This window comes from Halomonas cerina, from assembly GCF_014192215.1.
GTDB classification, from domain to species: Bacteria; Pseudomonadota; Gammaproteobacteria; order Pseudomonadales; family Halomonadaceae; genus Halomonas; species Halomonas cerina.
The window spans coordinates 57,672-173,014 of the sequence record NZ_JACHXP010000002.1; the positions used below are offsets into that span (position 1 = coordinate 57,672).

Consider the following 115,343-nt stretch of genomic DNA (forward strand, 5'->3'; position numbering starts at 1 on the left):
AGCTCTCGGGTCTCGACGCCTTCCGCGACCACCACCAGGTTAAGATGGTGGGCCATGGTGATGATGCCCTGGACGATGGCGGCGTTGTCGCGGTTGGTGGTGAGGTCATGGATGAAGCTACGGTCGAGCTTGATCTTGTTGATGGGGAGCTGGCGCAGGTAGGCGAGGCTGGAGAACCCCGTGCCGAAGTCATCGATGGCCACCTGGACGCCGAGGGCGCGAAGCGCCGTGAGCCGCTCGATGGCCTGTCGGGTACCGGTCATCAGCATGCCCTCGGTGACTTCCAACTCGAGCCTGGCGGGGGGCAGACCGGTGTCCTCGAGCACCGCCTTGACATTATCGAGGAAGCCGGCACGCCGGAACTGTAGCGGCGAGATGTTCACCGCCACGGGCAGGGCACTACCGCCGGCCGCCTGCAAGGCGGCCATGTCCCGGCAGGCCCGACGCAGCACCCATTGCCCGATGGCGACGATCTGGCCGGTCTTCTCGGCCAGCGGAATGAACCGGCCGGGCGATACCAGGCCGTGGGTCGGATGATGCCAGCGGATCAGCGCCTCGATACTGCGCAGGCGTCCGGTCACGCTGTCGACGATGGGCTGGTAGTAGACCTCGAACTGGTCGCTGTGGATGGCTTCCTGCAGCTCGCGACGCAGCGCCACATGCTCTCCTACCTCGGGGATGTCGTCGCCGCCATGCCATTGCCAGGTGTTGCCTCCCTGCGCCTTGGCCTCCTGCATGGCCAGGTCGGCCTGCTGGATCAACTCCAAGGCACCGCCGGCATGCTCCCGGCTCGAGGCCAGGCCGATGCTGGCGCTAATGTGCAATACCTGCTCCCCGATCTCGAAAGAGACCGCCAGGCGCCTGAGCACCCGCTCGGCCACCCCGGTGGCATCACACGGCTCGTCGAGGTGATACAGGGCGATAGCAAACTCATCGCCGCCGAGCCGGACCAAGGCGTCATCGGCTCTCAGCAGGGCCTTGAGTCGCTTCGCGACGGCCACCAGCAGTTGGTCGCCCACCTGGTGGCCCAGACCGTCGTTGATCGGCTTGAAGCCGTCCAGGTCGATGTACAGTACCACCAGTTCTCGCGGCTGCCGCTGGCGCATCAGGTATGCATGCTCGAGGCGAGTCTCGAAATACTGGCGGTTGGGCAGGCCGGTGAGCAGGTCATGGGTCTCCTGGTACGACAGCCGGGCCTCGTACTCGCGGTGCTGGGTGATGTCCTGCTGGATACCGATCAGGTGGGTGCACCGGCCCGAGGCATCCAGCACCGGCCCGATGAACAGCTGGTTCCAGAAGGGCGTGCCGTCCTGGCGGTAGTTGCGCAGGATGACCTGCACGTCGGTCCGGTCGGCGAAGGCGGCGCGGATCGTCGCCAGTGCCTCCGGGTCGGTATCGGGCCCTTGCAGGAACCGGCAGTTGCGGCCCAGCGCCTCTTCCTTAGCATAGCCGGTCAGGGTACAGAAGGTCTCGTTGACATAGACGAGCGGCAGGTCGGCCTGCAGGGCATCGGCGATGATGATGCCGTTGGGGCTCGCCTCGATCGCCCGCTTGAGCAGGCGCAGCTGCTCTTCATGGGCCTTGCGTCGGGTGACATCCCGGCAGATGCCATAGACCCCGACCACCCGTTCATCGACGATGATGGGCAGGTTGGTGACCTCGAGCATGTAAGGCCGGCCCGAGGCATGGATCCCGCGTGTTTCATAATGCTGACCCTGGCCGGCGGCCGCGGCATCGAAGCTTGCCTGCGTGGTGGCGCGAGACTCTTCCTCGATGAACGCGTTGAAATGCCGACCGATGAGGGACGGCAGGGGATGGCCGGTGATGCGGGTCAGGGCCTCGTTGCCATTCACGAAGAGGCCCGCCAGGTCGAACTCGTAGACCGCGTCGGGATGATGGGTGAACAGCGAGCGAAAGCGCTCTTGGGTGGCGGCGAGCTGCCTCTCGCGGGCCTGGCCCAGCGCGATGAGAGCGAGGCTCAACGCCAGCAGGAAAGAGAGCGCCAGCACCGCCATGCCGACGCTGAGCGGAGGCAGCACCGATAGCGTCAGATGCGTCGGGGTGACATGAAGGATGAGCTCGAGGGTATGGCCGCCCGGCAGCGGGACCTGGCGTTGGCCAAGGGGGATCATCGCGCCGCGGCCCTCCCCATGCCGGTGGTCATCGTGGGCCAGTTCGTGGAGCCGTCGCGCCTCGTGCTCGATGTGGATGGCGTAGGCCGGGGGCAGAAGGGTGAGGGACCCCGCCAGCATCATCGAGAGGTCATGCACGGAGAGTAGCCACTGGCCGGAGGTGCCGGCCAGTGGCATCGAGAAGAGGGCCATGGCCGGTTGGGCGGCATCGGGAAAACGCCAGACGGCACGCCGGGTTGCCGGCGTGGCGTTGGTGGCCAGCTGGGCCTCGAGCCAGCGGCGCATCTGGGGGCGACGCAGGGCGGCCCAGGCGAGTCGCGGCTCATCGCCTTCCAGCAGGGCGATGCCCTGGAGGTCGGGGATATCACGCAGGTAGCTTTCCGCTTCCCGCTCGCGCATGACCGGAGCCGGCCACCCATCCTGAACGCTCCAGCGTTCGGCCATGCGCCACATCAGCTGCTGGTGGTCTTCCTGGGCCTGAACCATGCTGGCCTTCAGGGTGTCGAGCAGCTGCTCGCCATGTTGAAGGGTGGTGGTGTATCGCTGCCATCCCAGGGCATAGCCGATCAGGCAGGCGGCTACCACGCCCAGGATGGCCACCGATCTGGCATGCCTTCCCAAGGAGGGCATCACGGGAGGCCACCGACTCAGGCCGGCCATGACCAGGCCGAGCAGCAGGGCATAGACGCCGGTGATGATCGAGGAGAACGGCGCCCACCCCGGCCAGGCGGGAAGCTTCGCCTCCAGGGTGTAGGTCACCAGCGACTGCGCTCCGCACAGGAACAGCAGCAGCCCGGTGACCGGCCAGAGCAGACGGCCAGGGCCCCGCTGGCCGACCAGCAGGCACAGGCCTGTCAGGCCGACCAGCCAGGACGACGAGAAGGGCAGGGCCAGCCACTGGACCAGAATCGACGGCAGGGAAGCGGCCATAGGCGACACCAGGCCCGATGTCAGGCCGGCCAATGCGGCGCCGATCACCCCGGCACCCAGCCCGCGCCGCCAGGCAGGGGCCTCATACAGCGTGGCGAGCAGGCCCAGGCCGATCAGGATTCCCGACACGCTGGCGGGACGCAGGGACAGGGCGGCCGGCAAGGTATCCAGGGCGAATACCGTCAGCAGGCCGGCCCCGGCCATGGTCAGCATGCCACAGAGCAGCATCAGCACGGCCACCTTCAGGGCCAGGTGTCGATGAATGCGTTCCACGTCTGCGGCTCCTTTCCCTGGATCATGGCCTTCTGTGTCGGCCCCTTCGCCCTACCGGCACCCAGGCAGGTAGCCGCCAGTTCCTCATTATCCTGCGGTTTTTCGAGGCAAAGGAAAAGGACAGACGTGAGCAGTAGAACGAAAGGGGGATGAAGCCACGGGAGACGCAGCAAGGGCCTGGTCGCCGCTGCACGCAGGCCGCGATGGTGGCCGCCGCCGGCATGGTCGTCGGCGCGGCTCGCCAAACGACCGCCGTTGCTGGGCATGAAGATTATCTATGCTGCGCTAGGGATACACGCATCTTGCCGGAGGATACATGGCAACTATCGGATTCATCGCGGGGCTGGTTTTGCTGATCGGCGGGGCGGAGCTCCTCGTGCGGGGCGCCTCGCGCCTGGCGTCGCGGCTGGGCATCACGCCGTTGATCATCGGTTTGACGGTGGTCGCCTTCGGCACCAGTTCCCCGGAGCTGGCCGTGAGCCTCAAGGCGGCCCTGGACGATCAGGCGGGTATCGCCATCGGCAACGTGGTGGGCAGCAACATCTTCAACGTGCTGTTCATCCTCGGCCTCTCGGCGCTGATCACCCCGCTGGTGGTCGACCAGCAGCTGGTGCGCTTCGATATTCCCCTGATGGTGCTGTTGTCGGGGGGCGTGCTGATGTTGTCTCTGGATGGACAGCTGACTCGGTTGAATGGGCTGCTGCTGGTGGCGGGCCTGGCGGCCTATCTCGGTTTCCTGTTCTACCAGAATACGCGGCGCCAACCGCTGGAGGCCCGGTCGATGGAGGGCCGACCCCTGGTGGAAGAGAAAAAACCGGACGCGGCCCACGGCGGGGCCGCCTGGGCACTCGATCCGGTGCTGGTGATTGTAGGTCTTGGCTTGTTGGTGCTTGGCTCTCGCTGGTTCGTCGAGGGGGCCGTGGCCTTCGCCGGCTACCTGGGCGTCAGCGAGCAGGTCATCGGCCTGACCATCATCGCCGCCGGTACCTCCTTGCCCGAGGTGGTCACCTCGCTCCTTGCCGCGCTGCGTGGTGAGCGTGATATCGCTATCGGTAACGTGGTCGGCAGCAACGTGTTCAACATCCTGGGGGTGCTGGGGGTGACCAGCCTGGTGGCCCCCTCGGGGATCGCGGTCGGCTCCGCCATGCTCAGCTTCGATATCCCGGTGATGCTTGCGGTGGCGCTGGCCTGCCTGCCGATCTGTTTCACCGGCGGCGAGATCAGTCGCTGGGAAGGGGCCGTGCTGCTGGGCTACTACGGCGCCTACACCCTCTACCTGATCCTGGCCGTCACACAACACGACGCGCTGGCGGGTCTGAGCGGGACCATGCTCTATTTCGTGTTACCCATCACCTTACTGACGCTGATCGTGCTAAGCCTCCAGGAGCGCCGCCGCCGGTCGCGTTGAGCGGTAGAAGGGGACGATAGCACCGCAGGTGCCAGGGGACTGCTCGCGACCTCAGGGCGTCTGTCGCGTCTCGGATGCTGCCGGTGACGGACCATGGGGAAGCTCGGCGACCCAGGCGATCGCTTCCACCTTGTGGCGGGGGGAGAACACGCGGACCTCCATGGGCTTGAAGAGGTGGTTCTCGAGCTTGGCGATGGGGGTCATCCAGTGCTGCTCGGTCAGTATCGCAATCCGATGATAGTGGGAACGCTCGCCGATCTGGGTCAGGCCATAGCCGAGATCGCGCAGCAGGGCGGTGAAAGTCATCCAGCGCATGTCGTCGATCTCGACATACAGGCTGACGCGGGGATGAATCTTCTTGGCGTGCTCGATGGCATCGATGGCCCGCTGCAGGTCATCGGCGGTGACCCGGCCGCTGGCGCGCATCGCCACGACATGATCGGCATCCATGGGCAGCAGTTCCAGCATCGTCGTCTCCTCGGGGCATGAATCTTGCTCTTACTATCTTGCTCTTACTATATAGGCGCCACCCTCAGCATAGTCGTCAGGGGAGCATAGCCGCCCTAGTGGCGATCCCGCATGGCCGTTCGTGCCCGGACGCGGGAGCCTCTATCCTGCCAGGTAGGATGCCCAGTGCCGCCACCCTGTCTGCCGGAGATACGCCATGAAGCCCAGAATCAGCATGATCACCCTCGGGGTCACGGACCTGCCCCGCGCCATCAACTTCTACGAACAGGGGCTGGGCCTGCCCAGGATGGACTCCTCGCCGGAAGTGGCCTTCTTCACCCTGCACGGCAGCTGGCTGGGCCTCTTCGGCCGCGAGGCGCTGGCCCGGGATGCCGGCGTGCCGGCCGAGGGGAGCGGTTTCTCCGGCGTGACCCTGGCCCACAACGTGGCCAGCGAGGCCGAGGTCGAGGCGGTGCTGGCCCAGGCCATCGCCGCCGGGGCACGCCTGGTGAGGCCCGGCCAGCCAACGGCCTGGGGCGGCTATGCGGGATACTTCGCCGACCCGGACGGCCACCTCTGGGAGGTGGCCTGGAACCCCCATGTGTGGGTCGGCCCCGGGGAGGAATGACGCCGGTGCCAAGGCGTGGCTTACCCAGGGCTATCGTAGTTAGCGTTATCGCTCGGGGCTGATCCGTCGACAGGTCTACGAGGGGGCGCTGTGAACCCCTCCCTGGGCGCTACCGACGCCATCCATGGCGTAGGACCCCCTCTTCGACCTGTCCCCGGCGCCCCATACCAGCCCCAACTGCGATTGCCCTGGTGGCTGCCCCTCAGTGGTTGACGGGGCCATCGCCCATCTCGGCTTCCAGGCGACGGGCGACCGCGCCGGGGGAGCCGGTGCGCCGGGCCAGCAGGTCGTAGGCCACCGGCACCACGAACAGGGTGAACAGGGTGGCGGCGGCCACGCCACACAGGATCACCGTGCCGATCACCAGCCGGGTCTCGGCCCCGGCGCCGCTGGAGAGCACCAGCGGCACGGCGCCGGCCATGGTGGTCACCGCGGTCATCAGGATCGGGCGCAGGCGGGTCACCGCGGCGTCCACCAGGGCATCGTGGAAGGCCACCCCCTGGTCGCGCAGCTGATTGGCGAACTCCACGATCAGGATGCCGTTCTTGGCGGCCAGGCCCACCAGCATCACCAGCCCCACCTGGCTGTAGAGGTTGAGCGACTGGCCGGTCAGGTAGAGCCCCAGCAGGGCACCGCAGAGGGCCAGCGGTACGCTGAGCATGATCACGAAGGGGTGCACGAAGCTCTCGAACTGACCGGCCAGCACCAGAAACACTACCAGCACCCCCAGGGCCAGCAGGAAGGTGCTGGCGCCGCTGGCCTCCAGGTAGTCCCGCGAGGCGCCCTTGACGTCGGTCTGGGCCTCCGGCGGCAGCACCTCGTCCACCGCCTGCTCGAGGTAGTCGAGGGCCTCGCCCAGCGAGTAGCCGTCGGCGAGGTCGGCCTGGAGGGTGATCGCCCGCACCCGATTGAAGCGGTTCAGGGTGCTGGGGCCGGCGAAGTCGGTGAGGCTCACCAGGCTGGCCAGCGGGATCAGCTCGCCGCTGCGCGCCGAGCGCACATAGAGGCTCTCCAGCGAGCGGGGACTGGGCCGTGCCTCGGGCTCGCCCTCGAGGATGACGTCGTACTCCTGGCCGTCGTCCACGTAGCGGGTCACGGTACGCCCGCCGAGCAACGTCTCCAGGGTGCGGCCGATCTCGGTCACGGTCACCCCCAGGGCCGCGGCCCGCTCGTAGTCGATATCCACCCGTAGCTGGGGCTGGTTCTCCTCGTAGTCGCTATCCAGGCCAGTCAGGCGTGGGTTGTCTTCGCGGATATGCGCGAGCAGGGTGTCGCGCCACTCGGCCAGCCGCTCATAAGTGCCGCCGCCCAGCACGAACTGCACCGGCTTCTCGACGCGCTGGCCAAAGCCCTGGGGCATCACCGGGAAGGCGCGGATGCCGGGCAGGTCGGCCAGGCTTTCGCGGATCTCGTCCATGATCGCCCAGGCGTCGCGCCGCTCGCCCCAGTCGACCAGGTTGACGATCACGAAGCCGTTGTTGAAGTTCTCGATGTTGCCCCAGCCGCGCGGCGCCCGCACCAGGATGCGCTCGATCTCGCCACGCTCGACCATGGGCAGCAGGCGCGCCTCGATCTCGTCCATGTAGTCGAGCATGTACTCGTAGGTGGCGCCCGGGGGGCCGTTGACCAGCACGAAGAAGTTGCCGCGATCCTCCTGGGGGGTGTACTCCTGGGGCAGCTGGGCGTTGAGCCACACCATGCCGCCGAGCACACCCAGGAACAGCGCCAGCACCAGCAGGCGCAGCCTGAGCACCCGCTCGAGCAGGGCCCGATAGACCCGGCGCGAGTGGCCCAGCAGCCAGTGCACGGCGGCGGCGATACGCCCCTCGTGCATCTCGGTCTTGAGGATCTTGGAGGCCATCATCGGCGTCAGGGTCAGCGCCAGTAGGCTGGAGAGGATCACCGCCGCGGCCAGGGTCAGGGCGAACTCGGTGAACAGCCGGCCGATATCCCCCTGCAAGAAGCTCAACGGCACGAACACCGCCACCAGCACCAGGGTGGTGGCGATCACCGCGAAGGCGATCTGGCGGGTGCCGCGAAAGGCCGCCACCAAGGGCGTCTCGCCGTGCTCCTGCATGCGCCGGTGGATGTTCTCCAGCACCACGATGGCGTCGTCGACGATCAGCCCGATGGCCAGCACCAGGGCCAGCAGGGTCAGCAGGTTGATGGTGAAGCCCAGCGCGGCCAGGGCGGCGAAGGTGCCGATCAGCGAGATGGGCACGGTCACCGCCGGGATCAGCGTGGTACGCACATTGCCTAGGAACAAAAAGATCGCCACCACCACCAGGCCCATGGCGATGAACAGCGTCTGCACCACCTGGGAGATGGCCCCCGAGACGAACACGGCGGTGTCGAAGTTCAGCGTCAGCGCCATGCCCTCGGGCAGGGTGCCCTCCAGGCGCGCCATCTCGGCCCGCACACCCTCCGAGATCGCCAGCACGTTGGCGGTGGACTGCTTCATCATTCCCAGGCCCACCATGGGCACGCCGTTGCCGCGGAAGATGGTGCGCTCCTCCACGGCGCCGATCTCCACCCGGGCCACGTCGGCGAGGCGCACCAGATAGCCGTCCCGGCCCTCGTCGAGCACCAGGGAGCGGAAGTCCGCCGGCGTGGCGAAGTTGCGCGGCAGTCGGACCACGAACTGGCGGGCCTCGGAGACGAGGGCACCCCCCGGCAGCTCGACGTTCTCCTCGCGCAGGGTGTCTTCCACGTCGCCCACGGTGAGGCCGCGGGCCGCCAGGGCGTCGGCATCCAGCCACACCCGCATGGCGTATTCGCGCCCGCCGCCGACCCGCACCTGGGCCACGCCGGGCAGCACCGAGAAGCGGTCGGCCAGGTAGCGGTCGGCGTAGTCGGTGAGCTCGGAGACGTCATAGCCCTGGCCGGTGAGCGACAGCCACAGCACCACCTCGGAGCCGGAGTCGGCCTTCTGTACCTCCGGTGGGTCGGCCTCGTCGGGCAGGTTGTCCAGCGAGCCGGAGATGCGGTCGCGGATGTCATTGGCGGCGGCATCGATGTCCTTGTCCAGGCCGAACTCGACGTTGATGCTGGAGCGGCCGTCCTCGCTGGAGGAGGAGATCACCTCGATGCCGGCGACCCCGGAAATGCGGTCCTCCAGCACCTGGGTGATGCGACTCTCCACCACGCTGGCCGAGGCGCCCGGGTAGCGGGTATCGATGGACACCACCGGCGGGTCGATGGCGGGGTACTCCTGCAGCGGCAGGCGTTCGAGCGCCAGCAGGCCGAAGGCGACGATCAAGGCGGCCAGCACCGTGGCCAGCACCGGGCGCTGGACGGAGATATCGGAAAGACGCATCAGCCGCTGGCCTCCGCGTCGTCACGCCCGCGGCGCAGCAGCTCGGCGATGCTGGTGTCATCATCCAGGATGCCCAGCAGCCGGGCCGACTGGCCGTCGCGGACCCGCTCGGTGCCGTGGGCCACCACCAGCTCGCCCGCGCTCAGCCCATCGAGCACCTCCACCTCGCCCTCGCGGCGCTCGCCGATGCGCACCTCGCGCCGCGTGACGCGGTAGTCGTCGGCCTCGTCGAGCACCAGCACGTACTGGCGCTGGCCCACGGCGACCAGCGCCGCCTCCGGGATCACCAGCGCCTCGCGGGGCGTGGCCTCAAGGGTCACGCGCATCAGCATGCCGGGGCGCAGGCGCTCCCCGGGGTTGTCGAGCTCGGCACGAACCGTCAGGCTGCGGGTGACCGGGTCGATCCGCGAGCCGAGGCTTGTGACCTCGCCCTCGAACACCTCGCCGGGGAAGGCCGCGCTGGTGGCGGTCAGCGAAAGGCCCCGGGCCAGCTTCCCCAGCGCCACCTCGGGCACGCCGAAGTCGAGCTTCATGGTATCCAGCTTGTCCAGGGTGACAAGCTCGGTGCCCGGGGTGACCAGCGCCCCCTCGCTGATCTGGCGCAGGCCCACCCGGCCCGCGAAGGGCGCCTTTATCCGGTAGCTGGCCAGCCGCGCCTCCAGGGCCTGGATCTCGGCCTCGACCTGACGCAACTGGGCGCGGCTGTCCTCTACCTCGGCCCGTGGCGCCAGGTTGCGTGATTGTAGCTGGGCCAGACGGTTGACCGCATTGCGGCGCTCGTCGCGCAACGCCTGGGCGGCCCGCAGATCCGCCCGGGCCTCGTCATCGGCCAGGCCCACCAGCAGCTGGCCTTTCTCCACGCTGTCGCCATCCTCGAAGTTCAGCTCGCGCACCACCTCGGTGACGGTGGCCGAGAGCGTCACGCTCTCGTCGGCGCGCAGCGTGCCCAGCGCCTCGAGGGGATCGGACCAGGGCTCCAGGCTTGCCCGAGCGCCGATCACCGCGGTGGCCGGCTGGGCGAAGGCCGACGGGGCCGCGCCCGAAAACACCAAAACCAGCAGGACAAGGCCCGGCAGCGTGATCCGCCAGCGCGCCGACATCGTAAGGCATGCTGGGGAAGGACTGGCAAGGTCGAGGACAGAGGCGGGTATCGAGTTCATGGCACGGCTCTTGGTCGTGGGCTCCCGGCAGGGGAGGGCATGACGGGGTTGGTCGTTTTCCAGCCTACCGCCTCACCCTGGGTAACAATGCGACAACAATCGACAATTTTCTGGACAGCTTTCTATAAGTATACAGATCTTATGCAGAAAAATAGGTTTACGTGGAAAATCCCCGCTATATTGCGCGAAAAATTGTACAAAACCTAGTTGTGTTCCGCCTGCCCTCGAGGTTGACTCCCTTCCCAGCCCTCCTTGCCACACCCCCTGCAAGATTCTCCTAGTGCATTGCAACAGAATCCAAGCGTAACTGCTTTGTAACTGCGAAGCTCAGTCACGTGAGCAGTCGGAAAGGCCGACGCTCCAGAAGGAAGCCACCCAGGTGGCAGGTCGCAATCCGAGGAGAACTGTCATGAACAAGCTGATGCAAGGAATCGAGCGTTTCTGGAAGGAAGAGGAAGGCACCGAGACGGTGGAGTGGGCCTTGGTTGCCGGTCTGATTGTGGCAGGTGCTGCCGCAGTCTTTACACTTATAGGTACTAACGTTGAAAGGGTTATGACTCTCATTAATGGTGAGCTGGATACTGTTCAATAACAAAAAGTGAAGAAGAGCGCCGATAGGAATATCGGCGCTTCCTTCTCCCTGAAAGTTAATCGAGCATGAAGGCAAATCAAATCTATGCGTCCTGAATATTTACTGCTTTCTGGATTTGTACAACTGCTGATCTGGAGTGCGGCGTCCTGGGATCTTCATCAGCGCCGCATCCCCAATCTTCTTGTTATGGCCGGGGCCGCGACGGGAATCCTGCTGCAAGGAGTGCTGGCAGGCCCGAGCGGTGTCCTGGCCGCCCTTTACGGCCTGGCAGCGGGGCTGGCGGTGCTGCTGCCGGGCTACTTGATGGGCTTTACCGGGGCCGGTGATGCCAAGCTGATGGCGGCGATCGGTACCTTTTTAGGCCCACAGAACGTATTGATAGCCGCGTTGGCCAGCATCCTGGTGGGTGGTGTCATTGCCCTGGGCTTTGTCGCCAGTGCGCTGTTTCAACCCAGTGCTGTTTCGCCCTGGAGTCGCTACTCCTTGATGTTTCGGACCCTGGTCACCACCGGAAAGCCGCTCTATCTGGCCCCAAAAGAGGGCGAGGTGATGGGCCGCAAGTTTCCCTTCGCCGTATCGATTGCCATCGGGACCACGGGGTTATTAGTCTGGCAGTGGGTGGGGTGAGGGAAGAGATAAGAGGGAAGAAGGAAGGACCGAGGAGCAAGGGCCAGGGAGCAAGGGGAAAGGGCCAAGGAGCAAGGGCCGAGGAGTAAGGAAGCAAAGGAGTAGGGCCCAAGGAGAAGGGGCCAACGAGCAAGGAAGCAGGGAGCAGGAAAGCAGGGAGGCCAAGGGAGTGATAACGCATCAAGGATGATGCATCAGGCGAAAGGCAAAGGCACTCAGGGGTAAGGCACCCGCCAGGCGGGCCGGAGGGGGAGGAGTCATCTTATGACATTCGAGGGAAGACAGCAGGGCGCGGCCCTGGCACGGGGGGACGAGGCAGACGCGGCCGGCGACGAGTACGCCGCCCGGGCGCCGCGTCCCGGCCAGCTGGCCGACACCGGGCTGAGCGCCCCTTACCTGGCCGACCTGGTGGCCAAGCACCTCCACCAGAACGGGGTGCTGGCGCTGACCGAGCTCTCTCGGCGCTGTGCCCTGGCCGGCGGAATCATGGAGGAGGTGCTCGCCCTGCTGCGTGACGAGGCGCGTATCGAGGTACGTGGCGGCGGCGAGCGCGGCAACCTGTGCTTCGGGCTCACCGATCGCGGTCGCGCCTCGGCCCTGGAGGCCCTGGCTCGGGACGGCTATATCGGGCCCGCACCGGTGACGCTGGACAACTACACCCGCCAGGCCGAACTCCAGGGGCTGAGCCGCACAGGCGTCGACCGCGACAGCGTGCATGCGATCTTCGCCGATACGGTGATCGCCCCGGAGGTGCTCGATCGCCTGGGCCCAGCGCTGCACTCGGGCCGGGCCACCTTCATCTACGGGGCCGCCGGCACCGGCAAGAGCTTTATCGCCCGGCGTCTGGCGCGGCTGCTGCGGGGCCAGGTGCTGGTGCCTCACGCCATCCTGGTGGCGGGCAAGGCGGTCAAGGTCTTCGATGCCGGGGTGCATCGGCCCGTGGCAGACCCGGCTTCCGGTCCGGAGCGTGGGGTGCTGCTGGCCCAGGGTCATGATCCGCGCTATGTGCGCTGCGAACGGCCGCTGGTCAGCGTGGGTGGCGAGCTGACCGCCGAGATGCTCGAGGTGCAGTACGACGACGCCACCCGGGTCCACCAGGCGCCGCTGCAGCTGCGCGCCAACAACGGCCTGCTGGTAATCGATGACCTGGGGCGCCAGCGCATCGAGCCCATGGCGCTGTTCAATCGCTGGATCGTGCCGCTGGAGGAGCGTCACGACTACCTGGGCCTGCGCGACGGCCAGCCGTTCCGCGTGCCCTTCGATGTCTCGCTGGTGTTCTCCACCAATCTTCATCCGCTGGACCTGGCCGATCCCGCCTTCATGCGTCGCATCGGCTACAAGATCCGCTTCGATGCGCTGAGCCGCGAGGACTACCTGGCCATCTGGGCACAGGAGTGTCGCAGCCGGGGCCTCGAGGCATCGCCGGCACAGGCGGCCTACGTGATCGACGAGCTGCACGCTCGCTTCGCGGTGCCGCTGCTGCCCTGCCACCCGCGCGACCTGCTCGGCCTGGCCCTGGACTACCTGGCCTACCGGGGCGAGGTGCAACTGACCGTCGAGGCCCTGCGCTGGGCCTGGCAGAACTACTTCATGGAACTCGGCGATACCGAGGGGGAGGCAACATGAACAAGAAGGGCATCGTATCCATGCTGGGGGTCTCGCTGACCATGGCGGTGGGCGCCGCCATGCTGGCGAGCAACTGGGTCGAGACAAAGAGCGGCGAGAGCGACGGCGACGCCGCTTCGGTGGTGGTGGCGGCGCTGAAGATCCCCTTCGGCGAGACCGTCCAGGCCTCCGACCTGCGCCTGGTGGACATGCCGCGGGAGGTCATTCCCGAGGGCAGCTTCACCGACATCGAGGGGTTGGTGGGCAAGGTCATCAACCAGGACATCTACCCCGGCGAGGTAGTACTCACGCATCGCCTCGCCGACCACATGGGAGGCAGCGCCCTGGCGGCGGTGCTCGAGAAGGGCAAGCGGGCGATGAGCGTACGCGTCGACGATGTGGTGGGGGTGGCGGGCTTCCTGCTGCCCGGCAACCGGGTCGACGTGGTCTCCGCCCAGCGCGGTGAGGGCAATCGCCGCCAGGTGACGTCGGAGACCATCCTGCACAACATCAAGGTGCTGGCGGTGGACCAGATCGCCTCCCAGGAGCGTGACGGGCCGGTGATCGTGCGGGCCGTGACCCTGGAAGTCGACCCACGCCAGGCCGAGACGCTGGTCGAGGCCACCCAGGAAGGCAAGGTGCAGCTGACCCTGCGTAACCCCCTGGACAAGGACGACGAGGCCGACGACTTCCTGGCCGCGCAGATTCCCCAGATCACCCGGCCCGAGCCGCGTGAGGAGAAGGCCGAGCCCCGGCCGGTGAAGTTCCGGCCGGCACCGGTGCAACGCAGCGTCCAGGTGATCCGCGGGACCCAGTCCAGCTCGGTCCTGGTGCGTGACTGAGATAGGCAATCAAAAATCCAACGGCGATTCGGGAGCAAGGCAATGGACAAGGTCAGGCAAGGGGCAGTGACCAGGCGGTTGGCGGCGGCGGCCCTGCTGCTGGCGGCGGCACTCTGGACGAACATGGCCGAGGCCCAGCAGGCCGGGCGCACGGTGGCAATGCCCTGGTCGGGAGGCAGCATGGCGGTGAACGTGGCACGCAACAAGTCGCAGGTGCTGGAGTTCCCGCGTCCGGTGAAGGTCGTCTCGGTGGGCAACCCCGAGGTGGCCGATATCGTGGTGATGGGCTCGCGGCAGATCTACGTGCTGGGCAAGGCCCTGGGGTCGACCAACGTGGTGCTCTGGGACCGAGGCGAACGGGTCCAGGGCATGCTCGACGTGACCGTCACCCACGACCTGCAGGGGCTGAAGACCAGCCTGCATGACCTGCTGCCCGGCGAGAGCATCCAGGTGCGTTCCGCCGAGGAGGGCCTGGTGCTCAGCGGCGAGGTCTCCAGCGCCGAGCGCCTGGATACCGCCCTGCGCCTGGCCAACCGCTACGCCGCCGCCCAGGGCGGCGAGGACGGGGTGCTCAACCTGATGCAGGTGGGCGGCGCCCAGCAGGTGATGCTCGACGTCAAGGTGGCCGAGGTCTCCCGCTCGCTGATCAAGCGCCTGGAAGCCAACTTCAATGTCTTCAATGTGGGCTCCAACGCCCTGAGCCTGGGGGCGACCAAGGGTGGCGCCCGCTTCCCCGATGCCGTATTCGACGGGATCGCCGACGGTAGCCGGATACCGGTCCTGGGCGGTGGGTCGGTGATCGGCCCGGCGGTCGACGAGTTCGCCCCGGCCACGGCGACCATCGAGGATGCCGGCATCTTCGCCAGCTACCTGCGTAGCGACTACCTGCTTAACCTGGTGCTGGATGCGGCCAGCAGCGAAGGCGTGGCCAAGATCCTCGCCGAGCCCAACCTGACCACCCTCACCGGTGAGCAGGCCCAGTTCCTGGCCGGTGGCGAGTTCCCCATCCCGGTGCCCCAGGGCGACGGCCAGGTGGCCATCGAGCACAAGGAGTTCGGGGTCGGCCTGCGCTTTTTGCCCTATGTGCTCGACTCCGGCAGCGTCAACCTCAAGGTCGATGTCTCGGTCTCCGAGCTGGTATCGGCCAATAGCCTCAGCGTGGGGGTCGGCAGCGGGGTGGCGGCGCAGTTCTTCGTGCCGGCGCTGACCAAGCGCAGCGCCAGCTCCACGGTGGAGCTGAACAACGGCCAGACCATCGCCATCGCCGGGATGCTCAACGAGAGCCTGCGCGAGAACGTCAGCAAGTTCCCGGGGCTAGGCGACCTGCCGGTGCTGGGTACGCTGTTCCGCAGCCAGGAGTTCATCAAGGAGCAGACCGAGCTGGTGATCTTCGTCACCCCGCGCCTGGCGCGGCCGGTCGACCCCGCGCAGGTGCGCCTGCCCACCGGCTCCTTCGTGGCCCCCACCGACGTGGAGTTCTACCTGCTGGGCCGTTACCAGGGCCGCGACGGCGAAGGCCGCTCCCTGCCCCGTCGTGCCGCCTCCCTCGAACCGGACCTGGTATCGGGCCGCGGCGCGGGTGGCACCGAGGGACAGTTCGGCCATGACCTCTAAGACCATGACATCTGCAAACTTCAGCCTGGGAGATTCCACCATGCCTCGTACAACCTTTCTGCCCGGTCATGGCACCCCGCCTGCGGCGACATCCACGCGTCGGCTGGTGCGTGGCCTGACCCTGGCCCTAGGCGCCGCCTTCCTGGTCGGCTGCGCCGCCAATCCGGGGCAGGGGCTGCCCCCCTATGGCGACAGCGTGCGGCACATGAAGCAGGCCCAGACCTACCAGCCGGGCGACGAGGTGCCGGCCCTCAGTGGCGACAAGGCGGCGCGGGCCCTGGAGGCCTATCGCCGGCCCACCCAGCCGGGCCAAGGCATGGACCCGGGCACGACCATGATCCTGCCCTGAACCGGAAACGCCGGAAAGGGGCGAGGCAGGTGTCGGGCGGGACGATCGTGAATCGAGGACCGGGACAAGAGCTGGGCCCGGTCGCAACAGGTGGATGAAACGCTATGCGCTATCGAATGGAACTACTGCTGGCGGGGCGAGCGCGGGACGAGCTGGGCTGTCTCGAGGGCCTGTTGAGCACCCAGGGAGATATCCACGTCACGACCCGGCTGCTCGTCAACGGGGACAGCGATCCGCTTCAGGGTATCTCCGTGCTGCCCGATGCCCTGGTGCTGCTGGTCAGCGACAACTGGGCGGCGGAGCTGGCGGCCTTCGCTGAGCGTCCCGCCGCCGAGCGCCCGCCGCTGCTGGTGGTGGGGCCCAAGGGGAACGTCGAGTTGATCCGCGAGGCGATGCGGGCCGGGGCCCGTGATTTCTTCTCGCCACCCATCGACGACGGCGAGATCAGCCAGTTCATCCGCCAGCTGGCTCGCGACCGCCTGGTCAGCGATACCCGCCACACCGCGCGCCTGATGGCGGTGATCAACGCCAAGGGAGGCTCTGGGGCCAGCATGATCGCCGCCAATCTGGCTCATCGGCTGGTGGTCGAGGGGCGCCGTACCGCCCTGGTCGACATGGACGTGCAGTTCGGCTCCCTGCCGCTGTACTTCAACATGGCGCCCGGCAATGGGCTGGTAGGCGCCCTGGAAGCGGCGGACAGCCTGGATGTCCTGGCCCTGGAAGGCTATGTGCAGGGCCATGCCAGCGGGCTGGATGTGCTGGCATCGAGCCCCGAGTACGCCCTGCCGCTCAGCGAGGTCTCCGAGACCCGGGTGGAGCAGCTGCTGCAGGTGCTGGGCCAGGCCTATGACGACGTGGTCGTCGACCTGCCGCGCTGGATCGGCGGCTCCACCGCCGCGGTGCTGGAGCGCTCCGACCGCATCCTGATGGTGATGCAGCAGAGCGTGGCCCACCTGCGCGACGCCCAGCGCCTGCTGGGCATCCTGCGTCACGAGCTGACACTCGCCACCGCCATCACCGTGGTGGTCAATCGCCATGACAGGCGCGGCGCCGTGAGCCTGGCGGATATCCGTGAGGCCCTGCCGGGCGTGGACGTGGTGCCCCTGGCCAATGACTTCAAGCGTGTCAACCAGAGCATCAACGTGGGCAGCCCGTTGCGCGATGTGGCCCGCAAGGCGCCGGTGACCCGGGCGCTCAAGGCGCTGGCGCTGTCGTTCGACGAGGCCGACGCATCGCCCTCGCGGCCCCCGTCGCGGCACCGGAAAGGCCTGCTGGGCTGGACCCGACTGGGACGGGCATGAGGCAAGACAAGACGGAACAAGACTGGGTAAGACGGGACAAGACTGGAGAGTCGAGGAGACACCACCATGAACCTGCGTGAACGCGTGAACCCCCCGGAGAATCCCGAGGCGCTGCGGACGCCCTTGGGCAGTCGCGCACGGCCGGCCAGCCTGACCGGCGCCGAGCAGGAGTGCAAGCAGCGGCTCTTCCGCAAGCTGGTCAAGGTGCTCGACCTGTCACTGCTCGCCACCCTGGACGAGAAACAGGCCCGCCTGCAGATCCAGCAGGTCTGCGAGTCGCTGATGAGTCAGGAAGCCTTGCCCTTCAACGCCGGGGTGCGCCAGCGCATCGTCAGCGAATTGCAGGACGAGGTGCTCGGCCTGGGGCCGCTGGAGGGGCTGCTGGCCGATCGCACGGTGTCCGACATCCTGGTCAACGGCACCGGCAACATCTATGTCGAGCGTCACGGCCGCCTGGAACCCACCGAGCTGCGCTTCGACAGCGACCGCCACCTGATGACCATCATCGACCGCATCGTCTCCAGCGTGGGGCGGCGTATCGATGAGTCCTCGCCGATGGTCGACGCCCGCCTCAAGGACGGCTCGCGGGTCAACGCGGTGATCCCGCCGCTGGCCATCGACGGCCCCATGCTGTCGATCCGGCGCTTCTCGGTGGACCGCCTGACCGCCGACAACCTGGTGGAGATCGGCACCCTGACGCCGGTGGTCGCCCGGCTGCTGGAGGCCGTGGTGCGCTCGCGGCTCAACGTGCTGGTCTCCGGTGGCACCGGCGCCGGCAAGACCACCCTGCTCAACGTGCTGTCGGGGTTCATCCCCCATAACGAGCGCATCGTGACCATCGAGGATTCGGCGGAGCTGCAGCTCCAGCAGCCCCATGTGGTGCGCCTGGAGACGCGCCCCCCCAACATCGAGGGGCGTGGCGAGGTGACCCAGCGTGACCTGGTGCGCAACAGCCTGCGCATGCGCCCCGACCGCATCATCGTCGGCGAGGTGCGCGGCGGCGAGGCCCTGGACATGCTGCAGGCCATGAACACCGGCCACGATGGCTCGCTGACCACCGTCCACGCCAACACTCCTCGCGATGCCCTGACCCGCATCGAGAGCATGGTGGCGATGAGCGGCTTCAACCTGCCCCAGAAGCCGTTGCGCGCCCAGATCGCCTCGGCCATCGATGTGGTGCTGCAGGTGGCGCGCCACGAGGACGGCAAGCGTCGGCTGGTCAGCGTGCAGGAGATCAACGGCCAGGAAGGCGACATCATCACCATGTCGGAGATCTTTCGCTTCGAGCGTGAAGGGGTCGACCAGGAGGGCCGGGTCCTCGGCCAGTGCCGGGCCACCGGGGTGGTGCCGGGCTTCTACGACCACCTGCAGCGGCGCGGCATGGCGCCGGGGCTCGAGGTGTTCCAGTGCGAGGGAGGCGGGCCGTCATGGAGCTGAACCTGTCCGACGAGGCGATCTTCATCGGCATGGTGGCCATCGCCGCCTTCCTGCTGATGCAGAGCTTCATGGTGCCGACCTTCGGCGAGAACCGTCAGGCCAAGAAGCGCCTCAAGAAGCGCCTGAGCTCGATCCACGCCAACACGGCCTCGCCGGTGTCGCTGGTGCGACGTAAGTACCTGCGCGAGCTGTCGCCTCTCGAGCGACTGCTGGAGTCGCTGCCCGGCATGGCACGCATCGAGCACCTGGTGGAGCAGGCCGGCCGCGAGACCCCGGCCTACCGGATCGTACTGTTCGCTACCTGCCTGGGGGGGATCACCGGCTTGGTCGCGATGCAGCTGCTGCCGCATCCGCTGATAGGCGTGGCGATCGGCTTGCTGGTGGGGGCCTTCCCCTTCCTGCGGCTGTTGCGGGCCCGCGCTCTGCGTCTGGCGCGGTTCGAGGAGCAGCTGCCCGATGCCCTGATCATCATGGCTCGGGCGCTGCGGGCCGGTCATCCCTTCGCCGATGCCATGCACCTGGTGGCCGAGGAGATGCCCGAGCCGATCGCCGGGGAATTTCGCATCGTGTTCATGGAGATCAACTACGGCGGCGACGTGCGTACCGCCATGAGCGGTCTTCTCCATCGGGTACAGAGCGTGACGGTGATGGTGTTCGTCACCTCGGTGCTGATCCAAAAGGAGACCGGCGGCAACCTGGCCGAGCTGCTCGACGGCCTGGCCGCGGTGGTGCGCGATCGTTTCCGCTTCCAGCGCAAGGTCCGCACCCTGTCCGCCCAGGGGCGCATGGCGGCCTGGATACTCTCGCTGCTGCCCTTCGTGCTGGCCGCGGTGCTCACGGTGGTCAGCCCCAACTTCATTCCCATGCTTACCGGCGACCCCACCGGCCGCCAGCTGGTGATGGTGGCCTTCGTGATGATCGTCTGCGGCATTCTCTGGATGCGCCGGATCGTGCGCATCGACGCCTGAAGGAGGGCGCGTCATGGATATCCTGAACCAATTGATGAATAACCTGGTGAGTCTCGCCGCCGACCCTGAGGCCATCCAGCTCGGCTTCGCGGCACTGCTGGGCCTGACCGTCTTCGCCCTGATGATCGCCCTGCTGCTGCTGATCATGGGCTTTACCGACCCCCTGCGGCATCGCCTGCGTGGCCTGGAGCCATCGACCACCGAGGTAGCCGTCGGGGGAGCCTCTGCCCATTCTCCTTCAACCAGCACGCCTTCCGCCTGGCAGCAGGTGCTGGGGCCGGTAGGGGAGCGCCTGCTTCCCGACGAACAGGCAAAACGCCAGCGCGCCGCCGAGCGCCTGCGTCATGCGGGCATCCGGCGCAGCGGGGCGCTGAACACCTTCTATGGGGCACGCCTGGCCCTGACCGTGCTGCCGCCTCTGCTGATCCTGTCCCTGGTGGTGCCCTTCGTGCGTATTGCGCCCCAGCTGAGCCTGCTGATGGTGGTGGCCTCGGCCATGATCGGTTACTTGCTGCCGGGCCTGTGGCTGGATCGAAAGATTCGCCAGCGCACGCAGCAGCTGCGCCGCGCCCTGCCGGATGCCCTGGACCTTCTGGTGGTGTGCAGCGAGGCGGGCCTGGGCCTGACCATGGCCATCCAGCGCGTCGCCCGCGACCTGGAGGTCAGCCATCCCGAACTCGCCGACGAACTCAAGCTGTTCGGCATGCAGATCCGCGCCGGCATGGACCAGCGCGGCGCGCTGCGCGACCTGGAAGAGCGCACCGGCGTCGACGATATCCGCGGTCTTGTGACCACCCTGCTGCAGAGCATGCGCTTCGGCACCAGCATCGCCGCCACATTGCGCCTGTTCGCCGTGGAACTGCGCGACAAGCGCACCCAGGAGGCCGAGGAGAAGGCCGCCAAGGTGAGCACCAAGATGCTCTTCCCGCTGATCTTCTGCGTGTTCCCCAGCTTCTTCGTGGTGGCCCTGGGGCCGCCGCTGCTGGGGGCCATGGCCGCCCTGGCCGGAACCGGACGCTGAACGAGCGCATCACGAGATGACTCGCGACTTCGAGCTCGCGACGTCGAACAAGGAGTACAAGACATGATCAACAAGGTTCGCCTTTCCGCTATCGCTGCCGCCCTGGGGCTTGGCCTGTTCATGACCGGGTGTGCCTCGACTCCCCAAGGCGGGAACGAGGCCTACAGCGCCCTCTACGATGGTGGATCCACCACCGCCTACGGCACGGCCTTTCCCGTCGCCACGCCCGAGGAGGCCTATCGCAACGGCGATGCCGCGGCGTCGGCCGGCGACCTGGATCGGGCCCTGTTCGAGTACATCCGGGGGCTCAAGCTGGACGACAGGCCGCGGCCGGATGCCCTGTTCCGGATCGGTGCCATCCATCATGACCGCGGCAACTACCGCCTCGCCGACCTGGCCTATCGTTGGGCCCTGCGTGTCGACCCGAAGCATATCGCCGCCGGTACCCGGCTCGGCGAGGTGCTGCTGCATCGCCGCCAGTACGCCCAGGCCGAGGAGCAGCTGCGTCCGATCCTGGCGAGTGGCAAGGCGCCGTGGCGGACCTACAACGCCATGGGCATCCTCGCCGACCTGGAGGGAGACTATCCGCAGGCCCAGCAGTACTACCAGCAGGCGCTGGCAAAGAATCCCGGCTCGCCGCTGGTGCTCAACAACCTGGGCTATTCACGCTATCTGAACGGCGACCTGGCCAGTGCCCGCCAGGCCCTGCGCGAGGCGCTGAGCAGTAATCCCAACTACGAGCTGGCCTGGCGCAACCTGGGGCTGGTGCATGCCCGCCAGGGCGATTACGAGTACGCGGTCGAGGCGGTGGGACGTGACGGCGAGCGGGCCGAGGCCTACAACGACGTGGGCTATATCGCCATGCTCGACGGTCGCTACGACGAGGCGTTGAGCTTCTTCGAGCAGGCCATGCATCTCTCGCCGACCTATTACGCCACCGCCAGCGAGAACGCCCGCAACCTGCACAGCATGCGGCGCCGTTTCCCCAGCGCCGTGAATGACGAGTGACAAGGGAGGTCGACCATGAAGATCGGATCGCGTCGCCATCAGGAAGGCTCCGAGACGGTGGAGTTCGCCATCTCGGCGACCCTGCTGTTTTTGCTGCTGTTCGGCATCATCGAGTTCAGCGTCGCCCTGTTCGACAAGGCGACCCTGACCAACGCCAGCCGCGAGGGGGCAAGAACCGGGATCCTGTTCCGGCCAGCCCCTCGTGACACTACCGTAGGTGGGGCTGAGGACGCCGCCATCGAGCAGGCGGTCCGCGACTATGCGGAGCAGTATCTGATTTCCCTGGGAGGGGAGCCGCCGGACGGTATGGAGGTCAGCATATCGCGTTCCGATGCCAGCATGTCACCCGGCAGCAGTGTCACCGTGACGGTCGATTATGCTTATCAGTTCCTGTTGCTACCGGGCTTCGTCGCCGGTCTGGGCGATTTCATCGACCTCTCGGCCACTACCGTGATGAGGGCGGAATGATCATGAAGACACGGACTCGTTACTGGGCTTGTCATCCTCCTGTAGTGCCGCGACGCCAGCGCGGGGTGACCATGGTGCTGATGGCGGTGGCACTGTTCATGCTGCTGGCCTTTACCGCCCTGGCGGTGGATGGTGGCAACCTCTATGTGGCGCGCAACGAACTTCACAACGCCGCCGATGCCGGCGCCTTGGCCGGGGCTCGCTTCCTGTATGTGGAAGATGGGTCACAGGTCAATGACGGCACTCAGCCCTATGACGGTGTCAATTACAAGAGTGCCGATGCCTGGGCAACGGAAGCGGCCCAGTCCAACGACAGCCAGAATGAAACCGTCGAAGTGGTGCGCGTCCGGCGTGGCCACTGGAGCTTCACCGATCGCACCTTTACCTACAACCCCTCGGTGGACCCTGTGGATCTGGCCGGCAAGACCACCCAGGAACTGGACCTCGACCCCAACTTCATCAATGCGGTGGAGGTGGTGACCGCTCGGGATCAGACACCGGTGGAGGCCTTCTTCGGTCGGGTCCTGGGGTTCGACGGCTATGAGGCCTCGGCGCGTGCCGTCGCCTATATCGGCTTTGCGGGTAAATTACGCCCGGAGGATGTCGACCAGCCCATCGCCATGTGCCGGCAGGCCCTCTTGGATGGCGATGAGTATGCCTGCGATGTGGGGCGTTTTATCCCCGAAGGCGATCAGACCGGTGGCTGGACCAACTTCGAACATGACCAGAACGGTGCCAGTAATGCAGATGAATTGCGCGATCTTGTCAATGGTGATGGAAATCCCAATGAAATGCGCTTCGGCGAGGATATCTCCACCAACAACGGTCAGGTACAGTCGGCCTTCAAGGCATTCTATGATCGGTGGGAAGCGGAAACCGGCAAGCAAACCCTTTGGAACATGACACTACCGGTGGTGGACTGTACCGGTGGTATCGCGCCCAGTAACCCGCTGGTGGGAGCAGTGAATCTCAATGTTGTCTGGGTCGTCGACAAGGACAACAAGATCAACGATGACGCACCGCGGCAGATGGAGCTGCCACCCGATGACAGCGATGGTGTCTCCCCGGGAACATGGACCAATAATGATCCCGACGGTGTGACGCGCTGGGACGACTTCGTCAACACGATGAACATCAGTGGTCCGAACCTGGGTCTGGCTACCTACGCCAATGATGGTTGGCGGCAGAAGAGCATCTACTTCCTGCCCAGTTGTTCCTACCATGAGCCCAAGGGCAACACCGGCGGCGAGAACTTCGGCATCCTGGCACAGATTCCGGTGCTGGTGGATTGAAGGACCCTGCCCGGCAGATGTCCAGAACAGGCCGCCGCCCTCGATAGGGCGGCGGCTTGCCTCGTGCGGATGGCATGACGGATGGCGAAGTCGTCTCGGATTGACGTTGTGTCGGACAGTGAAAGGAACAAGTGAAAGGAGCGGTCAGCCGCTCAGCGTTCGGGACCCGCGGCCCACAGCGGCCGCATCAACGCTGCCGTATCAACCTTCGGCGTCGAAGGGGGCACGAAGTCGAAGGGCTCGTCATGCCGGAAGAGGGGCGTCTCCCGCGGCTTGTCGAGGCTCAGGCGGTAGCGGGAGGGGGGGAGCCCCACGTAGCGCTGGAAGATTCGGGTGAAATACGAGAGGTCGCGGAAGCCCACGGTGAAGCACACGTCGGTCACAGAGGCCTTGGGGTTGGCCAGCAGGCGCATGGCCTCGGCGATGCGGCGATGCTGGAGATACTCCTGGAAGGTCACGCCGGTCAGCTTCTTGAACAGCCGGCTGAACTGGAAGGTATTGAGTTCGCACAGTTCGGCGACCTCGGCCTGGGCGATCTTGCGGTGCAGGTTCTGGTCGATATACGCCAGGGCCCGGTCGAGAAGAGGTTGCTGGCCCCCGCTGCGCTGACAGCGCAGGCGCGCCTCGGGTGGCATGGCATTGTCGATCGCCGGCATCCGGCGGGGGGCCGGTGCGCCGGCCCCGGGAATCCGCACGCTGCGCAGGCTGGCGATGACCTCCAGCAGCCTCGAGGTGTCCACCGGCTGCACGAAGTAGTCCCACACGCGGGCGCGGAAGGCCCAGACGGCCAGGCGCTCCGAATGGGCCTGGGTGATCATCAGCAGCGGCACCGAGGTCACCTCCTGCTTGATGCGGCGCAGATCGGTCAGGCCCTGCCAGTCCGGGTAGTCGAAATGCAGGCAGCAGACCACCGGGGGCCGATGCTGCATCCTGGGAATCGGGTCCTCTCCCGGCTGCACGAATTCGACAGGATAGCCCTGTCGCTTCAGCACCTCGACATAGTCGCTATCGAGGCTCTCCTGAAGGTTCCTCAGCACGATCAGTACATAATCCTGTACCTGCATCACCATGTCCCCCTGGTGTCCCGGCCGGTATTACGATTCTAATATCAGTAAATTTTTATTTAGATATCTTTTGTTTATATCGCTCGATGGATGTCGCATTGTCTGTATGTGCAGGACGTCTGAGAGTGTGCCATCCAATATAGTATGAATTTCATGATAAATTTTTGGTTTTTTCTAATGCAGATATCATACCTTTGTACTGTTCTTGGCACTTTTCCTGTTACAATAACAGTGGTTTAGGCGCACAAAGATACATAAAGCACTGTTCTTTTATATATAGTTACATTACTTACATAAAATTACATATATGCTTCGACAAGCTTAGCCGCAATGCAGGCGTTTGCAAAGCACTGAGCATGAAAAGATGGCTGATACCTTCCCCTGAGCCGCCACGCTTTTCAAAGCAGACGCGAGCATGAGATGAAAGGCGACCCGAGGTCGTCGAATCGCCCATTGGTAGGTGCCCCGACAGGAACCACTGGCCAGGCCATCCCCCCGCTACTAGGGGTCTGCTAGAATGCGCGCCTTCGACGCCAAGACAACGACCGACGGCGAGGTGACATGCAGTCCAACCCTGACCTGGTAGTGATCGGCGCCGGTGCCGCGGGCCTGATGTGCGCGTTGACCGCCGGCTACGCCGGCAAGCGGGTGCTGGTGCTCGACCATGCCAGCAAGGCCGGCAAGAAGATCCTGATGTCGGGTGGAGGCCGTTGCAATTTCACCCACCTGGCGTCCACTCCGGCGCATTTCTTCTCCCGCAACCCCGCCTTCTGCATCTCGGCGCTCAAGCGCTATCGCCCCGAGCACTTCGTCGAGCTGGTCGAGCGTCACGGCGTCGAGTACGTGGAGAAGGCCCCGGGGCAGTTGTTCTGCGCCGACTCGTCGAAGGAGATCCTGCGGGTACTGCTGACCGAGTGTGACTGGGCCGGCGTGGAGCTGCACCTCAAGACCCGGGTCGAGGCCATCGAAAGGGTGGGGGAGGGCATGCGCTTGACCACTTCCCTGGGCATCCTCGATACCGGCGCCGTGGTGGTGGCCACCGGCGGGTTGTCCATTCCTACCCTGGGCGCGAGCGGCTTCGGTTACGATATCGCCCGCCAGTTCGGCCTCGAGGTCACCGCGACGCGGGCGGCGCTGGTGCCCTTCACGCTGACTTCGCAGTGGAAAGCCCGTGCCGAGGCGCTGGCGGGGGTCAGCACCGAAGTCGCCGTGCGCTGTCGCAACGGCCACTATCGCGAACCGATGCTGTTCACCCATCGCGGGCTCTCCGGGCCTGCCATGCTGCAGATCTCCAGCCACTGGCAGCCCGGCGACAGCCTGGCCATCGATCTGCTGCCGGCGACCGATAGTGTCGCGGCCTTGGCCGCCGCCCGTGGTGAGACCCCGAAGCGGCGTCTTTCCTCCTGGCTCGGCGAGCGGCTGCCTCGGCGCCTGGCGCAGGCGCTGGTCGAGTGGCACGGCGGTGACGGGGTGCTGGCCGAGCGCTCCAATGCCGATCTCGAGACCTGGGCCGCACGACTCCACGACTGGCGGATCAAGCCGGCCGGTACCGAGGGCTGGCGGACCGCCGAGGTGACCCTGGGCGGGATCGATACCCGGGCCCTGTCATCGAAGACCTTCGAGGTCCAGGGCCTGCCGCAGCTGCGCTTCATCGGCGAGGTGCTGGACGTGACCGGCGAGCTCGGTGGCCACAATTTCCAGTGGGCCTGGGCCTCCGGCGTGGCCTGCGGCCTGGCGCTCTAGCGTATTCTTTCGCCTCAACGCAGGCGCTGAGCCAGCTCCTGCCACAGGGCCGCATAGGCACGGGCGGCGGCGGTGCGAGGGGCGAAGCAGGGCAGGGGGGCTCGCTCGAGCCCCATCCGTTCGACGACGCTCGCCGAGGGGATCACGGTGGAAAGCATCAGTGGCCACTGCTCATGCATGTTCGCCATCACCTCTCGATGCAGTACCCGCCGCCGATCGGCGAGGGTGATGAATGGCCAGAGGAGGCAGGCGATGTCGTGGTCGTCGAGGAAGACCTGCAACTGCTGGAGGGTGCGCAGTGACAGCACCGTGGGGACCACCGGCACCAGCAGGGCATCGACGCTGGAGAAGATGCTCTCGGACAGGTGCGAAAGGCTCGGCGGGCAGTCGAGGATCACCAGATCGTAGTCATCGCGCACCGGCTTGAGGATCTTGCGCAGGTGGCTGTTGCCGCGCTTGGCCAGCAGCTGATCCATCTCCCTCGATGCCAGGGCGGCGGGCAGCAGGTCGAGGTGGTCGACGTCGGTGGCACGGATCACCTTGTCGAACGAGGACTTGCCCTTGACCAGCTTCTCCACGCCACCGCGGATGCGCGGCTTGGCCTTAAGATAGAAGCTGGTAGCCGCCTGCGGGTCCAGGTCCCAGAGCAGCACACGCTGACCGGCCCCTGCCGCCTCCGCCGCCAGGTTGACGGCCGAGGCGGTCTTGCCGACGCCCCCCTTGATGCTGTAGAGCGCCAGCATGCGCATCGAGCCCCCTTTCGTGACGATGTCATCGAGTCGTTGATGCCGGTTGCCGTTCAGCCTTCCCGGGAGGGGGTAGGAATGGCGGGAAAACGCGGCGGGTGCGCTTCCATGAAGGCATGGCAGGCGCGCAGGATGCGCACGTCATCATGCTTGCCTCCGGCGAGTTGGAAGCCGACCGGCAGTCCCGTGTCGGTGAAACCACAGGGTACCGAGGCCGCGGGTTGCTGGCTCAGGTTGAAGGGGTAGGAGAAGGGCGCCCATTCCTCCCAGTCCCGCATGCCGCTGCCCGGTGGCACCTGATGGTTGATCTCGAAGGGAGAGATCGCCACCGAGGGGGTCATCAACAGGTGATAGCGCTGGTTGAAGTGCTCCAGCTGTTCGGTGAGGCGAGCGCGGCTGGCCAAGGCACGGAAATACTCCACGGCGGAGAATGCCTCGGCACGCTTGGCGTTGTCGACGAGTCCCGGGTCGAGCTGCTGGCGCTGGGTCTCGTTGCACTGTAACCAGAGCTCCAGCGAGACGGTGAACCATAGCGTGAGGAAGGTATCGATGGGCGATTCGAAGCCGGGATGGATCTCGGTCACCTCGGCCCCCAGGGCCTCGAGCTTCTCGGCGGCCTCACGCACCCGCAGGGCGACCTGCGGGTCGACCTCGGCATAGCCGAGATCCGGCGAGTAGGCGATCTTCAGTCCTTTCAGGCCACCGTCCAACTCGACGCCCCAGTCGTCGGGCTGGCCGCGAATGGCGTAGGGGTCGCGATAGTCGTAGCGGCCGATGGCGTTGAGCATGCGCACGGCATCTTTCACATGGCGCGTGAGCGGGCCGATGTGTGACAGGGTCGGCTCCTTGGCCGGTGGCCATTGGGGTGTCCAGCCGAAGGTGGGCTTGAAGCCGAAGGTGCCGGTGAAGGCGGCCGGAATACGGATGGAGCCGCCCGAGTCCCCGCCTTGATGCAGCACGCCCATGTTGAGCGCCGCGGCCACCGCCGCCCCTCCGGAGGAGCCCCCGGGGGTGAGGCGGGTGTTCCAGGGATTGCAGGTGGCACCATGGAGTCGGTTGTCGGTGACGGCTTTCCAGCCGAATTCGGAGGTGTTGGTCTTGCCCAGCAGGACCGCGCCGGCCTCGCGCAGACGCGCCGCCGGCGGCGCATCCTGCTCGCAGGGGGCGTCGGAGGTGGTCAGCGATCCTTGCCGGGCCGGCATGCCGGCCACCTCGGTCAGGTCCTTGAGGGTCACGGGCACGCCATCGAGCTCGCTCAGTGGCTGGCCCTGTCCCCAGCGTCGCGCCGAGGCCTTGGCGGCCTGCTCGGCGCCTTCGGCATCCACATAGGTGAAGGCATTGACCGCGCCATCGAAGCGCTCGATGCGTGCCAGGGCGGCCCGGGTGGCTTCCAGGGGGGAGGCCTTGCCAGAACGGTAGAGTTCGGCCAGCTGGCCGGCATCCATGAGACCGAGATCCGTATCGCTCATCATGCCTCCATGGGCACTCCTTCGAGGCGGCTGGTGGGGGCTCGTCAGTCAAGCAGGCGCTTGACCGCCTTGTAGGCCACGGCCACCGTGCTCAGGTGCTGTACCAGCTGGCGAATATTGCGCGGGCGCCTCACGCCGCGGTAGAGCAGCACCCCACCGGCGGTCAGCAAGGGGACCTTGTAACGCATCAGCTTGTGCCAGCCCGCGTCGATGGCCCCCCCGGCCATCTGCCACTGGTCGGCCGCCACTAGCAGGTCCACGCGCTGTTGCTCGATGAGGTGCTCGAGTTCGGCCTTGTGGCGCTGACGGTCACGGCGAGTCACGGCGGGTCTCCACCAGTTCGCGGTCGGTGGCCAAGTGCTTCAGGGTGCTGACCAGCAGGGTGCGTCGCCGAGCCAGGTGCATCACCCGCAGGGCGAGCAGCAGGCCGCTGCCCAACAGCACCAGGGCGCTTGCGCCGATGGCGGTGAGGCGGTGGGTCTCCCAGAAGGCGACGATCACCAGCGTGGTGAGCGTGCCGATCCCCAGCAACAGCAGCACCAGGCTCAGGCCTGCCAGCAGTAGCAGCCCCACCAACCGCGCACGCTCCTCCTCGAGCTCCAGCACGGCGAGACGCAATCGCGTCTCGCCGGTGGCCAGCAGGCTGTGGAGAAGCCGCTTGCCGGCACTGAACAGCCGCTGAGCCGGTCCCTGGCTCGCCGACATCAGCGACGCCCGATCAGCATGCCGATCACTACCCCGACGCCGGCGCCGATGCCGATGCTGGTCCAGGGGTGATCATGGACATAGCGATCGCAGGCATCGGCCTGTTGGGTCACGGTCTCGCGGGCATCACCGTAGAAGCGTTCACCGCGGGCCTCGAGCCGGGCGCGGGTGTCGCGCAGGCGCTGTTCGGCGCGTTGGCGCAGCTCCTTGATGTTGCTGCGCGAGTCATCGGCGGTGGCACTGACCAGCTCCTCGATGGTCTGGGTCAGATTATGCAGGTCCTCCCTGAGCTGCTGCGTGGACTCACTGGTGCGGGAACGCGGGCCGGATTCATTGCCCGGGATGGGGTGCATGGCCATCGGGTCTTCCTCTGACGGTGAATGACAGGATCAGCATAGCAGCCGCCCGAGTGACTTCAATCCATCCCCCTACCGATACGTCATGGTCCTGGGTACCGTCGTCAATGTTCGAGGGTGCCCGGGGAAAACAGGGGGTTGAGGCTGAAGCCCAGGCTCAGGCGTTGGCTGTTCTGGTCGTAGTCGATCAGGCTCTCGCCATAGCCGTGATAATACTGCACATGGCCGCGGACGGTGCCGAAGATGGGCCAGGAGTAGTCGAGCTGAGCGCCGAGGTGGCCTTCTTCGGGGTTGCCGCGCATCAGCAGGCTCAGCTCGTTGTCGCCGTTGATCTGTCGGGCCACGGTGATATCGCCGTAGCCCAGGTAGTTGTGGATATCGGGATTGTCGTCCTCGTCCTCGGACTCCGGGATACGCCAGTGGGGAGCCAGGACAACGGCCCAGTCGTCCTTGACGAAGATGGACTCCAGGATCAGGCGATTCCAGCTGCGTGACAGGGGATCGGAGCGGCCATTGGACTGGTGGTTGAAGCCCAGACGATTGTTGATGTTGGTCCAGCCGAACAGCGACCAATCGGTGTCGAAGTCGAGGAAGGCCTCCGGTTCGTAGTTGGTCTCGCGGAAGGGGGAAGAGGCATCGGCATTGTAGGCCTGCCACCAGCTGCGCTGGGTGTAGGCGAAATAGAGGTCGCCGCCGAAGTCGCCCAGCAGGTCCTCGACCAGGTTGAACTTGGCACTGAACTGGAACTTCATCTCGGCCCGGTCCAGCGAGCCGTCGCTGATGTCGCGGAACGCCTGGTTGTTGGGGCTGGCGTTGTAGCTGATCGGAAGCCAGTAGTTGCGGCGATGGGTGGTGATGGCGAAAGGATTGCGCTGGGATTCGCGTTCCAGCTGGCGACGTTCCGCCACGCCATCCTCCAGCTCCTGGCCGTCGTCATCCATGGAGAGCCCCGTGGCCTGGCGCTCGCTATCTTCGTCGGCGGCCAGTTGGCGCTTGAGCTCGCCCAGTTCCGCCTGCAGGACCTGGATGCGTGACTCGATGGCCTCGCGCTCTGTCTCGCTCAGTGCGTCTGCCGCCAGTGGAGCCGCCATCAGCAGGCAGCCGGCCAACAGAGGAAGTGGGAAGGGCTTCATGATCGCGCACCGTGTGGAGGGAAAGGGGTAGGGGTGAAAAGGCCGTTTCTAGCATGCCGCGGTGACAAGTCAACCGTGGCACCGTGGAGATAAGGGGCATTGCCTTGGCCCCGAGGCGGACCGACAATCGCCGCTGACCATCATAACCGAGACCATCATGTGAGTGTTCTCCATCGCCCAGGCCGCCCTCGAGTTCCTCGTTATTTGCTGAGTTACCTCCCGGTGCTGGGCCTGATCGGTTGGCTTCTCATCGTCGGGGTGGCCTCGGCTCAGGTGCCCGCATTGCGCGAGGAGGCGATCTCGGCGCTGTCCACCCGGGAATCCATCGAAACCCGGCTGGAGGAGCGCCGCGCGGCAGCGGGCGAGACACCCGGTACCGCCGCGCAGCAGGACATCGAGGCTCTCCAGGCCACCCTGGATGGACTCGATAGGCTGCAGGCGGTGGAGGAGCAGCTGGACGCGCTGGAGGCCCGTGTCGCGCAGGTACCCGAGGAGGTCGAGCGGCTGGAGCGTAACCTGGATAAGGAACAGCAGCAGGGTACCGGAATCGATGTCGAGACGCTGGAAGGGCTCTCCCTGGAGGAACTCGAACATCGACAGCGAGAGGCCAGTGACGAGCTGTCGCGGCTGCAGGACAGGCTGGCCCGGGTCGAGACCCGGCTGCTCGGGGCCCAGACCCTGCCCGAGCGCGCCCAGCAGGCCATCGGCGAGGCGATGCAGGCCGCCGAGGCGCATCGTCGTCGCCTGGAGGAGCTGGAGAGTCAAGGACTGGCGGAAGACGCGCCGCAACGCCTTCGGCTCGAGGTCGAGAAGCGGCTGGCCGAGGCGAAGATCCGCCTGCACCGACGCGAGCTCGCCACCAATACGCGATTGCGTGAGCTGGATCAGCAGCATCACGACCTGCTCGAGCGCCGGATCGCCCGTCAGGAGGCACGGCTCAGCCTGCTCCAGAGGGTGATCGATCATAAGCGTCGGACCCAGTCGGAACAGGCCGTCGCCGAGGTCACAAGAGAAACGCCTCAGCAGGACAGCGGGCATCCGGTGGTCAGTCAGGCCCGCCAGATCAACCGCGAGATGAGCCTCGAGCTGCTGCGGGCCACCAATCGTGCCACCGATCTGGAGCGGGAAGGACGCGACGTGCGTCGCCAGCTCGACCGGGTCCACCAGTTGCAGCGCAGCCTCAACGAGCAGATCGAGGCGGTACGCGGCAGCACCCTGCTCTCTCGGATCCTGCGTGAGCAGCGCCAGTCGTTGCCCCAGGTGGAGGCCAGGCGCGACCTCCAGGACGAGATTGCCGACCTGCGCCTCAAGCAGTTCGAGCTGTGGCGCCGCCGCGAGGCGCTGCGCGACGGCGAGGCCCTGGCGCGGCAGCGCCTAGAGGAAGCCGATGCCGTGACGACACCCGCGGTGATCGAGACGCTGCAGGAGATCTACCAGGCTCGTCGCGGGCTGGTCGAGCGACTGGAGGAGACCTACGGCGAGCTGCTCAGCGCCGGCATCGAGCTGCAGCTCAACCAGCAGCAGTTGCTGGACCTGGCCCGTGAGCTGCGTTCCACCATCGACGAGCAGCTATTCTGGGTCGCCAACGCGCGGCCGCTGGACCTGGCGTGGCTTCGGCATCTGCCGGAAAACCTGGTCGTGGAGTGGCAGGAAGGGGAGTGGCGTCAGGCACTGCCCGTGCATTGGCGCCTGCCGGATGCCGGAGCACTGCTGGGGGGACCGGTACTGTTGATGGCCCTGGGGCTGCTGGGGTGTCGACGGCGCCTCAAGCGCTACCTGACGCGACTGCATGACGAGATCGGCCGCCTGCGACAGGATACCCAGGGCCACACCCCCCTGGCCGTGGCGATCAACGCCCTGCTGGGGCTTCCTGGACCGCTCGCCTTGCTGGCCGTCGGGATCGCGCTGCGGGCAGGCGGCACTGGCCTGGCCATCGATGTGGGCCAGGCGCTGCTCCATCTGGCCCTGACCTGGGGCGTCATCGCCTGGGCGCGACGCCTGCTGGTGCCCGATGGCGTCGCTACCCGTCACTTCTACTGGCCCTCGGCCTATGTCGCACGGCTGCGCTGGTGGCTGCTGTGGCTCGGTGTGGCGCTGATTCCGGTGCTGTTGATCGCGCCGCTGGCCCGCGGGACGGCCATCACGCTCAGCCAGCGGCCACTGGCCCTGGCCATCCTGCTGGCCGGGTTGTTGTCGCTGAGCCTGGTCCTCGTCCGGCTCATCCTGGCGCACACTCCCTTCTTCGGGATCAGACTGTTCCGGCTGATGCTGGGGCTGGTCCTGGCGATGGTGCCGCTGGTGCTGGCAGGCTTGATCGTCTATGGCTTCGAGTACACGGCGCTGAGCCTGGTGGGCCGCTTCGTGATCACCCTCTACCTGCTGGGGCTGTGGATCCTGGTGGAGGCGACGGTGGTGCGTGGCCTGGCCGTGGCGGCACGTCGCCTGGCCTATCGTCGCGCCCTGGCGCGCCGACGTGCCCAGCAGCAGGAGGAAGCGGAGGCGGGGCCCGAGGTGATCGAGGAGCCGCCGCTGGACATGGAGCAGGTCAATCAGCAGTCGCTGCGGCTCTCCAAGCTGGTGCTGATGGGGGGCCTTTTCCTGCTGCTCTACCTGGTGTGGTCGGACCTGCTCGCGGTGCTGGGCTATCTCGAGCGGGTGGCCCTGGTCGATTCGCCTTCCGGCCAGGAGAACGCGCTGGTCGGCAGCATGGTCTCGGTGGCTGATCTGTTCACCGCCCTGCTGATCGTCGTCCTGACCCTATTCATGGCCCGCAACCTGCCGGGCCTGCTGGAGGTGATGGTGCTTTCGCGCCTGGAGCTGAAACAGGGCAGTGCCTACGCCATCACCTCGCTGCTCTCCTATGTCATCGTCGGGTCCGGCGTGGTGGCGGCCCTGGCCACCCTGGGGGTGTCATGGAACAAGCTGCAGTGGCTGGTCGCCGCCCTGGGGGTGGGGCTCGGCTTCGGGCTGCAGGAGATCTTCGCCAACTTCGTCTCGGGTCTGATCATCCTCTTCGAGCGGCCGGTGCGCATCGGTGACACCATCACCCTGGGCAACCTGACCGGCACGGTGAACCGTATCCGCATTCGGGCCACCACCGTGACCGACTTCGATCGCAAGGAGATCATCATCCCCAACAAGACCTTCGTCACCGACCAGCTGATCAACTGGTCGTTGTCGGATACCGTGACCCGGGTGGTGCTCACCTACGGTGTGGCCTACGGCTCGGACCACCACCTGGTGCATCGTCTGCTGCACCAGGCGGCCGAGGAGAATCCGCGAGTGCTGGCCGACCCCGAGCCCCAGGTGTTCTTCATGGCCTACGGCAGCAGTACGCTGGACTTCGAGCTGCGTATCTTCGTCAATGGCCTCGTAGACCGGCTCTTCGCCACCGACGAGATCAACGGGCGGGTCGGGGAGCTGTTCGCCGCCCACGGCGTCGAAATCGCCTTCAATCAGCTCGATGTGCGACTGCATCGCGCCGATGGTGCCCGCGCCCATGTCTCGACTCCGGCACGTGCGGGGGCGGAGCCACCCCTCCACTCGCCACCGGGAGACCCCGGCGATCTCGATACGGGCGATGGGGGAGAGCCTGGACGCTGAGGCGCGTTCGACCGGGTTCGGCACGACTGGGTTCAGCGGCGCCGGGCGTGGAGCAGGAACTCCCGGTTGCCGTCGCCGCCGAGCAGGGGGCTGGTCTGCCAGTGCAGTACCTCGAACCCACAGCACTCACAGCAGGCGCGGATATGCGCTTCTACCTCGGCGTAGCGGGCGGGGTCGCTGACCAGGCCGCGGGCATTGACGCCTTGCGGGCCGACCTCGAACTGGGGCTTGACCAGGCTGAGCAATTCGCCTTCCGGCGGCAGTAGCGCCGCCAGCTCGGGCAGGATCAGGGTCTGGGAAATGAACGAGACGTCCATCACCGCCACGTCAGGCCCGGGGGCACCTTGGGCAGCCAGGGCCTCCCGCAGGCGCGGGGCCTTGGCCATGGCGCGGGCATTGAGGCCTTCCAGGCAGGTGACCCTGGGGTCATCACGCAGCAGAGGATCGAGCTGGTCGTGCCCCACCTCCACCCCTATCACGTGGCGGGCACCAAAGCGCAGCGCGCAGTCGGTGAAGCCACCGGTGGACTGACCGACATCCAGTAGCACCCGGCCGTCGAGCGACAGGTCCCGGGTCTCGAGCAGGGCCTCGAGCTTGAGACCGGCCCGGGAGACGTAGCGCTCTTCCGGGTCTTCCTCCACCGCCAGCGGAGTATCCTCGGCGAGCTTTTCCCCGGGGCGGGTCAGCGCCCGGCCATCGTCGCTGCGTCGTACCCGGCCGTGATGGATTAGCCGCTGGGCCCGGGTGCGCGAGCGGGCGAGTCCTTGGGTGACGAGCAGTTGGTCGAGGCGCGGCATGGACTCAGGGACCCTCGTCGGCCTGCAGGCCGGTCGGTGGGATGCGGTCGGCTCCCCAGCTGCGATGGATATAGCCGATCACCCGGTCGAGTTCCTCCTGGGTGATCTCGGCAAGTTCCCCGCGCTCCAGCGGATCGTAGTGGAAGATATATAGCCGCGAGGCGAGCTGTTCGAAGGGCAGCGAAGATTCGCCGAAACGCTCACCGTGATCGGCCGTGCTGACCTTGATGCCGTCCCCCCAGTCCTGGCCGCTGTCGTTGTTGGGGTTGAAGAAGTAGACCCGCATCACGTCATTGGGGTCGAGGTTGACCCGCAACAACGTGATCGCATGCCAGCCGATGAAGCGGGCCGCGCTGTCGGTGACGGCGATACCGGCGGGTTGGGGATGGATCAGCGGCTGATTGCCGTTGTAGAAGGGGTGGTAGCTGGCATAGAAGTGACGCAGGAAGTCGTCCACGTCATGGAGGTGGCCGGTGGTCACGTCGACGTTGATGCGAAAGCCGCGTCCGGCCCACCAGCCATGGAATTCCGGGTTGACCCAGCGATGAGGGTCACCCTCGCGACCGGCGCAGCGTCGCCCCATCTCGGCATAGATGCGGTCCAGATGCGGCACCACGATCAGCGAGACCGGATCGAGGTCCATGGGCAGGGTCTGGGCCACGCCGGAGAGGCTCGCCATGGAGGACAGGGGCATGCCCTCGAAGTGCATGATGATCTCGTCATCCCGCGCGGCCCACGTCACCATCTGCAGCAGATAGTCCGGATCGTTGTAGGCCCACATGGAGAGCGCCCGGGCCGACTGGCAGGTGGGGTTGTTGCCCTGTCCCACGCCCAGTGGCAGGCCAAGCATGCACAGTACCCCTTCCAGCAAGCGTGCCCGGGGCGAGATGCTCTCGCCGAAGGCCAGGTTGAGGCGTGCCTGGGACCACTGGGAGAGGGTCAGGCTCAGCTGGCGCCAGAGCGCCGGTGCCACCGGGGGCTGGTAGAGGATGCCGCGCTCGAGCGTCAGCGCCAGTCCGTAGGCCGCCTGAGCCGTGGCGGGGTAAACCCCGCCACGGATCAGGGCGTGGACCAGCTCGCGATAGCACATCAGGCAGTCGCGCCCGGTCGAGGAGAGACCCAGGGCCTCGGCCAGCAGGTGGTCGCTGTGGTCCAGCAGGTGGCGCAGCAGCACCGGGTGGTAGGCCGAGACCAGCCCCGTATCGTGCATGGCCCGGGCGAAACCCGTGGCCTCACCCTGCAGGGCGGCGGTATCCATGCTCGACAGTCGGTCCCGGTAGACCTCGAGCCCCGGGTCCTCGCGGCAGGCCCGGGTGGTGCCGAACAGCGAGCTGACCAGCCGATCGGCCCCCTGGCCGCTGATCCCCAGGTCGATCTCGGGGTTGGTCTGGCAGATAGCGATCTGGGTGATCATCTGTTTGACCGGATCCGTCTGGATCGGGCGCTGCTCGAGGATGCGCCAGATCTCCTCGATCAGCTTGTCGATGATATGTTCATAGCCGATACGCTCGGCGAGGTGTCGAAACAGGTTCCTCGGCAGCTGCGCCAAGCGGCCCTGGGTCTCGCGTTCGGCCTCGGTGGGTGCCCCGAAGAGCAGCCACAGGTTGATGGCCATCACCTGGGTCAGATAGTGATGAGCCTGCTCCTGCGAGACCTGAGGATGCAGGTAGTCTCCCTTGGCCACGGCCAACAGCCGCAGCTCGCTGAGGGCCTCGATCACGACCGAGTTGGGGTCGGCGCTCTTCAGGGCATGGGTCGTCAACGAGGGGACCAGGTACTGGGGCGTCGCCCAGTCGGAGCCCTGGAAGACCCCGGCTTGCTCCATTGCCTGGGCACGGGCTTCCAGAGCGGCAGCGCCGTCAGGCTGAAGCAGTACCTGGCGTGCGGTTTCCAGCACCTTGGGTAACGCGCCGGGCTTGAAAAAGGTCGGCGCCTGCGAAAGCAGGCGCACGTCATCATCGAGCTTGGCCAGCAGGCCGTCGAGCTTGTCATCCCCGGGGGGGAATGCGCGATTGTCAGTCGTCACGAGGACTCCCTTCACCTGGAGGTATGCTCAGAGATTATACATGGAAGTCGAGCTCTTCCTGGTGCTTCAGCAGATCACGGAGACCTTGATTAGGGCATCGCGGCGATATCTGACGCGTACCGAGCTCACTTGCTTGGCTTCAAATGAGAATCAGTCCCTATGTGCGATTGCCCTGCTTGTCGCCGACCCCGGCGGCTGTTATAGTGCGTGTCACTCGACAAGTGCCTGATGCAGCATCGAGTTTTGATGTGATGCCGAACAATGGCAGGCATCTTTTATGGTGGCCCCGTCGGTCCTCCCGCAACGCTAAACCGCAAACCCCGCCAGGCCCGGAAGGGAGCAACGGTAGTGGTGGATGCGTGTGCCGGGATGTGGCTGTCGGGGCCGCCTCCATTCGTACTGTTCCATTCGTACTGTTCCATGGTCTGTCGGCGCGAGATTGACATGTTTCGGGATAGGATGGAAAGTGAATGAATGAGCATATACGATCCCGACCCCCATGATGACAGCGCGCCAGGCGAGTTGGTAGAACGGCTCGACGCCGCCATCGAAGGGCTTGCCGCTGCCAATGCGAATGGGGGGGTCTCGCCCGTTTTCGAGGTTCTCGATCCGGCTCGGGACTTGATGTTCGATGCCAAGGGGCTAGACGTGCTCTACGCACGCGTTCCGGCACTCGAAGCTGCCGGTTTCTTCCGTGGCAGCGACTGGGATCATCCCCAGACGCTGGTGCCTTCCTTGGCCTTCCGTACAGTGCGCTATGGCGACCCGGTAGCCACCGTGGTTGAGAGCCTGAGCCAGATTCGCCTGCTGGCTGTCGCCAGGGGCGATTATCTGCATCCCTCGGTCTCTGCGGAGCACGCTCATCACTTCCTTGCTCAGGTGATGGCCATGAATCTCGATCTCGTGGTCAGCGACCTGCAGGAGGGCGACCGTCTGCGACCGGACGGGCTGGGATACGCCGTACAGAATCTTTATCACTACCTGCTTGAGCACCTGGGCTACGAAAATCTTCTCGAGCATCTGGTGGCCGAGGTGTGGCGAGTTCTGGCGCAACGCCCGGTGCAGGTCGATGGCGTCAAGCACATGGTGACCCAGATCGCCGCCTGTCTGCACAAGCCAGATGCGGTGGTAGGCGAGGTCGGGGAGGATGCGTCGCAACTCATCGATGCCGTGTTCAGCCCCACGCAGGGCTGCCGTGAAGACCCCGGGTTGGATGTCTACGCCGAGCGGATTGCGGCCATGGACGACGCGACGCTGCTGCAGGAAGCCATCGCCTTCGCACAGGCCATGCACAACACCGGTCTGGTATCGCCTTATATGCCAGGCTTCATACGTTACCTGCGCACCCGCTGGAACGCCTTGATCCCGACCGCCCTGGGTCTCAGCTACACAGGCGCAGACGCCTTTCACTGTTACCCGGCATTGATTCACAAGCTGATCGATGAAGCCCTGTTTGCCGAAACCAGCCAGGCTACCTATGGTCTCGCCATGATGCTCGAGCGGGGCATCCTTTACTCACCGCCAGTCGCGCCGTCACTATGGCGCCAGGTGAGATTGACCCTGTGCGACGCCGCCGCACAGAAGATCGTTGAGGTCTTCGGCACCCGACACTCTCCGGAATGTTTTTTGCTTGCCGACGTCCTCAACGTGCTCGGCCGTCCGCTGGGTGTGGGACAGGGCAATTATCCCACCTGTCAATCGACACGTGCCTTGTCAATGTGGGCCTACAATGCGCCAGATGTACTGCTTCGTAACGTGGCCTGGGCGGCACGCGACGACGAGGTCATCATGCGTTTCGAAGGCGATAACATTTCCTCACGGGAGCTCGGGGCCGGTCTGGCAAGCGAGCCGCCCGTGGATGTGGACGCCGTCTCGCTGCTGACCGTCCCCCATCTCGATCGCATCTACTTCGAGATGGGGCGCCGCAGCGCCGGGCGCGGAGAAGATCCGCACAAGTGGGTCAATGCTGAGTTCCATGGGGATCAGGTCGGTCATGGGTTTCGTATCGCCGTCGATGTTTTCACGGGCGGGCTGAAGGATTTCGAGGGCTTCATCCGTGACTTCTATGCGGCCTACCATCCTTTCTACAATGGCAACCTCCCGGTCATCAATCCGCAACCTGCAGGTATCGCCGTGACCGACAGCGCCACACGCTTCCTCGGCTGGCATGCGATCACGATCCAACGCCTTGCCCTTGATCCGAGCCGGGACATGCGCGTGTATTTCTTCAATCCCAATAACGACAGTGGGCAAGACTGGGGACAAGGAATCGTCACCTCGACCCAAGGCCATGGCGAGCTTTACGGGGAGGCTTCACTGCCCGTTGCCGAGTTCGCCGCGCGGCTTTACGTCTTCCACTATGATCCTCTCGAGAAGGGCGACCCGGCCGAGGTCCCTGCCGATGAGGTATACAGAGCCATGCGCCTGGCTCAAGAGAGCTGGGCGATGGGGCGATAGCCAAGATCTTCTCGGTTGTTTGGAAGCCAGCGGCTCCGGGGCTGTCGTTTTCCATTCTTTGGTAGGTAAGCTATATTGGTTTGAGTGGCTGGGTCATGTCGGTTGAGCGTATCGGCCCTTCGTGAGCTTTCACGTGGCGTTGTGTATTGCTTGCGCTGGGCCATGGGAGCCATCTGAAACGACGATGTCTGGCGGTTCAGTCCATCGAATACGCCCCGACCTGAGTGCCAATTTTCCGCACAGACCGTAAGGAGCACATCGAATGTCGATAACATCAGAAACTCCCTTGTCTTCGGAGCTTGCAGCCTGGGTCGATCAGACACTGGACTCGGTTCGCGGAACGGAAGCTCCCAAGGATCCAAAAAAAGGCTATATCGCCCTGCTTGGCTGGAGCCTCAATGCCGTCAAGGCGGCGCAGAAGTTTGACCGTCGCTACGTGGTCGTTGCGCCCGAATGGGCGACGGATTTCTGCAAGGCAAACAAGATTCCCTTCATTGCCTGGGATTTCATACGTCTGAACGATCGATCCATGGAGATCGCCGAAAGACTTAAAGAAGAGGGCGTCGATGTCGCCATCCCCCTGTTCGAGGAAACCGTCGAATGGTCAGGCGCGATCAACTCCGTGCTGATGGACAGCCCTCGCATGTACGGGCAATCCATCCTGTTTCGCGACAAGGCGCTGATGAAGCGCCGCGCCCAGCTGGGTGGCATTCGCGTGGGGATCTTCGAGGAGGCACACGAGAAGGAAGACGTCGTTCGCTTCATGAAGCGCGTCAACCAGACGCTGCTCAAGCTTGACGGCGACCCCGATGACCCGATTCACGTCAAGGCATTCGACAAGGCCGGCTGCCTCGGTCATCGCATGATCCGCAAGATGGAAGAGATCGAAAATATACCGGATGAAGAGTATCCATTGTTGATGGAAAGTCACCTGGACGGCTGGGAGTTTGCCGTCGAGGCCTGGATCCACAATGGCAAGATAAAGTTCTTGAATATTTCCGAATACGTGACATTGGGCTATTCGGTATTCGTTCCCGCCACCAAGGAACTCGAGAGCTGGCGCGATGCCATTACCAAGCAGATCGAGAAGTTGATCAAGACGTTCGATATCCAGTTCGGCCTGATTCATCCCGAGTACTTCGTGACGGCAGACGGCGAGATGTATTTCGGCGAGGTCGCCTATCGTCCACCCGGGTTCAAGGCCTTTGAGCTCATCGAGCGCGCCTACGGATTCAGTGCCTATCAGGCATCGATGCTGGTTTTCGATCCCAAGAGCACCAAGAAGGAAGTCGATGAGTTCTTCCCCCGTGAAGTGGTCGATGCGAAGGGCTATGCCGGTTGCTTTGGCGTATACCCGAGACGCCGTGTCGTCAGCAAACTGGAGATGCCCAAGGAAACCATTGAGCACCCGTATTTCGACTATCACGAGCTGGTCGCGCCAGTCGAGGAGACGGTTCCGGATCGTTCGGCCTTCGGTACGCACTGGGGCCTTGTGTTCTTCTTTGGTGACGATCCAATCAGGATGCGGGATCTGCTCAAGGCCCAGGAGGAGCTGGACTTCTATGTCTAGTGATTCGGTTCATACCGTCTCTATCCTAGGTTGCATCCAGGTTAAATGTTGACTGCTGGCAGGGCTTGAGCCCTGCCTATGTATGAAGTATGAACTGCCGTCCTGGACAGCAACCCCCGCCAGGCCCGGAGGGGGAGCAACGGTAGCGGCAAAGACGTGTGCTAGATGCGGCTGTCGGAGCCGCTTCCCTTCCGGATCCATCCCCCTGGTTTTCCTTGACCTACCTCGGCGATTTCCAAGGGAATTGCTGCCGTGGATTCACGGCGTTTTTTCTCTTGTCCAAGCACTTGGATAGGATCGTTGGGTCAGCGTTGACGGAGTGCCGCCCTGCGTTGCTCCAGGCAAAGGTGGCAGCAGATCTTCCGATCTGCCAGTACAGGCTCCTCGCCTAAGAACTTCTTTCACAACCCATTGGGCATAAGGCTTTTCCGTCGACAAGACCCGAAGTGTCGGACCATCACGAGGGCGCTGTAAACCCCTCCCTGGGCGCTACCTTTGCCATCCATGGCAAAGGACCCTCGCTTCGTCTTGCCCCCGGTGCCCACCATTGCTGGGGGTTTGGAAATGAGCTCTAAACGATTGGGCAACACAGCTGGGCCGTCGGTGATCATTGCGGACTGGGAGCGCCAGGCATGCCCTGACGGAGCCGCTTGCGCTGTTCATCGGTCAGCAACTCCTGCATGGCGTTATGCAGGCGAACCCTGTCGGCCATCATCGTACCTTGAAGTTCGGCCAGTCGCGTGTGGATACGCTGCACTTCCTTGGGGTCGGGACGTTCTTGCTGCATAAGCTGTGTCAGCTCCTCGCGCAGCTTATGCACTTCCTCCATGCGGCCTTGCTGGACGGCATGGTATTGCTGACGCAGTTCCTGCATGGTACTGCGCTGCTCGTCATCCAGCAGTTGCCAGAGTCCACTACCGGCACCACCTCCCATTGCACCGGGGCCCATCTGGCCGTAGCCCGGCCCCATCATGCCGGGGCCCATCTGGCCGTAACCCGGCCCCATCATGCCGGGGCCCATCTGGCCGTAACCCGGTCCCATCATGCCGGGGCCCATCTGGCCGTAACCCGGTCCCATCATGCCGGGGCCCATCTGGCCGTAACCCGGCCCCATCATGCCGGGGCCCATCTGGCCGTAGCCCGGCCCCATCATGCCGGGGCCCATCTGGCCGTAGCCCGGCCCCATCATGCCGGGGCCCATCTGGCCGTAACCCGGTCCCATCATGCCAGGCCCCATCATGCCGGGGCCCATCTGGCCATGGCCCGGCCCCATCATGCCGTGGGCATGGGCGATCCCGGTGCCGGCGATCCCGAGGGTGAGCGCTAGGCCCAGGGCAAGCGTCTGTCGGCGAGTGCTCATGATCCAACTCCTCTCTGGCATAGGGAAGCGTGTGGCGGTGATGGTCGTCAGGTGATGACAGGGCTGCCGGTGCAGGGGATGCGCGGGCAGCGATCCTCAGCATAGTTCAGCCTGGTGGGATACGGTTTGATGAGCGTCAAGGGCTGGCTACTGTCGCAACATCATGCAGGTCGCCGATGCCATATGCAGGTATGCTCCCTATCAGAAGCCCTTGGCGACAAGGCCGGGGCTGGGCCCGGGATAGAGGACGCGTCACGAGGAGGGCGACATGAACGCCAGGAGCATTTTCGAGCAGTTGATGAAACAAGCCGCGGGCGGCGGCCGCCAGGGCGGAGGGCTGGATGTCCAGAAGTTGATGGGCAGTGTCTCCTCGAGCCTGGGCGGTGGTTCGACCTCTTCCGGCCGCAAGGGCCAGGAGAGCGGTGTCGACATGAAGAGCTTGTTGGGTGGCGGTGCCCTGGGAATGCTGGTCGGCTCCAAGCGGGGCCGCAAGCTCGGTGGCAAGGCCCTCAAGTACGGCGCCATCGCCGGCGTCGGCATGCTGGCCTGGAAGGCCTGGCAGAATGCGCGCGACGGCCAGTCCGCCGATGAGGCCCGGGAAGGCCGGCCCATGGAGCGGCTTGCGGGCCAGTCCCAGGAGGAGCGGAGCCTGGAGCTGTTGCAGGCGGTCATCATGGCGGCGCGGGCCGACGGTCACATCGACGATCAGGAACGCGCCCTGATCACCGAGCAGATCGATGCCCTGGGGGCCGATGCCGAACTCCACGACTGGGTGGAGCGCCAGCTGCAGGCGCCGCTGGACGCCGAGGCCCTGGCCCGCCAGGCCGACTCGCCCCAGGCGGCTCGGGAGATGTATCTGGTCAGCGTGGCGGTGATCGATGACCAGAACCCCATGGAGCGCGCCTGGCTCGACCAGTTGGCCGATGCCCTGGGGCTCGAGGCTGCGCTCAAGGCGGAGTTGGAACGCCAGGCCGTGGAAGCCGAGGGATAAAGGAGACCGTCATGGCACGTATCTATGAAGACAATTCACGTTCGATCGGCCGCACTCCCCTGGTGCGGCTCAACCGAGTCAACGAGGGGGCGACGATCTGGGCCAAGATCGAGGGTCGCAACCCCGCCTATTCGGTGAAGTGTCGCATCGGGGCGGCGATGATCTGGGACGCCGAGGAGCGCGGCACCCTCAAGCCAGGCATGACCATCATCGAGCCCACCAGCGGCAACACCGGCATCGCGCTGGCCTTCGTGGCCGCGGCCCGGGGCTACCCACTGGTGCTGACCATGCCCGCCTCGATGAGCCTGGAGCGGCGCAAGGTGCTTAAGGCTCTGGGGGCGGCGCTGGTCCTCACCGAGCCGGCCAAGGGCATGGCCGGGGCCATCGCCCGCGCCAAGGAGATCGTGGCGGAAGCGCCGGACCAGTACTTCCTGCCCCAGCAGTTCGAAAACCCGTCCAATCCGGCCATCCATGAGACCACGACCGGCCCGGAGATCTGGGAGGACACCGATGGCGAGGTCGATCTCTTCGTGGCCGGCGTGGGGACCGGCGGGACCCTGACCGGCGTCTGCCGGTATATCAAGCAGACCCAGGGCAAGGCGATCACCAGCGTGGCGGTAGAACCCACCGACTCACCGGTGATCACCCAGACGCGCGATGGCCAGGCGCCGACGCCGGCGCCCCACAAGATCCAGGGCATCGGGGCCGGGTTCGTGCCGGCCAACCTGGACATGTCGCTGGTGGACCGGGTCGAGACCGTGTCCAACGAGGATGCCATGGCCATGGCCCACCGCCTGATGCTTGAGGAAGGCATCCTCTGCGGCATCTCCTGCGGCGCGGCCGTGGTGGCCGCGGTGCGTATCGCCCGGTTGCCGGAGTACCAGGGCAAGAATATCGTGGTGGTGCTGCCTGACAGCGCCGAGCGCTATCTCAGCTCGACGCTCTTCGAGGGCCGCTTCGGAGAGCAGGAAACCGTGCCGTGATGGTCTCGGTCCTCGCCTCAGGCGGGGGCCGGCGGCAGGTTGGGCACCCAGTCGATGACCCCGAAGGTCTCCACGCCGATCCAGACCAGGAAGACCAGGTAGAGCGCAAGCAGGGCCACGCTCTCGACGCGCGAAAGGATCATCCGGGTGCGCATCATCAAAAACAGCACCACCGTGGCCGCGGTGAGGGCGGCCATCATCGGGGCGGCAACGGAGAAGTTCACCACCGCAGTGCCGGCGATCAGCACCCCGGCGGGGATGCACACCAGCAGGTCGAAGGTGTTGCTGCCCAGCACGTTGGCGATGCTGGTCACCCCGCGGCCCTGACGCGCGGCACGGATCGACACGAAGGCGTCGGGGATCGAGGTGCCGGCGGCCACCACGGTGATCCCCCACAGGAAGCTGGGGGTCTCGAAGATCTCGCCGAAGTGGAGGGCGGCCTGCACCAGTCCCTCGACGCCGATCACGATCACCACCAGCGATAGCGCCAGCCGGCCCCATTCGCGGCCGGGGCGGATATCGCCCTTGTCGACCTCCGTCTCGTGCTCCAGGGTGTCCTGGTACTGCACGAACAGGTAGAGCCCGTAGAGGGCCACTGGCATCAGGGCCAGGGCGCGTGTCATCTCGCCCTGGATCGTCCGGCTCTCGGATGCCAGGGGCTCGGGGGCCACAGGATGGTAGATGGCGGCGAAGGCAAAGGTCAGGGTCAGCACCGCCACCGCGATCATGTAGAACTGGGCTTCCTTGTAGACCAGGTCGCGATTGGCTTGCAGGGGAGTGGGGCTGGCCAGTCCCGAGAGGGCCGGGATCACCAGGATGTTGAACAGCGCCGAACCGACGATGGCGGCCACCCCGAGCTCGAACTCGCCGTGCAACAGGGTCGAGATCACCGTGGTGGAGAGCTCGGGAAAGCTCGACCCGATTGCCACCACGATGGCCCCTTGCACGATGTCCGGTAGCTCGTAGTAGGCCGAGAGCCGCTCGCTGGCGCGTTCTAGCAACCCGCTGCCCCGCCAGATGATCGCCGTGGCCACCACGGCCACCAGGGTCCAGGTCAGGATATCGACCATGGTGCCTCCTTGCACGTGGGAAACCCTGGCCGACGGTAACAGAAACAGGGCACCGCTTCCCGGCGGCGTCGCTTTCCGCGACCCGCCCCAGTCGCTAGAATGGTGGGTCCAGTCCTCGAGCCTCACCCGGCCCAAGACGCCGCGACTCCCCCGAGGCCGCCGTTTCCAACCGCAAGGATCCCGCGCTGCATGAGCTATCAGGTTCTGGCCCGCAAGTGGCGACCGCGTACCTTCCATGAACTGGTCGGTCAGGAACACGTCCAGCGGGCGCTGGTCAACGCCCTGGACCAAGGGCGGCTGCACCACGCCTACCTGTTCACCGGCACCCGCGGCGTGGGCAAGACGACGCTGGCGCGGATCCTGGCCAAGTGCCTGAACTGCACCGCCAAGGGTCGCGGCGACGAGGGCGTGACCTCGACCCCTTGCGGTGCCTGCGACAGCTGCCAGGCCATCGACGAGGGACGCTTCGTCGACCTGATCGAGGTGGACGCGGCCTCGCGTACCAAGGTGGAGGATACCCGCGAGCTGCTCGACAATGTGCAGTACGCGCCGACCCAGGGGCGCTACAAGGTGTACCTGATCGACGAGGTGCACATGCTCTCCACCAGCAGCTTCAACGCGCTGCTCAAGACCCTGGAAGAGCCGCCGCCCCACGTGAAGTTCCTGCTGGCGACCACCGACCCGCAGAAGCTGCCGCCCACGGTGCTGTCGCGTTGTCTGCAGTTCACCCTCAAGCACATGCCGCCGGAGCGTATCGTCGGCCACCTCGCCACGGTGCTCGAGGCCGAGGCGGTGCCCTTCGAAGAGAGCGCCCTGTGGCTGCTGGGCAAGGCCGCCGAGGGCTCCATGCGTGACGCCATGAGCCTCACCGACCAGGCCATCGCCTTCGGCCAGGGGGTGGTGCACCATGCCGATGTGGCGGCCATGCTGGGCACCCTCGACCATCGCCACGTGCTGGCGCTGCTCGAGGCCCTGGCCGAGGTGGACGCCGCCCGGGTGCTCGCCGAAGTGGCCGCCCTGGCCGAACAGGGACCGGACTTCGCCGCCGTGCTCGATGACGTGACCGGTGTACTGCATCGCCTGGCCATCGCCCAGATGGTGCCCGAGGCCCTGGACAACGGCCACGGCGACCGCGACGAACTGCTGGCCCTGGCCGGCCGCTTCACCGCCGAGGACATCCAGCTCTACTACCAGATCGGCATCCAGGGGCGGGGTGACATGACCCATGCCCCGGACCTGCGCACGGCCCTGGAGATGACCCTGCTGCGCATGCTGGCCTTCCGGCCCCAGGGCGTGCCCAAGCCGCCGCAGACCCCGCTGCCGATGCGTGGCCAGACGGCCCCCGGACAGGGCGAAAGCGGTGCCATGCCCGAGACGCGTCCGGCCCCCCAGGCCGCGCCCGATACCCCCCAAGACGCGGCACCACCGCCCTGGGTCGACCCGCTGCCAGAGACCGTACCCGAGCCCGAGGCGACACCGACAGCCTCGGCCACCGCCCGCACGGCGCCTGTGACGCCGGCCATGCCCGAGCCGGTCCCGGAGAGCCGCCAGCAGGACGGGACACCGGGGACGTCCAGCCCGCCGGTTTCTGCAGCGGTGTCGGCGCCTGTGGCCGAGGCGGCCATGGCGGCCGAACCGGCCGGCGAGGGGTCTGCCCCGGGGGCGCTGACCCACGCCGCCTGGCTCGAGCGCTTCGAAACCCTGGGCCTGGGCGGCCTAACCCGCAACCTGGCGGCCCATTGCGTGGTCGACAGTGATGACGGCGAGCGGTTGACCCTGCGCCTGGATCCTTCCCAGGCGGTGATGAATGCCGAGGTCCACGAGACCCGTATCCGCGAGGCGCTGGCGGCATCCGGCATCGAGCGTCGGCTGACGCTCGAGCCCGGTGACCTGCCCGAGGGGGTCGAGACACCCAGGCAACGCGCCGATCGGCTGACGGCGGAGCGTCACGCCCTGGCGGTTGAAGCCTTGCATCGCGACCCGCATGTACAGAAACTTCAGCAGGCCTTCGGCGCGCGGCTGATCGAAGCCACGGTCAAGCCCGCCGAACCCGAGGCGCGCGGCTGCTGAGCGCCGCCTGCGAACCACGACACCAGTCAACGACCACACCAATCGCGAGAGGTAATTCCCATGATGAAGGGTGGAATGGGCAACATCATGAAGCAGGCCCAGGAGATGCAGGAGAAGATGCAGCGCGCCCAGGAGGAGGTCGCCCGTGCCGAGGTGACCGGCGAGGCCGGGGCCGGCATGATCAAGGTGACCATGAACGGTCGCCATGACGTCAGCAAGGTCGATATCGACCCCAGCGTCATGGAGGAGGACAAGGAGTTGCTCGAGGACCTGCTGGCCGCCGCGGTCAACGATGCCGTGCGCAAGGTGGAGACCAACACCAAGGCCAAGATGGAGGAAGCCACCGCGGGCCTGAATCTGCCGCCCGGTTTCAAGATGCCGTTCTGAGCGACGCCGAGACGGATTGCCGATGAGCTTCTCTCCGCTGGTCGAGCGGCTGATGGAGACGCTGCGCGTGCTGCCGGGGGTGGGCCCCAAGACCGCTCAGCGCATGGCCATGCACCTGCTCGAGCGTGATCGCGATGGTGGCCGGCGGCTGGCCGAAGTGCTGGGCGTGGCGCTGGAGCGGGTCGGCTACTGTCGGCGCTGTCGTACCCTCACCGAGGAGGAGATCTGCACGCTGTGCCAGAGCGCGCGGCGTGACGATGCGGTGCTCTGCGTGGTGGAGTCCCCGGCGGATCAGCTGGCCATCGAGGAGGCCGGCGGCTACCGGGGCCGCTACTTCGTGCTGCATGGGCACCTCTCGCCGCTGGACGGTATCGGCCCCGAGGACATCGGCCTCGACCAGCTCGAGGGACGCCTCGCCGAGGGCGGTGTCGAGGAGGTGATCCTGGCCACTAACCCGACGGTGGAAGGCGAGGCCACCGCCCACTACATCGCCACCCAGCTCGCCCCGCTGGGTATCAAGCTCTCGCGGCTGGCCTATGGTGTGCCCATGGGCGGCGAACTCGAGTATGTCGATGGCGGCACCCTGAGCCGCGCCTTCAACGGCCGCCTGCCCTTCCGGGGCGAGTGAGCCCCGATACCCCTTTGCTTGCCGGACCCCCGCATGCCCCTGACCCCCGAAATACGCTGGATCGACACGCCCGACGCCCTGGATGCCGCCTGCGCCGAGGTGGCCAAGGCCGACGTGATTGCCCTGGATACCGAATTCTTCCGCGAGAAGACCTTCCATCCCGTGCCGGCGCTGATCCAGTTCACCGCCGGCGGTCCCGCCTACCTGGTGGACCCCCTCGAGGTCGCCTGTACCGAGGCCTTCCGTCGCCTGCTCGCCCAAGGGCCGCTCAAGCTGCTGCATGCTTCCAGTGAAGATCTGGAGGTCTTCGCCCACTGGGCCGGGGTAGCGGTGGCGCCGCTGGTGGATACTCAAATCGCCCAGTCGCTGCTCGGCGAGGTGCCCGCCATGGGCTACCAGAAGCTGGTCGAGTTCTGGGTCGGCGAGACCCTGCCCAAGGACGAGACCCGTTCCGACTGGCTCAAGCGCCCGCTCAGCGAGACCCAGCAGCGCTACGCCGCCCTCGACGTGGTCTACCTGCTGAAGGTGTGGCAGCACCAGCGTGAGGCATTGGAGCGTCGTGGCCGCCTGGCCTGGGTCGAGGCGGACTGTGCCGACCTGGTGGCCCAGGCCGCGCGCAGCCATGAGGCCGATGGCCAGTGGTACCGGCGCCATCGTCAGCTGTGGCGGCTCGCGCCCCGCCAGGTGGAAACCTACCGGCGCCTGACCCGCTGGCGTGAGGGGGAAGCCCGGCGCCGCGACCTGCCGCGGGGCTGGCTGGCGAAGGATGGCGTCCTCTATGCCATCGCCGAGGCGCTGCCGGAGAATCGCCACGAGCTAGCCCGTGTGGAGGGGGTCACCCCGCCCATGATCAAGCGCGAGGGTGATGCCCTGCTGCAGCGGGTGCGTGAGGTCCGCCATCTCGACGAGGCCGAACTGCCTCCGGCGCCGCTCTCGCCCATGGAGCCGGCGTTCAAGCAGCGTCTCAAGGCACTGAAGCGAGTGGTGAACGACGAGGCCGAGGAACTGGGTATCGCCCCGGAGGTGCTGCTGCGACGCCGCAGCCTGGAGGCCCTGGTGAGTGCCCACCTGCTGGATGAGCCGCTGCCGCTGCCCGATGGCTGGCGTGGCGAACGATTGAATGCGGGCCTCGAGGCGGCCCTGGACGAGGTGGCCAACTCATGAGTGACGACCGGATGCGCGGCGACAAGCTGCTCTGCGAGGTGTTCAAGAGCCCCCGCAAGGAGGAGATGTATCTCTACGTGGACAAACGCCAGGGGCTTGCCGAGGTCCCCGAGGCGCTGCTCGAGCGCTTCGGCCGGCCGCTGCCGGCGATGACCCTGATCCTCTCCCCGGAGCGGCGCCTCGGCCGGGCGACGGCCGCGGACGTGATGGCGGCCATCCGCGACAAGGGCTACTATCTGCAGTTGCCGCCCGCCAAGGAGGAGTACCTGCTGGATCTGTACAAGACCCCCAGCGAGGCGAAATACTAGGCTACGGGCTACGGGCTACGGGCTACGGGCTACGGGCTACGGGCGAGACAACTTTGCGATGAATCGCTCGCTGCCCGGGGCCCGCTGCTCGTGGCTTGTTTGCCACTGAACGACCGGCGACGGTGATGATGAGAGAACGATTCTGGGAGCGCTTCGATCTCGAGGAGCTCACCACCGAGGAGTGGGAGGCGCTGTGCGATGGCTGTGGCCAGTGCTGCCTGCTCAAGTTCCAGGACGAGGACACCGGCGACCTGGCGGTGCTCAACGTGGCCTGCGAGTTGCTGGACATCGGCTCCTGTCGCTGCGGCGATTATGCGAACCGCTTCGCGCGGGTGCCGGACTGCACGCAGCTAACCCCCGAGCGCATCGACGACTTTCGCTGGTTGCCCAAGTCCTGTGCCTACCGGCGGGTGGCGGAGGGGCGCAAGCTCGCCGCCTGGCACCCGCTGATCGCCGGCGGGCCCGAACGCATGCATCGCAAGGGCATCAGCGTGCGCAGCTTCGCGGTGTCGCAACGCGAGGTCCCCGAGGAAGAACTCGAGGACCATATCATCGCCATCCTGCCCATCGACGGGTGAGCGGCGGGGCCGGGCGGGCCTCAACTCTCGCGATTCTCCATGCCCAGCGCCCAGAGCAGGAAGGCGTCCTGGCGGGCGTTGTCGTGCCAGGCCTTGAAGCGGCCCGAGGCGCCACCATGGCCGGCGTCCATGTCGGTTCTGAGCAGCACCGGGCCACGCGCTGTGCCCAGTTCGGTAAGCCGGGCGTAGAGTTTGGCCGGCTCCCAGTAGGGCACCCGGGTGTCGTGCCAGCTGCCCTGCAGGAAGACCGCCGGCCAGGGCTGAGCGGTGAGGTTGTCTAGCGGCGAGTAGTCGCGAATGCGGCGACGGGTCTCGGGCTCGCGGGGGTCGCCCCATTCGGTGTACTCGGCGGTGGTCAGCGGCAGGTCGGGGTTTTCCATGGTGCGCAGCACGTCGACGAAGGGCACGTCGAGCACGGCGGCGCAGAAGGCCTCCGGGGCCAGGTTGAGGCTGGCGCTGACCAGCAGACCGCCGGCGCTGGCGCCATAAGCGGCGATCCGTTCGCCGTCGCTAAAGCCCTTGGCCACCAGGGCATCCCGGACAGCGAGGAAGTCGCGGAAGCTGTTCTGCTTGTGTTCCAGCTTGCCGGCCAGGTACCAAGGCTCACCGCGATCGCCGCCGCCGCGCACATGGGCCACGGCGAAGGCCACGCCACGGGCCAGGAGCTCCAGGCGCGCCACCGAGAACCAGGGATCGAGGACCTCGCCGTAGGCCCCGTAGCCATACAGCAGGGTGGGTAGGGGGTGACCGACCAGGTCGGCCCGCATGACCACCGAGACAGGAATGCGCTCGCCATCGTGGGCGCGGGCCCAGAGTCGCTCGCAGGCGAGCTGGTCGGGCCTCAGGTCGCCGTGGACGGGCTGCTGCTTGAGCCGACGGCGTTCGCCGCTATCGAGGTCGTGCTCGATCCAGGTCACCGGCAGCGTGAAGGACTCCTCACGCAACCGCAGGTGTCGTTCATCGAAATGGGGCGTATCGCCAAGCGCCACACTGCAGGGTGTTTCCGGCAATGGCAGGCGCTCGTCGCGAGTCAGGGCGTGGCCGGTATCGAGCTCGATGACCCGCAGGCGGACCTGCGCCTGGTGGTGGTCGCGCTCGGTGACCACCAGCCCCCAGGCAAAGGCATCGGCCCCTTCCAGGGTGGTGTCGTCCCGATGGGGAATCAGCGGCTGCCAGGTCTCGGCGTCGCCAGCCTGATCCAGTCGGGCCTCATCGGCCATGTCGAGCCGGAAGTGGGTGGCCTGGCGATTGTGCAGCACATAGAAATGGCCGGGACGATGATCGAGGGCGTACTCCACGCCGCTCTCGCGTCGCCGGAAACAGCGCGGGGGAGCCGCCGGGGTGCGCGCCGGGATCAGGTGACACTCGCTGGTGTCCTTGGAGGCGCTCTCCAGCACCAGCCACTCCCGGGAGCGGGTCTTGCCCAGTCCCACCCAGAACTCGGGGTCCTCCTCGCGAATCACCTGGACCGGTGTCCCGGCGGTCGGGGCCTCGCCCGACAGCTCTAGCGGCAGGCACCAGACGCTGTCGGGGCGCTGGGTCGCGTCGAAGCGGGTGAACAGCAGCGTGCGGTTGTCCTCGGCCCAGGTCAGCTCGGGACCGATCTCCTCCAGCAGCCGGACCGGGGTGCCGTCGGGCAGGCGCTTGAGCAGCAGCGCATAGGTCTCGCCGCCGCGGGTATCCTCGGTCCAAGCCAGCCACGCCTCGTCGGGAGAGAGGGCCATGTCGCCGATCTCGAGAAAGGGCGACTCGCTGGCTCGGGCCTGCAGGTCGAGGAAGCACTCGGCGGCCTCGGCATCGTCATTGGGGTGGCGCCACCAGACCGGGTAGTCGGCGTCGGCGGCCGTCTCGCTCCACACCGTGTAGTGGTCCAGGGGAGTCTTGAGCCCGTGGACGGCCAGCTCGCGACGCGCCAGGTGGCCATGGTAGAGCCGCTCGACGAGATCCTCGAAGGGGGCGAACCAGCGGCGCGACGCCGCGTTGGCGGCCTCGAGGAAGGCCGTCACCTCGGGGTCGTCACGCTGCTCTAGCCAGTGCCATTCGGGGTCGTCGGGACGCCGGAATCGGCTCACGGGGCTCGGTGCCGGAGTAGCGGTGGACTGGCTGGGGTCACGTGGTGGCTGTGCTTTCATGTGGCGGGATGTACCATACTCGATGTGATTTCAACAACGTGCGGCGTGGACGCACAGACGACGAGGTATTGATGCTGATCTCGGATTCGATGTCCCTACTATGGCTGGTCTATGCGGTATTGTCGCTGGTGGTCCTGCTGACCGGCTACCTGGGGCTGGCCTTCCTGCCCCGTCTGCCGCGCCTGGTGGTGACTTGGGCGGTAGCCGGGGTGATGTGGGTACCGGCAAGCTTCCGACTCCCCCTGTTGGAAGAGGGCGAGTTCTATACGGGGCTGGCGCCAGCCGTGGTGGTGGCCGCGATCACGTTCCTGGAGAACGATGCCGCGGCCATGCTGCCCGCCACGCTGTTGGTCGCGGCGGGGGCCCTGGTCGGTGCCTTGCTGGGTGGTCTGCTGGGCTGGCAAAGGCAACGCCGGGCCGAGGGGAAGACGCCTCATCGTCCGCGTGGCGCGACACCCAGCCAAAAGGACGAGGCCAGGCGTCGTGAGCCGGTGATCGGCTGAAGCACGGCGCGGGCCAAAGCGAGGGCGAGATGATAACGACGCGTGACATCTTCAGGCTGGTCGTTGGAGCCCTGACGCTGTGGGTCGGGCTCTGGGGAGGCGCTCTGGCGCCGGCCTGGGGGCAGGCCCTCGACGAGCAACCCGATGTCCGGGTGATGGTGGATGTCTCGGGAAGCATGAAGGAGCACGACCCGGAGCGGCTGGCCGTGAGTGCCATCGAACTGCTGGTGGCGCTGCTGCCCAGTGGCGTGAGCGCCGGTGTCTGGACCTTCGGCGAGGAGGTCGCCAACCCCTTGCCGCTGGGCGAGGTGGGGGAGGAGTGGCGTGACCAGGCCCTGGCCCTGCCCCCGGCCCTGCAGGCCTATCAGCAGTACACCGACATCGAGACGGCCCTGCGCCGGGCCGCCGCCCCCGAGGCCAGCGGCTGGCGACACCTGATCCTGCTGACCGATGGGGTCATCGACCTGCCGCCGGGGCGTGGCGACAAGCCGGCCATCGATGTTGCCTCCCGTCGCCGTCTGGTCGAGGAGCTGGCCCCCGAGCTGGCCCGTCAGGGCGTGGCGGTGCACGCCATCGCCTTCTCCGACGAGGCGGACCTGGCGCTCGTCGAGCGCCTGGCCCAGGTCAGCGGCGGCCTGGCCGCCGTGGTGGCGTCTCCCGAGGCGTTGCTGGGCGCCTTCCTGGATATCATCGAACGGATCTTTCCCGCCGACCAGGTGCCCCTGGAGAATGGTCGCTTCGTCATCGACGATGAGGTGGGCAGTTTCTCGGCCCTGGTGTTCCACGCGCCCGGTGACGCGCCGCTCTCCCTGGTGGCCCCGGACGGGACGCGCTATCGCGCCGAGGATGCCTCCGAGGCGCTGCGTTGGCAGGTGGAGCCGCGCTTCGATCTGATCCGCCGGACCGACCCGGCCGCCGGCGAGTGGCGTCTGGAGGGGCCGGTGGGCGATAAGAGCCGCATCAATGTCTCCTCGCCGGTGCATTTGCGGACATCGCCCCTGCCCGCCACCCTCTACCGCGGCTTCGAGGTGCCGGTGGAGGCCTGGGTGGAGAAGGACGACGGCCCCACCAGTGCCTTGCCGGAGGCGCTGTCGCTGTCGGTCTCCCTGCGCGATCAGGACGGCGAGGTGCAGTCCTCGATGGAGCTCACCGCGACGCAAGACGGGCGCTTCCGTGGCCGCCTGCCGGCCCCGGCGCTGACCGGCAATGCCAGTCTGGTGATCCGGGCCCGGGGGGAAGGGTTCGATCGGCAGCGGGTCCAGGCGGTGAACGTACTGCCGGCGATCGAGGTGGCCCACGATGCCCGCCTCGGCCGGGTCGAGCTGGTCGCCGAGCATCCCGGGCTCGATGCCGACAACACCGAGATCCGCGCCGAGCTACTGGGCGAGCCCCTGACGGCCGAGGTGGCCGGCCGGGCACGCTGGCATATCGTCCTGCCCGAACTCGACCCCGACGTTCGCCAGCCGTTGCGGCTGACCGCCAGGGTGACCCTGGGAGGCGAGACCCGTGAGCTGAGCTTCCCCCCGCTAATGCTGAACCCCGAGGGCCGCATCGGTATCGCCCAGACGGACCTTGCTGACCCCACCCTGACCGCCGAATCTCTGGCGGGAGACGCCGAGGACAGCCACCGTCGACCGGCCGTGCCCAATGCGGCGGACCGCTTCGTCGAGCTGGTCAATGCGGCGCCGCGTCAGGTGCTGGCCTGGTGGGAAGCGGGGCTGCCCGGGCTGACGCGCCTGTTGCGCGATCCTCGCCTGTGGGCGGTGGTGGCCCTGTGCCTGTTGCCGTTGCTGGTCCTGCCATGGGTGCGCCGTCGTCGCTCTTCCCCCACGCACAAGCGGGAGGAGCCCCATGTGTGAGCTGCTCGGGATGAGCGCCAACGTGCCGACCGACATCTGTTTCAGCTTCACCGGCTTCCTGCATCGGGGCGGTGGCACAGGACCGCACCGTGATGGCTGGGGCATCGCCTTCTATGAGCAGGGGGGCTATCGCGACTTCCGTGATCCTCATCCTTCGCTCCATTCGCCGATCGCCCGGCTGATCGGCGAGTATCCGATCAAGTCCCGTATCGTGATCAGCCATATCCGCCAGGCCAATGTGGGCCAGATCTGCCTGGCCAATACCCATCCCTTCACCCGCGAGATGTGGGGGCAACCCTGGTGCTATGCCCACAATGGCCAGTTGAGCAACTGGTCCGCCTTGCCCTTGACCTTCTATCGGCCGGTGGGCGGCACCGACAGTGAGCATGCCTTCTGCTGGCTGATGGGGGAGCTGCGTCGGGAGTTCCCCGAGCCTCCGGTTGACTGCCAGGCCCTCTGGCAGCGGCTCCATCGGCTATGCGAGCGGCTGCGCGGCCTGGGGGTCTTCAACCTGCTGCTGGCCGACGGCGACTACCTCTATACCTATTGCTCGACCAAGCTTGCCCATATCACCCGCCGGGCGCCCTTCGGACGGGCGAGCCTCTCGGACGCCGAGCTTACGGTGAACTTCGCCGAGCACACCACCCCCGACGATGTGGTATCGGTGATCGCTACCGAACCCCTTACCGACAATGAGGATTGGGTGCGTATGCGGCCGGGGGAGCTGCTGGTGTGGCGCGATGGCGTGATCGAGGCGCGCCTTGACGCCGCGCCTTGAAACACCGGTTGCAATCATTCGCTTTACGCCGGGCCAGCCAGCCGGATCCGCCAGGCCCGGACAGCAACGGACAACAAGGTCGACCCCGGATTCGACCGCACGTGGAGAGAGCCTTGATGAGCGAACATGCCACCCCTGCCATCCTGACCGGCCCGGCCCTGGAAGGCCTCGAGCAGTACGCCTCGGTAATGGATATCTTTCACGCCTCCGTCGAACGCTTCGCCGACAAGCCGGCCTTCAGTTGCATGGGGCGCATCCTGACCTATGCCGAACTCGATCGCCTCTCGGCCCATTTCGCGGCCTGGCTGCAGCACGCGACCGACCTTGAGCCGGGGGACCGCATCGCCATCCAGCTGCCCAACGTGCTGCAGTTCCCGGTGGCGGTGTTCGGCGCGCTGCGCGCCGGCCTGGTGGTGGTGAACACCAATCCGCTCTACACGGAGCGGGAGATGACCCACCAGTTCAAGGACTCGGGGGCCAAGGCCATCGTGATCCTGGCCAACATGGCCGACAAGCTCGAGAGGATCCTCGAGCGTACCGACATCCGCCACACGGTGGTGACCGAACTCGCCGACCTGCACGCCTTCCCCAGGCGACAACTGATCAATGCGGCGGTGAAATATGTCAAGAAGATGGTCCCCGCCTTCCGGTTGCCGGAGGCGGTGGCCTTCCGGGCGGCCCTGAAGCAGGGGGCGGGGCACGCGCATCGTGAAACCCGTCGCCAGGCCGACGATCTTGCCGCCCTGCAGTACACCGGCGGCACCACAGGGCTGCCCAAAGGGACCATGCTGACCCATCGCAACCTGGTGGCCAACATGCTTCAGGCGCGCCAGGCGATCGGCCCGGAACTCTCCGAGGGTGCCGAGACCATCATCGCACCGCTGCCGGTCTACCATATCTACACCTTCACGGTGAACTGCCTGTTCATGATGGAGACCGGCAACCATTCGGTGCTGATCCCCAATCCCCGAGACCTCGCCGGGTTCGTCAAGACACTGAAGGGGGTGTCCTTCACCGGCTTTATCGGCCTCAACACCCTGTTCAATGCCCTGTGCAACCGCGAGGACTTCCGCCGGCTCGACTTCTCGCGGCTGCACCTGACCATCTCCGGCGGCATGGCGCTGACCCGGGCCGTGGCCCAGCGCTGGGAGGAGGTCACCGGTTGTCCGGTCGCCGAGGGCTACGGGCTCACCGAGACCTCGCCCATCGTCAGTTTCAACCCCACCGATGCCATTCAGCTCGGCACCATCGGCAAGCCGGTGGCCGATACCTCGGTAAAGGTCGTGGACATGGACGGGCATGACCTGCCGGTCGACGAGGCCGGCGAGCTCTGCGTGAAGGGCCCCCAGGTGATGAAGGGCTACTGGCAGCGCGATAAGGAAACGGCAGAGACCCTCGATGCCGAGGGCTGGTTGCGCACCGGCGACATCGCCGTGTTGCAGGCGGATGGCTACATCCGCATCGTCGACCGCAAGAAGGACATGATTCTCGTTTCCGGCTTCAACGTCTATCCCAACGAGATCGAGGACGTCGTGACCATGCATCCTGACGTGGTGGAGGCGGCGGCGGTGGGCGTGCCGGACGAGGCCAGCGGCGAGGCGATCACGCTCTTCGTCGTGAGCCGGAATCCCGACCTCGACGCCAAGACACTGCGCACCTGGTGCAAAAAGGAACTCAGCGCCTACAAGGTGCCGAAGACCGTGGAGTTTCGCGAGGAGCTACCCAAGACCAATGTGGGCAAGGTCCTGCGCCGCCAGCTTCGCGAGGAACAGATGGAAAAGTCCGGATAACGGTGGCGACAGCGCGTGCGGCCCAGGACGCTGTCGTGTGTGGGAAAGGAGCCCATAGTCCCGATGTCGCCATGCCATAGTCAGTCTCAATGGTGGCGAGTAGGCGTGGCCGGCGTTGCGGCGTTACAATGCTCTGCCCGTTTCGCTACCGAAGCGGCCTATCGTTGTGACCTGGCCCTTCACCGCCTTCTCTGGAGTTCTCGAGCCCGACGTGACCACCGCCTCCCTCGATACCGCGACCCTTTCCGATGCCGACCGGCTCCGTGCCCTGCGCCGTGAGCTCGATGACGCCATGCGGCGTGACGTGCCGATCCTGGAGAAGCGCCTGAATGGCCTCGCCCGGCGCCTCAAGGAAGGTAAGCCCGTGGATCGTGGACTGGGTCAGGTCGAGGAAGCGCTGGCGCGCTCCCGGGGGCTGGTCGAGCGGCGCCGGGAGCGGCCGGTCACCCTGGATTACCCGCCCGAGCTGCCGGTGGCCGAGCGCCGCGCCGAGATCCTCGAGACCCTGCGCGACCACCAGGTGGTGGTGGTGGCGGGGGAGACCGGATCGGGCAAGACCACTCAGCTGCCCAAGCTCTGCCTGGAGCTCGGCCTGGGGCGACGCGGCCTGATCGGCCATACCCAGCCGCGGCGGCTGGCGGCCCGCTCGGTGGCCGCTCGCCTGGCCGAGGAGTTGGCCGTGCCCCTGGGCGAGCAGGTGGGCTACCAGGTGCGCTTCACCGACCAGAGCCGTGACGACACCCTGGTCAAGCTGATGACCGATGGCATCCTGTTGGCCGAGACCCGCCACGACCCGGACCTGCGCCGCTATGACGCCATCATCATCGATGAGGCCCACGAGCGCAGCCTCAACATCGACTTCCTGCTTGGCTACCTCAAGCGGCTGACCGTGCGACGCCCCGACCTCAAGGTGATCATCACCTCGGCGACCATCGACGTCGAGCGCTTCGCCGCGCACTTCGGCACTACCGATGCCACAGGCCACCATCGGCCGGCACCGGTGGTGGAGGTCACGGGCCGTACCTACCCGGTGGAGGTCCGCTACCGGCCCCTGGTACGCGAGGCCGAGGACGAGGAGGACCGCACCCTGCAGGAGGGCATCCTGCATGCGGTGGAGGAGATCGAGGCGATCGAGCGCGAGAAGCGCTGGTTCCAAGGCCCGCGGGACATTCTGGTGTTCCTCCCCGGCGAGCGCGAGATCCGCGAGACGGCCGACACCCTGCGCCGGGCCGACTTCAAGGGCACCGAGATCCTACCGCTCTACGCACGGCTCTCCAATGCCGAGCAGAATCGGGTCTTCGCATCCCATGCGGGGCGGCGTATCGTGCTCGCCACCAACGTGGCCGAGACCTCGCTGACCGTGCCGGGTATCCGCTATGTCATCGACCCGGGCCTGGTGCGCCTCAGCCGTTACAGCTACAAGGCCAAGATCCAGCGCCTGCCGGTGGAGCCGGTCAGCCAGGCCAGCGCCGACCAGCGCAAGGGGCGCTGCGGCCGGGTGGCCGAGGGGGTGTGCATCCGTCTCTATGACGAGGTGGACTATCTCGCCCGGCCGGCCTTCACCGACCCCGAGATCCGGCGCACCAACCTGGCCTCGGTGATCCTGTCGATGCTGTCACTGAAGCTTGGTGAGATCGAGGCCTTCCCCTTCGTCGACCCGCCCGATTCACGTTTCGTCACCGACGGTTTCCGGCTGCTCTTCGAGCTGGGCGCGGTGGACGCGGGCAACCGTTTGACGCCGCTGGGGCGCAAGCTGGCGTGGCTGCCCATCGATCCACGTCTGGCGCGCATGCTGCTGGCCGGGGCCGAGCAGGGCGGCTTGCGTGAGGTGTTGATCGTGGTCTCGGCGCTGGCGGTGCAAGACCCCCGCGATCGGCCGGCCGACAAACGCCAGGCCGCCGACCAGGCCCATCGCCGCTGGCAGGATCCCGACTCCGACTTCGTGGCGTTGCTCAACCTCTGGCACGGCTTCGAGGCCGCCCGCGAGGAGCTGTCGGGCAATCGCCTGCGGCGCTGGTGCAAGGATCACTACCTCAACTATCTGCGCCTGCGCGAGTGGCACGATACCTTTCGTCAGCTGCGTCAGTTGCTGCGTGACATGGAGATCGAGGTGCCGCCACCGTCGCCTCGCCCCGAGACCGGCGAGGAGAGTGAGCAGGCGTCGGCCGAGACCCGTCGCCGGAATGCCCAGCCACTGCACCAGGCGCTGCTGACGGGGCTGCTGTCCCACCTGGGCCTCGCCACCGAGAATCGCGAGTATCTGGGGGCGCGCAACCGCAAGTTCGTCATCCACCCGGGGTCGGGGCTGGCCAAGAAGTCCCCCAAGTGGGTGATGGCCTTCGAACTGGTGGAGACGTCGCGGCTCTTCGCCCGTACGGTGGCCAGGATCGAACCCCAGTGGATCGAGCCGCTGGCCGGCCACCTGGTCAAGCGCAGCTACGCGGAGCCGCATTGGGAAATGAAGCGCGCCCAGGTGGTGGCCTTCGAGCAGGTCACGCTGTTCGGGCTGCCGATCGTCAGCCGGCGCCGCGTCCACTATGGGCCCATCGCGCCTCGGGAATCCCGGGAGCTGTTTATCCGCCGCGCCCTGGTGGAGGGGGAGTTCAGGACCCGCGGTGCGTTCTTCGCCCACAACCGGGCGCTGATCGAGGAGGTCGAGGATCTCGAGGACCGGGCCCGTAAGCGTGATATTCTGGTCGATGAGGAGACCCTGTTCGCCTTCTATGACGAGCGCCTTCCCGAGGACATCCATACCGGCAAGGGCTTCGAGGCGTGGCGCAAGAAGGCCGAGGCCGAGAACCCCGATATCCTCAAGTTCGACCGTTCGGCCCTGCTGGCGCGGCACGCCGAGGAGGTCACCCGGGACGACTATCCGGATGAGCTCGTGCTGGGAGGCGTGCGCTACCCCCTCAGCTACCGTTTCGAGCCGGGCGCGGTCGACGACGGCGTGACCCTGACGGTGCCGGCGGCCATGCTGCCCCAGCTGCCGGTGGCGCGACTGGAGTGGCTGGTGCCGGGCCTGCGGCGCGAGAAGTGCATCGCGCTGATGAAGTCGCTGCCCAAGGCGATCCGCCGCCAGGTGGTGCCGATTCCCGACTGGGTGGATGCGGCGCTCGACGCCATGACACCGGACGATGTCCCGCTTACCGAGGCCCTGGGCGAGTTCCTGCGCCGCAAGACCGGGGTGCGCGTGCACCCGGATGACTGGCGCCTCGACCAGCTCGACCCCCACCTGGTGATGAACCTGCGGGTGGTGGATCATGAAGGCCGGGTGCTGGGACAGGGGCGCGATGCCCGCGAGTTGGAGCGCCGGTTCGAGGACGCCGCAGGGGAGGGGGCAAGGGCCCTGGCCATGCAGGCCAGTGGCGAAGGCGAGCTCACGGCGCTGCCCGAGACGCCACTGCCCGAATCGCGGGTCACCACCCAGGCCGGCATCCGGGTGGAGGCCTTCCCGGCCCTGGTGCCCGAGGATGGCGCCTTCCGGGTCGAGCTCTTCGACCATCCCGACAAGGCGCGTGAGGCACACCGGCAGGGCGTGGTGCGTGCGGCCATGGACCGCGTGCCGGACCAGGTGCGGGCCATCGAGCGGCTCAAGGGGCTCGAGACCTGCGCGCTGCTGTTTGCCAAGGTGGGCAGCAAGCGGCAGCTGATCGACGACGTGGTCTCCGCCGTCTTCCGGCAGGTGGTGGCCACGGACCCCCTCCCGCGCTCGAGAAGCGAGCTGGAGGCGCGTCTCGAGTCGACGCGGGCCGATCTGCTGCCCCGGGCCGAGGCGCTGGTCGACACGCTCAGGCAGGCGCTGGAAGGGCATCTGGGGGTGACCAAGGCGTTGAAGGGGAACCTCAACCTGTCATTGGCGCTGGTATACAGTGATTTGAAGGCCCAGATGCAGCGTCTGGTACATCCCGGCTTCGTCAGTGAGGCGGGGGCGTGGCTGGCGGAATATCCCCGCTACATGGAGGCCGCGATGATCCGCCTGGAGAAGGCGCCCCGGGAGCGCATGCGTGACCAAATGCACATGCAGCAGGTGCAGGAGTTCGAGGCCCGCCTGGCGGCTCGCCGCGAGAGCGAGCGTCGGGGGGGCGTAGAGGATCCGGCACTGCGCGAGTTTGGCTGGTGGATCGAGGAGTTGCGTGTCTCGCTCTTCGCCCAGCAGCTGGGGACCTGCATGCCGGTATCGGTGAAACGCCTGGAGCGTCGCTGGACCGAGCTCACGGGGGGACGGTCATGAAGTGGCCCGCCATCATTCCCGACCCTGGTCCTCGTCCCCGGGCAGCAGGGTCGCTCATCGCTGTCTGTCTCGATCGCGACGATCCGGTTGCCGGTCGTGTCATGGTGTGTCGCCGATGACAACAGGGACAATGAACATGCGCAAGGAGGCCCTCGAGCCCATGAAACGATGCTCTTTCGCCGGCTGCCGTGGCCTGCTGGCCACCCTGGCGCTGGTCGCCCTGACCGGCTGTGCGACGACCGGAGGCGCTGAACCGCGCAATCCCGACGACCCCTGGGAAGGCTTCAATCGCCGGGTCTTCGCCTTCAACGAGGTCGTCGATCGCTATGCGCTCAAGCCCGCGGCTCAAGGGTACCGCTTCGTGACGCCCGATCCGGTCGAGACCAGCGTGGGCAACTTCTTCACCAACCTCGGTGAGTTGCGCACCGCGCTCAACAGCCTGCTGCAGGGCAAGGGAAGCAATGCCAGCATCGCGACCGGCCGTTTTTTGATCAATTCCACCGTCGGGGTGGCGGGGGTCTTCGACGTGGCCTCTCGCCTGGACATCACCGGCCGGGAAGAGGACTTCGGCCAGACCCTGGCGGTGTGGGGGCTGGACCGGGGGCCCTATCTGGTGCTTCCCTTTCTGGGGCCGAGCACGGTGCGCGATACGGCCGGCCTGCCAGTGGACGCCTATACCTATCCCCTCACCTATGTGGAGGAGGACAAGGTGCGCATCGGGCTGACGGCACTGCGGGTCATCGATACCCGGGCCGGGCTGCTCGACCAGGAGAAGCTGATCCGCGGGGATCGCTACAGCTTCATTCGCGACAGCTGGCTCCAGCAGCGTCGCTTCGAGGTCAAGGACGGCGAACTCGGCGAGGATCCCTTCGCCAGCGATGATTTCGACTTCAACGAGTCGGATTTCGCCGACTGAGGCAGAGACACATGCAGGGTGCCAAGCTACTGATCGGTGTGATCGACGAACCCGGCGAGGCGCGTGATGCGCTCACCGAGACCATCGCTCGGGATGGCCTGGCGGTATACGCCGCGGAGAGTGCCGAAGCCTTGCCGCCGGAGACCGTGATGATCGTGGCCCATTCGCGGGCGGTACCCCCCAACGAATGGCCGCGGCTCGCCGAACGCTTGCCCACCCTGGTGGTCAGCGAGGACCGTCAGGATGCGGATCTGTTTCAGGCCGTGGATGCCGGTATGGTCGACTATGTGGTCGAACCGCTACGACACGGTCACCTGCTGCGCCGGATGATCCGTCGTGTCATCGAGGTGCGTCGACTGGCGGCAGAGCGTGAGCGGGATCGCGCGCGCCTGACCGAGCTTAATGAGAGCCTGGAGACGCATCTCGCCATGTTGCGCCTGGATCAGCAGGCGGGGGGACAGATCCAGCGCAAGCTGCTGCCGGCACATCCCCAGACGGTCAATGGCGTGACCTGTGATTACTGGCTGGCGCCGTCGCTCTACCTATCCGGGGATTTCCTGGACTTCCAGCGCTTCGATGACCGCTATACGTTATTTTATTTCGCCGATGTTTCCGGGCACGGCGCCTCATCGGCCTTCGTGACCGTGCTGCTCAAGTATCTCTTCAATCGCTGGCAGACCGAGTGGGACGGCAACGACCCGGAGGCCCTGCCGGGACGCTGGCTGGCGGCCCTGAATCGCGAGTTGCTGGATACGGGGATCGGCAAGCATGCGACCCTGTTCCTCGGGGTGATTGACCGCCGGCACCGCTACCTCCACTATTCACTCGGCGCGCCGCTGCCCAAGCCCCTCCTGGATGTCGAAGGCAAGGTTTACTCGCTGACCGGTGAAGGGATGCCGGTGGGCCTGTTTCCGGGAGTGGAATACCCTCAGCTGGGCTGCGAGCTGCCGACGAACTTCCGGCTATGGCTGTGTTCGGATGGGATACTGGAGTGCCTGCCGGGTGAGACACTCGACAGGCGGCTCAGGGAACTCGAGCGACGGGTACAGGTCAGCAACACCCTGGCCGATTTCAAGAACAGTCTTGAACTGGGGCGAGTGGCAGATGATGATGAGGTAGATAGCGTCGAGGACGCCTCCGGTCATGAAGAACTGCCCGATGACCTGACGATCATGATGTTGAGCGGATTTAGTAATGATCAACCCTGAAGGCGGCCGCATCAAGGCGGCATTCGATTCCGGAGTTTTCGTGCTCAAGCTGTGTGGTGACGTGCGCCTGACGCTCTGTGCCACCCTGGACACCCAGGCCCAGCGGCTGGCGAATACCCCCGGTCTCGAGACGGTAATGATCGACCTGCGTGAGGCCACCAATGTGGACTCCACGGCCCTGGGCTTTTTGGCCAAGGTGGCGATGGCCCTCAAGGGACGCCTCGAGCAGCCTCCGACCATCATTGCCGACAATCCGGATGTGCGACGCATGCTCGATGTCATGGGCTTTTCCAGTTTCTTCACCTTGGTCGATGCCCCGGTCACCGAGGTCAGCGAGCTGCACGACCTGCCCGCCGTGCCGGCCGACGAGCACGAGATGCACCAGCGCATCCTCGAGGCACACCGTATCCTGATGCACATGAACGAGCATAATCGCGAGGAGTTCCAGCCTCTGGTGGAGATGCTCGAGGCCCAGAAAGCCGCCTCCTCGAACCACCATTGACGCCATGCCGAGGGGGACCCTCGGCAACCACCAACCTTCCGCTGGACCAGCCCATCTCATCTCAGCCCTGGCGTAGCTCGCCCAGCAGTGCCTCCAGCTTGCGCTGATCCGCCATGAACTTGCGGATGCCCTCGGCCAGCTTCTCGGTGGCCATGGCATCCTCGTTGAGCGCCCAGCGGAACTCCGCTTCGTCCTGGGGCTCGGGGGCTCGCGTCTCGGCGTCGAGCGGGGTCAGCCGTCGTGCCAGCGTGCCCCGGCTCTCGGCCAACTCCCCGAGCAGAGCCGGAGAGATGGTCAGGCGATCGCAGCCGGCCAGCGCCTTGATCTCGCCGCTGTTGCGGAAACTGGCCCCCATGACGATGGTGTGATAGCCGTGTCCCTTGAGGTGCTCGTAGATACGCTTCACCGACTGCACGCCGGGGTCGTTGTCACCGCTGAAGTCGGCTTCGGGGTCATGGGCCCGATGCCAGTCCAGAATCCGGCCGACGAAGGGCGAGACCAGCGTCGCCCCGGCATCGGCGCAGGCCCGGGCCTGGGTGAAGCTGAACAGCAGCGTCAGGTTGGTATGGATGCCTTCGCGCTCCAGGACACGGGCCGCGCGGATGCCTTCCCAGGTCGAGGCCACCTTGATCAGGATACGTTCCGGGCTGACGCCGTGGCGGCCATAGCGCTCGACGAGCGAACGCGCCCGCGCCAGGGTGCCGTCGGTATCGAAGGAGAGCCGGGCGCTGACCTCGGTGGACACGTAGCCGGGCACCAGCTCGCAGATCTCGCTGCCGATCTCCACCGCCACCGCGTCCAGGGCGTCGTCGATATCGGTGGCATGGCGGGCGAGCTCGGTCAGGCGCTGATGCCGTCCTGCCTGCTGGGCCGCCTGAAGAATCAGCGAGGGGTTAGTCGTGGCATCGGTGGGCTGGAAACGGCGGATCGTCTCCAGGTCGCCGGTATCGGCTACCACCGTGGTCATGGATTTCAGCTGGGAAAGCAGGTCGTCTGCCATGGGCGAAGGTCCTTCGTTAGGATCTGGCTGTCACTCTAGCAAGGCCAAATGAGCGAATATAGGCAGGGCCGGCATCGGCGCTCGATTCGGGTTACCATTAGCCGCCTATCTGCTGTCCCGTCAGGAGGCCCCTTGACCCTCGATGCACGCCGCGTGGCCCTGCTGGTCGCCGCCAACACGGCCCTCGCCCCCTTCGCCATCGATGCCTACCTGCCGGCCATGGCGGCCTTGGCCGAGGCGGTCGAGGCGAGCATCCATCATACCGAGCTGTCGCTCTCCACCTTCCTGGCCGGCTTCGCTCTGGGGCAGCTGCTGTTCGGGCCGCTCTCCGATCGCCTGGGGCGCAAGCCGGTGCTGCTCGGGGGGCTGGTGGCCTTCCTGCTGGCCAGCCTGGTGATCACCACGGTGGACACCCTGCCCGAGCTGCTGGGCTGGCGCTTCCTGCAGGCCCTGGGAGGCGGGGCCAGTGTGGTCAATTCCGCCGCCATCGTGCGCGACTGCTTCAGCGGGCGCGAGGCGGCCCGGGTGATGTCGACCATGGCGATGATCATGATGCTGGCGCCACTGGCGGCGCCGGCGGTGGGCAGCGGGCTGCTCTACCTGGCCGACTGGTGGCTGATCTTCGTCTTCCTGGCGGTCTATGCGGCCTTCCTGCTGTGGCTGATGGGCACCCGGCTGCCCGAGACCCGGGCGCCGAACCAGCAGGTAGCGTCGCCGCGCCAGGTGCTCGCCAACTATGCCAGTGTGCTGCGCCACCGGGAGGCGATGGGCTATATCTGTGCGGCCTCGATGTCGTTTGCCGGCCTGTTTGCCTTCATCACCGCCTCGCCCTTTCTCTATCTGGAGCACTTCAGCCTCACGCCGGCGTACTACCCGCTGGTCTTCGGGGCCAACGTGGTGACCATGGCCGCGTCCAACCGGCTCAACATCCGCTTGCTGGGGCGGCGCTCCCCCCAGCAGAACCTGCGCCTGGGGCTCGGCATCCAGCTCGCCGCCGCTGGCGGGCTGGTGGTCATGGTGGCCACCGGCCTGGAGTCGCTGTGGACGGTGGTACCGCTGATCATGCTGTTCGCCGGGACCATCGGCCTGGTGGCGCCCAATGCGATCTCGTCGCTGCTGGACCACTTCCATCACATGAGCGCCACCGCCGCGGCCCTCCAGGGCACCATCCAGTTCTCCTGCGGGGCGCTGGCCGGGGTACTGGTGGGGGCCTTCGAGGTGGACAGCGCCTGGCCCATGGTGCTGACCATGCTGGGGGCGGCGCTGGTGGGCAACCTCGGGCTGCGTGTCCTGGCGGGCCGTGCCGGGCATGAGTGACCTCGGTGCAGGCCAGGGCGTACAGGCGTCAGCGATCTCCCGGTTGTCATGAGGCTGTCACTTTCGTGGGGCATCGTGAGTCTCGCGAAGGACGAACACTTCTCTCAACAGGAGCTCTCTCCATGAACCGCATCCTCAAGCACCGTGCTTTCAAGACCACGGTCATCGCTGCCACCGTCATGGGGGTGGTCGGTGTCGCGCAGGCCCGTGATCAGATCCGTATCGTCGGCTCCAGTACCGTCTATCCGTTCGCCAGCTATGTCACCGAGGAGTTCGGTGCGGTGACCGACTACCCGACCCCGGTCATCGAGTCCACCGGGTCGGGCGGCGGCATCCGCCTGTTCTGCAACGGTGTGGGGGAAGGGACGCCGGACATCTCCAACGCCTCACGGCGCATCAAGCTCACCGAGCTGGAGCGCTGCCAGGAGAACGGCGTGACCGATGTCACCGAGGTCAAGATCGGCTCCGACGGGATCGTCTTCGCCCAGTCCAGCCAGAACGAGGCCCTGGACCTGACCCTCGAGCAGCTGTTCCTGGCCGTGGCCGCCCAGGTGCCGGTGGACGGCGAACTGGTCGACAACCCCTACGAGGAGTGGAGCGATATCGATTCCGCCCTGCCGGATCGCGAGATCTCCATCTACGGCCCGCCCAGCACCTCGGGTACCCGTGACGCCTTCGAGGAGCTGGTGATGGAGTCAGTCTCCGAGGAGATGGAGGCTTACGGCGGTGAAGGCTACACCGAGATCCGTGCCGATGGCGCCTACATCGATGCCGGCGAGAACGACAACCTGATCGTCCAGCGCCTCACCGAGGACACCGATGCCTTCGGCATCTTCGGCTACTCTTTCCTGGTCGAGAACCCCAATGCGCTGGTCGCCTCCAGCATCGATGGCGTCGAGCCCGAAGCCGAGGCCATCAGCGCCGGCGACTACCCGATCGCCCGTTCGCTGTTCTTCTACGTCAAGAACCAGCATGCCGAGGACGTGCCGCCGCTCTATGACTATGTCGACATGTTCGTGTCCGAGACCATGATCGGCGAGGGGGGTTACCTGACCGACCTCGGCCTGATTCCGCTGCCGGAGGCCGAGCGCGAGCAGACCCGCGAGAAGGTCGCCGAGCGCGCCCAGCTGCAGGTGTCCGACCTGTAAGCTAGCTTTCGGGCAGGGATGCCTGACCCGGCCGGCAGCCCTTGGCTGCCGGCCGTCTCACGTTCCGAGAGGCGCGGCCGGCGAGGCGCAGCCGGCGAGGCACGGCCGGCCAGGCGCGACCTGTGGATGAATTCCTTCGAGAGACACCTATGCAGACCGACCAACTTCTTGCCCTGTTCTGCGGCACCTTGCTGGTGCTGGGTCTGATCGCCTTCTTCCTGGGGCGGGCCAAGGCCATGAAGGTACGTAACAGCGGCACGCCCATGACGGCTCAGCCCGACCAGTACGCCTGGTTCAGCGTGCTCTCCACCGCCGGTCCGGCGATCCTGGTCGGCGCCGTAGGGGGCTTCGTGATGCTGCTGCTGGGGGCCGAGATCCCCACCTTCTACCTGCTGGCCGGCAGCCTGGTGGTGGCTGCCGTCGGGCTGATGATCGGTATCGCACAGGTGAGGCCCGACTTCCATGCCCGCAAGGCCATCGAACGGGTGATCCGCTGGATCCTGGTTACCGCGGCGCTGATCTCGATCTTCACCACCTTCGGGATCCTGTTCTCGATCGTCTTCGAGGCGCTGCGCTTCTTCCAGATGCACAGCTTCTGGGAGTTCATCACCGGCACCGTCTGGAACCCGGGCGCCAGCTTCCTGGCCGCCGCCGGTCGCGCCGAGGAGGGCGCCAGCGCCGCCCAGTTCGGCTCGGTGCCACTGTTCGCCGGCACCTTCATGATCACCGCCATCGCCATGCTGGTGGCCATCCCCGTGGGCCTGCTGTCGGCCATCTACATGGCGGAGTTCGCCCCCAAGCGGGTGCGCACCCTGGCCAAGCCGACCCTCGAGGTGCTGGCCGGCATTCCGACCGTGGTCTATGGCTTCTTCGCCGCCATCACGGTGGCGCCGATCATCGTCGATGTGGCGGGCTTCTTCGGCCTGGATGCCTCCTTCAATAACGCCGTGGCCCCCGGCATCGTCATGGGCATCATGATCATCCCCTTCATCTCCTCGCTGTCCGACGATGTCATCAACTCCGTACCGGACAGCATGCGTCAGGGCTCGCTGGCGCTGGGCATGACCCAGGGCGAGACCATCCGCGACGTGGTGATCCCGGCGGCACTCCCGGGCATCATCTCGGCCTCGCTGCTGGCGGTGTCCCGCGCGCTCGGCGAGACCATGATCGTGGTGATGGCGGCGGGCATGCGCCCCAATCTCACCGCCAATCCACTGGAAGACATGACCACGGTGACCGTGCGTATCGTCGCGGCCCTGACCGGTGACCTGGAGTTCGAGAGCGCCGAGACCCTCTCGGCCTTCGCTCTGGGGCTGGTGCTGTTCGCCGTCACCCTGAGCCTCAATTTGGTGTCGGTGCTCATGATCCGCCGCTTCCGCGAGAAATATCGCGTCACCAACCTGTAACGCCGAGGAACCGCCGAGATGAGTCAATCCTTCGACGACATCAGTGCCCAGTTGAAGCGCCGACACCGCAAGTCGGCGCGGCTGAAGTGGATTTCCATGGGCGCCCTGGGGCTGGCTGGCCTGTTCCTGGTGCTGTTCTTTGCCGACATGCTGGTCAAGGGCCTGCCCGCCTTCCAGCAGGCGCAGATCCAGGTGGAGATCGACTACAACGAGGACGCAAGCCGCATGGGACGTGCCGCCCTGGACCCCGAGGTGTCGCGCCTGGTGAGCCGCACCTTCGAGCGGATGATCCCCGTACAACTGCGTAATAACCCGGACCTGCTGGGCACCACCGAGACCCGCTGGGTACTCGCCGACAGCGAGGTGGACCAGTATCTCAAGGGGAATCGGCATAAGCTCTCCGAGTCCCAGCAGGCCACCGTCGACAGGCTGGTGGCGCAGGGCGACCTGGCGCTGAAGTTCAATACCACCTTCTTCACCAGCGGCGACTCCAAGATGCCGGAAGCCTCGGGGATCCTGGCCGCCGCGGTGGGCACGGTGATGACCCTGCTGGTGACGCTGGCCATCGCCTTCCCCATCGGCGTGATGACGGCGGTCTACCTGGAGGAGTTCGCCCCCGACAACCGCCTGACCCAGATCATCGAGATCAACATCAACAACCTGGCGGCGATTCCTTCGATCCTGTTCGGCCTGCTGGGCCTGGCGATCTTCATCAACTTCTTCGGCGTTCCCCGCTCCACACCGCTGATAGGCGGCATGACCCTGGCCCTGATGACCCTGCCGGTGATCATCATCGCCACCCGCACGGCCCTGCGCAGCGTGCCGGACTCGATCCGCCACGCCGCCTTCGGGGTGGGCTGCTCGCGCTGGCAGGTGGTGCGCGACCATGTGCTGCCGCTGGCCATGCCCGGCATCATGACCGGTTCGATCATCGGCCTGGCCCAGGCCATGGGCGAGACGGCACCCTTGATCATCGTCGGCATGGTGGCCTTCATTCCCGACGTCTCGCCCTCGTTCACCGAGGCGGCCACCGTGCTGCCGGCCCAGATCTTCACCTGGGCGGGGGAGCCGGAGAAGGCCTTCGTCGAGAAGACCGCGGGTGGCATCCTGGTGCTGCTGGCGATCCTGATCTTCCTCAACGCCACCGCCGTCATGCTGCGCAAGAAGTTCGAGCGTCGCTGGTAGGCCACGCTACGTTACAGGGTATCCAGATATGAACATTCACGTTGCCGAGCGGAGTACCGCGCCGATGTCACGTCACGAAAGCTCCCGTCCCGAACCCGGCCAGCCGGTGACCCGCAACGCAGACGCCCACCATGAGCTGAGCATCCGCGTGCGTGATCTCAGCCTCTGGTACGGCGACTCCCAAGCCTTGAAGAACATCAACATCGATATCTACCAGAAGAACATCACCGCCCTGATCGGTCCTTCGGGCTGTGGCAAGTCGACCTTCCTGCGCTGTCTCAACCGCATGAACGACCTGATCCCCAACGTGCATCTCGAGGGGCTGGTGGAGATGGACGGCTTCGATGTGAACGCGGTCAAGATGGACGAGGTAGCCCTGCGCCGCCGGGTGGGCATGGTGTTCCAGAAGCCCAACCCCTTCCCCAAGTCGATCTATGACAACGTGGCCTATGCGCCGCGCATGCATGACCTGGTGAGTCGCAAGGCCGACCAGGATGAACTGGTGGAGAAGGCGCTGCGCGATGCCGGCCTCTGGGAGGAGGTCAAGGACAAGCTGCATCAGCCAGGCACCTCACTTTCCGGCGGCCAGCAGCAGCGTCTGTGCATCGCCCGGGCCATCGCCGTGCAGCCCGACGTGATCCTGATGGATGAGCCCACCTCGGCCCTGGACCCGATCTCCACGGCGACCATCGAGGATTTGATGGACAAGCTCAAGCGGCAGTTCACCATCATCACCGTGACCCACAACATGCAGCAGGCGGCGCGGGTGGCGGACTACACGGCCTTCTTCCACCTGGGCGAGATCATCGAGTACAACAACACCAAGACCATGTTCGCCAACCCGGCGACCAAGAAGGCCGAGGACTACATCACCGGCCGCTACGGCTAAGGCCGAATACCAGAGCGACCAACGACCGGGAGGCCATGGCCTCCCGTCGTCGTCTTTGCTTGTCATATGATTGACATCTGGTGCCTTTATATATGGAATTCCATATATCATGGATATCCATCACGACGAGGGCTGCAGCATGACACTATGTATCGGCATTAATGGCTTCGGGCGCATCGGCCGCCTGGTGCTGCGCAGCCTCTGGCCGCGCGTCGAGGCCGGCGAGGTCGAGCTTTCGCGCATCAACGACCCGGGCGGCGATGCTGCCACCTTTGCCCACCTGCTGGAGTTCGACTCGGTCCACGGCCAGTGGTCGCCGGGGCAGGGCATCCAGGCCGAGGATGACGCCTTGGTGGTGGACAGCCGCCGTATCGCCTTCAGCACCCACAAGGCGCTGGACAAGGGCGACTGGTCGGGCTGCCAGGTGGCCATCGAGTGCTCCGGCAAGATCAAGACCCGTGACAAACTGCAGGCCTATCTCGACCAGGGCGTCGAGCGGGTGGTGGTCAGCGCGCCGGTGAAGGAGGAGGGCGTACTCAACGTGGTGGTGGGCGTCAACGACGATCTATATGACCCTGACATCCATCGCATCGTCACCGCAGCTAGCTGCACCACCAACTGCCTGGCGCCGGTGGTCAAGGTGATCCACGAGACCTACGGCATCCGCCACGGCTCCATGACCACGGTGCACGATATCACCAACACCCAGGTCATCCTCGACGCCCCGAGCTCTCCCAGCAAACCCGACCTGCGCCGTTCGCGGGCCTGCGGCATGAGCCTGATTCCCACCACCACCGGCTCGGCCAAGGCGATCACCGCCATCTTCCCCGAGCTTGAGGGCAAGCTCAACGGCCATGCCGTGCGCGTGCCGCTGGCCAATGCCTCGCTCACCGACATGGTCTTCGAGCTCGAGCGCGAGGTGACCGTGGAGGAGGTCAACTCGGCGCTCGAGGCCGCCGCCGAAGGCGAGCTTGCCGGCATCCTGGGCTTTGAAGAACGCCCGCTGGTGTCCATCGACTACCGGACCGACCCGCGAAGCTCGATCATTGATGCGCCCTCGACCATGGTAATCAACGGCACCCAGCTCAAGCTCTACGCCTGGTACGACAACGAGTGGGGCTACGCCAACCGCACCGCCGAGCTGGCCCTGAAGGTGGGGCGGGGGCCGGAAGAGAGAGTGCAGGTGGGCCATGCCTGAGGCCGGAGGGCTCGCGAGCCGCGTGAAGGCGCTGCCCTTCGAGGTGCGTCAGTACCTGCTGATCACCGGCAACTACTGGGCCTTCACCCTCACCGACGGCGCCCTGCGCATGCTGGTGGTGCTCTACTTCCACCAGTTGGGCTACTCGCCGCTGGAGGTGGCGCTGCTGTTCCTCTTCTACGAGGCCTTCGGCGTGGTCACCAACCTGGTGGGGGGGTGGCTGGGGGCGCGACTGGGGCTCAACCGGACCATGAACGTCGGGCTTGGCCTGCAGATCGTGGCGCTAGCCATGCTGATGGTGCCCGCGGCGGCGCTGACCGTGCCCTGGGTGATGGCGGCCCAGGCGCTGTCGGGGATCGCCAAGGACCTCAACAAGATGAGTGCCAAGAGCGCGGTCAAGGTGCTGGTGCCCAGGGACAGCGCCAGTGCCCAGAGTGCCCTCTACCGCTGGGTGGCGATCCTCACCGGCTCCAAGAACGCGCTCAAGGGGGCCGGCTTCTTCCTGGGCGGACTGTTGCTGACGCTGATCGGCTTCCGCGGCGCCGTGCTCGCCATGGCCCTGATGCTTATCGTTGTGCTGGGGTTGTCGCTTTCTCGCCTCAAGGCCGACCTGGGCCGCCAGAAGGTCAAGCCCAAGTTTTCCGAAGTGTTCTCCAAGTCCCGGGCCATCAACGTGCTCTCGGCGGCTCGGCTGTGCCTGTTCGCCTCCCGGGACGTGTGGTTCGTGGTCGCGCTGCCAGTGTTCCTCTACGACCAGCACGGCTGGAGCCACTGGACGGTGGGCGGCCTGCTGGCGGTGTGGGTGATCGGCTACGGCGGCGTGCAGACCCAGGCGCCGCGTCTCACCGGACTGGTCAAGGGCGGCGCGCGGGGCGTCACGGCGTTCTGGGCCCTGGCGCTTGCCGGCCTGCCGGCACTGCTCGCGCTGCTGCCACTGGCCGAGGTAGGTTGGCTGGTGGCGGGCCTACTGGCCTTTGGTGTGCTGTTCGCCATCAATTCCAGCTGGCACAGCTACCTGATCGTCCATTACGCCCGGGCCGACGGGGCCTCCATGGACGTGGGCTTCTACTACATGGCCAACGCCATGGGGCGCCTTCTCGGCACGCTGCTCTCCGGCGGTGTCTACCAGGTGTATGGGCTCGCCGCCTGCCTGTGGATCTCGGCGGCCTTGGTGGTGGCCAGCGCGCTGATGGCCCTGGCGCTGCCGCGGGAGGCTCAGGTCTGAACTTCGCCAGCGCGGGGCAGTTGCGTAGAATGATGACGAGACCCATTTAAGGAAGCCCCCGATGTCGCTGGACCCGCTGCGCCTGTTCAAGTGCCTGAGTGACGAGACGCGCCTGATGCTGACCCTGCTCATCCTGCGCGAGGGCGAGCTGTGCGTCTGCGAGATGACCCACGCCCTGGAGGCCTCACAGCCCAAGGTGTCGCGGCATCTGGCGCAACTGCGCCAGTGCGGTCTGCTCAACGACCGCCGCGAGGGGCAGTGGGTCTATTACGGCCTCGAGCCGAGCCTGCCCACTTGGATGATGACCACCCTGGAGGCCGCCGCGAAAGGGGCCAGCCCTCGGCTCGCGCGGCTGCGCGAGCGACTCTCGGGCATGGGCAACCGCCCGGAGCGTCGCGCCGCGCTCTGTTGAGAGGTCCCGCGGACCGCCACTCGAGGGCTCGGGACGTGATCTCGAGGATCATGGCTCCGCCGGGAAGTGGTGGCGAGTGCCGTTGGCGATGTGCACCAGAGCCAGCATCAGCGGCACCTCCACCAGCACGCCCACTACCGTGGCCAGCGCCGCGCCGGATTGCAGACCGAACAGCGCGATGGCGGCGGCCACCGCCAGTTCGAAGAAGTTGCTGGCGCCGATCATCGCCCCGGGAGCGGCGACGTTGTGGGGCACCTTCCATGCCTTCGCCCAGCCGTAGGCGAGAAAGAAGATCAGGAAGGTCTGAATGATCAGCGGGATGGCGATCAGCACGATATGCAGCGGCGCGGCGAGGATCACCTCGCCCTGGAAGGCGAACAGCAGCACCAGGGTGATGATCAGCCCGATGGGAGTGATCGGGCCCACCTTCTTCATGAAGACGTTGTCGTACCACGCGCTGCCGTGGCGGGCGATCAGGGTGCGACGGGTCACGACGCCGGCGGTGAGCGGAATCACGATGTAGAGCACCACCGAGAGGGCCACGGTGTCCCAGGGTATCGGGATGTCGGACACCCCGAGCAGGAAGACCACGATGGGCGCGAAGGCGAACAGCATGATCAGGTCGTTGAGGGCGACCTGAACCAAGGTGTAGGCGGCGTCGCCCCGGGTCAGGGTGCTCCATACGAAGACCATGGCGGTACAGGGCGCCGCGCCGAGCAGGATGGCGCCGGCCAGGTACTGGCTGGCCAGGTGCTCGGGGATCAGCGGGGCGAATACCACCGTCAGGAAGAACCAGGCGATGGCGAACATGGTGAAGGGCTTGATCAACCAGTTCACCGTGGTGGTGATGAGCAGTCCTCGGGGTTGACGGCGCACCCCGAGCACCGCGGTGAAGTCGATCTGCGCCATCATGGGAAAGATCATCGCCCAGATCAGGATCGCCACCGGGATCGACACCTGGGCGACCTCGAAGCGCGACAGGGTCTCGGGGATCGCCGGGGCGAGCTGGCCAAGCAGCACGCCGGCCACGATAGCCAGCGCCACCCAAAGGGAGAGGAAGCGCTCGAAGAGCCCCATGCCCTCCGCGACGCTGGGCGCTCGTGACGACTGCTGTGCTGTCATGTGATGACTCCTGGCAATGTCGCCGGGCTGCGGTTAAGGCGACAGGGTGATGAGGGCTAAAATATATGTTAATCCATATATCTTCAATCCTGCCTGTCATGAAGATGGGCGACCGGCGCTGCTATGCTCGGCGCCATGTCATTCCCTGCCAATGGAGATCGTCTTGCTCGCCAACGATTCGCTACGTCTCGAAGGGCTCGTCATCGGTGAGCTCTCCGGCGTCGACCTGACGATCGCGCCCGGCGAGATCCTCTGCCTTGCCGGAGCCAGCGGCTCCGGCAAGAGTCGGCTGTTGCGTGCCGTGGCCGACCTGGAGCCCCACGACGGTGAGGTATGGCTGGGTGAGACGGCCCAGTCGTCGGTCTCCGGACACACGTGGCGGGCCCGAGTGATGCTGGTGCCGGCGGAGAGCCAGTGGTGGGCGGACACGGTGGGCGAGCATTTCCTCGAGGATCAGGCCGATGCCGGGGACCTCGAGGCGCTGGGCTTCGCGCCCGAGGTGCTCGGCTGGGAGGTGAATCGGCTCTCATCGGGGGAGAAGCAGCGCCTGGCGCTGCTGCGGGCGGTGAGTCGGGAGCCCGCGGCACTGCTACTCGACGAGCCCACCGCCAACCTGGATGAGGCCACCACCCGGCGGGTGGAAGCCTGGCTCACGACACGGATCCGCGAACGGGGTTGGCCGGTCCTCTGGGTCGCGCACGATCCCGGACAGATCGCCCGGGTGGCGACTCGCCATCGACGTCTTTTCGATGGCCGGCTGCAGGTGGTAGAGGAGGGCGCATGGACGTGATCGCGCTGGCTTGGTGGCAACTGTCCCTGGCGGCCCTGATGGTGGTGGCTCTGGCCGGCTGCACGGCCGTCGCCCGGCTGGGCATGGGCAAGACCCTGCTCATCGCGGCAGCGCGCACTGTCATCCAACTCGCCCTGGTTGGCCTGGTGCTGGAGGCGCTGTTCGCCGCGGCACGCCTGCACTGGGTGGCGTTGATGGCGCTCGCCATGCTGCTGATCGCCGGACGCGAGGTGATGGCGCGCCAGAAGCGCCGGCTGCTGGGGGGCTGGGCCTTCGGCATCGGCACCCTGTCGATGTTCTTGTCATCGTTCACCGTCGCCGTGCTCACCCTGACCCTGATCATCGGCCCCGAGCCCTGGTATCGCCCCCAGTACGCCATCCCGCTGCTGGGCATGATGCTCGGCAACACCATGACCGGGGTGGCACTGGCGCTGGACCGACTCACCGACACCGCCTGGCGTCAGCGGGCGGTGATAGAGAACCGGCTGATGCTCGGTGAACGCTGGCAGGAGGCGATCGGCGATATCCGCCGCGAGGCCATGCGCAGCGGCCTAATGCCGATGATCAATGCCATGGCCGCCGCGGGGGTGGTCAGCCTGCCGGGCATGATGACCGGCCAGATACTCGCCGGCACATCTCCGGGGCTGGCGGTGAAGTACCAGATACTCATCATGTTCACCATCACCCTAGGCACCGGCTTCGGCACCCTGGCTGCGGTGGCGGCGGGCAGTCGCCGGCTGTTCGACGGCCGCGAGCGGCTGCGCCTGGATCGCCTCTCGGCGCCCAGGGGGTGAGAGCCTAGCGTTTTGGCAGGTCGGCTAGGAAGCCCTCGACGGCGGCGATCAGCCGCTCAGGACATTCGCGATGGGGCACATGGCCGCAGGGCAGGATCCGTGCCCCGCTGGGCCCTGCACTCCGCTCGGCAATGTAACGGGCTTGATCCGGTGAGCCGAACTCGTCCTGCTCGCCATGGATCGCCAGGGTAGGACAGTGGACCCGTGCCAGCGTCGGCGCCAGGTTCCAATTTGCGAAGGCCTCGGTCTGCCAGGTATCGACCCAGGCGCGCAGTACCCACTCGGCCTTGTCGCCGTGGTAGCGGGCAAGCCGCGCCAGCTGGTCCGGGTCGGTGAAGCTCTGTTCTGCCTCGCGGATACCGGCCAGGATGCGTGGCTCCATATAGGCCTGGGCCGCCACGGTGATCAGCCCTTCGCATGACTCAGGGTGCTGTGCGGCGGCCTCGATGGCCATGCCCCCGCCTACGCTGTGGCCGAAGAGGACGAAACGCTCGCGCTTAAGGTGGTCCCGTACGGCGGCGAAGGCGCCTCGGGCCTCATCATCAATGAAGCTGAGCGGAAGCCGACCCGGGTACGGATCGGAGCGCCCGAAGCCCAGGCGGTCATAGGCGAACACCTCCCGGCCGCTGGCGTCGGCTAGCCGGGCAGGAAAGTCGCGCCAGAGCGCCACGCAGCCCAGCGAGTCATGCAGTAGAACGATGGGACTTCGTCCCGCATCGGCCGTGTCCGGACGCCAGCGGGCGACATGGATGTCGCCCGCCGGGGAGTCGAGAGTGACGGCCTCCATCAGTCGACCAGTTCCACGGCCACCGCGGTGGCCTCGCCGCCACCGATGCACAGGCTGGCGATGCCGCGCTTGCCGCCCTTGGTGCGCAGGGCATGGATCAGGGTGGCGATGATCCGCGAACCGGTGGAACCGATGGGGTGGCCCTGGGCGCAGGCGCCGCCGAAGACGTTGACCTTGTCGTGGGGCAGCCCCAGGTCATCCATGGCCATCAGCGTGACCACGGCGAAGGCCTCGTTGATCTCGAAGAGATCGACGTCGTCGACACCCCAGTCGAGCTTTTTCATCAGCTTCTGGATGGCGCCCACCGGCGCGATGGTGAACTCGCTGGGATGCTTCGAGTTGGTGCTATGACCGAGCATCCGGGCGATGGGCTTGGCGCCATGCTTCTCCGCCGCGGCCCGGCTGGCCAGGATCAGCGCCGAGGCGCCGTCGGAGATCGAACTGGAGTTGGCCGCCGTGATGGTGCCGTCCTTGGTGAAGGCCGGGCGCAGGCTACGAACCTTGTCCAGCTTGGCCTGGAAGGGCTGCTCATCGTGCTCGACGACGGTCTCGCCCTGGCGGCTGGTGACGGTCACCGGGGCCATCTCGGCCTTGAGGTGGCCGGCGTTGGTGGCCTCCATGGCGCGCTCGAGCGAGGCGATGGCGAAGTCGTCCAGGCGCTCGCGGGAATAGCCACGCTCGCTGGCGATCTCCTGGGCGAAGCCGCCCATCAGCTTGCCGGTCTCGGCGTCCTCCAGGCCATCGAGGAACATGTGGTCCTTGAGCTCGCCGTGGCCCAGCCGATAGCCGGTACGCGCCTTGGTCAGCACATGGGGCGCATTGGACATGGATTCCATGCCGCCGGCCAGGATGAGCTCGCCGCTGCCGGCGCGGATCAGGTCATGGGCCAGCATGGTGGCCTTCATGCCCGAGCCGCACAGCTTGTTGATGGTGGTGGCGCCGATGGTATCCGGGATGCCGGCCTGGCGCATGGCCTGGCGGGCCGGCCCCTGCTTGACGCCGGCGGGCAGCACGCAGCCCATGATGCCCTCGTCGATAGCCGAGGTCTCGATCCCGGCCCGTTCGATGGCGACACGGATCGCGGTGGCGCAAAGCGTCGGCGCGGTCAGGCTGGCGAGGCTGCCCAGCATGCCGCCCATGGGGGTACGGGCGGCGGAGAGGAAAACGATGTCGGTGGACTGGCTCATGATGATGACTCCTATGGCCCCGGTACGGGCCGATGGCGGGTGATGTTGTCATTGTGGACGCCCCGGCACGCGTTGACCCGGCGTCGGGGCTATGGTTTTCTCAGGGTCAACCAAGCAAGCGCTAGTGTGAACGTCGATGACTGTAATAAATGACTCCCCGCGCCGCAAGGAGCTGACCCGACAGGCCGCCCAGCTGTTCGTCCAGGAGGGGTTCGACCGGACCACGGTGCGCATGCTCGCCCAGGAGATGGGCATTAAGTCCGGCAGCCTCTTCCATCACTTCCGCGACAAGCAGGAGATCCTCGCGGCGGTGATCGAGGAGGGTACCCAGAACGCCCTGGCCATTGCGCGGGCCGCCCTTGCTGAGTGTGACAACACACCCGAGGCACGGTTGCAGGCCATGGCCCGTGCGCACCTAGAGACGCTGCTCACCGACCGCAATGCGCATGTCGTGGCCCTCTACGAGTGGCGCCGTCTCGACCCGGAGTCGCGTGACCACCTGAGCCACCTGCGCGATGCCTATGAAGCGCTCTGGGAGCAGGTCATCGATGCGGCCCTGGCCGCCAACCTGATCCATGGCGACCGCTTTCTGGTGGCGCGCTTCGTGATGGGCGCGCTCAACTGGACCTCGCGCTGGTACGATCCCGCCGGCTCGCGCTCGCCGGATGACCTGGCCCATGAGCTGGTCGCGATGATCACCCACGACGCCTCGTGATCCGGCGCATGCCTGGCGCGTCCACGCGCTCGACCATCGTCTAGTCCTTTTCGTCGCTTCAGGGCTTGCCCCGCTGCGCGGGAGTCTCTAGCTTGTCCCTAGCACTTGCTAGGTTGACGTTTACGTCAACTGAATATCTGCATCGGCTGACGCTGCAACGCAGGTGGCCGCGCACGCCCGCTTCCCGTTCGCGACCTGCCCTGCCGACAACAAGCACAAACCGCGAGAGGCATGACATGAGCACCCAAGCGACCCTTCCCGAGTACCAGGCCTACCTCGAGACCTTCTCCATCGATGACGTCATCGCGCGCCTCGACGACCATCGCGACGGCCAGGCCAACGCCTTCGAGTCCTGCTGCGGGCGCCATCTGCGGGCCGGGCGTGGCGACGTCCTGGCGCTGGTGCACGAGGACACCCAGGGCAAGGTCAACACGCTGAGCTATGCCGAGCTGGAGGCCGAGAGTGCCAAGCTGGCCGGCTGGTTCGCCGAGCGCGGTCTGGGCGTGGGCGACCGTATCGCCTGCATGCTGCCGCGCTCGCCACAGCTGCTGGTGGCGGTGCTGGCTACCTGGCGCATCGGCGCGGTCTACCAGCCGCTGTTCACTGCCTTCGGTCCCGACGCCGTGGACTATCGTCTGGGCCGTGCCGACACCCGGCTGGTGATTACCGATCACGCCAACCGCTTCAAATTCGACGGCCTGACCCAGTGCCCGCCGGTGCTGGCCGTGGGTGGTCCGACGCCCGAGCATAGCGATGACCTGGACTGGGTGGAGGCCCTGGCTCATGCACCCATCCAGGCCACCCCGCCGCGCCTGTCCCGTGACGAGCCTTTCCTGCAGATGTTCACCTCCGGCACCGTGGGCAAGCCCAAGGGCGTGGCGGTGCCGCTTTCCGCCATGCCGGCCTTCGCGCTCTACATGGAACTGGCGGTGGGCCTACGCGAGACCGACCGCTTCTGGAACATGGCCGACCCGGGTTGGGCCTACGGGCTGTACTATGCGATCACGGGGCCGCTGCTACTGGGCGTGACCACCCACTTCTGCGAGGCGGGCTTTACCGCCGAGGGGGCGCTGGCCTTCATGCAGCGTCACGGCATCACCAACTTCGCCGCCGCGCCCACCGCCTACCGCCTGATGAAGGCCTCGGGTCTGTTCGACGACGCCCACGAGACGCTGACGCTGCATCGCGCCAGCTCCGCCGGCGAGCCGCTCAACACCGAGGTGGTCGGCTGGGTTGAGCGCTCCCTGGGCTGCCCGGTCATGGACCACTACGGCCAGACCGAGACCGGCATGACCTGCAACAACCACCACGCGCTGGATCACCCCAAGCACGTGGGGGCCATGGGCGTGCCGATGCCCGGCTACCGGCTGGCGATCCTCGACGCCGAGTACCAGGAACTGCCTCCGGGCGAGCCGGGCGTGCTGGCCGTGGACATCGCCAACTCCCCGGCGCACTTCTTCCAAGGCTATACGTGGCAGGAGAAGCATCCCTTCGCGGAAGGGTATTATCTGACCGGCGACGTGGTGATCCGTAACGAGGACGGCACCTTCCAGTTCGCCGGACGCGATGACGACATCATCACCACCGCCGGCTACCGGGTGGGCCCCACCGATGTCGAGAACACCGTGATGACCCATCCGGCGGTGGCCGAATCCGCCGCCGTGGGCCAGCCTGATGAGATCCGCGGTGAGATCATCAAGTCCTATATCGTGCTGCGCGAGGGCTTCGAGGCAAGTGAGCAACTGGCCGACGAGATCCGCCAGCGGGTGCGCGAGCGCCTCTCGACCCACGCCTTCCCGCGGGTGATCGAGTTTGTCGACGTGCTGCCCAAGACCCCCAGCGGCAAGATCCAGCGCTTCAAGCTGCGCGCCGACGCCGCCGAGAAATCTGCAACCAGTGCTGCACAATGACAACCGCAAGCGTCTGAAGCGAGAGGCGCCAGGGACAGGGCGCAGAGGGGTCCTATGCCAGGGATGGCATCGGTAGCGCCCAGGGAGGGGTTCACAGCGCCCCTCGCAGCCCTGTCGACGGAACAGCCTCGAGTACTTTCGGCCGCTGCTTTTCAACTCTAGGAAGCTGATATGCACGTCAAGGACAATACCTTTCTGATCACCGGTGCCGCCTCCGGGCTGGGGGCGGCCACCGCCGAGCGCCTGGTCGCCGGAGGCGGCCGGGTGGTGCTCTGCGACCTTAGCGATGCCGTCGAGACCCATGCCGGCAAGCTGGGCGAGGCCGCCCGCGCGGTGCGCGGCGATGTCACCTCGGGTGACGACATCCAGGCCGCCATCGATGCCGCCCTCGAACTCGCCGAAGGCCGTGGCCTCGCCGGGGTGGTGCACTGCGCCGGCGTGGTCAGCGTGGGCAAACTGGTCGACCGCGAGGGCAACCCGGCCGATCTCGATGCCTACTCACGCACCGTCCAGATCAACCTGGTAGGCACCTTCAACGTCATGCGCCTGGCCGCCGCCGCCATGGCGGGCAATGCTCCCGGCGAGGACGGCGAGCGCGGGGTGATCGTCAACACCGCCTCGGTGGCCGCCTTCGACGGCCAGGTGGGGCAGTGCGCCTACAGTGCCTCCAAGGCCGGGGTGGTGGGCATGAGCCTGCCGGCGGCTCGCGAGCTCTCCCGCCACGGCATCCGGGTGATGGCTATCGCCCCCGGGGTCTTCGAGACCCCGATGATGAGCGAGATCCCCGACGAGGCCGCCCAGGCCCTGGCCGCTTCCGTGCCCTTCCCCAAGCGCCTCGGCAAGCCTGCGGAGTTCGCCCTTCTGGCCGAGCAGATCGTCACCAACCCCATGCTCAACGGCGAGGTGATCCGCCTGGACGGCGGCATTCGTATGCAGTGAGGCTCTAAGCGCCCAGCGCCCAGCGCCCAGCGCCCAGCGCCCAGCGCCCAGCGCCCAGCGCCACTCCCTCCAGCCCGCCATCGGTATTTCCGGTGGCGGGCTGTTGCATGCTGACTGTGGCATCCACGCGCAGGCCATCGATGTGGGCGCCGCGCCGCAGGCGGTGGAGCGTCTGGCTGGTAGCAGCCATGCTCAAGGGTATATTCCCGGCAGGAGGGCGAAACGATGAAGACCGAAGCGTTACGGGCGCGTCAGGCACCCTTAAAGCAGAAGTACCGGGACGATCCGGACAGCGCCCTGATCACCCTGCGGGCGCAGGGGCAACTGGGCGAGAATGTCACCTGCCGCATCGAGACCGGCAGGGCACTGGTCGAGGCGGGCCTGCACCGGGCCGCCGGAGGGGAGGGACTTCTGGCCTGTTCCGGTGACATGCTGCTCGAGGCCCTGGTGGCCTGTGCCGGTGTCACCCTGGGGGCCGTGGCCACGGCGCTGGGTATCGACATCCAGGACGGTGTGATCAGGGCCGAGGGGGACCTGGACTTCCGGGGAACCCTGGCCGTGGAGAAGGAGGCGCCGGCCGGCTTCCGGGCGATCCGCCTCTATGTCGACTTGAAAACGCAGGCCAGCGAGGAGGAGCTCGACACCCTGCTGCGCCTGACCGAGCGCTACTGCGTGGTCTACCAGACGCTGCGCAACGGGACGGAAATCGGCATTACCCATAGCGTCGCGTCGCCGTGATCACGCCGGGAGCGCCGTTCCCACCTGCCTGTGACGTCGGTCGGCTGGCGCTGGCTCCTGGTCGGAGGCATGATGTTGGCCACGCCTGGCCGTGCACGCCAGGCACACAAGGAGTCTGCCATGTCCCGAACGACCCGCCTGCATGACCTCTTCCGCGTGATGCGCCACCATCCAGGCCCCTTGAACGGGCCGCACCTCGCCGAGACGCTGGGCGTCTCACTACGCACGCTGTATCAGGATATCGGCGTGCTCAAGGCGGTGGGGGTGGAGATCGAACGCACGCCCGGCGAGGGGTATGTCCTCGCCCCCGGCGTGTGGCTGCCTTCGCTGGCGTTGACCGAGGCGCAGCTCGATGCCTTGGCGCTGGGATTGACCCGCGTGCGGAACGACGCCGCCAACCCCTTGGCGACGCCGGCCGATGAGGTGCTGGAGAAGGTGGCCGAGGCCTTACCCGAGGAACTCGACCGGGGGCTGGCCAGGCTCGACCCGACGGCCGAGCCGTCTGCCAGCGAGCCCGTAGCGGCGGCCGTTCCCGATCCCAATGAGCTCATCTTCTACACCCACCCCCTGTCACGCGGCGGAATCGTCCACTGGATGCTCGAGGAGCTCGGCGTCCCCTATCGCATGGTAGTCCTCGAATACGGCACCACCATGAAGTCGCCGGAATATCTGGCCCTCAACCCCATGGGCAAGGTGCCGGCGATTCGTCACGGGGACGTGGTGGTCACCGAGGCCGCCGCCATCTGCGCCTATCTCGCCGGTGCCTTCCCCGCCGCCGGCCTGGCGCCCCCTCCCAACGCCCGAGGCGACTACTATCGCTGGCTATTCTTCGCGGCCGGTCCGCTCGAGACCGCGGTCTCGCTCAACGGCCTGCTGGGTATCCAGCCGACCGTCGAGCAGCAGGGCCGACTGGGATGTGGCGACTACGCCACGCTGCTCGATACCCTGGCCGGCGCCGTCGACGGGCGCCGCTATATCGCCGGTGAGGCCTTCAGCGCGGCGGATGTCTATGTCGGCTCCCACCTCGGCTGGGGGCTGTATTTCGGCACCATCCCCTGGCGTGCCGAGTTCGAGACCTACTGGGCGGGGCTGAGGGAGCGGCCGGCACGGTTGCGCTGCGAGGCCTTCGTCGAGCAGGCCCTGGCCCAGCAGGCCTGATGGCGAGACGCCGTATGCTCCCCTGGCTCCAGCGCCACTGGCCGCTCGCCCTGGTGGTGGTGCTGCTGCTGCTGTGGTCGCTGGCCAGCCAGGCGCTGGCCGACGCGCTGTTCCTGCCGACCTGGGTGGTGGCCACCCAGCTGATCGTGGCCGGCAGCCTGGAGGCGGCCCGGCTGCAGCGCCGGGCCTGGCTCGACCAGTACCTGTACGACGATTCACCCTGGCACCGCTGGCTGCGTGGCGGCGTTATGATGGTGCTACGACATGAACTGGTGGGAGCCCTGCTGGTGCTGGTGTTGCTGGTCAAGCTGCGCCTGCTGCCGTTCGTCGTCTGGCCGCTGCTGCTGGTGGGGGCGGTCGGCCTGGTGCTGGCGCGCCGGTGGCTGCGCCGCCGCCTGGCGCGCCACGTGATCGACGAGCGGCTGCCGGCGGTGACCCGACGCCTGCTGGTGCCCCCCGTGGCCGGCCTGCTGGCCTTGGTGCTGGTGGCTGCAGCGTTCTGGCTGCCCCAGCCCTGGCTGGTCGGCCTGGGCTGGGAGGAGGCGATCGCTCAGCACTTGTCGGGTGGCGAGGGCGACTCGCTGCTGGCCTTCTTCGAGCGGTTGGCCGGCAGCGCCGAGATCACCCAGTACTGGGCCATGCAGAACGCCGTGGAGCGGCTCGGGCTCGATGCCCCCGTGGCGCTGCTGGGCTGGCTGCTGCTGTTGCTGACCCAAGGCGCCGTCGCCTGGGCCTATGTCCGCCTGCTGGTAGGGGTCGATGCCCTGCGCAAGGAGCGACCGGCGGTAACCCGCCACCGTCAACAGGAGTCTCGGGAGCAGTCGCCATGACCGCATCGAACGCGTCGATCCACGATGCCCGCAAGCGGCGCTGCCTGCCGGGTGGCTGGCATCGCTGGGGCCTGTCGCTGCTGGTGGTTATCGCCCTGCTGTTGCTTCTCGAGGGGGGCCATCGCTGGCTGGAGGCCCGCAGCCAGGCGCCGCTGTGGCGGGTGATCGTGGCGGGTGAGCCGCTGACCCTGGATGCCGAGACCCACGCCGCCTTCTCCCGTGACCTGACCGCACTCACCACCCAGGCAGAGCAGAAGCTGGCGGCGCGCATGGCCCCGTGGGTCGACGACCGCCTCGATACGGCTTTCGCGCCACTGGAAGCCGCGGTACCGGACTACCTGGACTGGTACTTCTCGGCACCGGGCAGCTACACGCGTCTGGGCGTGGCGCTCATGGGGGATCTGGACACTTGGCTGGACGCGCAGCGCCAGGCGCGCCTGATCGCGCCGAGCGGCATCGAGGAGGGCCTCGCCGAGCTTCAGGCGGAGTACCCGCAGCGCCTGGCCGAGGCGCAGCAGGGGCTGGCCGGCGAGCTGGCCGCGTCCCTGCACGCGCGCTATGCTCCTCGCCAGGTGACAGTGGAGGAGGGCGGCAATGAATTCCAGCGGCTCGATCTGGACAGCCTGCTCGACCACGCCCTGGTCGAGGGGCTGGACAGCGCCCGCTGGGGCGGCGCCGTCGTGGGCGGTAGCGGTCTCGGCCTGGTGGCCGGCCGAGCCCTGACCCGGCGTCTGGGCAGCCGGGCCGCGATGCAGGGCGGCCGGATGGCCCTGCGCAGCCTGGCCGCCCGTCTGGGCGCGGGCACCGCCCGCTCGCTGGCCACCGGCGGCGCCGCCGCGGCGGTCACCGCGCCCACCGGCCCGGGGGCAGTGGTGGCGGGCACGCTGACCACCGCCGTGACCCTGGCCGGCATCGTCGGCAGCGAAGTGGCCCTGCTCAAGCTGCAGGAGACGCGTCACCGGCCGGCCATGGAAGACCAGCTTCGTCAGGAATTCGAGCGCACCCGGGCCGAGCTGGCCGATACGCTCTCGGCCTCCACCGCCGCCGCGGCCCGGGCCATGCAGGCCTCCCTGGTTCGTCAGGCCAAGCATCACGAGACAGGCGAGTACCGGATCCTCGGCCGGCGGGGCGAGTAGGGCGCCTCACAGGTCGTGCAGGCGGCGGTGCAATGCGTGCACCTTCTCGGCCAACTCCGGCACCGGCCCCTCGACGACCGCCCCCGGCACCACCTCCTGGATCGGCAGCGGGCGCACCCGCGGCGGGCCGACGCCCATCTCCTCAAGCCACGCCACCAACTGCGCGGACGAACTGGCATAGACGATGCGCCCCAGCCCCACCCAGCCATGGGCCGCTGCACACATCGGGCAGTGCTCGCCGGAGGTATAGACCGTGGCCCGTGCTCGTTCCTCCGGCGTCAGGTGCTCCGCCGCCCAGCGGGCAAGGAAGAACTCCGGATGCTGGGTGGCATCGCCGCTGGCCACATGGTTGTGATCCTCCGCCAGCACCTCGCCCTTGCCGCTCACCAGCACCGAGCCGAACGGCTCGTCGCCGACCTCCAGCGCCTGCTCGGCCAGCGCCACGCAGCGCGTCAGGTGCTGCCTGTCGATCTCGTCGATCATCGTCTTTTCCTCCCGGGTCGGATGGCTGTACTGATCATGATCCGGCCGGGCGGCGCTCAGGGCAACGTTTGATGGGCATGATGCCTCTCACTGGCGATACTAAGAAAAATGAAATAGGGTGATGAGGTATCTACGAATCAAGGCGTCCTGGAGGCTCGGGCACAGGCAACAGGGGGCACAAGGATGGCGCCATCATGTGGCTGAACCAACAAATGTCTCAATCAGGTTGCGCAATAACCCTGTGCCTTGGTGCTTGTGTGGTCGGGGTCGGGAACGCAGATTTTTCTGCGAGATCAATATCCGATAACGACCGAGGCTGTGTGAAAACGCACCGGCCGCTATACTTTGCCAAGGTCCGCTGAGGAAATGGCGATGAAGCGATTCGTGGTAGGAGAGGCCCGAGATCAAAGCACGTTATTCCCCGCGCTTTTGGACGATTTCATCGCAGACGATAACCCGGTCCGTGCCATTGAGGCGTTTGTGGAGGGCCTCGATCTCAGAGAGCTTGGTTTCAAGGGTGTCGATCCGCATGCGACAGGTAGGCCCGCCTATCATCCCGCTGTACTCCTGAAGCTCTACATCTACGGCTACCTCAATCGCATCCAGTCGAGTCGCCGCCTGGAGCGCGAGACGCAGCGTAATGTCGAGCTGATGTGGCTGACGGAGCGCCTGACACCGGATTTCAAGACGATCGCGGACTTCCGAAAGGACAATGGCGAGGCCATCCGCCGTGTCTGTCGAGAGTTCATCGTGCTTTGCCAGCGATTGGAGCTGTTCTCCCAAGCCATCGTGGCCATCGATGGCAGCAAGTTCAAAGCGGTCAACAACCGCAACCGAAACTTCACCGCGACCAAGATGAAGCGTCGCCTTGAACAGATCGAAGAAAGCTTCAACCGATACCTTGGTCAGCTTGATGCTGCCGACCGAGATGAGCCTGCTCTGGCCGAGGCCAAAACAGCGCACCTGAAGGAAAAAATCACGAAGCTCCGGGAAGAAACTGCACGATTACAAGCAGTTGAGGAAGAGAGGCTGAAATCTCCCGATCAGCAAGTGTCCTTGACGGATCCGGATGCCAGGGCGATGGCCACCAGCGGCAGAGGTACCGGAAATGTGGGTTACAACGTACAGACTGCAGTGGATAGCCAGCACCATTTGATTGTGGCCCATGAGGTGACCAACGTCGGGCATGACCGAGGGCAGCTCTCTAATATGGCCAAGCAAGCGCGGGAGGCCACTGGCATCAAGGAGCTAAAGGTCGTGGCTGACAGAGGCTATTTCAAGGGCGAGGAGATTCTGGCCTGTCACAAGGAAGGGATCACTACCTATCTCCCCAAGCCGCTGACATCGCCAAGCCAGGCAAAGGGCTTTTTCCCAAGAGACGCATTTCGGTATCTCCCTGAAAGAAATGAATATTCCTGCCCCGCTGGACAGCAGCTGACATGGCGGTATGAAACGATAGATAAAGGAATGAAGCTGCATGCTTACTGGAGTTCGGCATGTGCAACCTGCGCCATGAAAGAAAAATGCACGACTGGTAAGCAACGACGGATCAAGCGCTGGGAGCATGAAGATGTGCTTGAAGCCGCACAGTCACGCCTCGATTGGAATCCAGAGATGATGCGCCTAAGACGACAAACGGTGGAGCATCCCTTTGGCACGCTGAAGGCTTGGATGGGGGCGACACACTTCGCGACAAAGCGGCTCACAAATGTGAGCACGGAAATGAGTCTTCATGTGTTGGCGTACAACATGAAGCGTGTCATAAAGATCTTGGGAGTCAATGGTTTGATGAGGGCTTCGAGGGCGTAACAGCCCTTTTTCCCATGTTGTCAAGGCCCATAAGGGTGAGATATGTGCTTTCTGATGGTTTCATGATTTCCAGATCTCACTACAGCATCAGTCGGCAATCATCCAAGCAATGGCTTGTGTGGGCTCAACAGGAAGCTGAGGGAGAAGATTCTTGAGTCAGACCAGATTTTTTCTGTTTTGACACGGCCAGGACCCTGAGCTGCCGTGCCGGCAAAGGCAGCATGTTCGTTCATCGGTGTTATGTGGCTGAAAGCCTGATGTAGGAGACCACCGTGGCAGTTGAATTCGGCAAAATTAAAGATGATTTTATAGAGTTGGAAGCGTTTGTATTGAACGATCTGGAGATCATCACGAATTCCACGAAGGGCGGAAACTACGCAGCTGCACTTCTTATTACAGCTGCTTGTGAGGCGCTAGGAACACTACGGTATGGGAGGAAAGACGGGGGTCAAGAGTTTTTCGAAAATTACTTGCTCCCCGAACCATGGCGAGCGGTTTCCAAATCAATTTATGATGCCTTGAGAAATGGTTTAGCCCATTCTTTCTCAACTAAAGCTGTAGTAAATGCGTCGGAGAAACCGATAGAGTTGGGTGTTTCATGGAGCAAGGAAAAACACCTCAGCTACGATTCGGGCTGCTCTGTGTTGTTTCTTAATATTCAACAGCTGGCAAATGACTTGCGTAGTGCATTTGATCGGTACCAATCTGAGCTACAACAGAGACCCGAATTGCGCGATACATTTTATAGGTGGAGAGAAAAACAGCGTATCTATCAAGTACAGAACAAAAACGAAAAAGGAAAGTGGAATGCACTGCTCAAGCAAACAGCCACATAACACGTCACTCAGCCTGACTCGCTACGTCGGCGCTTCTCGCCTCGTAGCTCGCAGTTTAGCTCTGCGTTATATCAACTCTCGCTGAAGGACTGCTCCTGGCCGATACCGGCCGATGTGATCAGCGCCTTACACGGGTCTTCGGCATCGATATCGAAACCTGCCTGGCCTGCAGCCGGGCCATACGGATCATCGCGTGTATCGAAGATCCAAGGTGATCGAGAAGACCCTCCTCGAAGCGAAAGCTTCCAAGTTGAAAGCTTCCCGGTTGCCGCCCCGTGCGGATTGTTCGACTGAGCGGGATAACGCAACGGCGATCACCCGGGGCTTCGACCCCAGCGCGCGGCCACGGTGGCAACTGGCTTGGTGGGCAGGGCACGCAGAAAAACCTGCTCGCGAAACTATGGCTACACTGACATAGGAAAGCGTCAGGGTTCATGGATAGAGGGCAGAGCGTGCGTGCGCTGCAGGGTAGCGAGGGACAAAATCCTGGTAACGGTCCCCGCAGCTCGAGCGCAGGGTCGTCTATCCGGTCTACCGCGGACCGAGAACCTTCGGGTTCGCCGGAACCGCCTAGGAGTCTTTTGCCTTCGCTATCGCTGCCGACGGGCGGCGGTGCCATCCGGGGCATCGGCGAGAAGTTTCAGGCCAACGTCGCCACAGGCACGGGCTCGCTGACGGTGCCCATCGCGACCTCGCCCGGGCGCGGCGGTTTCGATGTCGCGCTGTCTTTGGGCTACGACTCGGGTGCAGGCAATGGTCCGTTCGGCGTTGGCTGGTCGCTCTCGATGCCGCAGTTCACCCGCAAGACCGACAAGGGGCTGCCGCGCTACGACGATGGAACGGAGTCGGACGTCTTCATTCTGTCCGGCGCCGAGGACCTGGTGCCCAAGCGCGTTCTGAGTGGCTCAGGCACTCTGCTGGACTTCGATGACCGCACTGAGGGCACGACGCCCTATCGGGTACAACGCTACCATCCGCGAATCGAGGGGCTGTTTGCTCGCATCGAGCGCTGGACCGATCGCGACACCGGCGAGATGCACTGGCGGGCGACCACCAAGGACAACGTTACCAGCATCTACGGCAAGGACCCGCAGGCGCGCCTTGCCGATCCGGAAGACTCCCGACACGTATTCTCGTGGCTCTTGCAGGAGACGCGAGACGACCACGGCAACATCGCCCGCTACCACTACAAAGCCGAAGATGGTGCTGGCGTCGAGGTGAGCCGCACCAGTGAGCAGAACCGTTTCGAGGTTGCGCCAAGCGGCACGCGGACCTTTCGCTCCACAGCCCAGCGGTACCTGAAGCGCGTCGAGTATGGCAATCACAAGCCGGATGACGACACCGCATTCTTCTTCGAGGTCGTCTTCGACTACGGCGAGCACGACGTGCAGCGACCGACGCCGCAAGAAGCAAAGCCCTGGCCAGTGCGCCTCGATCCGTTCTCGTCCTATCGCGCCGGTTTCGAGGTCCGCTCCTATCGACTGTGCCAGCGCGTGCTGATGTTTCATCGCTTCCCGGAGCTCGGCCCGGCGCCGCAGCTCGTGCGCTCGACGGATTTCGGTTACCGCGATACGCCCATCCTTACGTACCTGGCGAAGGTCACCCACGCTGGCCACAAGCCGGATGGCCAAGGTGGGTACACGAGCAAGGAGCTTCCAACCCTCGAGTGTGGCTACATTCTGCCCGACATTCACGACAGGCTTGAGATCCTCGATCGAGACAGTCTCGAGGGCATTCCGGCGGGCATCGCCGGCCAGAGCCAGTGGGTCGATCTCGATGGTGAAGGACTTCCGGGCGTTCTCACCGCCACTGAAGGCGCCTGGTTCTACAAAGAGAACCTCGGTGGTGGCAGCCTCGGCCCACCCCGTCGGCAACAGACGCTGCCCGCCCCTGCCGAGCTCGCAGTGGGCACCCATCAGCTCACCGACCTGGCCGGCGACGGCAAGCTCGATCTGCTCCAATACAGCCCGCCGCTGGCCGGCTACTTCGAGCGCGTCTCACCGCGCAAGGGAGAACCAGGAGACTGGCGGCCGTTTGTGCCGCTGCGCGATCTGCCGAACATCGACTGGAGTGACCCCAACCTGCGCTTCGTGGATCTCGATGGCGACGGCCACCCCGACGTGCTCATCACCGAGCACGAGGTCTTCGTCTGGTACCGCTCGCGCGCCAAGGAGGGCTTCGAGCCTGCCACCCGCACCCGCAAGCCCATCGACGAGAACAGCGGCCCGGCGCTGGTCTTCGCCGACGGCACTGAGACCATTCATCTGGCCGACATGAGCGGCGATGGCCTCTCGGACCTCGTCAGGGTGAGAAGCGGCGAAATCTGCTACTGGCCCAACCTCGGCTACGGCCGCTTCGGGCGCAAGGTCTCCATGGGCCAGAGCCCTCGTTTCGATGCACCGGATCAGTTCGATCCGCGTCGCATTCGCTTCGCGGACATCGATGGCTCGGGCACGACTGACCTCGTCTACCTCGGTCGGCGCGAAGTGACCGCTCACCTGAACCAGTCAGGGAACAGCTTCGCCGAAGCGGTGCCGATTCGTTCGGTGCCGCCGACCGATACCATCGCCAATGTCACCGTGGTCGATCTGCTCGGCCAGGGCACCGCGTGCCTGGTGTGGTCCTCGGCCTTGCCCGCGGACCTAGACCGGCCCCTTGCCTACATCGACTTGATGGGCGGCAGAAAGCCCCACCTTCTCGAGCGCATCGACAACAACCTCGGCGGTGAGACGCGCATTCTCTACACGCCGTCGACCAAGTTCTACCTCGAAGACAAGAAGGCGGGCACGCCGTGGCCCACGCGCTTGCCGTTCCCGGTGCAGGTCATCGAGCGCATCGAGACCTATGACCACATCGCCAAATCCAGGCTGGTCACCAGCTACCGCTACCACCACGGTTTCTTCGACGGCCACGAGCGCGAGTTTCGCGGCTTTGCGTTTGTAGAGACTCTCGATGCCGAGTCGTTTTCCGGTGACAAGGGTAGTGGCCTGTTTCCGGCGGCGCTCGATGCCACACCGGATGAGCTCAGGTTGCCACCGGTCTTGACGAAGACCTGGTTTCACACGGGTGCCTGGCTTGACCGCGAACATCTCGAGCTGGAGCTTGCCAAGGAGTACTATGCGGGCGACCCGCAGGCGCCACCGATACTGCGCGACACGATTCTGCCGCAGGGGCTTTCAGTCCGCGAAGAACGAGAGGCAGTTGGGGCTCTTCGCGGCCAGACGTTGCGGCAAGAGGTGTACGCCCTCGACGACACACCCGAGAGTGTTCATCCCAACACCGTCAGCGAGCAGAACTACGAGACGCGCCTTCTCCAGCATGCCGAAGCTGAAGTCTATGCCGTCTTGTTCGTGCATCCGCGCGAGACGCTCACCCTGCACTACGAGCGCAATCCCGCCGACCCCCGCGTCCAGCAGGAACTCGTGCTCGAAGTCGATGACTTCGGCAACGTGACCCAGTCGGCGGCCATCGCCTATCCGCGCCGGCAGCCCCTGGAGCCCGAGCAGGCAAAGCTGTGGGCGTTGCTCTCTGACGCTACGTTTGCCAACGAGCCCAATGTGCAGGGCGTCTACAGGCTGGGGGTTCCGGTCGAAACGGCGGCCAGTGAGCTCACCGGGCTCCAGGTGCCAGCTTCAGGCCTACTATCGCTTGATGATGTGCGCACTGCGGTGGGGGCCGCGACGGACATTCCGTATGAGACTCTCGGCGTCGGCAACATCGTCGAGCGCCGAACCGTCGAGCGCCAGCGAATCTTCTACAACACCGACGACCTCTCGGCCGCGTTGCCGCTCGGCCAGATCGGCGAGCGGGCACTACCGCACGAGACCAAGACGGTTGCTTTTACGCCGGGTCTTCTCGCGCAAGCCTACGGCAATCGCATCGACGCTGGCATCATTCAAAACGAAGGACGCTACGTTAATGAGGATGGCCTCTGGTGAGTGCCATCGGGCCGGGTCGTCTATGACCCTCAGTGCTTCTTTCAGGCCACCCGGGCCGTCGATCCCTTCGGCAATCAGTCCATCCTTCGGTACGACGCGCATTGCCTGCTCGTTCTTGAGACCGAAGACGCCGTCGGCAATCGCGTGACTGCGGGCGAGCGTGACCTGACTGTCGCAGGCGAACCCATCAAAGCCGGAGACAACGACTATCGGGTGCTCGCGCCTGTGCTCGTGAGCGACGCAAACGCCAACCGGACGGCGGTGGAGTTCGACGAGCTCGGCATGGTTGTCAAGACCGCAGTCATGGGCAAGGAGGGCGCGGGCCAAGGCGATACGCTGGCAGATCCCACTGTCGAGATCACCTACGACCTACTCCGCTACCAGAACACCAAGGGCGGCCAGAGCCCGCTGCCGTCCTTCGTCGCGACCAAAGCCAAAGAAGAGCACGGCGCACAGAACATCAAGTTCCAGCGGTCATTCACCTACTCCGATGGGGCCGGCCGTGAGGTGATGACCAAGGTCCATGCCGAACCCGGGGACGCCCTCGTGCGCGACCCGAACACTGGAGCCTTCGTGCCAACGCCGGTCGATCCGCGCTGGGTTGGGACGGGGCGCACGGTGTTCGACAACAAGGGCAATCCCATCAAGCAATACGAGCCGTTCTTCTCGGCGACGTCCGAGTACGAAGACGAGGCCGAGCTGGTCGAATCCGGGGTGACGCCAATCCTGCGCTACGATCCGCTCGGGCGGCTCATCCGCACCGACAATCCCGATGGCACCCATGTCAAGGTCGAGTTCGATGCCTGGGAGCAGCGTTCGTTCGACGAGAACGATACCGTGTTCGGCACGCCCTGGTTGGCAGAGCGGCAAGCCGGAACAGCCGCCGAGCAGCGGGCGGCCACGCAGTCGCTTAAACACCAGAACACCCCCACCGTCGCGCACTCCGACGCTCTCGGGCGGCCATTTCTGACGGTTGCCGATGACGGCGCGCGCAGGCTCGAAACGCGCGCTGAGCTCGACATCGAGGGCAACACCTTGGCGATCACGGATGCCCGCGGCATCGAGACCTTACGCCAGACCTTCGATGTCTTGGGCCGCGCGATCTTCAGCACGAGTCCCGATGCGGGTGAGCTGCGCATGTTCCCCGATGTCGCCAACAAGCCTGCGCGTTCCTTCACCGCACGCGGACATGTGATTCGCCACGGCTATGATGCCCTTCAGCGGCCGACGCATATGTTTGTGCGCGAGCTGGGTGCTGGCGGTGGCGAAACGCTCGTGCAGCGTACCGCCTACGGGGAAGAGCACGCGCAGGCTCGCGACCTGAACCTGCGTGGCGAGGCGCATCTCATCTATGACGGTGCTGGGGTCGTTAAAAGCGTCGAGTTCGATTTCAAGGGGAACCTCATCGAGAGCGCGCGCAAGCTGGCTACCGAGTACAAACAGGCGCCGGACTGGTCAGCGCTTAATGCGCTCACCAACCCGGCCGCTGTGGAGGCGGCCGCGGGCGGCCGCCTGGAAGCCGAGACTTTCACAAGCACGGCAACGTTCGATGCCCTCGATCGCGTCACCTCGCAGACGACGCCCGACGGCAGCATCACCTTGCCAACCTACAATGAAGCGGGACTGCTCGAAACGCTGAGCGTGCGCGTCCGTGGTGCGCAAGGGGCGACGTCATTTCTCGACAACGTCGACTACAACGCACGCGGCCAACGCATCAAGGTCAAGCACGGGAATGGAACGGTCTGTACTTATCGCTACGACGAGCAGACCTTTCGCTTGTCGCACCAGAAGCTTCAACGCTCCAGCGACAATCAGGTCTTGCAGGACCTCGCTTACACCTACGAAGCAGCCGGCAACATCGTTCAGATCACCGATGGCGTATCGTTCACGAGCGTGCAGAACCTCGGCAATCCTGGATTGATACGCGGGGACGGCTTCTACGAGTACGACGGCATCTACCAGCTGACGAAAGCCGAAGGACGCGAGCATCCCGGCCAGCAGCCAACCCACGCCGACCCCATGCGCCTGCGTGTCGACCACCCCAATGACATGCAAGCGCTCCAGCATTATCGCGAAGAGTACCGTTTCGACGAGGTCGGCAACATCCTCGAAATGAAGCACCGGCCGCGGCAGGGTCCTGGCGGCTGGACTCGGCATTACGACTACGCCACCACCAGCAATCGCCTCCTCGGCACCAACATCCCGGGCGATGCGCCCGGACAGTTCTCCGGCAAGTACACCCACGACGCCGCCGGCAACATGGTGACCATGCCGCACTTGCCGCTCATGGTGTGGGACTATGCGAACCGGCTGCAAACCACTGCGCAGCAGGTGGTGAACAGCGGCATGCCCCAGACGACGTACTACACTTACGACGCAACCGGAGAGCGCGTGCGTAAGGTCACCGAACACTCTGCACCTGAAGGCCAGGCGCCGCGCAAGAAGCAAGAGCGAATCTACGTCGGCTCCGAGGTCTTTCGCAAATACGAAGCCAACGGCACCACCGTCGAGCTTGGTCGCGAAACGCTGCATGTGATGGACGACGAGCACCGAGTCGTACTCGTCGAAACCAAGACGGTTGATACGAGTGTTCCCGCCGCCACGTTCCAGGTGACGTCACGCCAACGCTACCAGGTGTCGAACCACCTGGGGTCCTCATCCATGGAGCTGGACGGGACAGCCCAAGTCATCAGCTACGAGGAGTACTTCCCATTCGGCGGGACCTCGCTGCACGCCGCGCACTCTGCAACCGAGGTCAGTGCCAAGCGGTATCGATATACGGGCAAGGAGCGCGACGACGAAACCTGCCTCTATTACCACGGCGCGCGGTACTACGCGGCGTGGCTCGGACGGTGGACGAGTGCCGATCCCGCGGGACTTGTCGATGGGACGAACTTGTTTCGGTACAGCCGGAACAATCCGGTTGGCTTGCTCGATCCGGCGGGAACTCAAGCTGTCAGAGGTAGGCTCGTGGATGCTGCGGAACTGGGTCTTCCACCGGTGGAAGGGCTGCAACTACCTACAGTGCGGGATCCTGAAGTAGGGGTTACTGACCTTGATGTCCGCAAATCGCGGCCGAGCACTCTATCGACAGTTCGGGGTTCGAACCGCTACGTGGATAACCGGCTCGTATACGTGGACCCTCGCGGCGATCAATGGACGCTTACCGTTGACTCTCTCGTATTCAGCTACGCCGACGGCTCAACGCTCGAGGTTCCATGGTCTGAAATCAACTTTGGGTCTAGCCCCCGTTCAACGTCGTTTGAGCAAGAGGGTGGGATTATCTTTCCAACCGACTCGTCCGGCAGGCGTACGTTCGACGCTGAAAACACGCCCAATATTGTGAATGCGGCGGTTCGAGTTCAGGACCAGGTCAGACTTCTCAAGGCCCAACGCCTCGAGTTGGCTTGGCTTACGTATACATTCGCCGGAGCGGTAGCGGGCCTCGGTGGCGTAGGAAGCACCGCGCGGGCTCCGGGTGTAGCCCCGCCGAGTCGGTGGAGTCGAAGTTCGCCCGCTCGCCAGAGCGGCGGAGGAGGACAGTCAGGCCCTGGTAGCCCGGATTTCAAAGCCCCCAGGGGAACCGGCAAGAACCCGATACCGGCGTGGGAACTTGTTCGATTCGAAACTCCCAACAACTCGCGGTACATACCTGCTCCGGTTCGCCGAAGCATCGACAACTTTATGAATTCTCCTTTGATAAGGCGGGAATTGGCCAAGTGGGGAATCACCAGTCCAATAAGGCGTGGAAGTGGGCCTGGTAGCTATCAGATCGGGCATGATCCCGGCCGACCGTATGCAGCGACGCCCAAGGGAACGCCGACCAAAGTCTTCGGGCAGCTTTGGGAGTCAAACAACGCCGGTGCGGCGGCAGCCAAGGCGACAAAGGCATCATGGAAAAAGCTAGGCATTCCAGTAAGGGAGCAGTGAGGTGCTTCGCGGTAGTCTGATGAGACATACGCTAGCGCTAGACCTGTGGGGCGCGCCTCCCGACAGCGGACAAATGAGAACAACGGTGGTCCTGCGATGAACGAAGTCACCTTCCCCCTCCGAATCCGCATGCGACGCGACACCGTCGCCGATCTCCACGCTGTGCTCATCAAGCTCGGCCACAATATCAAGCAAACCGAACGCGTCGCCCAGCATTTCGGCGCAAGCACGCGGGACGCTGTGCGCGAGTTCCAGAAGACGCACGGTCTTCAGACCTTGGGCGAAGTCGACGAGGCCACGGCGAAAAAGCTTAACGAGCTGATCGGTGCCACGCCCACCGACGAGCCCAAGATCTACCGCGTTTCTGGCCGAGTGCTCAGGGCCGACGGCGCGCCGGTGAAGGACGCGCAGCTCAAGTTCTTCCACCAGGGCATCATCAAGACAATGCCGCTTGACCGCCAGAGCTCCGCGAAAACCGACGCGAACGGCAACTTCGCTTTCGAGTACCCGCAGCCGAAAGACCCGATCGACCTCGGTATCGAACTCGTCGTTGACGCGCACCGAGGCATCGAGAAGACCCGGCCACGGATCATCGGCAACGCGGGGCCCGACGAACGCGTCACCTTTGTCGTCGGCGACGAGGTTTTCCGGGGAGCGTCCACCTTTGAGCGAATCGAGAAAACCGTCGAGACCGCTCTCGCCTCCGAGGGCGTCAAGACGCCTGAGATCGTCGGCTTCGATCAAGAAACCCTGGCGCGCCTGTCGCTCAGGAGCGGCATCACACCGCGCGAGCTGGTCCTGCTTCGGCAGGCGTACGCGGTTGCCAAGGATACGGGACTCGATGCCGCCATCATCCACGGCATCGGCAAGCACCACATCAGCATTGGGAGCACGGCCGCCCTTCTCGTCCAGGACCCGGCGAAACGCCGCGCCGCGGTGAAAGCCGCGCTGGCCGCCAACGACATCCCCGCGCGGCGGGAGAAGGACGCCGCCAAGGCGCTCGATAAGCTCGACGAGCTTTCTGTCGCCGAGGCCCTCACCAATCCGGCGGCTCCCGATATCACGTCGGTGGGCACGGTTCTCGAGGCCGCGCGCATCTCCAAGGCGAAGCGAGCAAAGCTCGCCGATCGCTACATCAAGCACACGGGTACACCGGAGGAGTTCTGGAAGGCGGTGCGCACCGGTGGCGATTTGACCAACGCGGAGATAAAACGCGTTCAGTTCGAGGTGCAGCTTGCGGTTGCCACCCAGAATCACGCGCTGCTGAACGCAGCACTCAAATCCAAGGGCGTAGCCAAGGTCGAGGACCTCGCGACGTTCGACAAACAGGGCTTGCTCGACCTCATCAAGGGAACCGGCGGCAATGCCGGTGCCGAACTCCCTGCGGATCTCAAAGCAGCGGGCACCACCGAAGAAGAATACGCGGAACTCATCTTCCGCGTCATAGAGGATGCTCTGCCCACCGAGATGGTCGCGCATCGCGTTGCCAACTTCCCTGACGGAGACCGCATCGGGGCATTCCTCGCAAGCAACCCGAGCTACAACCTTCGCGCCACGTCGGTCCACACGTACCTGGCCGCTAACCCCAACGCACTGAGCTTCACCGCCAACCCGGCCGAAGCCAAAGCCGTTGCCACGGTGATGAAGAAGCTCGAGCGCGCCTATCGCATCGCCCCGCCGGGCGAGCGCATCGCGACCATGGAGAAGTTGCTGGCCGATGGGCTCGACTCGGCCACCAAGGTACGAGCCCTGGGGCGAGCTGCGTTCATGCGCACCTACGAGCAGAAACTCGGCAGTCGCGCGGCCGCGGAACGGGTGTTCCGGCGAGCGAACAATGCTTCGGCGCTGGCCACGGTCGTCGCCACCCGCTACGCGCCGGCGTTCAACGCGACGCCCATGTACGCGTTGCCCAACGCGTCTTTGCCGGCGTTCGCCGACTTTTTCGGCAGCCCAGACTTCTGCTCCTGCGGGCACTGCCAATCGGTATACAGTCCCGCGGCGTACCTGGTCGACACGCTGAACTGGCTTGATGGTCGCCCGTCCACGGCGCCCAACAAGTCGGCGCTCAACATCCTATTCGACGACCGACGCGCCGATATCGGCGGCATAGAGCTATCCTGCACGAACACCAACACCCCCTTGCCGTACATCGATCTGGTCAACGAGACGCTGGAGCTTCAGATCGCACCGCCGCAGGGCACCGTCAATTATCAGACCACCGGGACTGCTGCAGACTTGCGGGCTCACCCCGAGCACCTGCGTCGGGAGGCGTACCAGCTCCTGGCTGGCGCGGAAGCAAACACCGCGGGCAGGGAGGCGGTCTACCCGTTCAACTTGCCGTTCGATCTGTGGCTCGAGGAGGCGCGCGTGTACCTGGGGCATCTCGGCATGCCGCGCTACCGCGTCATGGAGGCACTCCAGGGCGCCGAGGCTGCCCGGGGCGGCGAGGGTGTCGCCATCGAGACCCTCGGCATGTCGCCCCGCGAGTGGGATGTCATTGCTGGCCAGTCGCAGCCAGCGCCCACGCCAGCGGAATTCTGGGGGCTTGTTGGCGATGCCAACTTCGCCACGACGCTCTCGAATGTCTCGCGCTTCCTCGCCCAGGCCGCCCCGTCGTTTACCGAGCACGGCATGGCGTTTTCCGAGCTCGCTGACTTGCTCCGCACTGACTTCGTACAGAAGCAGGGGCCGCTCAAGGTCACGTTCAACAAGTCGACCTGTGATACCGAGGACGCGACGCTGGGCGGCGTGACGCAGACGCACTTGGGCGTCATGCACCGCTTCATCCGCCTGCAGCGGCGCCTGGGCTGGTCGGCGTTGGATCAGGATCGGGCCATCTCGGTCCTCGGTGGCGGAACGCTTGACGAAGCCTGTCTCAAGAAGGTCGTCCAAGCGGTGCGCCTCGCGACCGATCTGAAGCGTCCGGTCTCCGAGCTCCTGACCTGGTGGGGTCCTCTCGACACGCGCCGCTGGCGGATTCGTCTCACCGAGCAGCTCAAGGACGGTGGCTTCGAGCTGACGTTCGACAATCAGCTCACGCCACACCCCGAGCGCAACGAGGACGGCTCTCCCTACGACTGGCGTTTCTTGGATCCGTCGCTCGAGGTCAACCCTGCCAGCACCTTCGAAATCAATAGCAACGGTGACGAGCTCAAAGCCCCTATTGCGCAGGGGCTCGCGGGCCAGCTCACACCCATTGCCGCCGCGCTCGGGGCGACGGCCGAAGAGCTCACAGAACTCTTGCCGCTCCTCGGTGCGCAGCCAGCGGACCTGAATCTTGCGAACCTGTCCGCGCTCTCTCGCCACGTTTCCCTGGCCCGCGCGCTGAACCTGACCGCACGCGAGCTGGTCGCGGCGCTGGCGCTGACGGGCATCGATCCGTTCGATGCCACCAAGCCAGAGGGCGCGCTGGCGTTTGTCGACGGAGTTCATTTCATCCGCGAATCCGGCTTCTCCATCGACGAGCTCAACTACCTGTTGCGTCACGTCGACACCAAACCGGCAACGCTGGAACCCGACGACACCGACATTGGTCTCTTGCTGTTCGAGCTCGGGTCCGCGCTTCGCGCCGCCGAAGCCGGAATTCCTCTGCCCGAAGCGGCACCGATACCGGTACCTTCAGGTGAACCAGCCTTTGTCGGCTCCGACGACGAGATTCGCCAGGCGCTCGCAGATGCGCTCGGTGTCGTGCTCGAAGCGGAAGTTGCAGACGAGGCGCTCGACATCATCGATGTCGACTTGCAGCCAACCCCTGCCGTACCCAATCCGACTCCAGAGGCGGGTGCCGCGCAGTTCATCGATGCCAACTTGTCGCTGGTCCTGGTCGCCGCGGATGCCAAAGCCAAACTCGCGGGAGTCGACCCGGCGCTGCTTCGGGTCCGGCGGCAGCGGCTCGAATACACCCTCGTGGCTGTCGTCGATCATCTGCGTCAAGCAGCCAAGGCCGCGGCTGTCATCGAGCGCCTGTCGTCGGCCGTGGGTATTGAACAATCCGTGTGTGCACCGCTCTTGCGCGATCATCTGTCGGATCCCGGTGGGAGCGGAGCGTCGCTGCTAGAAGTGTTCTCCGACGTCGCTGTCCTGGAGTACGACGAGACCGAAGACGACACGGACGAGCCGATACTGCCCGCGCCTGCAGATCTTCAGGGTCAGTTTGCCGCGTACAAGCTGATTCACAAGACCGCCCTGATTCTCGGCCGGCTACGGATCAACAAGACCGAACTCGACTGGGTACTCGACCAGGGGCCGGCACAGGCTTTGCCATCTCTCAACCTGAATACGCTCCCCGTCGACGTGATCTCGCCATCGGCGTCGTACGGCGACTGGGTCCGCCTGCGGCGCGCGGTCACGTTGCGAGACCAGTTTTCCCCGCGACAACTCTTTGACCTTTTCCAAGAGGCTGCCGAGGCCGAATCCGACGGCACGCCGGCCGCGATCGCAGCTGCGCATCGGCGCTTGCTGGACGAGCTCGAACGCCGAAGTCGCTGGGCCCGCGGTGACCTGGAGGCCCTGGTGGGCGCCGCGCCAGATGGCGGCGTGCTCGGCTTCGTCTATCCGGGCGACTGGAAGGGGATCGCGCCTTTGATTCGAGTCGCTGAGGTCATGGATGTGGTGCGGCGCGTCGGCTTGTCTGCGGAGACCATTTGGGACTGGCGTGAGATTGCGCTGCCCGCGGACGGCACGTCGGGCGCACTCCAGACCGCCGTCGAGGAGCACGAGCGCCAAGCCACAGAGATCAAGCAGGCGGTTCGCGCACACCACAACGATCAGCAGTGGTACGAGATTGCCCCTACTCTGCGCGACCCGCTTCGTGAACGGCAGCGCGACGCGCTCGTGGCTTGGCTCATCGGCAACGACGATCGGTTCGCAGACACCGCGGCGTTGTTCGATCACCTGTTGCTCGACGTCGAGATGAGCGCCTGCCAGCTCACGTCGCGGATCAAGCAAGCAATCAGCTCGACGCAGCTCTTCGTGCAGCATCTTCTTCTTGGGCTCGAAGTCGACAGGAGTACGCCGCCCGTACCGCTAGTGGAGTTCTCTGAGGACGACGCGGACGAGTGGTCTTGGCGCAAGAACTACCGGGTGTGGGAAGCTAATCGAAAGGTTTTCCTGTACCCGGAGAACTACCTCGAGCCCGAGCTTCGCGACAACAAGACGCCGTTCTTCGTCGAGCTGGAAAACGAGCTCCTGCAAAACGAGGTCACCGCTGAATCCGCCGAGACCGCGGTTCGGCATTACCTCGAGAAACTCGACGAGGTCGCGCGGCTCGAGATCGTTGGCTTGTGCGAACAGAAGGGCGAGGGCCCTGACGTCCTCCACGTCTTCGGTCGCACGCGGGGTACCCCACCGAACTACTACTACCGAACGCGCGTGGACAAGCACCGCTGGACGCCCTGGGAGAAAGTCGAGGCGGGGATCGAAGGGGACCACTTGGTCCCGGTGGTCTTCAACCGACGGCTGTACCTCTTCTGGGCGATGATTTCCGAGGCGGCGTTGGAGGAGGAGAGCGAGATCCCCGCCCTGGACGGTCCACCTCAGACCAAAGGTGCTCCGCAGCGCTACTACCAGATTCGCCTGGCGTGGAGTCAGCACACGGACGACGGATGGGCAGCCAAGAAAATCGCGACGTCGTACATCGGTCAGGATCTGACCGGGTTCCTGTTTAATTTTGGGCTCTCGGCTGACATCCGCAAGGACCCGGAATCGACACAGCATGAGTTCTTCCTTACTTCACGCGCCGTGAAAACGCCGGCGGGGAGCCCGGCTGGCGAAGACTTGATCATCCAGCCGATTCGGTACCGACCTGGGAAGCGTGAGCAGAGACTCTCGATGGCCAGGAAACGAGGTGATGGTTCCAGAATCCAGGATGACTGCGGCTTTATCGAATTTCCTCCTGGCAGCGGTGGTGGTGTCGAATTCCCTCCTGGCGGTGGTGGAGTTCTTGATCCAGGCGATACGGACGACAGCGGCTACTACTGGCTGCCCCGTTTTCGAATGAGCGGTTGCGACGGCACAGTCAGCCTGGAATCGTCGGATGGAAAGGCGTCTATCGCTAAGCCCTCTGAAACGATCGTTCGTAACCAGACCTTTGCTCGTTTTGCTCCGCTGTCAAGTAGCGGATCGCTGGATTTTCCGGCAGCTCACGGCACCACGTCTGGTTTTGCGCCGGAACTCGCACTGACAAGTGCCAAGGTCCCATTCGAGGTCGTTCCCCTGCGGATGGACGACTTCCGCAGCTCTCACCCTTTTTTCTACCAGGACCAGCGACGGACTTTCTTCATCGAACCGCGAAGCTTCTTTCCCTGGATTCCACAGCCCCCGTCGTGGGTGGTCGCTGATAAGATGGCCCTCGAACCCGCGAAAATGCTGGGTGGTCGGGGCGACAGACCGTTGCCTCCAGAACTGGACCCCTGGGAGTTCGACGCCGAAGCCGCCGTTAATGCGCCAGCAGCGGTAATTGCCCGGCGAGAACGAGGAAGCCCGACTGGGCATGGCCTCGCAGCCCGTGCGGGTGACGCCTTGGCAGCCAGTCTGGGCTCTCGGGTCGCTTTCATATCTAACATCGCCACTGGGGGCAGGCCGACGCGAACTGCGCTTGGCATGGGCGCAAGCATCGTCAACGGAAACGGTGTGGTTATCGGAGATATATGCCCTGGTGCTCCCGCAGTGGCCGCTCGCGGGCTACCACGAACAATGATTAACGCCACTTACGTGATGCCCGATGTTGCCGTCGCCAACGTCGTCAGCGCGCCCATGCTCACGTTTTTTCAGGGCACTATCTATCGGTTTGATGCCTTCTACCACCCGTATGTATGCATGATGCGACGCGAGCTGAATCGCTTCGGCCTTGGCGGGCTTTTCGAGGCTTCACCAAATGGCCCCGCTCCGGGACTCGTTCGGCAAGAGCAAGAAGACCCGTTCTTCAACAACTACGGCCCCACCGACGCGGTCCGGCAGCCGCGACCCCTCGACAACTTCGACTTTTCGGCTGGCGGCGCGTACTCCATCTACAATTGGGAGGTCTTCTTCCACGTCCCGTTCCGCATCGCCTGCCAGCTCAACCAGAATCAGCGCTTCGCCGAGGCACAGAAGTGGTTCCACTACATCTTCGATCCCACCGAGTCTGTCGGGGCGGCGCCGCAACGATTCTGGCGAGTGAAGCCGCTCGCAGCGTTGTTCAACGGCGAGAACGACGAGAGCGGCCCGATCGCCGAGCTCCTGCTGCTTCTTCAATACGATGGTTCGGATCCCGACAAGCTCCGGATGCGCGATGAGCTGGTCGAGGAGGTCGCCACCATGCGGGCGAATCCTTTCAGCCCACACGCGCAAGCTCGACTCCGGCATGCCGTTTACGCGCGTGCGGTCGTCCTCAAGTACATCGACAACCTGATCGAGTGGGGTGACCAGCTCTTCCGCCGCGACACGATGGAGTCGATCAACGAAGCGACCCAGCTCTACATTCTCGCCGGGCAACTTCTCGGCCGGCGCCCGCGCCGGGTCGAGCGCGAGGAACGGAAACCGAGGATTCTCGATCAGAACGGGCAACCGGTGTCGATGACCTTCGACACGCTGCGCACGGCGGGAATCGACGAGTTCGGTAACGCGCTACTCGAAGATATCGAGGGCATGCTCCCGGAGACGACCGAGACCGAGGGCGATGTCTACGAGGACGACGTCGCGCTGCTCGGAACGCTGTTCTTCTGCGTCCCGCCCAACGAAAAACTCCTGGCCGACTACTGGGGCCGGGGTGCCGATCGGTTGTTCAAGATCCGCCACTGCATGAACATCGAAGGCGTCGTCCGCCAGCTTCCACTGTTCGAGCCCCCGATCGATCCGGCCTTGCTCGTGCGCGCCAAGGCCGCCGGCGTCGACCTGGCGAGCGTGCTGTCGGACGTGAGCGCGCCGCTTCCCTGCTACCGCTATCAAGTGCTCTCGCAAAAGGCCACCGAACTGTGCGCCGATGTCCGTGGTCTCGGGCAGGCGCTCCTTTCTGCGCTGGAGAAGAAGGACGCCGAGGAACTCGCCCTGTTGCGGGCCGGGCACCAGGTGAAGCTCGAAGATGCGCTGCTCGACGTGCGCAAGAAGCAGGTGGACGAAGCACGCGAGGCGCTCGAGGCTTTGCGGCGCAGCAAGGAGAGCGCGGAGATTCGGCGCGACTACTACCGGAGCCGGCCATACATGAACGCGGCCGAGGCTATTCAGTTCACGCTGTCCTCGGCGGCAGCTGTGCTTGATACGGCCGCAGTCGTCGCTAGCGCGCTGGGGACCAGTATCGGTGCAACTCCTGATATTACTTCTGGCGCCGCTGGATTTGGTGGTTCTCCCGTGGCGACGCTCACTGTCGGTGGAATACAAGGGTACCGGTCCACCGACTCCCTGGTCTCTCAATTGCAGACCGCAGCTGGCTTGTCGGATCGAGGTGCTCAGATTGCCGGACTCATCGGAGGCTACGAGCGTCGCGACGACGATTGGCAGCACCAAGGCGTCCTTGCCGACAAGGACGTCGAGGCGTTGGAGCGCCAGATCGTGGGGGCGGAGGTTGGTGTCGCCATTGCCGAGAAGGAACTGTCCAATCTCGAGCTACAGCTCGAACAGTCCAAGGAGACCGCGGCGTTCCTCCGAGACAAGTACACCAACGTTCAGCTCTACCAATGGATGGTCGGACAGCTCTCTTCGCTCCACTTTCAGGCCTACCAACTCGCCTACGACCTCGCGAAGCGAGCCGAGCGCGCTTGGCAGTTCGAACTTGCCACACCTGACAAGACCTTCATCCAATTCGGCTACTGGGACAGCCTCAAGAAAGGTCTTCTGGCTGGCGATCGGCTGCACCACGATCTCAAACGCATGGACGTTGCCTACCTCAACGAAAACAAGCGCGAGCGGGAGATCGTTCAGCATGTGTCGATTCGCGACCTGGACCCCGAAGCGCTCCTGCACCTCAAGCGCGATGGCGTCTGCCACATCGAGATCCCGGAGGACCAGTTCGACCTGGTGACCCCCGGTCACTACATGCGGCGCATCAAGACCGTCGCGCTCAGCCTGCCTTCTGTGACTGGTCCATACTCGTCGGTGCCGTGCACGGTCACGCTCGAGAGCGGCAGCATCCGGACGTCCCCTGACCCGAACAATCCAACGTTCCGCGACGATCTTGTCGACATCCAGTCGATCGTGACCAGTCAGGCGCAGGAGGACAGCGGCCTGTTCGAGACGAGCCTGCGCGACGATAGGTACCTTCCCTTCGAGGGCGCAGGGGCCATCGACAGCAAATGGCGCCTGGAGCTGCCAAAGAAGTTCCGGCAGTTCGACTACGACACCATTTCCGACGCGATTCTTCATATTCGCTATACTGCGCGCGATGGCGGAGTCCCGTTACGCGAGGCCGCCGAGCAACGGGTGGCGGCATCCGTTTCCAACACGCCCCGGTTGCATCTTGTGAGCGCCCGAACCGACTTCCCGGATGCTTGGGCCAAGTTCCTCGCTCCGCCAGATACCCAAAACGACCAAACACTCTCACTGGCCATAGAGAAACGGCTGTTCCTGTTCCCCTGGCAAGGCTCGCAGATCAAGATCGCGGGGTTCGAGCTGTTCCTCGTTATCGACAACATCGCCGGGTACGCTGGCGGCAGCGACGTCAAGCTCGATGTCGGCGCCCCAGACAACACATCTAAGACAACTACGCTTTCGAGCGATGCCGGCGAGTTCGGCGGTTTGCCCCACGACGGTGCCCCGTTTGGTGGAACGAAGAACCTCGGCGATTGGACGGTCACGTTCAAAGAAGCCGCCAACATCGGCGCTGCCGCGAGCGTGGTGTCCGTCACCAACGGACATCATCGGCTGAACCCCAACGATGTGCGCGATCTTCTGATCGTGTTTCGCTATACGGTGAGCTGAGAAGTGAGCTGTAGTATTGGACGTTTCCGCGGCTTCGCAGCCGCCTGGGCGGGAGGTGCGACGTCATAGATATGATCGACCCCGAATCGATCGTCATCGCCGCCGGAGTGGCTGCGCTTTCCGGTCACCAAGAGATGCTGCTTGCCACCTTCGGTGGCGGCGCCATACCGATACGTAGGTGTGCTCCCAAGGGAATGGCGATGAGCGCCATATGAGCTCCGAGAATCCACAATGCAGAGGTCATACACTTAGTAGGTATTGACGATGAAGCTCGTGCCTGTCGGCGATCCTAAACCGCGACGCGCATCGATGCCGTTTCCTCTATTCTAGATATTGCACCGAGCATAAAAAAAGTTCTTCGTCATTGCATGTGGATTCACCATAATCGAGCATGCGCCCCATTGGGCTCCCGGGGTGCAACTGTTGAAGTGTTCATGACAGAAACCTCCATGTATGGAGTGTTCAGAGTGGTTCGGTCCGCACTTGCCATATGCTGATCCCTGTAGTTGAATGCTAATGGAAGAAAATCTAATTGTGGACTATTTTTTTAAAAGTTTTGATGTCTGACGAGTCAAACTGGACCTGCCGGGGGAATGCTGCCAACATGATAAGCCAATAACAGAATGTGCAGTCTAATCACTGTTTAACTAAACTAAACCGAGCAAGGGAACAATTCGCATCAGAAATTGAGGCGCGCGATGTCCAATCACATTCCGGATCAATATAAGTTAGCTTATGAAGAGGTATGTAAGGCGCATGATTTGATAGCGGATTTTCGTGCAAAACTCCTCGCGCTTCTTCCCATCTCCTCTGGTGCAGGCATATTCTTGTTGCTAAGCAAAGGGCTCAGCCAAGAAAATATTCATCACCTATCAGTAGTAGGTATCTTTGGAGTCGTGGTTACATTGGATTATTTCTATATGAACTGCGTGGTATACAGAAGTGCGAATACCTTCGCAATTGTGGAGTGTGCCTAGAAAAATTATTTGTTTGAAGGGAGCGAGCAAGAGCAAAAGCAATTGGGGAGGTTTAACGGCGTAACGCCAGGAGTCGTGTATGATTACATTGGGGCTCGCGGAGCGGCGTTGACCATTTATCCAGCAGTCATTTTGGCATGGGTTATGTAAGCTGGGTTGGGTTTGCGGAAGGGGTGGTTAAAACATGTGCAAGCCCGATATTGCTTGCTATTTTTATATTGTTATTGATTTTGTGCCCTCTATTCTACTGGTTGATCCAGAAGTATTTGCAAAATACTAAAGAAATTAAGAAAGGAAATGGAGACCAGGCTTGAAAATAATCATGAACTGCCTAACGATGCCAATGCACTCGGATCGCTCCCTTCGATCGCGACCGGTGATCTGCAGTGTTATATCAGAATACGCTGAAAGTCTGCTTTGCCGAAAGCGGTCAAAAAGTCGCGCAACACATCTGCGCTCCTACGGCACGCCAGCACAAAGAGTCCGAACTCGCCAGTTGGTGTGGGTCTGAGCGGAATGCGGCCGGCCCTTCGAGGCCGGCCGCGTGATGTCAGGCCTTCTTGTGGTGCCTGCAGGTCACCGTCGGGTTGAATGGCTCGAGGTTGCCGTTGGGGTTGTCGCGAAACCATAGGTGCTGGTCGTAGTGCGCCTCGAAGTAGTGAGCCTCCTCGGTGGGCGTATTGGGATCATCGATCATGTAGTCCCAGCTGCGACCGGCGAGGTTGGGCGGCTCGCTATTGCCCGCCGCTTCCCAGGCCTTGCGGAACACCAGGTTCTCGACCCCGACCAGCTTCAGCGATCCGTCTTCCTGGGGCTCGTAGAGCAGGACGGCGGGGGTCGCGAAGTCGGTATGGGTGCCGGTGCCGTCGACCCGCGGCGCGGTGACCGTGAGGCCGAGCAGGTCGGGGCGCAGGTAGTGGATGCCCATGGCGCCCATCTCGGCGGGCATGCCATGGGCCTCGGCCGTCACGCATTGCCCGGAGGGATCCGGCAGGTAGCCTTCCGCCAGGGCCACATTCACATCCTCGAAGCGCAGCGTGGCGGCACGCACCGCTTCGATCAGTGCCGTTACCTCATCGTCCCGGACCTGGCCTGCTGACTGGTGTGCCATGGCCAGTGGCACCGCCGCCAGGGCCGCCACGATGACGCCACTCCACATGATGCCACGCATCCGATTCTCCTCCCGGCGTTGCCGGGCCGGCCGCGCCGGGCAGGGTGCCCGCCGGCGTCCTGACCCGGGCCCCTCGCGGCCGATGGGAGGGGGCCCGGAACGCTCCGACTATCCTTTTGAATATAGCGGAGTGGGCGCCGGTGCCAGGGCCTTGGCGAGCCGATTTTTTTGGGTGCCGCTGTCGCGCTCCTGTCAGGAAAGCCGCCGCCAGCCCTGGCGCAAGTGCTGTGCGGTGCTTCGCCACAGACGGGTGGGGCCGGCATCGGTCGGCGCATCGAGCGCGGCGATCGCCTGCTGCAGGGCGACGAGGATGGCGTCAAGATGACGATGGCAGAGGGTGCTATCGAGGCCCCCGGGACAATGAGAGAGCAGCATCGTGCATTCACCAGAGGCGTCCTCCAGGGCCTGATGAACTTCCGGACGAGACGCGACCCGGTCACGGCATTCATCGAGCTCGCGGGAGAGCATCAGCAGCAGCTGGCTGTCCAGCCAGCAGGGCAGGCCGTCGCTCGCCTTGCCGGCCATGGATCGCTGGATGGCCTGGAAGGAGACCCGCAGGAAGACGGCGGTGTAATACATCTGGGGACGTGGCGTGGACATGGCGGCCGACCCAGCAAAGATCAATAAATGAGAATAATTATTAATATTAGGCGAGGCCGGCGTCCCCTGTCAATTCACTCGCGCCACTTGATGTTGCAGCCCATGGAGGGCTTCTGGTGCTGGTCGGGCGCTTGGTCTTGCAGCACGGCGTCGGCGGCGGCGCGCAGGTCGGTCCCGGTGACCGGGGTCTCCTTGCTGGGGCGGCTGTCGTCGAACTGGCCGCGATAGGCGAGGCGATGGTCGCGGTCGAAGAGGAAGAAGTCCGGGGTGCAGGCGGCCTGGAAGGCGCGGGCCACTTCCTGGCTCTCGTCCACCAGGTAGGGGAAGGGGTAGCCGCGGGCGGCGATCTCCTCGCGCATCTTCTCGGGGCTGTCGGCCGGGTGGGCCTGGAAGTCGTTGCTGTTGATGCCGACCACGCCGAGTCCCTTGGCCTGGTACTCCCGGGCGAAGGTAGCCAGGGCGTCGGCGATGTGCTTGACGAAGGGGCAGTGATTGCAGATGAACACTACCAGCAGCGGCTGACCGGTGAAGTCGTCGCTTGCGACCTCGCGGCCGTCCGGGTCGGGCAGGCGGAAGGCGGGCAAGGGGCTGCCCAGCTCGATCATGGTGGAGGGTGTCAGAGACATGGTCGGGCTCCTCTGCGGCAGGGTGTGCTCTCTCAGCATAACAGGACCGCCACTGGACACGGCCACTCGCCCATGTCTCGAGGCGCTGGGCTGTCGGCGGTTCGGCTAGTCTTCGCAGAGCGCCCGGCGGGCCTCGCGGCGCTCGACCTCATGGCCGGAGGGCAAGGGGGCGGCGGGGTCGCTCAGCCAGGCGATGATATCCGCCTCGGTGCGCTCGCGCTTCGTGTAACGGGTGAGCATATGGTAGCCCTGCGGGTAGAGCACCAGGCGGATGGCGTCATCCTCGGGCAGTCGTGCCAGTAGGGCACAGATCGCCGCGGGTGGAATGATATCGTCCTCGTCGCCATAGAGGATCAGCGCCGGGGTGGGCAGCCGGCGGGCGGCCTGCAGGGCCGCGTCCATGGCGAGGCTCAAGCCGTGCAGGGTGTCGAGGCGCGAATGGCGCAGGATCAGCGGGTCCTGGGCCAGCTGTGCCTTGATCTCCGGGTCGTCGGTAGGCTCGATGCCCAGGCGCCGGGTAAGGCGGGCGGAGAAGCGCATGCCGGGAGCGAGACGCACGCCGAGCCACAGCCCTAGGCGCTGATACCAGGGCATGGTCTCGAAGCCCCAGACGGCTGGGGAGATCAGCACGCTGCCGTCGACCGGGGGCGGTGTGTCATCGGTCAGGGCGAGGATCGTCACGGCGGCGCCCATGCTCTTGCCGACTAGATAGAGCGGGGGCTCGGGATGGCGTTCGCGCAGCAACCGGGTGATCAGGGTGACATCGTCGGCCAACTGCTCGTGGCCGTGCCAGAGACCCCGCTGGGCGGTGGTGCCGAAGCCACGCTGATCGTGGGCGTAGACCTCGATACCGTGGGGGACGAGAGCCTCGGCGAGGATCCGGAAGCTGCCGCCGTGATCGTTGAAACCATGTACCCCCAGCACGATGGCATGGGGTTCGCCCTCGGCACGCCAGTGACGAAGCGGCAGCCGGTAGCCGTCCTCGGCAATCACCCGGTTCGCCTCCAGCCGAGCCTCGCCGTCGCCAGGCCCCGGCGCCTGGCGCACGACGCCCTGGCCACAGCCGCCGAGCCACACAAGGGTCAGCAGGAAAAGGCCCAGCAGGGCAAGTTTGCCGGCACATCGCCCTGGGTGGCCGACCGTCTTCATGGGGCGTCCTTGGCGTCGATCCGGCATCACAGGGTGACACGGTCGATATGCCGGCGGAAGTACATCTCCAGACGCAGGCTCAGCGTCCAGCGCGGGTCACGGTCGGCCTCGCGGGGGAAGTGCAGGGCGGGGGCCACGTCCAGGAAGGTGAAGCCCTTGTGGATGTCGCGGCGGAAGCGGACCTGCAGGACGCTGTCCTCGATGGCCGGGTGGGAGCCGCTCTCGCCCAGCACCACGCCGGAATAGCGCAGTACGCTGCGCCGATTGACGCGTCGGTTGAGCTCCACGGCCTGGCTGAACTCCAGGGTGTCCTCCGTCTCGCGCCACTGGACATTGGTGAGAAAACGCAGGTGGCGGATATCGTCCAGCGGTCGGCCCAGGTCCCAGCGGGTGCGGACCGAATAGCCGTCACCGTTGAACCAGGAGGCCCGATTGTCGCTGTGCAACTGCCAGGGGGTGTCATCGCGAGTCCAGAGCCGCTGGCTGGTCAGGCGCGCATAGGGTTCCAGCGGCAGGCGCAGCTTGATGCCCGCGCCGACGCGGGTGTTCCACGCCTGGGTCTTGTCCTTGTCACCCAGTCGGTTCAGGCCGACCAGCAGGTCGCTCAGGCTGTCGGCGCGATCATTGGTCAGCGAGGACTCCTGCTCGGTCAGGGTGCCGCGGGTTTCCTCAGGCTCGCTTTCGATGATCAGCCGCAGGCGTTCCTCGGTGGTCGGCAGGTCGAGGCGGAAGCGGGCGCCCAGGTCCTGCTCGAAGGGCTCGCCCTCGTGCCAGTCCCACTCCTGGCTGATGCGCAGGTAGGAGTCGGTATTGACGGTCAGCGAATCGGTGGTGCCGAAGAAACCGTCGATGCGCCGCGAGGTGGTCTCCACCCACTCGGAGACGCCGGCATGCAAGGGCGCGATGCGGTTGTCGGCCCATTCCGGCAGGTCGCTGTCGTCGACGGGTGGGGCGGCGGCCTGGACGCCGAGGCTGGCCAGGACAATGAGCGGCATGGCCACCAGCATCCCGCATCCCTTCATCGGTTTGTGCTCCTTGCCGCCGTTGTTCGAAGTCTACCGGCTTCCCCCGCGTTGTCACCATGCCAGCCGCGCCATTCGCCGATAGGGCTATCCGCCGGTCATACTGATCACGGTCACGGCAGGGTTGGCCGATAACGGCCATGCTGGAAGAAGACGGAAACCTGCAACGACCCGGCATCCCGCCGCCGGGGGAGAGGCTGGAGGGTAGCGTATGAGCTGGAACGTGTTTGTCATCGGCCAGGATGAATTCAGCGAGCGGATGTGGCCACTGCTTCGCCATGCCGAAGATTACGCCATCCATGAGCTGCTGTCGCTCGAGACGGTGGTGAATGCCGCCAAGTATCCCTTCGACCAGCTGGCGGCGGATGCCCTGGCGGAGCTGGAGCGGTTTCCGGATACGGTGGACGCGATCGTCGGCTACTGGGACTTTCCCACCTCGGGCCTGCTGCCGGTCGTGCGTCAGGCCCGGGAGCTGCCAGGCCCGACCCTGGAGGCCGTGCTCAAGTGCGAGCACAAGTACTGGAGTCGCCTGGAGCAGTCGCGCTGGGTACCGGAGTGCGTGCCCGCCTTCCAGGCCGTCAACCCCTTCGACGAGCAGGCGGTCGAGTCGATCGAGATCGACTATCCGTTCTGGATCAAGCCGGTGAAGGCCCACTCCTCCCAGCTCGGGTTCTTGATCGAGAACCCTGAGCAACTGCGCGAGGTACTGCCGACCATCCGCCAGGGGATCGGCCGTTTCGGCGAGCCTATGGATGAGGTCATGGCCCATGTCGAGCCGCCCGACGAGTTGGCGGGGATCACCGGCCACCATTGCGTGGCCGAGGCGATCATCTCGGCCGGTCGGCAGTGCACCCTGGAGGGGTATGTCCAGAACGGTGAGGTCCACCTGGTAGGGATCATCGACAGCCAGCGGGATACCAGGCATCGCTCCGTCCTGTTGCGGTACGCCTATCCCTCCACGCTGCCCGAGGCAGTCCAGCAACGGCTGGTCGACATCAGCCGGCGCGTCATGGTCGGGCTGGGCTACGACAATGCGCCGTTCAACATCGAGTACTACCATGATGAGCAGACCGACCGGATCTGGCTACTCGAGATCAACGCCCGGCTGTCACGCTCCCATGCGGGGATCTTCCATCTGGTCGACGGAGCCCCGCACTACCAGGTCCTGGTGGACGTGGCGCTGGGCATTGAACCGCGCATGCCGCACCGCGAAGGCCGCTATGCCGTCGCGGCCAAGCAGATGCTGCGGGTCTTCGAGGATGGCCGGGTCCGTCGGGTGCCGACGCCCGAGGAGATACGCCGGGTCGAGGAGACCTTTCCGGGCACCCTGGTGGAGCTCAATGTGCACGAGGGCATGCGGCTCTCGGAGCTGCAGCATCAGGACACTTTCTCCAGTGAGCTCGGCGTGCTGTTCATCGGGGCCCAGAGCCACGAAGAACTGGACGAGCGGGTCGAGGCGTGTCGCCGGATGCTGCCGTTCGACATCGACTCATCTCCTGCGAAGGCGAGTGATCGCTAAGCCTCGGGACCGCCGGAGTAGAGGCGTCCGGAACGCGGGCGTCGAGGCGCAGACATCGTGGAGGAGAACGCCATGCGTGTCGTCACCGACTTTCCCCATCGCGTCGAGTGTCATGATCCGGTATGGATTCCCATGGCCGATGGTATCGAACTCAATGCCCGGCTCTGGCTGCCGGAGGGGGCCGAGGCCTCGCCGGTGCCGGCCATCCTCGAGTACATTCCCTACCGGCTGCGCGACGGCTCCGCGACGCGTGACGTCATGCACCACCATTACTTCGCCGGCCACGGCTATGCGTCGATCCGCGTCGACATCCGCGGCAGCGGCGACTCCGGTGGCGTGCTGACCGACGAGTACCTAGAGGAGGAACTGGTGGACGGCGAGGCGATCCTGCGCTGGCTCGCCGACCAGCCCTGGTGCGACGGCAACGTCGGCATGATCGGCATTTCCTGGGGCGGCTTCAACGGTCTGCAGCTGGCGGCCCGGCGGCCTCCCGAGCTGAAGGCCGTGGTCAGCGTGTGTTCCACCGACGACCGCTATGCCGACGATGTGCACTACATGAGCGGCTGCCTGCTGGGCGACAACCTCTCCTGGGCCTCGACCATGTTCGCCTACAACTCGCTGCCCCCGGACCCGACGGTGGTCGGCGACCGCTGGCGCGAGATGTGGCGCGAGCGCCTCGAGGGCAGCGGCCTGTGGCTCGCCACCTGGCTGGCGCATCCGCACCGCGATGCCTACTGGCAGCACGGTTCCATCTGCGAGGACTTCTCTGCGGTCGAGGTGCCGGTGCTGGCCGTGAGCGGCTGGGCGGATGGCTATTCCAATTCGGTCAAGCGGCTGGTCGAGCACCTGCCCGAGCGCTGCAAGGGGCTGATCGGGCCCTGGAGCCACAAGTATCCCCACTTGGGGGAGCCCGGGCCGGCCATCGGCTTCCTGCAGGAGTGCCTGCGCTGGTGGGGGCAGT

The 115,343-nt window shown here is 65.4% G+C and carries 87 protein-coding genes and 1 other RNA gene (2 of these 88 cut by a window edge); 61 read left to right on the forward strand and 27 right to left on the reverse strand.

Translation table 11 applies throughout. The annotated features are described in order from the left end of the window. Nucleotides 1-3,335 carry the 5' portion of an EAL domain-containing protein gene (locus tag FHR94_RS19945; RefSeq protein ID WP_343064623.1) on the reverse strand. Its footprint begins 160 nt before the window's first position, so only the first 3,335 of its 3,495 coding nucleotides appear in the window; it begins with the start codon at nucleotides 3,333-3,335; its stop codon lies beyond the left edge, outside the window. 316 nt (nucleotides 3,336-3,651) lie between these two features. Between FHR94_RS19945 and FHR94_RS02285 the strand changes: the two genes are divergently transcribed. Continuing rightward, nucleotides 3,652-4,743: a calcium/sodium antiporter gene (locus FHR94_RS02285; protein WP_183324002.1), complete on the forward strand. Its 1,092-nt coding sequence runs from the start codon at nucleotides 3,652-3,654 to the stop codon at nucleotides 4,741-4,743. Between the two features lie 51 nt (nucleotides 4,744-4,794). Here FHR94_RS02285 and FHR94_RS02290 read toward each other — a convergent pair whose 3' ends face one another. After that, entirely contained in the window at nucleotides 4,795-5,211 is a 417-nt protein-coding gene (locus FHR94_RS02290) for a SpoIIAA family protein (RefSeq protein WP_183324003.1), read from the reverse strand. Between the two features lie 196 nt (nucleotides 5,212-5,407). On the opposite strand from FHR94_RS02290, the gene FHR94_RS02295 reads away from it, so the two are divergent. Further along, nucleotides 5,408-5,818 carry a VOC family protein gene (locus tag FHR94_RS02295; RefSeq protein ID WP_183324004.1) on the forward strand — a complete coding sequence of 137 codons (411 nt, stop codon included), beginning with the start codon at nucleotides 5,408-5,410 and terminating at the stop codon, nucleotides 5,816-5,818. Between the two features lie 202 nt (nucleotides 5,819-6,020). On the opposite strand, the gene FHR94_RS02300 is transcribed toward FHR94_RS02295, so the two are convergent. Both FHR94_RS02300 and FHR94_RS02305 read right to left on the reverse strand, forming a co-directional pair. Next, nucleotides 6,021-9,134: an efflux RND transporter permease subunit gene (locus tag FHR94_RS02300; protein ID WP_183324005.1), complete on the reverse strand. Its 3,114-nt coding sequence runs from the start codon at nucleotides 9,132-9,134 to the stop codon at nucleotides 6,021-6,023. Further along, nucleotides 9,134-10,234 carry an efflux RND transporter periplasmic adaptor subunit gene (locus FHR94_RS02305; RefSeq protein WP_183324203.1) on the reverse strand — a complete coding sequence of 367 codons (1,101 nt, stop codon included), beginning with the start codon at nucleotides 10,232-10,234 and terminating at the stop codon, nucleotides 9,134-9,136. The genes FHR94_RS02300 and FHR94_RS02305 overlap by 1 nt, the downstream gene beginning before the upstream one ends. A 469-nt stretch (nucleotides 10,235-10,703) precedes the next feature. Here FHR94_RS02305 and FHR94_RS02310 point away from each other — a divergent pair, with 469 nt between their 5' ends. From FHR94_RS02310 to FHR94_RS02370, 13 genes are all read left to right on the forward strand, one after another. Next, entirely contained in the window at nucleotides 10,704-10,886 is a 183-nt protein-coding gene (locus tag FHR94_RS02310; protein ID WP_183324006.1) for a Flp family type IVb pilin, read from the forward strand. Between the two features lie 84 nt (nucleotides 10,887-10,970). After that, nucleotides 10,971-11,513 (forward strand): A24 family peptidase, encoded by a 543-nt coding sequence (locus tag FHR94_RS02315; protein ID WP_183324007.1) that lies wholly within the window; start codon nucleotides 10,971-10,973, stop codon nucleotides 11,511-11,513. 264 nt (nucleotides 11,514-11,777) lie between these two features. Next, a complete protein-coding gene (locus tag FHR94_RS02320) occupies nucleotides 11,778-13,139 on the forward strand; it encodes a P-loop NTPase family protein (protein WP_221188334.1) in 1,362 nt (453 codons plus the stop codon). Then, complete coding sequence (gene cpaB / locus FHR94_RS02325) at nucleotides 13,136-13,960, forward strand: Flp pilus assembly protein CpaB (protein WP_183324008.1); 825 nt, start codon at nucleotides 13,136-13,138, stop codon at nucleotides 13,958-13,960. Before FHR94_RS02320 ends, cpaB begins: the two co-directional genes overlap by 4 nt. Nucleotides 13,961-14,002: 42 nt before the next feature. Further along, nucleotides 14,003-15,574 carry a type II and III secretion system protein family protein gene (locus FHR94_RS02330; protein WP_183324009.1) on the forward strand — a complete coding sequence of 524 codons (1,572 nt, stop codon included), beginning with the start codon at nucleotides 14,003-14,005 and terminating at the stop codon, nucleotides 15,572-15,574. 40 nt (nucleotides 15,575-15,614) lie between these two features. Beyond that, complete coding sequence (locus tag FHR94_RS02335; protein ID WP_183324010.1) at nucleotides 15,615-15,923, forward strand: hypothetical protein; 309 nt, start codon at nucleotides 15,615-15,617, stop codon at nucleotides 15,921-15,923. 104 nt (nucleotides 15,924-16,027) lie between these two features. Continuing rightward, complete coding sequence (locus FHR94_RS02340; RefSeq protein ID WP_183324011.1) at nucleotides 16,028-17,224, forward strand: CpaE/TadZ family protein; 1,197 nt, start codon at nucleotides 16,028-16,030, stop codon at nucleotides 17,222-17,224. Between the two features lie 66 nt (nucleotides 17,225-17,290). Continuing rightward, the gene (locus tag FHR94_RS02345; RefSeq protein WP_183324012.1) at nucleotides 17,291-18,661 is read left to right on the forward strand and encodes a TadA family conjugal transfer-associated ATPase; all 1,371 of its coding nucleotides are present in this window, start codon (nucleotides 17,291-17,293) and stop codon (nucleotides 18,659-18,661) included. Next, nucleotides 18,652-19,629 carry a type II secretion system F family protein gene (locus FHR94_RS02350; protein ID WP_183324013.1) on the forward strand — a complete coding sequence of 326 codons (978 nt, stop codon included), beginning with the start codon at nucleotides 18,652-18,654 and terminating at the stop codon, nucleotides 19,627-19,629. Before FHR94_RS02345 ends, FHR94_RS02350 begins: the two co-directional genes overlap by 10 nt. A gap of 13 nt (nucleotides 19,630-19,642) precedes the next feature. Continuing rightward, nucleotides 19,643-20,650, forward strand: a complete 1,008-nt coding sequence (locus FHR94_RS02355; protein WP_183324014.1) for a type II secretion system F family protein — start codon at nucleotides 19,643-19,645, stop codon at nucleotides 20,648-20,650. A 63-nt stretch (nucleotides 20,651-20,713) separates the two neighbouring features. Further along, the gene (locus FHR94_RS02360) at nucleotides 20,714-21,658 is read left to right on the forward strand and encodes a tetratricopeptide repeat protein (RefSeq protein ID WP_246389792.1); all 945 of its coding nucleotides are present in this window, start codon (nucleotides 20,714-20,716) and stop codon (nucleotides 21,656-21,658) included. Between the two features lie 15 nt (nucleotides 21,659-21,673). After that, nucleotides 21,674-22,126: a TadE/TadG family type IV pilus assembly protein gene (locus tag FHR94_RS02365; RefSeq protein WP_183324015.1), complete on the forward strand. Its 453-nt coding sequence runs from the start codon at nucleotides 21,674-21,676 to the stop codon at nucleotides 22,124-22,126. Between the two features lie 71 nt (nucleotides 22,127-22,197). Then, nucleotides 22,198-23,418 carry a TadG family pilus assembly protein gene (locus FHR94_RS02370; protein WP_246389793.1) on the forward strand — a complete coding sequence of 407 codons (1,221 nt, stop codon included), beginning with the start codon at nucleotides 22,198-22,200 and terminating at the stop codon, nucleotides 23,416-23,418. A 152-nt stretch (nucleotides 23,419-23,570) separates the two neighbouring features. Here FHR94_RS02370 and FHR94_RS02375 read toward each other — a convergent pair whose 3' ends face one another. Continuing rightward, the gene (locus FHR94_RS02375; protein WP_183324017.1) at nucleotides 23,571-24,482 is read right to left on the reverse strand and encodes a helix-turn-helix transcriptional regulator; all 912 of its coding nucleotides are present in this window, start codon (nucleotides 24,480-24,482) and stop codon (nucleotides 23,571-23,573) included. A gap of 561 nt (nucleotides 24,483-25,043) precedes the next feature. Between FHR94_RS02375 and FHR94_RS02380 the strand changes: the two genes are divergently transcribed. Continuing rightward, complete coding sequence (locus FHR94_RS02380; RefSeq protein WP_183324018.1) at nucleotides 25,044-26,225, forward strand: BaiN/RdsA family NAD(P)/FAD-dependent oxidoreductase; 1,182 nt, start codon at nucleotides 25,044-25,046, stop codon at nucleotides 26,223-26,225. Between the two features lie 14 nt (nucleotides 26,226-26,239). Here the strand turns inward: FHR94_RS02380 and FHR94_RS02385 are convergent, their stop codons facing one another. The 6 genes from FHR94_RS02385 to FHR94_RS02410 all read right to left on the reverse strand — a co-directional run bounded on the left by FHR94_RS02385 (nucleotide 26,240) and on the right by FHR94_RS02410 (nucleotide 30,634). Beyond that, a complete protein-coding gene (locus FHR94_RS02385) occupies nucleotides 26,240-26,974 on the reverse strand; it encodes a ParA family protein (RefSeq protein WP_183324019.1) in 735 nt (244 codons plus the stop codon). A gap of 50 nt (nucleotides 26,975-27,024) precedes the next feature. Next, entirely contained in the window at nucleotides 27,025-28,440 is a 1,416-nt protein-coding gene (locus FHR94_RS02390; RefSeq protein ID WP_183324020.1) for an amidase, read from the reverse strand. 44 nt (nucleotides 28,441-28,484) lie between these two features. Next, nucleotides 28,485-28,763 carry a YqjK family protein gene (locus FHR94_RS02395; protein ID WP_183324021.1) on the reverse strand — a complete coding sequence of 93 codons (279 nt, stop codon included), beginning with the start codon at nucleotides 28,761-28,763 and terminating at the stop codon, nucleotides 28,485-28,487. Further along, complete coding sequence (locus FHR94_RS02400) at nucleotides 28,750-29,145, reverse strand: phage holin family protein (RefSeq protein ID WP_183324022.1); 396 nt, start codon at nucleotides 29,143-29,145, stop codon at nucleotides 28,750-28,752. The genes FHR94_RS02395 and FHR94_RS02400 overlap by 14 nt, the downstream gene beginning before the upstream one ends. After that, nucleotides 29,145-29,498: an ElaB/YgaM/YqjD family protein gene (locus FHR94_RS02405; RefSeq protein ID WP_183324206.1), complete on the reverse strand. Its 354-nt coding sequence runs from the start codon at nucleotides 29,496-29,498 to the stop codon at nucleotides 29,145-29,147. The genes FHR94_RS02400 and FHR94_RS02405 overlap by 1 nt, the downstream gene beginning before the upstream one ends. A 107-nt stretch (nucleotides 29,499-29,605) precedes the next feature. Beyond that, the gene (locus FHR94_RS02410; RefSeq protein WP_183324023.1) at nucleotides 29,606-30,634 is read right to left on the reverse strand and encodes a phospholipase A; all 1,029 of its coding nucleotides are present in this window, start codon (nucleotides 30,632-30,634) and stop codon (nucleotides 29,606-29,608) included. A 204-nt stretch (nucleotides 30,635-30,838) separates the two neighbouring features. On the opposite strand from FHR94_RS02410, the gene mscK reads away from it, so the two are divergent. Beyond that, nucleotides 30,839-34,237, forward strand: a complete 3,399-nt coding sequence (gene mscK, locus FHR94_RS02415) for a mechanosensitive channel MscK (RefSeq protein ID WP_246389794.1) — start codon at nucleotides 30,839-30,841, stop codon at nucleotides 34,235-34,237. A gap of 32 nt (nucleotides 34,238-34,269) precedes the next feature. On the opposite strand, the gene FHR94_RS02420 is transcribed toward mscK, so the two are convergent. Further along, nucleotides 34,270-35,034 carry a TlyA family RNA methyltransferase gene (locus tag FHR94_RS02420; RefSeq protein WP_183324024.1) on the reverse strand — a complete coding sequence of 255 codons (765 nt, stop codon included), beginning with the start codon at nucleotides 35,032-35,034 and terminating at the stop codon, nucleotides 34,270-34,272. Nucleotides 35,035-35,038: 4 nt separating this feature from the next. Then, nucleotides 35,039-37,060 carry a hypothetical protein gene (locus FHR94_RS02425; RefSeq protein ID WP_183324025.1) on the reverse strand — a complete coding sequence of 674 codons (2,022 nt, stop codon included), beginning with the start codon at nucleotides 37,058-37,060 and terminating at the stop codon, nucleotides 35,039-35,041. A gap of 287 nt (nucleotides 37,061-37,347) precedes the next feature. Between FHR94_RS02425 and ffs the strand changes: the two genes are divergently transcribed. The 3 genes from ffs to FHR94_RS02440 all read left to right on the forward strand — a co-directional run bounded on the left by ffs (nucleotide 37,348) and on the right by FHR94_RS02440 (nucleotide 41,087). Beyond that, nucleotides 37,348-37,444, forward strand: an RNA gene (ffs, locus tag FHR94_RS02430) — signal recognition particle sRNA small type. Between the two features lie 90 nt (nucleotides 37,445-37,534). After that, nucleotides 37,535-39,517, forward strand: coding sequence for a hypothetical protein (locus FHR94_RS02435; protein ID WP_183324026.1), 1,983 nt, complete (start codon nucleotides 37,535-37,537; stop codon nucleotides 39,515-39,517). A gap of 262 nt (nucleotides 39,518-39,779) precedes the next feature. Then, on the forward strand, nucleotides 39,780-41,087 hold the full coding sequence (locus FHR94_RS02440; protein ID WP_183324027.1) for an ATP-grasp domain-containing protein: 1,308 nt from the start codon (nucleotides 39,780-39,782) through the stop codon (nucleotides 41,085-41,087). A gap of 607 nt (nucleotides 41,088-41,694) precedes the next feature. Here the strand turns inward: FHR94_RS02440 and FHR94_RS02445 are convergent. Next, nucleotides 41,695-42,447 carry a Spy/CpxP family protein refolding chaperone gene (locus FHR94_RS02445; RefSeq protein WP_183324028.1) on the reverse strand — a complete coding sequence of 251 codons (753 nt, stop codon included), beginning with the start codon at nucleotides 42,445-42,447 and terminating at the stop codon, nucleotides 41,695-41,697. A 268-nt stretch (nucleotides 42,448-42,715) separates the two neighbouring features. Here FHR94_RS02445 and FHR94_RS02450 point away from each other — a divergent pair, with 268 nt between their 5' ends. Together FHR94_RS02450 and cysK are read left to right on the forward strand one after the other, a co-directional pair. Then, nucleotides 42,716-43,438, forward strand: a complete 723-nt coding sequence (locus tag FHR94_RS02450) for a tellurite resistance TerB family protein (RefSeq protein ID WP_183324029.1) — start codon at nucleotides 42,716-42,718, stop codon at nucleotides 43,436-43,438. 11 nt (nucleotides 43,439-43,449) lie between these two features. Next, nucleotides 43,450-44,421, forward strand: coding sequence for a cysteine synthase A (cysK, locus tag FHR94_RS02455; RefSeq protein WP_183324030.1), 972 nt, complete (start codon nucleotides 43,450-43,452; stop codon nucleotides 44,419-44,421). 17 nt (nucleotides 44,422-44,438) lie between these two features. Here the strand turns inward: cysK and FHR94_RS02460 are convergent, their stop codons facing one another. After that, on the reverse strand, nucleotides 44,439-45,491 hold the full coding sequence (locus FHR94_RS02460) for a sodium:calcium antiporter (protein ID WP_183324031.1): 1,053 nt from the start codon (nucleotides 45,489-45,491) through the stop codon (nucleotides 44,439-44,441). A gap of 189 nt (nucleotides 45,492-45,680) precedes the next feature. Here FHR94_RS02460 and dnaX point away from each other — a divergent pair, with 189 nt between their 5' ends. From dnaX to FHR94_RS02490, 6 genes are all read left to right on the forward strand, one after another. After that, entirely contained in the window at nucleotides 45,681-47,561 is a 1,881-nt protein-coding gene (gene dnaX, locus FHR94_RS02465; protein WP_183324032.1) for a DNA polymerase III subunit gamma/tau, read from the forward strand. Between the two features lie 60 nt (nucleotides 47,562-47,621). Next, nucleotides 47,622-47,948 (forward strand): YbaB/EbfC family nucleoid-associated protein, encoded by a 327-nt coding sequence (locus FHR94_RS02470; RefSeq protein WP_183324033.1) that lies wholly within the window; start codon nucleotides 47,622-47,624, stop codon nucleotides 47,946-47,948. Between the two features lie 22 nt (nucleotides 47,949-47,970). Next, complete coding sequence (gene recR, locus FHR94_RS02475; protein ID WP_183324034.1) at nucleotides 47,971-48,576, forward strand: recombination mediator RecR; 606 nt, start codon at nucleotides 47,971-47,973, stop codon at nucleotides 48,574-48,576. A 33-nt stretch (nucleotides 48,577-48,609) separates the two neighbouring features. Then, nucleotides 48,610-49,740: a ribonuclease D gene (rnd, locus tag FHR94_RS02480; protein ID WP_183324035.1), complete on the forward strand. Its 1,131-nt coding sequence runs from the start codon at nucleotides 48,610-48,612 to the stop codon at nucleotides 49,738-49,740. Further along, nucleotides 49,737-50,048, forward strand: a complete 312-nt coding sequence (locus tag FHR94_RS02485) for a YcgL domain-containing protein (protein WP_183324036.1) — start codon at nucleotides 49,737-49,739, stop codon at nucleotides 50,046-50,048. Before rnd ends, FHR94_RS02485 begins: the two co-directional genes overlap by 4 nt. Before the next feature lie 128 nt (nucleotides 50,049-50,176). Next, entirely contained in the window at nucleotides 50,177-50,626 is a 450-nt protein-coding gene (locus tag FHR94_RS02490; RefSeq protein ID WP_183324208.1) for a YcgN family cysteine cluster protein, read from the forward strand. Between the two features lie 20 nt (nucleotides 50,627-50,646). Here the strand turns inward: FHR94_RS02490 and FHR94_RS02495 are convergent, their stop codons facing one another. Beyond that, nucleotides 50,647-52,758 carry a S9 family peptidase gene (locus tag FHR94_RS02495; protein WP_183324037.1) on the reverse strand — a complete coding sequence of 704 codons (2,112 nt, stop codon included), beginning with the start codon at nucleotides 52,756-52,758 and terminating at the stop codon, nucleotides 50,647-50,649. Between the two features lie 71 nt (nucleotides 52,759-52,829). Here FHR94_RS02495 and FHR94_RS02500 point away from each other — a divergent pair, with 71 nt between their 5' ends. The 8 genes from FHR94_RS02500 (at nucleotide 52,830) to FHR94_RS02535 (ending at nucleotide 64,545) form a co-directional block, all read left to right on the forward strand. Beyond that, nucleotides 52,830-53,261, forward strand: a complete 432-nt coding sequence (locus tag FHR94_RS02500) for a hypothetical protein (RefSeq protein ID WP_183324038.1) — start codon at nucleotides 52,830-52,832, stop codon at nucleotides 53,259-53,261. Nucleotides 53,262-53,290: 29 nt separating this feature from the next. Continuing rightward, the gene (locus tag FHR94_RS02505) at nucleotides 53,291-55,120 is read left to right on the forward strand and encodes a vWA domain-containing protein (protein WP_183324039.1); all 1,830 of its coding nucleotides are present in this window, start codon (nucleotides 53,291-53,293) and stop codon (nucleotides 55,118-55,120) included. Beyond that, nucleotides 55,113-55,898, forward strand: coding sequence for a class II glutamine amidotransferase (locus FHR94_RS02510; RefSeq protein ID WP_183324040.1), 786 nt, complete (start codon nucleotides 55,113-55,115; stop codon nucleotides 55,896-55,898). Before FHR94_RS02505 ends, FHR94_RS02510 begins: the two co-directional genes overlap by 8 nt. A 116-nt stretch (nucleotides 55,899-56,014) precedes the next feature. Then, nucleotides 56,015-57,688 carry an AMP-binding protein gene (locus FHR94_RS02515; protein WP_183324041.1) on the forward strand — a complete coding sequence of 558 codons (1,674 nt, stop codon included), beginning with the start codon at nucleotides 56,015-56,017 and terminating at the stop codon, nucleotides 57,686-57,688. A 211-nt stretch (nucleotides 57,689-57,899) separates the two neighbouring features. Beyond that, nucleotides 57,900-61,919: an ATP-dependent RNA helicase HrpA gene (gene hrpA / locus FHR94_RS02520; protein ID WP_183324042.1), complete on the forward strand. Its 4,020-nt coding sequence runs from the start codon at nucleotides 57,900-57,902 to the stop codon at nucleotides 61,917-61,919. A gap of 160 nt (nucleotides 61,920-62,079) precedes the next feature. Further along, nucleotides 62,080-62,835: an MlaA family lipoprotein gene (locus FHR94_RS02525; RefSeq protein WP_221188335.1), complete on the forward strand. Its 756-nt coding sequence runs from the start codon at nucleotides 62,080-62,082 to the stop codon at nucleotides 62,833-62,835. Between the two features lie 11 nt (nucleotides 62,836-62,846). Continuing rightward, nucleotides 62,847-64,043 carry a PP2C family protein-serine/threonine phosphatase gene (locus FHR94_RS02530; protein WP_183324044.1) on the forward strand — a complete coding sequence of 399 codons (1,197 nt, stop codon included), beginning with the start codon at nucleotides 62,847-62,849 and terminating at the stop codon, nucleotides 64,041-64,043. Then, a complete protein-coding gene (locus FHR94_RS02535; protein ID WP_183324045.1) occupies nucleotides 64,030-64,545 on the forward strand; it encodes an STAS domain-containing protein in 516 nt (171 codons plus the stop codon). Before FHR94_RS02530 ends, FHR94_RS02535 begins: the two co-directional genes overlap by 14 nt. A gap of 61 nt (nucleotides 64,546-64,606) precedes the next feature. On the opposite strand, the gene tal is transcribed toward FHR94_RS02535, so the two are convergent. After that, the gene (tal, locus tag FHR94_RS02540; RefSeq protein ID WP_183324046.1) at nucleotides 64,607-65,545 is read right to left on the reverse strand and encodes a transaldolase; all 939 of its coding nucleotides are present in this window, start codon (nucleotides 65,543-65,545) and stop codon (nucleotides 64,607-64,609) included. Nucleotides 65,546-65,677: 132 nt separating this feature from the next. Between tal and FHR94_RS02545 the strand changes: the two genes are divergently transcribed. From FHR94_RS02545 to FHR94_RS02580, 8 genes are all read left to right on the forward strand, one after another. Beyond that, nucleotides 65,678-66,862 carry a Bcr/CflA family multidrug efflux MFS transporter gene (locus FHR94_RS02545; RefSeq protein ID WP_183324047.1) on the forward strand — a complete coding sequence of 395 codons (1,185 nt, stop codon included), beginning with the start codon at nucleotides 65,678-65,680 and terminating at the stop codon, nucleotides 66,860-66,862. Between the two features lie 122 nt (nucleotides 66,863-66,984). Further along, on the forward strand, nucleotides 66,985-68,010 hold the full coding sequence (locus FHR94_RS02550; RefSeq protein WP_183324048.1) for a substrate-binding domain-containing protein: 1,026 nt from the start codon (nucleotides 66,985-66,987) through the stop codon (nucleotides 68,008-68,010). Between the two features lie 149 nt (nucleotides 68,011-68,159). Next, the gene (pstC, locus tag FHR94_RS02555) at nucleotides 68,160-69,416 is read left to right on the forward strand and encodes a phosphate ABC transporter permease subunit PstC (RefSeq protein WP_183324049.1); all 1,257 of its coding nucleotides are present in this window, start codon (nucleotides 68,160-68,162) and stop codon (nucleotides 69,414-69,416) included. A gap of 18 nt (nucleotides 69,417-69,434) precedes the next feature. Continuing rightward, nucleotides 69,435-70,601 carry a phosphate ABC transporter permease PstA gene (gene pstA / locus FHR94_RS02560; protein WP_183324050.1) on the forward strand — a complete coding sequence of 389 codons (1,167 nt, stop codon included), beginning with the start codon at nucleotides 69,435-69,437 and terminating at the stop codon, nucleotides 70,599-70,601. Nucleotides 70,602-70,665: 64 nt separating this feature from the next. Next, the gene (gene pstB / locus FHR94_RS02565; RefSeq protein WP_221188336.1) at nucleotides 70,666-71,490 is read left to right on the forward strand and encodes a phosphate ABC transporter ATP-binding protein PstB; all 825 of its coding nucleotides are present in this window, start codon (nucleotides 70,666-70,668) and stop codon (nucleotides 71,488-71,490) included. A gap of 139 nt (nucleotides 71,491-71,629) precedes the next feature. Next, entirely contained in the window at nucleotides 71,630-72,688 is a 1,059-nt protein-coding gene (locus tag FHR94_RS02570; protein ID WP_183324051.1) for an ArsJ-associated glyceraldehyde-3-phosphate dehydrogenase, read from the forward strand. Next, on the forward strand, nucleotides 72,681-73,913 hold the full coding sequence (gene arsJ / locus FHR94_RS02575; protein WP_183324052.1) for an organoarsenical effux MFS transporter ArsJ: 1,233 nt from the start codon (nucleotides 72,681-72,683) through the stop codon (nucleotides 73,911-73,913). Before FHR94_RS02570 ends, arsJ begins: the two co-directional genes overlap by 8 nt. 61 nt (nucleotides 73,914-73,974) lie before the next feature. After that, the gene (locus FHR94_RS02580; RefSeq protein ID WP_183324053.1) at nucleotides 73,975-74,325 is read left to right on the forward strand and encodes a metalloregulator ArsR/SmtB family transcription factor; all 351 of its coding nucleotides are present in this window, start codon (nucleotides 73,975-73,977) and stop codon (nucleotides 74,323-74,325) included. Between the two features lie 48 nt (nucleotides 74,326-74,373). Here FHR94_RS02580 and arsB read toward each other — a convergent pair whose 3' ends face one another. After that, nucleotides 74,374-75,447: an ACR3 family arsenite efflux transporter gene (arsB, locus tag FHR94_RS02585; protein WP_183324054.1), complete on the reverse strand. Its 1,074-nt coding sequence runs from the start codon at nucleotides 75,445-75,447 to the stop codon at nucleotides 74,374-74,376. A gap of 163 nt (nucleotides 75,448-75,610) precedes the next feature. On the opposite strand from arsB, the gene FHR94_RS02590 reads away from it, so the two are divergent. Beyond that, on the forward strand, nucleotides 75,611-76,237 hold the full coding sequence (locus tag FHR94_RS02590; RefSeq protein ID WP_246389795.1) for an ABC transporter ATP-binding protein: 627 nt from the start codon (nucleotides 75,611-75,613) through the stop codon (nucleotides 76,235-76,237). Further along, nucleotides 76,228-77,031: an ABC transporter permease gene (locus tag FHR94_RS02595; RefSeq protein ID WP_183324056.1), complete on the forward strand. Its 804-nt coding sequence runs from the start codon at nucleotides 76,228-76,230 to the stop codon at nucleotides 77,029-77,031. The genes FHR94_RS02590 and FHR94_RS02595 overlap by 10 nt, the downstream gene beginning before the upstream one ends. A gap of 4 nt (nucleotides 77,032-77,035) precedes the next feature. Here the strand turns inward: FHR94_RS02595 and FHR94_RS02600 are convergent, their stop codons facing one another. Both FHR94_RS02600 and FHR94_RS02605 read right to left on the reverse strand, forming a co-directional pair. Then, entirely contained in the window at nucleotides 77,036-77,818 is a 783-nt protein-coding gene (locus tag FHR94_RS02600) for an alpha/beta fold hydrolase (protein WP_183324057.1), read from the reverse strand. Next, nucleotides 77,818-79,005 carry an acetyl-CoA C-acyltransferase gene (locus FHR94_RS02605; RefSeq protein WP_183324058.1) on the reverse strand — a complete coding sequence of 396 codons (1,188 nt, stop codon included), beginning with the start codon at nucleotides 79,003-79,005 and terminating at the stop codon, nucleotides 77,818-77,820. The genes FHR94_RS02600 and FHR94_RS02605 overlap by 1 nt, the downstream gene beginning before the upstream one ends. Nucleotides 79,006-79,141: 136 nt before the next feature. Here FHR94_RS02605 and FHR94_RS02610 point away from each other — a divergent pair, with 136 nt between their 5' ends. The 3 genes from FHR94_RS02610 to FHR94_RS02620 all read left to right on the forward strand — a co-directional run bounded on the left by FHR94_RS02610 (nucleotide 79,142) and on the right by FHR94_RS02620 (nucleotide 82,569). Next, a complete protein-coding gene (locus FHR94_RS02610; RefSeq protein ID WP_183324059.1) occupies nucleotides 79,142-79,720 on the forward strand; it encodes a TetR/AcrR family transcriptional regulator in 579 nt (192 codons plus the stop codon). Between the two features lie 236 nt (nucleotides 79,721-79,956). Then, nucleotides 79,957-81,630: an AMP-binding protein gene (locus tag FHR94_RS02615; RefSeq protein ID WP_183324060.1), complete on the forward strand. Its 1,674-nt coding sequence runs from the start codon at nucleotides 79,957-79,959 to the stop codon at nucleotides 81,628-81,630. 171 nt (nucleotides 81,631-81,801) lie between these two features. Continuing rightward, nucleotides 81,802-82,569 (forward strand): SDR family NAD(P)-dependent oxidoreductase, encoded by a 768-nt coding sequence (locus FHR94_RS02620; RefSeq protein WP_183324061.1) that lies wholly within the window; start codon nucleotides 81,802-81,804, stop codon nucleotides 82,567-82,569. A gap of 4 nt (nucleotides 82,570-82,573) precedes the next feature. Here FHR94_RS02620 and FHR94_RS02625 read toward each other — a convergent pair whose 3' ends face one another. Further along, on the reverse strand, nucleotides 82,574-82,765 hold the full coding sequence (locus tag FHR94_RS02625) for a hypothetical protein (RefSeq protein WP_183324062.1): 192 nt from the start codon (nucleotides 82,763-82,765) through the stop codon (nucleotides 82,574-82,576). A gap of 29 nt (nucleotides 82,766-82,794) precedes the next feature. Here FHR94_RS02625 and FHR94_RS02630 point away from each other — a divergent pair, with 29 nt between their 5' ends. From FHR94_RS02630 to FHR94_RS02645, 4 genes are all read left to right on the forward strand, one after another. Next, complete coding sequence (locus FHR94_RS02630) at nucleotides 82,795-83,307, forward strand: OsmC family protein (RefSeq protein WP_183324063.1); 513 nt, start codon at nucleotides 82,795-82,797, stop codon at nucleotides 83,305-83,307. A 120-nt stretch (nucleotides 83,308-83,427) separates the two neighbouring features. Continuing rightward, nucleotides 83,428-84,465 (forward strand): glutathione S-transferase N-terminal domain-containing protein, encoded by a 1,038-nt coding sequence (locus FHR94_RS02635; RefSeq protein ID WP_183324064.1) that lies wholly within the window; start codon nucleotides 83,428-83,430, stop codon nucleotides 84,463-84,465. A 14-nt stretch (nucleotides 84,466-84,479) separates the two neighbouring features. Further along, nucleotides 84,480-85,295, forward strand: coding sequence for a hypothetical protein (locus FHR94_RS02640; protein WP_183324065.1), 816 nt, complete (start codon nucleotides 84,480-84,482; stop codon nucleotides 85,293-85,295). Further along, entirely contained in the window at nucleotides 85,292-86,431 is a 1,140-nt protein-coding gene (locus FHR94_RS02645) for a hypothetical protein (protein WP_183324066.1), read from the forward strand. The genes FHR94_RS02640 and FHR94_RS02645 overlap by 4 nt, the downstream gene beginning before the upstream one ends. Nucleotides 86,432-86,437: 6 nt before the next feature. Here FHR94_RS02645 and FHR94_RS02650 read toward each other — a convergent pair whose 3' ends face one another. Further along, nucleotides 86,438-86,914: a nucleoside deaminase gene (locus tag FHR94_RS02650; RefSeq protein WP_183324067.1), complete on the reverse strand. Its 477-nt coding sequence runs from the start codon at nucleotides 86,912-86,914 to the stop codon at nucleotides 86,438-86,440. 372 nt (nucleotides 86,915-87,286) lie between these two features. Between FHR94_RS02650 and FHR94_RS02655 the strand changes: the two genes are divergently transcribed. From FHR94_RS02655 to FHR94_RS02685, 6 genes are all read left to right on the forward strand, one after another. Then, nucleotides 87,287-88,723 carry an IS1182 family transposase gene (locus FHR94_RS02655; RefSeq protein WP_183324068.1) on the forward strand — a complete coding sequence of 479 codons (1,437 nt, stop codon included), beginning with the start codon at nucleotides 87,287-87,289 and terminating at the stop codon, nucleotides 88,721-88,723. 272 nt (nucleotides 88,724-88,995) lie between these two features. After that, nucleotides 88,996-89,559, forward strand: coding sequence for a hypothetical protein (locus FHR94_RS02660; protein WP_183324069.1), 564 nt, complete (start codon nucleotides 88,996-88,998; stop codon nucleotides 89,557-89,559). Between the two features lie 581 nt (nucleotides 89,560-90,140). Beyond that, nucleotides 90,141-93,497: a SpvB/TcaC N-terminal domain-containing protein gene (locus FHR94_RS02670; RefSeq protein ID WP_183324070.1), complete on the forward strand. Its 3,357-nt coding sequence runs from the start codon at nucleotides 90,141-90,143 to the stop codon at nucleotides 93,495-93,497. Further along, a complete protein-coding gene (locus FHR94_RS02675) occupies nucleotides 93,498-97,427 on the forward strand; it encodes an RHS repeat-associated core domain-containing protein (protein WP_183324071.1) in 3,930 nt (1,309 codons plus the stop codon). A 96-nt stretch (nucleotides 97,428-97,523) separates the two neighbouring features. Continuing rightward, nucleotides 97,524-107,318: a Tc toxin subunit A-related protein gene (locus FHR94_RS02680; RefSeq protein ID WP_183324072.1), complete on the forward strand. Its 9,795-nt coding sequence runs from the start codon at nucleotides 97,524-97,526 to the stop codon at nucleotides 107,316-107,318. Nucleotides 107,319-107,389: 71 nt separating this feature from the next. Next, nucleotides 107,390-107,533, forward strand: coding sequence for a hypothetical protein (locus tag FHR94_RS02685; protein WP_183324073.1), 144 nt, complete (start codon nucleotides 107,390-107,392; stop codon nucleotides 107,531-107,533). Between the two features lie 1,312 nt (nucleotides 107,534-108,845). Here FHR94_RS02685 and FHR94_RS02690 read toward each other — a convergent pair. The 5 genes from FHR94_RS02690 to FHR94_RS02710 all read right to left on the reverse strand — a co-directional run bounded on the left by FHR94_RS02690 (nucleotide 108,846) and on the right by FHR94_RS02710 (nucleotide 112,836). Further along, the gene (locus tag FHR94_RS02690) at nucleotides 108,846-109,466 is read right to left on the reverse strand and encodes a hypothetical protein (protein WP_221188337.1); all 621 of its coding nucleotides are present in this window, start codon (nucleotides 109,464-109,466) and stop codon (nucleotides 108,846-108,848) included. Nucleotides 109,467-109,658: 192 nt separating this feature from the next. After that, the gene (locus FHR94_RS02695) at nucleotides 109,659-110,066 is read right to left on the reverse strand and encodes a hypothetical protein (protein WP_183324074.1); all 408 of its coding nucleotides are present in this window, start codon (nucleotides 110,064-110,066) and stop codon (nucleotides 109,659-109,661) included. A gap of 74 nt (nucleotides 110,067-110,140) precedes the next feature. After that, nucleotides 110,141-110,692: a thioredoxin family protein gene (locus FHR94_RS02700; RefSeq protein WP_183324075.1), complete on the reverse strand. Its 552-nt coding sequence runs from the start codon at nucleotides 110,690-110,692 to the stop codon at nucleotides 110,141-110,143. Nucleotides 110,693-110,797: 105 nt separating this feature from the next. Continuing rightward, on the reverse strand, nucleotides 110,798-111,841 hold the full coding sequence (locus FHR94_RS02705) for an alpha/beta hydrolase (protein ID WP_183324076.1): 1,044 nt from the start codon (nucleotides 111,839-111,841) through the stop codon (nucleotides 110,798-110,800). 26 nt (nucleotides 111,842-111,867) lie between these two features. After that, a complete protein-coding gene (locus tag FHR94_RS02710; protein ID WP_183324077.1) occupies nucleotides 111,868-112,836 on the reverse strand; it encodes a hypothetical protein in 969 nt (322 codons plus the stop codon). Between the two features lie 238 nt (nucleotides 112,837-113,074). On the opposite strand from FHR94_RS02710, the gene FHR94_RS02715 reads away from it, so the two are divergent. Together FHR94_RS02715 and FHR94_RS02720 are read left to right on the forward strand one after the other, a co-directional pair. Continuing rightward, nucleotides 113,075-114,382 carry an ATP-grasp domain-containing protein gene (locus FHR94_RS02715; protein ID WP_183324078.1) on the forward strand — a complete coding sequence of 436 codons (1,308 nt, stop codon included), beginning with the start codon at nucleotides 113,075-113,077 and terminating at the stop codon, nucleotides 114,380-114,382. Nucleotides 114,383-114,454: 72 nt separating this feature from the next. Next, nucleotides 114,455-115,343 carry the start of a CocE/NonD family hydrolase gene (locus FHR94_RS02720; RefSeq protein WP_183324079.1) on the forward strand. The gene runs 1,133 nt beyond the window's last position, so the window shows 889 of its 2,022 coding nt (coding positions 1-889); the start codon lies at nucleotides 114,455-114,457; its stop codon lies beyond the right edge, outside the window.

Bases quoted from the DNA above. Each gene is read 5' to 3' on its own strand.
- FHR94_RS02285 (WP_183324002.1), top strand. From the start codon at position 3,652: ATGGCAACTATCGGATTCATCGCGGGGCTGGTTTTGCTGATCGGCGGG.
- FHR94_RS02290 (WP_183324003.1), bottom strand. From the start codon at position 5,211: ATGCTGGAACTGCTGCCCATGGATGCCGATCATGTCGTGGCGATGCGC.
- FHR94_RS02295 (WP_183324004.1), top strand. From the start codon at position 5,408: ATGAAGCCCAGAATCAGCATGATCACCCTCGGGGTCACGGACCTGCCC.
- FHR94_RS02300 (WP_183324005.1), bottom strand. From the start codon at position 9,134: ATGCGTCTTTCCGATATCTCCGTCCAGCGCCCGGTGCTGGCCACGGTG.
- FHR94_RS02305 (WP_183324203.1), bottom strand. From the start codon at position 10,234: ATGTCGGCGCGCTGGCGGATCACGCTGCCGGGCCTTGTCCTGCTGGTT.
- FHR94_RS02310 (WP_183324006.1), top strand. From the start codon at position 10,704: ATGAACAAGCTGATGCAAGGAATCGAGCGTTTCTGGAAGGAAGAGGAA.
- FHR94_RS02315 (WP_183324007.1), top strand. From the start codon at position 10,971: ATGCGTCCTGAATATTTACTGCTTTCTGGATTTGTACAACTGCTGATC.
- FHR94_RS02320 (WP_221188334.1), top strand. From the start codon at position 11,778: ATGACATTCGAGGGAAGACAGCAGGGCGCGGCCCTGGCACGGGGGGAC.
- cpaB (WP_183324008.1), top strand. From the start codon at position 13,136: ATGAACAAGAAGGGCATCGTATCCATGCTGGGGGTCTCGCTGACCATG.
- FHR94_RS02330 (WP_183324009.1), top strand. From the start codon at position 14,003: ATGGACAAGGTCAGGCAAGGGGCAGTGACCAGGCGGTTGGCGGCGGCG.
- FHR94_RS02335 (WP_183324010.1), top strand. From the start codon at position 15,615: ATGCCTCGTACAACCTTTCTGCCCGGTCATGGCACCCCGCCTGCGGCG.
- FHR94_RS02340 (WP_183324011.1), top strand. From the start codon at position 16,028: ATGCGCTATCGAATGGAACTACTGCTGGCGGGGCGAGCGCGGGACGAG.
- FHR94_RS02345 (WP_183324012.1), top strand. From the start codon at position 17,291: ATGAACCTGCGTGAACGCGTGAACCCCCCGGAGAATCCCGAGGCGCTG.
- FHR94_RS02350 (WP_183324013.1), top strand. From the start codon at position 18,652: ATGGAGCTGAACCTGTCCGACGAGGCGATCTTCATCGGCATGGTGGCC.
- FHR94_RS02355 (WP_183324014.1), top strand. From the start codon at position 19,643: ATGGATATCCTGAACCAATTGATGAATAACCTGGTGAGTCTCGCCGCC.
- FHR94_RS02360 (WP_246389792.1), top strand. From the start codon at position 20,714: ATGATCAACAAGGTTCGCCTTTCCGCTATCGCTGCCGCCCTGGGGCTT.
- FHR94_RS02365 (WP_183324015.1), top strand. From the start codon at position 21,674: ATGAAGATCGGATCGCGTCGCCATCAGGAAGGCTCCGAGACGGTGGAG.
- FHR94_RS02370 (WP_246389793.1), top strand. From the start codon at position 22,198: ATGGTGCTGATGGCGGTGGCACTGTTCATGCTGCTGGCCTTTACCGCC.
- FHR94_RS02375 (WP_183324017.1), bottom strand. From the start codon at position 24,482: ATGCAGGTACAGGATTATGTACTGATCGTGCTGAGGAACCTTCAGGAG.
- FHR94_RS02380 (WP_183324018.1), top strand. From the start codon at position 25,044: ATGCAGTCCAACCCTGACCTGGTAGTGATCGGCGCCGGTGCCGCGGGC.
- FHR94_RS02385 (WP_183324019.1), bottom strand. From the start codon at position 26,974: ATGCGCATGCTGGCGCTCTACAGCATCAAGGGGGGCGTCGGCAAGACC.
- FHR94_RS02390 (WP_183324020.1), bottom strand. From the start codon at position 28,440: ATGAGCGATACGGATCTCGGTCTCATGGATGCCGGCCAGCTGGCCGAA.
- FHR94_RS02400 (WP_183324022.1), bottom strand. From the start codon at position 29,145: ATGTCGGCGAGCCAGGGACCGGCTCAGCGGCTGTTCAGTGCCGGCAAG.
- FHR94_RS02405 (WP_183324206.1), bottom strand. From the start codon at position 29,498: ATGCACCCCATCCCGGGCAATGAATCCGGCCCGCGTTCCCGCACCAGT.
- FHR94_RS02410 (WP_183324023.1), bottom strand. From the start codon at position 30,634: ATGAAGCCCTTCCCACTTCCTCTGTTGGCCGGCTGCCTGCTGATGGCG.
- FHR94_RS02420 (WP_183324024.1), bottom strand. From the start codon at position 35,034: ATGCCGCGCCTCGACCAACTGCTCGTCACCCAAGGACTCGCCCGCTCG.
- FHR94_RS02435 (WP_183324026.1), top strand. From the start codon at position 37,535: ATGAGCATATACGATCCCGACCCCCATGATGACAGCGCGCCAGGCGAG.
- FHR94_RS02440 (WP_183324027.1), top strand. From the start codon at position 39,780: ATGTCGATAACATCAGAAACTCCCTTGTCTTCGGAGCTTGCAGCCTGG.
- FHR94_RS02445 (WP_183324028.1), bottom strand. From the start codon at position 42,447: ATGAGCACTCGCCGACAGACGCTTGCCCTGGGCCTAGCGCTCACCCTC.
- FHR94_RS02450 (WP_183324029.1), top strand. From the start codon at position 42,716: ATGAACGCCAGGAGCATTTTCGAGCAGTTGATGAAACAAGCCGCGGGC.
- cysK (WP_183324030.1), top strand. From the start codon at position 43,450: ATGGCACGTATCTATGAAGACAATTCACGTTCGATCGGCCGCACTCCC.
- FHR94_RS02460 (WP_183324031.1), bottom strand. From the start codon at position 45,491: ATGGTCGATATCCTGACCTGGACCCTGGTGGCCGTGGTGGCCACGGCG.
- dnaX (WP_183324032.1), top strand. From the start codon at position 45,681: ATGAGCTATCAGGTTCTGGCCCGCAAGTGGCGACCGCGTACCTTCCAT.
- FHR94_RS02470 (WP_183324033.1), top strand. From the start codon at position 47,622: ATGATGAAGGGTGGAATGGGCAACATCATGAAGCAGGCCCAGGAGATG.
- recR (WP_183324034.1), top strand. From the start codon at position 47,971: ATGAGCTTCTCTCCGCTGGTCGAGCGGCTGATGGAGACGCTGCGCGTG.
- rnd (WP_183324035.1), top strand. From the start codon at position 48,610: ATGCCCCTGACCCCCGAAATACGCTGGATCGACACGCCCGACGCCCTG.
- FHR94_RS02485 (WP_183324036.1), top strand. From the start codon at position 49,737: ATGAGTGACGACCGGATGCGCGGCGACAAGCTGCTCTGCGAGGTGTTC.
- FHR94_RS02490 (WP_183324208.1), top strand. From the start codon at position 50,177: ATGAGAGAACGATTCTGGGAGCGCTTCGATCTCGAGGAGCTCACCACC.
- FHR94_RS02495 (WP_183324037.1), bottom strand. From the start codon at position 52,758: ATGAAAGCACAGCCACCACGTGACCCCAGCCAGTCCACCGCTACTCCG.
- FHR94_RS02500 (WP_183324038.1), top strand. From the start codon at position 52,830: ATGCTGATCTCGGATTCGATGTCCCTACTATGGCTGGTCTATGCGGTA.
- FHR94_RS02505 (WP_183324039.1), top strand. From the start codon at position 53,291: ATGATAACGACGCGTGACATCTTCAGGCTGGTCGTTGGAGCCCTGACG.
- FHR94_RS02510 (WP_183324040.1), top strand. From the start codon at position 55,113: ATGTGTGAGCTGCTCGGGATGAGCGCCAACGTGCCGACCGACATCTGT.
- FHR94_RS02515 (WP_183324041.1), top strand. From the start codon at position 56,015: ATGAGCGAACATGCCACCCCTGCCATCCTGACCGGCCCGGCCCTGGAA.
- FHR94_RS02525 (WP_221188335.1), top strand. From the start codon at position 62,080: ATGAAACGATGCTCTTTCGCCGGCTGCCGTGGCCTGCTGGCCACCCTG.
- FHR94_RS02530 (WP_183324044.1), top strand. From the start codon at position 62,847: ATGCAGGGTGCCAAGCTACTGATCGGTGTGATCGACGAACCCGGCGAG.
- FHR94_RS02535 (WP_183324045.1), top strand. From the start codon at position 64,030: ATGATCAACCCTGAAGGCGGCCGCATCAAGGCGGCATTCGATTCCGGA.
- tal (WP_183324046.1), bottom strand. From the start codon at position 65,545: ATGGCAGACGACCTGCTTTCCCAGCTGAAATCCATGACCACGGTGGTA.
- FHR94_RS02550 (WP_183324048.1), top strand. From the start codon at position 66,985: ATGAACCGCATCCTCAAGCACCGTGCTTTCAAGACCACGGTCATCGCT.
- pstC (WP_183324049.1), top strand. From the start codon at position 68,160: ATGCAGACCGACCAACTTCTTGCCCTGTTCTGCGGCACCTTGCTGGTG.
- pstA (WP_183324050.1), top strand. From the start codon at position 69,435: ATGAGTCAATCCTTCGACGACATCAGTGCCCAGTTGAAGCGCCGACAC.
- pstB (WP_221188336.1), top strand. From the start codon at position 70,666: ATGTCACGTCACGAAAGCTCCCGTCCCGAACCCGGCCAGCCGGTGACC.
- FHR94_RS02570 (WP_183324051.1), top strand. From the start codon at position 71,630: ATGACACTATGTATCGGCATTAATGGCTTCGGGCGCATCGGCCGCCTG.
- arsJ (WP_183324052.1), top strand. From the start codon at position 72,681: ATGCCTGAGGCCGGAGGGCTCGCGAGCCGCGTGAAGGCGCTGCCCTTC.
- FHR94_RS02580 (WP_183324053.1), top strand. From the start codon at position 73,975: ATGTCGCTGGACCCGCTGCGCCTGTTCAAGTGCCTGAGTGACGAGACG.
- arsB (WP_183324054.1), bottom strand. From the start codon at position 75,447: ATGACAGCACAGCAGTCGTCACGAGCGCCCAGCGTCGCGGAGGGCATG.
- FHR94_RS02595 (WP_183324056.1), top strand. From the start codon at position 76,228: ATGGACGTGATCGCGCTGGCTTGGTGGCAACTGTCCCTGGCGGCCCTG.
- FHR94_RS02600 (WP_183324057.1), bottom strand. From the start codon at position 77,818: ATGGAGGCCGTCACTCTCGACTCCCCGGCGGGCGACATCCATGTCGCC.
- FHR94_RS02605 (WP_183324058.1), bottom strand. From the start codon at position 79,005: ATGAGCCAGTCCACCGACATCGTTTTCCTCTCCGCCGCCCGTACCCCC.
- FHR94_RS02610 (WP_183324059.1), top strand. From the start codon at position 79,142: ATGACTGTAATAAATGACTCCCCGCGCCGCAAGGAGCTGACCCGACAG.
- FHR94_RS02615 (WP_183324060.1), top strand. From the start codon at position 79,957: ATGAGCACCCAAGCGACCCTTCCCGAGTACCAGGCCTACCTCGAGACC.
- FHR94_RS02620 (WP_183324061.1), top strand. From the start codon at position 81,802: ATGCACGTCAAGGACAATACCTTTCTGATCACCGGTGCCGCCTCCGGG.
- FHR94_RS02630 (WP_183324063.1), top strand. From the start codon at position 82,795: ATGAAGACCGAAGCGTTACGGGCGCGTCAGGCACCCTTAAAGCAGAAG.
- FHR94_RS02635 (WP_183324064.1), top strand. From the start codon at position 83,428: ATGTCCCGAACGACCCGCCTGCATGACCTCTTCCGCGTGATGCGCCAC.
- FHR94_RS02640 (WP_183324065.1), top strand. From the start codon at position 84,480: ATGCTCCCCTGGCTCCAGCGCCACTGGCCGCTCGCCCTGGTGGTGGTG.
- FHR94_RS02645 (WP_183324066.1), top strand. From the start codon at position 85,292: ATGACCGCATCGAACGCGTCGATCCACGATGCCCGCAAGCGGCGCTGC.
- FHR94_RS02650 (WP_183324067.1), bottom strand. From the start codon at position 86,914: ATGATCGACGAGATCGACAGGCAGCACCTGACGCGCTGCGTGGCGCTG.
- FHR94_RS02655 (WP_183324068.1), top strand. From the start codon at position 87,287: ATGAAGCGATTCGTGGTAGGAGAGGCCCGAGATCAAAGCACGTTATTC.
- FHR94_RS02680 (WP_183324072.1), top strand. From the start codon at position 97,524: ATGAACGAAGTCACCTTCCCCCTCCGAATCCGCATGCGACGCGACACC.
- FHR94_RS02685 (WP_183324073.1), top strand. From the start codon at position 107,390: ATGATCGACCCCGAATCGATCGTCATCGCCGCCGGAGTGGCTGCGCTT.
- FHR94_RS02690 (WP_221188337.1), bottom strand. From the start codon at position 109,466: ATGCGTGGCATCATGTGGAGTGGCGTCATCGTGGCGGCCCTGGCGGCG.
- FHR94_RS02695 (WP_183324074.1), bottom strand. From the start codon at position 110,066: ATGTCCACGCCACGTCCCCAGATGTATTACACCGCCGTCTTCCTGCGG.
- FHR94_RS02700 (WP_183324075.1), bottom strand. From the start codon at position 110,692: ATGTCTCTGACACCCTCCACCATGATCGAGCTGGGCAGCCCCTTGCCC.
- FHR94_RS02705 (WP_183324076.1), bottom strand. From the start codon at position 111,841: ATGAAGACGGTCGGCCACCCAGGGCGATGTGCCGGCAAACTTGCCCTG.
- FHR94_RS02710 (WP_183324077.1), bottom strand. From the start codon at position 112,836: ATGCCGCTCATTGTCCTGGCCAGCCTCGGCGTCCAGGCCGCCGCCCCA.
- FHR94_RS02715 (WP_183324078.1), top strand. From the start codon at position 113,075: ATGAGCTGGAACGTGTTTGTCATCGGCCAGGATGAATTCAGCGAGCGG.